Source organism: Ramlibacter henchirensis, assembly GCF_004682015.1.
In the GTDB taxonomy this organism is placed as follows: domain Bacteria; phylum Pseudomonadota; class Gammaproteobacteria; order Burkholderiales; family Burkholderiaceae_C; genus Ramlibacter; species Ramlibacter henchirensis.
Genome location: NZ_SMLM01000001.1, coordinates 1,769,004 through 1,877,541, shown reverse-complemented (window position 1 = coordinate 1,877,541; position 108,538 = coordinate 1,769,004). Strand labels below are relative to the sequence as shown.

The 108,538-nt window shown below is 69.0% G+C and carries 108 protein-coding genes and 1 riboswitch (2 of these 109 only partly in view); of the genes, 50 read left to right on the top strand and 58 right to left on the bottom strand.

Features of this window, described 5'->3' with window-relative positions; genetic code table 11:
- Nucleotides 1-1,601 carry the 5' portion of an LPS-assembly protein LptD gene (locus tag EZ313_RS09305; protein WP_205960350.1) on the bottom strand. The gene continues 754 nt to the left of window position 1, outside the view, so 1,601 of the gene's 2,355 nt are visible here — the first part of the coding sequence; the start codon lies at nt 1,599-1,601; the stop codon falls past the left edge of the window.
- Between the two features lie 72 nt (nt 1,602-1,673).
- Between EZ313_RS09305 and EZ313_RS09300 the strand changes: the two genes are divergently transcribed.
- Genes EZ313_RS09300 through EZ313_RS09290 form a run of 3 tightly spaced genes read left to right on the top strand, consistent with a single transcriptional unit; the run spans nt 1,674 to nt 4,680 of the window.
- Nucleotides 1,674-2,771 carry an aminoglycoside phosphotransferase family protein gene (locus tag EZ313_RS09300; RefSeq protein ID WP_135262886.1) on the top strand — a complete coding sequence of 366 codons (1,098 nt, stop codon included), beginning with the start codon at nt 1,674-1,676 and terminating at the stop codon, nt 2,769-2,771.
- A 5-nt stretch (nt 2,772-2,776) separates the two neighbouring features.
- Nucleotides 2,777-3,508 carry a 16S rRNA (uracil(1498)-N(3))-methyltransferase gene (locus EZ313_RS09295; protein ID WP_135262885.1) on the top strand — a complete coding sequence of 244 codons (732 nt, stop codon included), beginning with the start codon at nt 2,777-2,779 and terminating at the stop codon, nt 3,506-3,508.
- Entirely contained in the window at nt 3,505-4,680 is a 1,176-nt protein-coding gene (locus tag EZ313_RS09290; RefSeq protein WP_135262884.1) for an MFS transporter, read from the top strand. Before EZ313_RS09295 ends, EZ313_RS09290 begins: the two co-directional genes overlap by 4 nt.
- Here the strand turns inward: EZ313_RS09290 and EZ313_RS09285 are convergent.
- Nucleotides 4,677-5,522 (bottom strand): alpha/beta hydrolase, encoded by an 846-nt coding sequence (locus EZ313_RS09285; protein WP_135262883.1) that lies wholly within the window; start codon nt 5,520-5,522, stop codon nt 4,677-4,679. The two genes, EZ313_RS09290 and EZ313_RS09285, sit on opposite strands and share 4 nt — an antisense overlap.
- A gap of 72 nt (nt 5,523-5,594) precedes the next feature.
- Nucleotides 5,595-7,067, bottom strand: a complete 1,473-nt coding sequence (locus EZ313_RS09280) for a M20 family metallopeptidase (RefSeq protein ID WP_135262882.1) — start codon at nt 7,065-7,067, stop codon at nt 5,595-5,597.
- A gap of 86 nt (nt 7,068-7,153) precedes the next feature.
- Here EZ313_RS09280 and EZ313_RS09275 point away from each other — a divergent pair, with 86 nt between their 5' ends.
- Nucleotides 7,154-7,903, top strand: coding sequence for a DUF72 domain-containing protein (locus EZ313_RS09275; protein ID WP_135262881.1), 750 nt, complete (start codon nt 7,154-7,156; stop codon nt 7,901-7,903).
- A 171-nt stretch (nt 7,904-8,074) separates the two neighbouring features.
- Nucleotides 8,075-8,269, top strand: coding sequence for a DUF3606 domain-containing protein (locus EZ313_RS09270; protein WP_135262880.1), 195 nt, complete (start codon nt 8,075-8,077; stop codon nt 8,267-8,269).
- A 40-nt stretch (nt 8,270-8,309) separates the two neighbouring features.
- Here the strand turns inward: EZ313_RS09270 and otnI are convergent, their stop codons facing one another.
- From otnI to EZ313_RS09240, 6 genes are all read right to left on the bottom strand, one after another.
- Nucleotides 8,310-9,128 carry a 2-oxo-tetronate isomerase gene (otnI, locus tag EZ313_RS09265; protein ID WP_135262879.1) on the bottom strand — a complete coding sequence of 273 codons (819 nt, stop codon included), beginning with the start codon at nt 9,126-9,128 and terminating at the stop codon, nt 8,310-8,312.
- A 1-nt stretch (nt 9,129) separates the two neighbouring features.
- On the bottom strand, nt 9,130-10,140 hold the full coding sequence (gene denD, locus EZ313_RS09260; protein ID WP_135262878.1) for a D-erythronate dehydrogenase: 1,011 nt from the start codon (nt 10,138-10,140) through the stop codon (nt 9,130-9,132).
- A gap of 15 nt (nt 10,141-10,155) precedes the next feature.
- Nucleotides 10,156-11,493: a chromate efflux transporter gene (gene chrA / locus EZ313_RS09255; protein ID WP_135262877.1), complete on the bottom strand. Its 1,338-nt coding sequence runs from the start codon at nt 11,491-11,493 to the stop codon at nt 10,156-10,158.
- Nucleotides 11,493-12,077: a methionine biosynthesis protein MetW gene (gene metW / locus EZ313_RS09250; protein ID WP_135262876.1), complete on the bottom strand. Its 585-nt coding sequence runs from the start codon at nt 12,075-12,077 to the stop codon at nt 11,493-11,495. The genes chrA and metW overlap by 1 nt, the downstream gene beginning before the upstream one ends.
- Complete coding sequence (gene metX, locus EZ313_RS09245) at nt 12,074-13,204, bottom strand: homoserine O-succinyltransferase MetX (protein ID WP_135262875.1); 1,131 nt, start codon at nt 13,202-13,204, stop codon at nt 12,074-12,076. Before metX ends, metW begins: the two co-directional genes overlap by 4 nt.
- A gap of 131 nt (nt 13,205-13,335) precedes the next feature.
- On the bottom strand, nt 13,336-13,902 hold the full coding sequence (locus EZ313_RS09240; protein WP_135262874.1) for a TMEM165/GDT1 family protein: 567 nt from the start codon (nt 13,900-13,902) through the stop codon (nt 13,336-13,338).
- 340 nt (nt 13,903-14,242) lie between these two features.
- Between EZ313_RS09240 and EZ313_RS09235 the strand changes: the two genes are divergently transcribed.
- The gene (locus tag EZ313_RS09235; RefSeq protein ID WP_135262873.1) at nt 14,243-14,752 is read left to right on the top strand and encodes an RNA recognition motif domain-containing protein; all 510 of its coding nucleotides are present in this window, start codon (nt 14,243-14,245) and stop codon (nt 14,750-14,752) included.
- 99 nt (nt 14,753-14,851) lie between these two features.
- Here EZ313_RS09235 and EZ313_RS09230 read toward each other — a convergent pair whose 3' ends face one another.
- From EZ313_RS09230 to EZ313_RS09205, 6 genes are all read right to left on the bottom strand, one after another.
- Complete coding sequence (locus tag EZ313_RS09230; protein WP_135262872.1) at nt 14,852-15,571, bottom strand: oxygen-binding di-iron domain-containing protein; 720 nt, start codon at nt 15,569-15,571, stop codon at nt 14,852-14,854.
- A 5-nt stretch (nt 15,572-15,576) separates the two neighbouring features.
- A complete protein-coding gene (locus EZ313_RS09225) occupies nt 15,577-16,203 on the bottom strand; it encodes a TetR/AcrR family transcriptional regulator (protein WP_135262871.1) in 627 nt (208 codons plus the stop codon).
- 84 nt (nt 16,204-16,287) lie between these two features.
- Nucleotides 16,288-17,064 (bottom strand): SDR family oxidoreductase, encoded by a 777-nt coding sequence (locus EZ313_RS09220; protein ID WP_135262870.1) that lies wholly within the window; start codon nt 17,062-17,064, stop codon nt 16,288-16,290.
- Nucleotides 17,065-17,068: 4 nt separating this feature from the next.
- Nucleotides 17,069-17,713, bottom strand: a complete 645-nt coding sequence (lptC, locus tag EZ313_RS09215) for an LPS export ABC transporter periplasmic protein LptC (protein WP_240788574.1) — start codon at nt 17,711-17,713, stop codon at nt 17,069-17,071.
- Nucleotides 17,710-18,258: a KdsC family phosphatase gene (locus EZ313_RS23445; protein WP_135262868.1), complete on the bottom strand. Its 549-nt coding sequence runs from the start codon at nt 18,256-18,258 to the stop codon at nt 17,710-17,712. Before EZ313_RS23445 ends, lptC begins: the two co-directional genes overlap by 4 nt.
- Nucleotides 18,259-19,254: a KpsF/GutQ family sugar-phosphate isomerase gene (locus tag EZ313_RS09205; RefSeq protein WP_135262867.1), complete on the bottom strand. Its 996-nt coding sequence runs from the start codon at nt 19,252-19,254 to the stop codon at nt 18,259-18,261. It lies immediately after the preceding gene.
- A gap of 36 nt (nt 19,255-19,290) precedes the next feature.
- Here EZ313_RS09205 and EZ313_RS09200 point away from each other — a divergent pair, with 36 nt between their 5' ends.
- On the top strand, nt 19,291-21,276 hold the full coding sequence (locus tag EZ313_RS09200) for a monovalent cation:proton antiporter family protein (RefSeq protein ID WP_135262866.1): 1,986 nt from the start codon (nt 19,291-19,293) through the stop codon (nt 21,274-21,276).
- Here EZ313_RS09200 and EZ313_RS09195 read toward each other — a convergent pair.
- The 6 genes from EZ313_RS09195 to rpmH all read right to left on the bottom strand — a co-directional run bounded on the left by EZ313_RS09195 (nt 21,273) and on the right by rpmH (nt 26,183).
- Complete coding sequence (locus EZ313_RS09195; RefSeq protein WP_135262865.1) at nt 21,273-21,986, bottom strand: hypothetical protein; 714 nt, start codon at nt 21,984-21,986, stop codon at nt 21,273-21,275. The genes EZ313_RS09200 and EZ313_RS09195 overlap by 4 nt on opposite strands.
- 129 nt (nt 21,987-22,115) lie before the next feature.
- On the bottom strand, nt 22,116-23,495 hold the full coding sequence (mnmE, locus tag EZ313_RS09190; protein ID WP_135262864.1) for a tRNA uridine-5-carboxymethylaminomethyl(34) synthesis GTPase MnmE: 1,380 nt from the start codon (nt 23,493-23,495) through the stop codon (nt 22,116-22,118).
- A gap of 118 nt (nt 23,496-23,613) precedes the next feature.
- A complete protein-coding gene (gene yidC, locus EZ313_RS09185) occupies nt 23,614-25,326 on the bottom strand; it encodes a membrane protein insertase YidC (protein ID WP_135262863.1) in 1,713 nt (570 codons plus the stop codon).
- The gene (gene yidD, locus EZ313_RS09180) at nt 25,323-25,595 is read right to left on the bottom strand and encodes a membrane protein insertion efficiency factor YidD (protein WP_135262862.1); all 273 of its coding nucleotides are present in this window, start codon (nt 25,593-25,595) and stop codon (nt 25,323-25,325) included. The genes yidC and yidD overlap by 4 nt, the downstream gene beginning before the upstream one ends.
- Nucleotides 25,592-26,008 carry a ribonuclease P protein component gene (locus tag EZ313_RS09175; protein ID WP_135262861.1) on the bottom strand — a complete coding sequence of 139 codons (417 nt, stop codon included), beginning with the start codon at nt 26,006-26,008 and terminating at the stop codon, nt 25,592-25,594. The genes yidD and EZ313_RS09175 overlap by 4 nt, the downstream gene beginning before the upstream one ends.
- 40 nt (nt 26,009-26,048) lie before the next feature.
- Nucleotides 26,049-26,183, bottom strand: coding sequence for a 50S ribosomal protein L34 (gene rpmH, locus EZ313_RS09170; RefSeq protein ID WP_135262860.1), 135 nt, complete (start codon nt 26,181-26,183; stop codon nt 26,049-26,051).
- A 190-nt stretch (nt 26,184-26,373) separates the two neighbouring features.
- Here rpmH and dnaA point away from each other — a divergent pair, with 190 nt between their 5' ends.
- The 5 genes from dnaA to EZ313_RS09145 all read left to right on the top strand — a co-directional run bounded on the left by dnaA (nt 26,374) and on the right by EZ313_RS09145 (nt 33,881).
- Complete coding sequence (dnaA, locus tag EZ313_RS09165) at nt 26,374-27,786, top strand: chromosomal replication initiator protein DnaA (protein ID WP_135262859.1); 1,413 nt, start codon at nt 26,374-26,376, stop codon at nt 27,784-27,786.
- Between the two features lie 252 nt (nt 27,787-28,038).
- Complete coding sequence (gene dnaN, locus EZ313_RS09160; RefSeq protein ID WP_135262858.1) at nt 28,039-29,145, top strand: DNA polymerase III subunit beta; 1,107 nt, start codon at nt 28,039-28,041, stop codon at nt 29,143-29,145.
- A gap of 79 nt (nt 29,146-29,224) precedes the next feature.
- A complete protein-coding gene (gene gyrB, locus EZ313_RS09155; RefSeq protein ID WP_135262857.1) occupies nt 29,225-31,849 on the top strand; it encodes a DNA topoisomerase (ATP-hydrolyzing) subunit B in 2,625 nt (874 codons plus the stop codon).
- A gap of 168 nt (nt 31,850-32,017) precedes the next feature.
- Nucleotides 32,018-33,211 (top strand): arabinose transporter, encoded by a 1,194-nt coding sequence (locus tag EZ313_RS09150; RefSeq protein ID WP_135262856.1) that lies wholly within the window; start codon nt 32,018-32,020, stop codon nt 33,209-33,211.
- A gap of 88 nt (nt 33,212-33,299) precedes the next feature.
- Complete coding sequence (locus tag EZ313_RS09145; RefSeq protein ID WP_135262855.1) at nt 33,300-33,881, top strand: NnrU family protein; 582 nt, start codon at nt 33,300-33,302, stop codon at nt 33,879-33,881.
- A gap of 85 nt (nt 33,882-33,966) precedes the next feature.
- Here EZ313_RS09145 and EZ313_RS09140 read toward each other — a convergent pair whose 3' ends face one another.
- A complete protein-coding gene (locus EZ313_RS09140; protein WP_135262854.1) occupies nt 33,967-34,272 on the bottom strand; it encodes a DUF3072 domain-containing protein in 306 nt (101 codons plus the stop codon).
- Between the two features lie 210 nt (nt 34,273-34,482).
- Here EZ313_RS09140 and EZ313_RS09135 point away from each other — a divergent pair, with 210 nt between their 5' ends.
- Together EZ313_RS09135 and EZ313_RS09130 are read left to right on the top strand one after the other, a co-directional pair.
- Nucleotides 34,483-35,352 (top strand): SDR family NAD(P)-dependent oxidoreductase, encoded by an 870-nt coding sequence (locus EZ313_RS09135; protein ID WP_135262853.1) that lies wholly within the window; start codon nt 34,483-34,485, stop codon nt 35,350-35,352.
- Nucleotides 35,352-35,678: a hypothetical protein gene (locus EZ313_RS09130; RefSeq protein ID WP_338106301.1), complete on the top strand. Its 327-nt coding sequence runs from the start codon at nt 35,352-35,354 to the stop codon at nt 35,676-35,678. The genes EZ313_RS09135 and EZ313_RS09130 overlap by 1 nt, the downstream gene beginning before the upstream one ends.
- A gap of 18 nt (nt 35,679-35,696) precedes the next feature.
- On the opposite strand, the gene EZ313_RS09125 is transcribed toward EZ313_RS09130, so the two are convergent.
- A complete protein-coding gene (locus EZ313_RS09125) occupies nt 35,697-36,164 on the bottom strand; it encodes an SRPBCC family protein (protein ID WP_135262852.1) in 468 nt (155 codons plus the stop codon).
- Between the two features lie 216 nt (nt 36,165-36,380).
- On the opposite strand from EZ313_RS09125, the gene EZ313_RS09120 reads away from it, so the two are divergent.
- Nucleotides 36,381-36,878 (top strand): hypothetical protein, encoded by a 498-nt coding sequence (locus EZ313_RS09120; RefSeq protein ID WP_135262851.1) that lies wholly within the window; start codon nt 36,381-36,383, stop codon nt 36,876-36,878.
- Here the strand turns inward: EZ313_RS09120 and EZ313_RS09115 are convergent, their stop codons facing one another.
- The 6 genes from EZ313_RS09115 to EZ313_RS09090 are packed head-to-tail and all read right to left on the bottom strand — an operon-like array spanning nt 36,879 to nt 43,078.
- The gene (locus tag EZ313_RS09115; RefSeq protein ID WP_135262850.1) at nt 36,879-38,327 is read right to left on the bottom strand and encodes a UdgX family uracil-DNA binding protein; all 1,449 of its coding nucleotides are present in this window, start codon (nt 38,325-38,327) and stop codon (nt 36,879-36,881) included. It abuts the gene before it with no gap.
- Nucleotides 38,328-38,347: 20 nt separating this feature from the next.
- Nucleotides 38,348-39,598: a putative DNA modification/repair radical SAM protein gene (locus EZ313_RS09110; protein WP_135262849.1), complete on the bottom strand. Its 1,251-nt coding sequence runs from the start codon at nt 39,596-39,598 to the stop codon at nt 38,348-38,350.
- Nucleotides 39,599-39,616: 18 nt separating this feature from the next.
- Nucleotides 39,617-40,024: a polyhydroxyalkanoate granule-associated phasin gene (locus EZ313_RS09105; RefSeq protein WP_135262848.1), complete on the bottom strand. Its 408-nt coding sequence runs from the start codon at nt 40,022-40,024 to the stop codon at nt 39,617-39,619.
- 13 nt (nt 40,025-40,037) lie between these two features.
- Entirely contained in the window at nt 40,038-41,051 is a 1,014-nt protein-coding gene (locus EZ313_RS09100) for a lysylphosphatidylglycerol synthase domain-containing protein (protein ID WP_135262847.1), read from the bottom strand.
- Nucleotides 41,048-42,298: a cardiolipin synthase ClsB gene (clsB, locus tag EZ313_RS09095; protein ID WP_135262846.1), complete on the bottom strand. Its 1,251-nt coding sequence runs from the start codon at nt 42,296-42,298 to the stop codon at nt 41,048-41,050. Before clsB ends, EZ313_RS09100 begins: the two co-directional genes overlap by 4 nt.
- Before the next feature lie 12 nt (nt 42,299-42,310).
- A complete protein-coding gene (locus EZ313_RS09090; RefSeq protein ID WP_135262845.1) occupies nt 42,311-43,078 on the bottom strand; it encodes an endonuclease/exonuclease/phosphatase family protein in 768 nt (255 codons plus the stop codon).
- 182 nt (nt 43,079-43,260) lie between these two features.
- On the opposite strand from EZ313_RS09090, the gene EZ313_RS09085 reads away from it, so the two are divergent.
- Both EZ313_RS09085 and EZ313_RS09080 read left to right on the top strand, forming a co-directional pair.
- A complete protein-coding gene (locus EZ313_RS09085) occupies nt 43,261-43,824 on the top strand; it encodes an acyloxyacyl hydrolase (protein WP_135262844.1) in 564 nt (187 codons plus the stop codon).
- Between the two features lie 177 nt (nt 43,825-44,001).
- Nucleotides 44,002-44,502, top strand: coding sequence for a hypothetical protein (locus EZ313_RS09080; RefSeq protein WP_135262843.1), 501 nt, complete (start codon nt 44,002-44,004; stop codon nt 44,500-44,502).
- Nucleotides 44,503-44,570: 68 nt separating this feature from the next.
- On the opposite strand, the gene EZ313_RS09075 is transcribed toward EZ313_RS09080, so the two are convergent.
- Entirely contained in the window at nt 44,571-45,068 is a 498-nt protein-coding gene (locus tag EZ313_RS09075) for a Spy/CpxP family protein refolding chaperone (protein ID WP_135262842.1), read from the bottom strand.
- Nucleotides 45,069-45,320: 252 nt separating this feature from the next.
- Here EZ313_RS09075 and EZ313_RS09070 point away from each other — a divergent pair, with 252 nt between their 5' ends.
- Entirely contained in the window at nt 45,321-45,665 is a 345-nt protein-coding gene (locus EZ313_RS09070; RefSeq protein WP_135262841.1) for a hypothetical protein, read from the top strand.
- 15 nt (nt 45,666-45,680) lie between these two features.
- On the opposite strand, the gene EZ313_RS09065 is transcribed toward EZ313_RS09070, so the two are convergent.
- The 3 genes from EZ313_RS09065 to gstA form a co-directional block, all read right to left on the bottom strand.
- Complete coding sequence (locus EZ313_RS09065; RefSeq protein ID WP_135262840.1) at nt 45,681-46,553, bottom strand: pirin family protein; 873 nt, start codon at nt 46,551-46,553, stop codon at nt 45,681-45,683.
- Nucleotides 46,554-46,623: 70 nt separating this feature from the next.
- Nucleotides 46,624-47,733 carry an alkene reductase gene (locus tag EZ313_RS09060; protein WP_135262839.1) on the bottom strand — a complete coding sequence of 370 codons (1,110 nt, stop codon included), beginning with the start codon at nt 47,731-47,733 and terminating at the stop codon, nt 46,624-46,626.
- A gap of 88 nt (nt 47,734-47,821) precedes the next feature.
- Complete coding sequence (gene gstA / locus EZ313_RS09055; protein WP_135262838.1) at nt 47,822-48,430, bottom strand: glutathione transferase GstA; 609 nt, start codon at nt 48,428-48,430, stop codon at nt 47,822-47,824.
- 89 nt (nt 48,431-48,519) lie between these two features.
- On the opposite strand from gstA, the gene EZ313_RS09050 reads away from it, so the two are divergent.
- Nucleotides 48,520-49,740 carry an AsmA family protein gene (locus EZ313_RS09050; RefSeq protein ID WP_135262837.1) on the top strand — a complete coding sequence of 407 codons (1,221 nt, stop codon included), beginning with the start codon at nt 48,520-48,522 and terminating at the stop codon, nt 49,738-49,740.
- Nucleotides 49,741-49,851: 111 nt separating this feature from the next.
- Nucleotides 49,852-50,706, top strand: a complete 855-nt coding sequence (locus EZ313_RS09045) for a transglutaminase-like domain-containing protein (protein ID WP_135262836.1) — start codon at nt 49,852-49,854, stop codon at nt 50,704-50,706.
- Nucleotide 50,707: 1 nt separating this feature from the next.
- Here EZ313_RS09045 and EZ313_RS09040 read toward each other — a convergent pair whose 3' ends face one another.
- A complete protein-coding gene (locus tag EZ313_RS09040) occupies nt 50,708-51,463 on the bottom strand; it encodes a class II aldolase/adducin family protein (protein ID WP_135262835.1) in 756 nt (251 codons plus the stop codon).
- 195 nt (nt 51,464-51,658) lie between these two features.
- Here EZ313_RS09040 and mnmG point away from each other — a divergent pair, with 195 nt between their 5' ends.
- From mnmG to EZ313_RS09010, 6 genes are read left to right on the top strand one after another with little or no spacing between them, the layout of a single operon-like run.
- Nucleotides 51,659-53,608 (top strand): tRNA uridine-5-carboxymethylaminomethyl(34) synthesis enzyme MnmG, encoded by a 1,950-nt coding sequence (mnmG, locus tag EZ313_RS09035; RefSeq protein WP_135262834.1) that lies wholly within the window; start codon nt 51,659-51,661, stop codon nt 53,606-53,608.
- Entirely contained in the window at nt 53,605-54,252 is a 648-nt protein-coding gene (gene rsmG / locus EZ313_RS09030) for a 16S rRNA (guanine(527)-N(7))-methyltransferase RsmG (RefSeq protein ID WP_135262833.1), read from the top strand. Before mnmG ends, rsmG begins: the two co-directional genes overlap by 4 nt.
- Nucleotides 54,253-54,295: 43 nt before the next feature.
- Nucleotides 54,296-54,910 carry a LysE family transporter gene (locus EZ313_RS09025; RefSeq protein WP_135262832.1) on the top strand — a complete coding sequence of 205 codons (615 nt, stop codon included), beginning with the start codon at nt 54,296-54,298 and terminating at the stop codon, nt 54,908-54,910.
- 6 nt (nt 54,911-54,916) lie between these two features.
- Nucleotides 54,917-55,687, top strand: a complete 771-nt coding sequence (locus EZ313_RS09020) for a ParA family protein (RefSeq protein WP_135262831.1) — start codon at nt 54,917-54,919, stop codon at nt 55,685-55,687.
- Between the two features lie 36 nt (nt 55,688-55,723).
- Nucleotides 55,724-56,263, top strand: coding sequence for an RBBP9/YdeN family alpha/beta hydrolase (locus tag EZ313_RS09015; RefSeq protein WP_135262830.1), 540 nt, complete (start codon nt 55,724-55,726; stop codon nt 56,261-56,263).
- A 17-nt stretch (nt 56,264-56,280) separates the two neighbouring features.
- Entirely contained in the window at nt 56,281-57,210 is a 930-nt protein-coding gene (locus EZ313_RS09010; protein WP_135262829.1) for a ParB/RepB/Spo0J family partition protein, read from the top strand.
- A gap of 51 nt (nt 57,211-57,261) precedes the next feature.
- On the opposite strand, the gene EZ313_RS09005 is transcribed toward EZ313_RS09010, so the two are convergent.
- Both EZ313_RS09005 and EZ313_RS09000 read right to left on the bottom strand, forming a co-directional pair.
- Nucleotides 57,262-58,686, bottom strand: coding sequence for an FAD-binding oxidoreductase (locus tag EZ313_RS09005; RefSeq protein ID WP_135262828.1), 1,425 nt, complete (start codon nt 58,684-58,686; stop codon nt 57,262-57,264).
- A gap of 69 nt (nt 58,687-58,755) precedes the next feature.
- Nucleotides 58,756-59,634 carry a hypothetical protein gene (locus EZ313_RS09000; RefSeq protein WP_135262827.1) on the bottom strand — a complete coding sequence of 293 codons (879 nt, stop codon included), beginning with the start codon at nt 59,632-59,634 and terminating at the stop codon, nt 58,756-58,758.
- 156 nt (nt 59,635-59,790) lie between these two features.
- On the opposite strand from EZ313_RS09000, the gene EZ313_RS08995 reads away from it, so the two are divergent.
- Entirely contained in the window at nt 59,791-60,357 is a 567-nt protein-coding gene (locus EZ313_RS08995) for a cob(I)yrinic acid a,c-diamide adenosyltransferase (protein WP_135262826.1), read from the top strand.
- A 3-nt stretch (nt 60,358-60,360) separates the two neighbouring features.
- Here the strand turns inward: EZ313_RS08995 and EZ313_RS08990 are convergent, their stop codons facing one another.
- The 3 genes from EZ313_RS08990 to EZ313_RS08980 form a co-directional block, all read right to left on the bottom strand.
- Nucleotides 60,361-61,686: a solute carrier family 23 protein gene (locus EZ313_RS08990; protein ID WP_135262825.1), complete on the bottom strand. Its 1,326-nt coding sequence runs from the start codon at nt 61,684-61,686 to the stop codon at nt 60,361-60,363.
- Between the two features lie 66 nt (nt 61,687-61,752).
- Nucleotides 61,753-62,637, bottom strand: a complete 885-nt coding sequence (locus EZ313_RS08985) for an alpha/beta hydrolase (RefSeq protein ID WP_135262824.1) — start codon at nt 62,635-62,637, stop codon at nt 61,753-61,755.
- A gap of 198 nt (nt 62,638-62,835) precedes the next feature.
- Nucleotides 62,836-63,438 (bottom strand): TetR/AcrR family transcriptional regulator, encoded by a 603-nt coding sequence (locus tag EZ313_RS08980; protein ID WP_135262823.1) that lies wholly within the window; start codon nt 63,436-63,438, stop codon nt 62,836-62,838.
- 102 nt (nt 63,439-63,540) lie between these two features.
- Here EZ313_RS08980 and EZ313_RS08975 point away from each other — a divergent pair, with 102 nt between their 5' ends.
- A complete protein-coding gene (locus EZ313_RS08975) occupies nt 63,541-65,556 on the top strand; it encodes an acetoacetate--CoA ligase (protein WP_135262822.1) in 2,016 nt (671 codons plus the stop codon).
- Complete coding sequence (locus EZ313_RS23280; RefSeq protein ID WP_167772551.1) at nt 65,553-66,098, top strand: GNAT family N-acetyltransferase; 546 nt, start codon at nt 65,553-65,555, stop codon at nt 66,096-66,098. Before EZ313_RS08975 ends, EZ313_RS23280 begins: the two co-directional genes overlap by 4 nt.
- A 3-nt stretch (nt 66,099-66,101) precedes the next feature.
- Here the strand turns inward: EZ313_RS23280 and EZ313_RS08965 are convergent, their stop codons facing one another.
- Complete coding sequence (locus EZ313_RS08965) at nt 66,102-67,007, bottom strand: LysR family transcriptional regulator (RefSeq protein WP_135262820.1); 906 nt, start codon at nt 67,005-67,007, stop codon at nt 66,102-66,104.
- Nucleotides 67,008-67,115: 108 nt separating this feature from the next.
- Here EZ313_RS08965 and EZ313_RS08960 point away from each other — a divergent pair, with 108 nt between their 5' ends.
- Genes EZ313_RS08960 through EZ313_RS08950 form a run of 3 tightly spaced genes read left to right on the top strand, consistent with a single transcriptional unit; the run spans nt 67,116 to nt 70,210 of the window.
- Nucleotides 67,116-68,228, top strand: a complete 1,113-nt coding sequence (locus EZ313_RS08960; RefSeq protein ID WP_135262819.1) for an aromatic ring-hydroxylating oxygenase subunit alpha — start codon at nt 67,116-67,118, stop codon at nt 68,226-68,228.
- A gap of 7 nt (nt 68,229-68,235) precedes the next feature.
- Nucleotides 68,236-69,189 (top strand): PDR/VanB family oxidoreductase, encoded by a 954-nt coding sequence (locus EZ313_RS08955; RefSeq protein ID WP_135262818.1) that lies wholly within the window; start codon nt 68,236-68,238, stop codon nt 69,187-69,189.
- Between the two features lie 34 nt (nt 69,190-69,223).
- Entirely contained in the window at nt 69,224-70,210 is a 987-nt protein-coding gene (locus tag EZ313_RS08950) for a Bug family tripartite tricarboxylate transporter substrate binding protein (RefSeq protein ID WP_135262817.1), read from the top strand.
- Between the two features lies 1 nt (nt 70,211).
- Here EZ313_RS08950 and EZ313_RS08945 read toward each other — a convergent pair whose 3' ends face one another.
- From EZ313_RS08945 to EZ313_RS08930, 4 genes are all read right to left on the bottom strand, one after another.
- Entirely contained in the window at nt 70,212-71,141 is a 930-nt protein-coding gene (locus EZ313_RS08945; RefSeq protein WP_135262816.1) for a DMT family transporter, read from the bottom strand.
- A gap of 63 nt (nt 71,142-71,204) precedes the next feature.
- On the bottom strand, nt 71,205-72,602 hold the full coding sequence (locus tag EZ313_RS08940) for an amidohydrolase family protein (protein WP_135262815.1): 1,398 nt from the start codon (nt 72,600-72,602) through the stop codon (nt 71,205-71,207).
- An 8-nt stretch (nt 72,603-72,610) separates the two neighbouring features.
- Nucleotides 72,611-73,363 (bottom strand): sulfite exporter TauE/SafE family protein, encoded by a 753-nt coding sequence (locus tag EZ313_RS08935; RefSeq protein ID WP_240788572.1) that lies wholly within the window; start codon nt 73,361-73,363, stop codon nt 72,611-72,613.
- A gap of 10 nt (nt 73,364-73,373) precedes the next feature.
- Entirely contained in the window at nt 73,374-74,360 is a 987-nt protein-coding gene (locus EZ313_RS08930) for a Bug family tripartite tricarboxylate transporter substrate binding protein (protein WP_135262813.1), read from the bottom strand.
- Nucleotides 74,361-74,473: 113 nt separating this feature from the next.
- On the opposite strand from EZ313_RS08930, the gene EZ313_RS08925 reads away from it, so the two are divergent.
- The gene (locus EZ313_RS08925) at nt 74,474-75,193 is read left to right on the top strand and encodes a GntR family transcriptional regulator (RefSeq protein WP_135262812.1); all 720 of its coding nucleotides are present in this window, start codon (nt 74,474-74,476) and stop codon (nt 75,191-75,193) included.
- On the opposite strand, the gene EZ313_RS08920 is transcribed toward EZ313_RS08925, so the two are convergent.
- A complete protein-coding gene (locus tag EZ313_RS08920) occupies nt 75,190-75,627 on the bottom strand; it encodes a MarR family winged helix-turn-helix transcriptional regulator (RefSeq protein ID WP_135262811.1) in 438 nt (145 codons plus the stop codon). The two genes, EZ313_RS08925 and EZ313_RS08920, sit on opposite strands and share 4 nt — an antisense overlap.
- Entirely contained in the window at nt 75,624-76,157 is a 534-nt protein-coding gene (locus EZ313_RS08915; protein WP_420849284.1) for a flavin reductase family protein, read from the bottom strand. Before EZ313_RS08915 ends, EZ313_RS08920 begins: the two co-directional genes overlap by 4 nt.
- 135 nt (nt 76,158-76,292) lie before the next feature.
- On the opposite strand from EZ313_RS08915, the gene EZ313_RS08910 reads away from it, so the two are divergent.
- Nucleotides 76,293-77,081, top strand: coding sequence for an alpha/beta fold hydrolase (locus EZ313_RS08910; RefSeq protein ID WP_135262810.1), 789 nt, complete (start codon nt 76,293-76,295; stop codon nt 77,079-77,081).
- Nucleotides 77,082-77,136: 55 nt separating this feature from the next.
- A complete protein-coding gene (locus EZ313_RS08905) occupies nt 77,137-79,479 on the top strand; it encodes a xanthine dehydrogenase family protein molybdopterin-binding subunit (protein ID WP_135262809.1) in 2,343 nt (780 codons plus the stop codon).
- A gap of 9 nt (nt 79,480-79,488) precedes the next feature.
- Here the strand turns inward: EZ313_RS08905 and EZ313_RS08900 are convergent, their stop codons facing one another.
- The gene (locus tag EZ313_RS08900) at nt 79,489-80,496 is read right to left on the bottom strand and encodes a metal-dependent hydrolase (RefSeq protein WP_135262808.1); all 1,008 of its coding nucleotides are present in this window, start codon (nt 80,494-80,496) and stop codon (nt 79,489-79,491) included.
- 115 nt (nt 80,497-80,611) lie between these two features.
- On the opposite strand from EZ313_RS08900, the gene EZ313_RS08895 reads away from it, so the two are divergent.
- Nucleotides 80,612-81,226, top strand: coding sequence for a TetR/AcrR family transcriptional regulator (locus EZ313_RS08895; RefSeq protein ID WP_240788571.1), 615 nt, complete (start codon nt 80,612-80,614; stop codon nt 81,224-81,226).
- Here EZ313_RS08895 and EZ313_RS08890 read toward each other — a convergent pair.
- On the bottom strand, nt 81,213-82,046 hold the full coding sequence (locus EZ313_RS08890) for a metallophosphoesterase (RefSeq protein WP_135263621.1): 834 nt from the start codon (nt 82,044-82,046) through the stop codon (nt 81,213-81,215). The genes EZ313_RS08895 and EZ313_RS08890 overlap by 14 nt on opposite strands.
- Nucleotides 82,047-82,125: 79 nt before the next feature.
- Nucleotides 82,126-83,052: a LysR family transcriptional regulator gene (locus EZ313_RS08885; protein ID WP_420849303.1), complete on the bottom strand. Its 927-nt coding sequence runs from the start codon at nt 83,050-83,052 to the stop codon at nt 82,126-82,128.
- Between the two features lie 146 nt (nt 83,053-83,198).
- On the opposite strand from EZ313_RS08885, the gene EZ313_RS08880 reads away from it, so the two are divergent.
- Both EZ313_RS08880 and EZ313_RS23275 read left to right on the top strand, forming a co-directional pair.
- Complete coding sequence (locus EZ313_RS08880; protein WP_135262806.1) at nt 83,199-83,639, top strand: hypothetical protein; 441 nt, start codon at nt 83,199-83,201, stop codon at nt 83,637-83,639.
- A gap of 3 nt (nt 83,640-83,642) precedes the next feature.
- The gene (locus tag EZ313_RS23275) at nt 83,643-83,795 is read left to right on the top strand and encodes a hypothetical protein (protein ID WP_167772550.1); all 153 of its coding nucleotides are present in this window, start codon (nt 83,643-83,645) and stop codon (nt 83,793-83,795) included.
- A gap of 63 nt (nt 83,796-83,858) precedes the next feature.
- On the opposite strand, the gene EZ313_RS08875 is transcribed toward EZ313_RS23275, so the two are convergent.
- The 4 genes from EZ313_RS08875 to EZ313_RS08865 all read right to left on the bottom strand — a co-directional run bounded on the left by EZ313_RS08875 (nt 83,859) and on the right by EZ313_RS08865 (nt 87,895).
- Nucleotides 83,859-85,709: a phosphoenolpyruvate carboxykinase (GTP) gene (locus EZ313_RS08875; RefSeq protein WP_135262805.1), complete on the bottom strand. Its 1,851-nt coding sequence runs from the start codon at nt 85,707-85,709 to the stop codon at nt 83,859-83,861.
- A 336-nt stretch (nt 85,710-86,045) separates the two neighbouring features.
- On the bottom strand, nt 86,046-86,201 hold the full coding sequence (locus tag EZ313_RS23270; protein ID WP_167772549.1) for a hypothetical protein: 156 nt from the start codon (nt 86,199-86,201) through the stop codon (nt 86,046-86,048).
- A gap of 57 nt (nt 86,202-86,258) precedes the next feature.
- Nucleotides 86,259-86,663, bottom strand: a complete 405-nt coding sequence (locus tag EZ313_RS08870) for a PaaI family thioesterase (RefSeq protein WP_135262804.1) — start codon at nt 86,661-86,663, stop codon at nt 86,259-86,261.
- A gap of 32 nt (nt 86,664-86,695) precedes the next feature.
- Nucleotides 86,696-87,895, bottom strand: coding sequence for a threonine ammonia-lyase (locus tag EZ313_RS08865; RefSeq protein ID WP_205960349.1), 1,200 nt, complete (start codon nt 87,893-87,895; stop codon nt 86,696-86,698).
- Between the two features lie 120 nt (nt 87,896-88,015).
- On the opposite strand from EZ313_RS08865, the gene EZ313_RS08860 reads away from it, so the two are divergent.
- On the top strand, nt 88,016-90,316 hold the full coding sequence (locus tag EZ313_RS08860; protein WP_135262802.1) for an ATP-binding protein: 2,301 nt from the start codon (nt 88,016-88,018) through the stop codon (nt 90,314-90,316).
- A 1-nt stretch (nt 90,317) separates the two neighbouring features.
- Here EZ313_RS08860 and recQ read toward each other — a convergent pair whose 3' ends face one another.
- Nucleotides 90,318-92,234 (bottom strand): DNA helicase RecQ, encoded by a 1,917-nt coding sequence (recQ, locus tag EZ313_RS08855; protein ID WP_135262801.1) that lies wholly within the window; start codon nt 92,232-92,234, stop codon nt 90,318-90,320.
- On the opposite strand from recQ, the gene EZ313_RS08850 reads away from it, so the two are divergent.
- Nucleotides 92,224-93,270 (top strand): homocysteine S-methyltransferase family protein, encoded by a 1,047-nt coding sequence (locus EZ313_RS08850; RefSeq protein WP_135262800.1) that lies wholly within the window; start codon nt 92,224-92,226, stop codon nt 93,268-93,270. The genes recQ and EZ313_RS08850 overlap by 11 nt on opposite strands.
- A 27-nt stretch (nt 93,271-93,297) precedes the next feature.
- On the opposite strand, the gene EZ313_RS08845 is transcribed toward EZ313_RS08850, so the two are convergent.
- Nucleotides 93,298-93,489 (bottom strand): hypothetical protein, encoded by a 192-nt coding sequence (locus tag EZ313_RS08845; RefSeq protein WP_135262799.1) that lies wholly within the window; start codon nt 93,487-93,489, stop codon nt 93,298-93,300.
- Between the two features lie 128 nt (nt 93,490-93,617).
- A riboswitch (S-adenosyl-L-homocysteine riboswitch) is annotated at nt 93,618-93,687 on the top strand.
- Between the two features lie 36 nt (nt 93,688-93,723).
- Between EZ313_RS08845 and metH the strand changes: the two genes are divergently transcribed.
- From metH to EZ313_RS08830, 3 genes are all read left to right on the top strand, one after another.
- Entirely contained in the window at nt 93,724-96,447 is a 2,724-nt protein-coding gene (gene metH, locus EZ313_RS08840) for a methionine synthase (RefSeq protein ID WP_135262798.1), read from the top strand.
- Nucleotides 96,448-96,534: 87 nt separating this feature from the next.
- Complete coding sequence (locus tag EZ313_RS08835) at nt 96,535-97,536, top strand: YihY/virulence factor BrkB family protein (protein WP_135262797.1); 1,002 nt, start codon at nt 96,535-96,537, stop codon at nt 97,534-97,536.
- A gap of 135 nt (nt 97,537-97,671) precedes the next feature.
- Nucleotides 97,672-98,940: an NHL repeat-containing protein gene (locus tag EZ313_RS08830; RefSeq protein ID WP_135262796.1), complete on the top strand. Its 1,269-nt coding sequence runs from the start codon at nt 97,672-97,674 to the stop codon at nt 98,938-98,940.
- Nucleotides 98,941-99,039: 99 nt separating this feature from the next.
- On the opposite strand, the gene EZ313_RS08825 is transcribed toward EZ313_RS08830, so the two are convergent.
- A complete protein-coding gene (locus tag EZ313_RS08825; RefSeq protein ID WP_135262795.1) occupies nt 99,040-100,569 on the bottom strand; it encodes a YifB family Mg chelatase-like AAA ATPase in 1,530 nt (509 codons plus the stop codon).
- 217 nt (nt 100,570-100,786) lie between these two features.
- Here EZ313_RS08825 and EZ313_RS08820 point away from each other — a divergent pair, with 217 nt between their 5' ends.
- The 3 genes from EZ313_RS08820 to EZ313_RS08810 are packed head-to-tail and all read left to right on the top strand — an operon-like array spanning nt 100,787 to nt 103,472.
- The gene (locus EZ313_RS08820; protein ID WP_135262794.1) at nt 100,787-101,545 is read left to right on the top strand and encodes a TorF family putative porin; all 759 of its coding nucleotides are present in this window, start codon (nt 100,787-100,789) and stop codon (nt 101,543-101,545) included.
- A 31-nt stretch (nt 101,546-101,576) separates the two neighbouring features.
- Nucleotides 101,577-101,915: a P-II family nitrogen regulator gene (gene glnK, locus EZ313_RS08815; protein WP_135262793.1), complete on the top strand. Its 339-nt coding sequence runs from the start codon at nt 101,577-101,579 to the stop codon at nt 101,913-101,915.
- A 30-nt stretch (nt 101,916-101,945) separates the two neighbouring features.
- A complete protein-coding gene (locus tag EZ313_RS08810) occupies nt 101,946-103,472 on the top strand; it encodes an ammonium transporter (RefSeq protein WP_135262792.1) in 1,527 nt (508 codons plus the stop codon).
- 90 nt (nt 103,473-103,562) lie between these two features.
- Here EZ313_RS08810 and EZ313_RS08805 read toward each other — a convergent pair whose 3' ends face one another.
- On the bottom strand, nt 103,563-104,228 hold the full coding sequence (locus EZ313_RS08805) for a hypothetical protein (RefSeq protein ID WP_135262791.1): 666 nt from the start codon (nt 104,226-104,228) through the stop codon (nt 103,563-103,565).
- An 87-nt stretch (nt 104,229-104,315) separates the two neighbouring features.
- Between EZ313_RS08805 and EZ313_RS08800 the strand changes: the two genes are divergently transcribed.
- The 4 genes from EZ313_RS08800 (at nt 104,316) to EZ313_RS08785 (ending at nt 108,226) form a co-directional block, all read left to right on the top strand.
- Complete coding sequence (locus EZ313_RS08800) at nt 104,316-105,227, top strand: SMP-30/gluconolactonase/LRE family protein (RefSeq protein ID WP_135262790.1); 912 nt, start codon at nt 104,316-104,318, stop codon at nt 105,225-105,227.
- Between the two features lie 50 nt (nt 105,228-105,277).
- Nucleotides 105,278-106,366 (top strand): glycolate oxidase subunit GlcE, encoded by a 1,089-nt coding sequence (glcE, locus tag EZ313_RS08795; RefSeq protein ID WP_135262789.1) that lies wholly within the window; start codon nt 105,278-105,280, stop codon nt 106,364-106,366.
- Nucleotides 106,367-106,369: 3 nt separating this feature from the next.
- The gene (gene glcF / locus EZ313_RS08790) at nt 106,370-107,599 is read left to right on the top strand and encodes a glycolate oxidase subunit GlcF (protein ID WP_135262788.1); all 1,230 of its coding nucleotides are present in this window, start codon (nt 106,370-106,372) and stop codon (nt 107,597-107,599) included.
- A gap of 102 nt (nt 107,600-107,701) precedes the next feature.
- The gene (locus EZ313_RS08785; protein WP_135262787.1) at nt 107,702-108,226 is read left to right on the top strand and encodes a phasin family protein; all 525 of its coding nucleotides are present in this window, start codon (nt 107,702-107,704) and stop codon (nt 108,224-108,226) included.
- Between the two features lie 43 nt (nt 108,227-108,269).
- Here EZ313_RS08785 and EZ313_RS08780 read toward each other — a convergent pair whose 3' ends face one another.
- Nucleotides 108,270-108,538: the 3' portion of a glutathione peroxidase gene (locus EZ313_RS08780; RefSeq protein ID WP_135262786.1), read on the bottom strand. 217 nt of this gene lie beyond the right edge of the window; 269 of the gene's 486 nt are visible here — the last part of the coding sequence; its start codon lies beyond the right edge, outside the window; its stop codon occupies nt 108,270-108,272.

The window sequence follows — 108,538 nt, the reverse complement described above, 5'->3', positions numbered from 1 at the left end:
GCGAAGTTGAAGTCGTTGAAGCCCGAGTCGTAGTTGGGCAGCAGCGACTGCTCGCGGAACGGCGTGTAGACGTAGAACGCGCGCGGCTCCAGCGTCTGCAGGAAGTTGCGGCCGAGGAAGCTCGTGGGCCGCTCGAACACCAGCCCGCTGTCAACGCTGTAGATCGGCAGCGTGCGATCGGCCTGCAGTCTTCCGTTGGTCAGCGGGGCGTCGAAGCTGTAGTAGGTGCTGTGCAGCTGCACGCGCGGGATCAGGAACCAGCCCGGCGCCTGCCACGGGCGCTGCAATGCGCCCAGCATGAAGCTGCGCTGTGCATTGGGCTGCCCCGTCAGCTCGCGCACCGAATCGAAGCGGGTCGAGTTCAGTTCGACCGAGCTCTCCAGCCCCAGCGGCAGGTCCTGCCGCGTGTGGCGGGCCAGCAGCTGCGGCAGCATGTCGTAGGGCGGCGTGATCGGAGACGTGACGTCCTGCAGCGTCTGCCAGCTCAGGGTGCGCGCCAGGAAGTACCAGTTGCCGACGTTCGACTGCAGCAGCCCATCGCTGGCCAGCAGGCGCTGGGTGAGCGAGGCGCTCGTGCGCGAGAAGTCGCGCCAGTAGTTGTCGTCGCTGACGCGGTTGAGGTTGAGCGAAAGCCCGAGCGTCCCCAGCGGCCCGCCGGGCAGGGCGCCGTCATGCCGCAGGTGGTAGCCCCAGCGGTCCATGTCCCGCAGGCGGTCGCCCGGCATGTAGTTGGCCTGCACCTCGCCGCGGTACGTGGATTCGAGATACCGGAACTCCGCACCGAGATCGACCCCGCGCTTGGACATCAGCGAGGGATAGAGCGTTGCGTCCCGGTTGGGCGCGATGTTCCAGTAGTACGGCTGGCGGTACTCGATGCCGTTCAGGCTGTCGATGCCGATCACGGGCGGCAGCAAGCCCGACTTGCGCTTGTCGGAGAGCGGAAAACTCAGCCGCGGGATCGGCAGGATCGGCACGTTGTAGAAGCTGAGCACCGCGTCGGTCGCGACGCCGACTTCCTCTTCCTGGTCCAGCCGGATGCCGCCCGCGCGCAGGATCCACGCCGGCATCCAGCCCGGATAGTCCTCCCGCTGGCAGGTGGTGTACGTGGCGTCGCGCACCACCATCCGGTTCTCGTCGATGAAGTCGACGCGGGACGCCTGGCCGTAGGCTTCGTTGCGAAGGAACCGGTAGTTGGGCTGCGTGAAGAAGCCTTCGAAGGCATCGACCTGCAGCTCGAGGTAGGGCCCTTCGATGACGTTGCCCGCGCGGTTGATGCGAACGTTGCCGCGGGCCTTGGCCAGGTCGTCGGGTTGCCAGTACTCCAGCCGCTGCGCGCGGATCACGGTGTCGCCGCGCCGCATTTCGGCGTCGCCCTCGATGGTGGTGTCCAGGTCGGGGCGGCCGGTGATGCGGTCGCCGAACACGAAGCTCGGCTGCTGTCCGCGCACCTGCGCCGGGATGTCCTCGCGCAAGGCCGGCGTGGGCTTGAGGCCGACGGCTTCGTCCTGCTGCGCCCATGAGCCCTCATGCACCGCTCCCAGGACGGCCAACGCGAGGGGCGTGAGCGGGAAACGTCGGCGCGGGGTCCGGTTGGGGTTCAAGGCTTGTCGGAGGTCTTCTGACCGCGCTTGTCCCGCGGACGGGCACAGGGGCGTTTGTAGAATGGATTATCCATGAGCGATTCCATTTCCCCCCCGGCGCGCGGCGCCGGTTCGGCAACTGCCGTGCACTGGGAAGACCCCCGACGCGAACAAGCCTTCGGCCAATGGCTGCAGGGCATCGCGCCGCGCCACGGTCTCGATCCCGCAACTGTCCACCCCGCGTCCGCGGATGCGAGCTTCCGCCGCTACCTGCGCGTCGACGGCGCCCAAGGCAGCCGCATCGTGATGGATGCGCCGCCCGACAAGGAAGACTGCCGCCCGTTCGTGCACGTGGCCGGGCTGATGGCCGACGCCGGCCTGCTCGTGCCGCGCGTGCTCGAGTGGGACGAGGCGCGCGGATTCATGCTGCTGGACGACCTCGGCCGCCAGACCATGATGGAGGCGATCGATCCGCAGCAATCCGAGCAGGCCCAGCCGATGTACCTGCGCGCGATCGACGCGCTGATCGCTTGGCAGCTGTCCTCCGGCCGGGGCACGCTGCCGCCGTACGACGAAGCGCTGCTGAACCGTGAGCTGGCGCTTTTCCCGGACTGGTACCTGGCGCGCCATCGCAAGGTGGCCGTCGAGGGCAAGCTGCGCGAGACGCTGGACGAGGCCTTCCGCCTCATCGTCCGCCACAACCTGTCCTCGCCCGCGGTCCACGTGCACCGCGACTTCATGCCGCGCAACCTGATGCTGCCGGCCGACCCGGCCGAGCGGCGCCTGGGCGTGCTCGACTTCCAGGACGCGGTGCACGGGCCGATCACCTATGACATCGCGAGCCTGATGCGCGACGCGTTCCTGACGTGGGACGAGGAGTTCGTGCTCGACATCACGGTGCGCTACTGGGAGAAGGCGCTCAAGGCCGGGCTGCCCGTCAGCGCGGACTTCGGCGAGTTCTACCGCGCCGTCGAGTGGATGGGCCTGCAGCGGCACCTGAAGGTGGCCGGCATCTTCGCGCGGCTCACGCTGCGCGACGGCAAGCCCAAGTACCTGGCCGACACGCCGCGCTTCATCGCGTACATCCGCGCCACCGCCGGCCGCTACCGCGAACTGGCGCCGCTCTTGCGCCTGGTCGACGAGATCGAGGGCACGCAGGCGGTCAGCGGCTACGCCTTCGGCCGGCTCTGATCGGCATGCCGCCTCGCCTGCACTGCCCCGTGCCGCTGCAGGAGGGCGCCCTCCTCGAACTGCCTTCGACGGCCGCGCGCCACGTGCAGGTGCTTCGCCTGCAGCCGGGTGATCCCGTTACGCTGTTCGACGGCCGGGCAGGCGAGTGGGATGCCTCGGTCGAGCGGATGGGCCGCAGCGAGGTGCTGGTGCGGGTCGGATCCCACCGGGCCATCGATCGCGAGCCGGCCGTGCAGGTCCACCTCGCGATCGGGATTCCGGCGAACGAGCGCATGGACTGGCTGGTGGAAAAAGCCGCCGAACTGGGAGCGGCCAGCATCCAGCCGCTGGCCACCGAGCGCACCGTGTTGCGGCTTCAGGGCGAGCGCGCGCTGAAGAAGCAGGCGCATTGGCAGGCGATCGCCGCGGCGGCCTGCGAGCAGTGCGGCGGCAATCGCGTGCCGGTGGTGCATGCGATCGCGGACCTCGCGTCGTGGACACCGCCGGCCGGCCTGCTTCGCCGCGTGCTGTCGTTCGACGTGGCCGCGCGGCCCTTGCAGGGCACACGTGCAGACGCACCCGTGCTCCTGCTCTCCGGCCCCGAAGGCGGCCTGAGCCCGCGCGAGGAAGATCGCGCCCGCGCCGAAGGCTTCGAGCCGGTCACGCTCGGGCCGCGCGTGCTGCGCGCCGAAACCGCCCCCTTGGCCGCGCTCGCGGCGCTCACCCTTGCATCCGCGCCGGAGGTTCCCGCACCATGAACCGATCGCTGTGGCTGCTGGCCGCCTGCCAGGGCCTCTACCTCACCAACAACGTCACCTTCATCGCCATCAACGGCCTGGTGGGACTCGCGCTGGCGCCGCTTGGCTGGATGGCGACGCTGCCGGTGATGGGCTACGTGGTGGGCGGCGCGATGTCGACCGGCCTGGTCGCGCGCACGCAGCAGCGCTGGGGCCGGCAGCGGTCGTTCCAGGCCGGCCTGGTGGTGGCCGCGTTGTCGGCGCTGCTGTGCGCCTATGCCGCGGTGACGCGCAACTTCTGGCTGCTGTGCCTTGCCACGGTCATCGCCGGTTACTACAACGCCAACGCGGGCCTGTACCGATTCGCCGCGGCCGAACTGGTGGCGGCGCCGGCGCGCGAGAAGGCCGTGTCGCTCGTGATGGCCGGCGGATTGCTCGGCGCGGTGATCGGCCCCAACCTCGCGGCGCGCACGCGCGACCTGTTCGCCGTGCCGTTTGCCGGCGCCTATCTCGCGCTCGCCGTGGTGGCGGTGCTGTCGATGATGCTGATGGCCTTCCTTCGCTTTCCGGTCCCCGCCTCGCGCACCGAATCGCCGGTCGGCCGCTCGCTGGCCGAAGTGATGCGGCAGCCCACCTTCATCGTGGCCGCCGCCGCGGGCGCGCTGAGTTTCGGCGTGATGAACCTGCTGATGGCGGCGACACCCATCGCGATGCAGCAGTGCGGCCTGCCGTTCTCCGACGCGGCGCTCGTGCTCGAGTGGCACGTGATCGGCATGTTCGCGCCGGGCTTCTTCACCGGCAGCCTGATCAAGCGTTTCGGCGCGCTGCGCGTGATGGGCGCGGGCGTGGTGCTGAACGTCGCATGCATCGCCGTGGCGCTGTCGGGCGTCGACCTGCACCAGTTCGTGATCGCGCTCTTCCTGCTGGGCGTGGGGTGGAACTTCCTCTTCACCGGCAGCACGACGCTGTCGCTCTCGACTTACCGGCCCGAGGAGAAGGACAAGGCCCAGGGTGCGCTCAACTTCTTCGTGATGGCGACGCTGGCTCTCACCTCGCTTGCTTCCGGCGTGCTGGTGACGACGCAGGGCTGGACACTCCTGAACTGGGGCTCGATCGTGCCGGTGGCGATCACGGCGCTGGCGCTTGTCTGGCTGGCGCTGCACAAGCGGCGCACCGCGGCGGCCGCGGCCTAGAAGCGCTCGTCGACCCAGCGCTTCAGGCAGTCGAACACCGGCTGCGAGTCGCGCTCGTTGAAGATCTCGTGGTAGAGGCCGTCGAAGCAGCGGCTGGTGACCACGTCGGCCGGCGCAGCGGCGGCGAAGGCGCGGCTGCCTGCGGGATCGACGAGACGGTCATCGCCGGCGTAGATCAGCAGCGTCGGGACTTTCCAGCGCGGCGCCTGCGCCACCACCTCGGGGCCGCCTTCGGCGATGAAGCGCGCCAGGCGCGCGCTGATGCGATCGTGCACCAGCGGATCGGCGCGATAGGCTCGCTCGACTTCCGGATCGTGCGACAGCCAGCGCGTGTCCAGCCCGTTGCCGACGCGCAGGTCGGGCGCGATCTTCGGCAACGTGCGCAGCAGGGCGCGCCGCCACCCGCGGATGCGCGTGCCCAACGCGGGCGAGGAGAGCACCAGCGCATCGATCGTGCCCGGATGCGCGGCGGCGTACTTGGCCGCGACCAGCCCGCCCATGCTGTGCCCCAGCACGATCAGCGGCAGGCCGTCGGGCGTGCGCGCGCGAGCCGCTTCCACCATCTCGCCCAGATCGTCCAGCAGCCGGTTGTCGCTGGAGAGGGCGCCGCGTTCGCCGCCCGACTCGCCGTGGCCGAAGTGGTCGTAGCCGCGCACGTCGAAGCCCCACTCGTTCAACTTTCGCGCGACGTGGTCGTAGCGCCCGGCGTGCTCGCCCAGGCCGTGCACGAGCAGCACCACGCCGCGAAGCCGCGCTTCTTCGGGCAGCGGCCAGTGCTGCACGGCGAGGTTGTCGCCGTCGCTGGCCGTGAAGGTGGTGAGGATCGACGGGGGCAGGCTCATGTTGGCCGCCGATCATCGGCCGCGGCCGGGCCGCGGTGCATCCGCAGTCACCCTAGCGCGCAGCGGTTGGGCTCAAGGCATGCGTGCGATCACTTCGGACACGGCGGCGGTCAGCCGCTTGGCGTAGGGCACGTGCAGGAACTCGTTCGGCCCGTGCGCATTGCTGCGCGGGCCCAGCACGCCGCACACCATCATCTGCGCGGCGGGGAAGCCCTGGCTGAGCATGCTCATCAGCGGGATGGTGCCGCCCTGGCCGATGTAGCCGCAGGGCGCGCCGAAGTGCGCCTGCGAGGCGGAGTTCAGCGCCTGCTCGAACCAGGGAGCTGTGTCGGGCGCGTTCCAGCCCGTGGCGGCGCTGCCTGGATCGAAGGTGACGACCGCCTGGTAGGGCGCGTTGTCCTCCAGCAGGGTCTTGAGTTCCTGCACCGCCGACGGCGCGTCGACCAGCGGCGGCAGACGCAGCGACAGCTTGAAGGCGGTGTAGGGGCGCAGCACGTTGCCCGCATCCTGCAGCGCCGGGAACCCTTCAGCACCCGTGACCGACAGCGTCGGCGTCCAGGTGCGATTGATGAGCGCCTGCACCGGATCGGTCGTCGTCGGAAGAGCGGTCTGCACCGAGCCGCCGCAGTCGGCGTGCGCCCAGGGGAAGCGCTTGTAGACCTCCTCGCCCAGGATGGCCGCCGTGGCACGCGCCTGATCGACACGCACCGCCGGCACTTCGCAATGGAAGCTCGCGGGCAGCAGGCGCCCGGTCTTGCTGTCCTCCAGCCGGTCGAGCACCTGCCGCATGATGCGGAAGCTCGAAGGCACCAGGCCCGAGGCGTCGCCCGAGTGCACGCCCTCGGTGAGGATCTGGACCTTCAGCGTCCCCGACGCCATGCCGCGCAGGGAGGTGGTGAGCCACAGCTGGTCGTAGTTGCCGGCGCCCGAATCCAGGCAGATCACCAGGCCGACATCACCCAGCCGCATGCGCAGCGCGTCGATGTACGGCAGCAAGTCGTAGGAGCCGCTTTCCTCGCAGGTCTCGATCAGGCCCACGATGCGCGGGTGCTGCACCTTCTGCGCCTTGAGCGCCTGCACGGCCGCCACGCTGGCGTAGACCGCGTAGCCGTCGTCGGCGCCACCGCGACCATAGAGCTTGCCGTCCTCGTACTTGGGCGTCCACGGGCCCAGGTCGCTGCGCCAGCCGTTGAATTCCGGCTGCTTGTCCAGGTGGCCGTACATCAGCACGGTCTGCGTGGCGCCGGCACGGGTGCCCTCGACCTCGAAGAACAGCACCGGCGTGCGCCCCGGCAGCCGCACGATCTCCAGCTTCAGGCCCGGTACCTTCTGCGCCTCGACCCAGGCCGCGGCGTTGCGCAGCACGGTTTCGATGTGGCCGTGCGCGGCCCAGTCGGCGTCGAAGCTGGGGGACTTGGCGGGGATGGCGATGTAGTCGGTGAGCTGGCGCACGATGTCGCGGTCCCACTGGTCGCTGGCATGGGCCAGCGCCTGGGCGGCGTCGAGCACGGCGCCGGGCATCTCGCGGTGCAAGGGGGCGTTCATTGCGGGGTTCTCCAGGAAGCAGCCCGCCACTGTACGACGGCCGCTAAAGTGCGGCAATCGAACCAAGGCAAGCAGGAGCACAGCGGATGAGCACCAAGGGCCGCATCCATGCCGGTGTCGGCGGCTGGAACTACGAACCCTGGCGGGAGACCTTCTTTCCGCCCGGCCTGCCCCACAACCAGGAGCTGCACTGGGCCAGCCGGCGCCTGTCCGCCATCGAGGTGAACGGCACTTTCTACAGCACGTTCAAGCCGCCCACCTTCGCCAAGTGGCGCGATGAAACGCCCGAGGGATTCGTCTTCTCGATCAAGGCGCACCGCTCCACGACCAACCGGCGCGAGCTGGGAACGGCACGCGAAGCGATCGACCGCTTCCTCGGCTCGGGCCTCGACGAACTGGGCGACAAGCTCGGGCCGATCCTGTGGCAGTTCATGCCGACCAAGGCGTTCGATCCGCAGGACTTCGAAGCCTTCCTCTCACTGCTGCCGCCCACGCTGGGCAGCCTGCAGCTGCGGCACGTGCTGGAGGTGCGGCATGCGAGCTTCGAGAGCGAGGCCTACCTCGCGCTGGCGCGCCGGCATGGCTGCGTGACGGTCTATACCGATTCGGCCAAGTACCCGCGCATCGCCGACGACCAGGCGCCCTTCGCGTACCTGCGCCTGATGCAAAGCCAGTCCGAGCTGGCCACCGGCTATCCGACCGAGGCGCTGGACGAATGGGCGGCCGGGGCACGCGCCTGGGCCGAACGCGGTCGCGACGCCTTCGTCTTCTTCATCAACGGCGCCAAGGAGAGGGCGCCGGGTGCGGCGCAGGCCTTCCTCGAACGGATCCGCTGAGCACGGCGGGCGCCAGACAACGGCCGGGCATGGGAGTCTGTCCTAGCGCAAGAGTAGGACCCGGATGACATCTGCTTGCTCCCCCAGCGGTCAGGACCCCTCTTGCGGCCGAGGCCCAATCACTCCGTTCAAGAATCCAACGCAAAACACCGTCTCTGGGAGCATCAGGCCATGGCCTTCGTATTCGACACCGTGCCCGCCAACAGGGGGCTCATCGACATGAATAATCCGCGCGAGGTGGCATGGTGGACCAAACGGTTCGCCTGCAACGAGGTGCAGTTGCGCGAGGCCGTGGAGCAGGTGGGGCCGAACGCCGCCCAGGTCGAGCAGCTGCTCGACGGACAGGAATACATCCTGACGGTCTGAGGCCCGCGGGCCCGACTGTTCGCTGCGGGAGAACAGCAGCTCAGGCGCCGGCGCGCCAGCGCCGCAGCCATCCCAGTCCTTCGCTCGTGCCGCCCGGCGCCGCGCCACGCGCTGGACGGTATTCGCAGCCGACCCAGCCGTTCCACCGTGAGGCGGCCGCCACCTCATCGATCACCCGGAACAGGAAGCCATAGTCGAGCTCGCCCGTGTCGGGCTCATGCCGCTGCGGAACGCCCGCGATCTGGAAGTGGTCCACGCGCCCGGTCGGCAAGTACCGGCGGATCTTAGTGGCGAGGTCGCCCTCGACGATCTGGCAGTGGTAGAGGTCCATCTGCACCTTGACGTTGGGCTCGCCGATCTCGTCCAGCAATCCATGCGCCTCGTCTTGCCGGTTCAGGAAGAAGCCGGGAATGTCGCGCGTGTTGATCGGCTCGATCAGAAGCTGCACGGCATGCGGTTGCGCCTGCTTCGCGGCCCAGCGCAGGTTCTCGACGTAGGTGGCGCGAAGGTCGCTCTTGGAGCGGCCGGTGGGAATGAGGCCCGCCATCACGTGCACGCGCGGGCACTGCAGGACTTGCGCGTACTCAAGCGCTTGCGCGAGGCCCGTCCGGAACTGCTCCTCGCGCCCCGGCAGGCAGGCCAGTCCTCGTTCGCCGGCACTGAAGTCGCCGGGCGGCGCGTTGAACAGCACCTGCTGGAGTCCGTTTCCTTTCAAGCGCGTGGCCAATTCCTGTGGCGGGTGCTCGTACGGGAACAGGTATTCGACACCCTCAAAGCCGTCCTTTGCCGCCGCCTCGAACCGCTCGAGGAACGGCAGCTCCGGATACAGCATCGACAGGTTGGCTGCGAAGCGCGGCATGTCAGCGCACCGGCAGCTTGATCGCCGCGGCGTTCTCGCGCACGTAGTCGCGCACGACCTGCTCGAAGCTGGCGTCGGCCCCGAGGCCCAGACCGCGGGCGCGTTCCCAGCGGACATCGCCCGGCCAGGTGCTCACGAGCCGCTCGATGGCGGGATCGGGAGTCCAGTCGAGCAGCGCCGTGGCATCGCGGCCGGCGACCTTCTCGAGCGCCGCAGCCATCTCGCCCACCGAAGTGCGCAGCGAGGGCAGATTGATGCCCGTGAGCGGGCCCCAGCGATCGTCCGACGTTTCGGCCGCCCGCACGATGCCTTCGATCGTTCGAGCCGGCGAGGCCAGGGCGACCGACGTGGCGGCGGCCACCGGCACCTGCGCGCGCACGCCCGCCAGCGGGTCGCGGATCATTCCCGAGAGGAAGCCCGAGGCCGCGCCGTTGGGCCGGCCGGGGCGCACGCTCACCGTCATCAGCCGCACGCTGCGGCCGGTGACGAAACCCTTGCGCGCATAGTCGGCCACGAGCTGCTCGCCGATGAATTTCTGGATGCCGTAGCTGCTTTGCGGCGTGGGCAGCGTGTCGTCGGTGATCGGCTCGGGCATCGGGCGCCCGGGCTGCTTGCCGAACACGGCCAGCGAGCTGGCGAACACGAAGACCGGCCGCGAGCCGAGCGCGCGGCAGGCTTCCAGCAGCTGGTGCGTGGCCGCGAAGTTGCTGCGCATGCCCAGGTCGAAATCGGCCTCGCATTCGCCGCTCACCGCCGCGGCGAGATGGAAGATCACGTCGGTTCCCGCGGCCGGCAGCGCGCGGGAGGTGACGAGCTCCAGCAGGTCGCCGCCTACTTGCCTGACGCGCGGATCGGATGCCAGATCGGGAGGCGGTGGAGCCCGGTCGGTGAGCGTGAGCGACGTGATCGGCTCGGCCGCCGCGCCGGCGCGCGACAGCCGGCCCTGTTGAAGAAGCGTGCGCGCCAGCCGTGCGCCGAGGAAACCGCTGCCGCCGGTGATCAGGATGTTCATGCGGCAAGCATAGCCTCAGGCCAGCCCGGCCAGCCGCAGCAGCAGCCCGGCCGCGGCGCAGGCCAGGATCACCGGGATCACGCCCACCTTGAAGCGCAGCAGTGCGATGGCCGCGGCGGCCGCTATGGCCAGCGCCACCCAGTCGACCGGCCCGCCCGGCACCGGCCACGCAATGTGCCGCAGGAAGAACAGGGCCAGACTCGCGATCACGCCGACGACGGCGGCAGTGACACCGGTCAGCGGCGCCGTGAAGCGCATCTGTCCGTGCGTCGACTCGACCAGCGGCCCGCCGGCCAGGATGAACAGGAACGAAGGCAGGAAGGTGAACCAGGTGACGACGCAGGCCGCGAGCGCGCCGCCGAGGAACAGCGCGTCGGGTCCCAGCACCTGCCGCGCCCATCCCCCCACGAAGCCGACGAAGGCCACGACCATGATCAGCGGCCCCGGCGTGGTCTCGCCGAGGGCGAGTCCATCGATCATCTGCGGGCCCGTCAGCCACTGGAAGTGTTCGACCGCGCCCTGGTAGACGTAGGGCAGCACGGCATACGCGCCGCCGAACGTGAGCAGGGCGGCCTTGGTGAAGAACCAGGCCATCTGCGCCAGGGTGCTGTCCCAGCCATGCCACGCGACGAGCAGCGCCATCGGGGTGAGCCACAGGATCGCACCCACGAGGACCACTCGCGCAAGGCGGCTGCGGTGGAACCGCGCGTGTTCGGGCGTCGGCGTGTGGTCGTCGATGAGCGACGGCCCATGCACTTGCCCCTTGCTCGTGTGCGCGCCGCCCGCCTGGAACTGGTCCGGCCACCCGCGCCCGCCCACGGCGCCGATCAGCCCCGCCGCCAGCACGATCCAGGGGAACGGCACATCGAGAAATGCGATCGCGACGAAGCTCGCGATCGCCACGGCCCAAAGCACCGGCGCCTGCGATGGCCGCCGCAGCGTGCGGCCGCCGATGCGCCATACCGCCTGCAGGACGATGGCGGCGACCGCGGGCTTGATGCCGTAGAAGATGCCCGCTACCCAATCGATCTGCCCGAACGCCACGTAGACCCAGCTCAGCGCGATCAGCAGCAGCAGCGACGGCAGCACGAACAGCGCGCCCGCCGCGATGCCGCCCCAGGTGCGGTGCATCAGCCAGCCGATGTAGGTGGCCAGCTGCTGGGCCTCGGGGCCGGGCAGCAGCATGCAGTAGTTGAGCGCGTGCAGGAAGCGGCGCTCCGAGATCCAGCGGCGCTGCTCCACCAGCTCGCGGTGCATGATCGCGATCTGCCCGGCCGGCCCGCCGAAGCTGATGAAGCCCAGCTTCAGCCAGAAGCGCAGCGCCTCGCGGAAGGGCACGGCGCCTTGGGACATCAGCCGCGCTCGAACTTGAACACGGCCGTGCCCGCCATCAGGTTGGGCAGCCGCCGCACCTCGCGCCCTTCCTGCAGGCCGAAGGCGTCGAGGATGGCCAGGCGGTTGCGCGTGGCCAGCACCTCGAAGTCCTTGAACGTTCCCACGCGGATGTTGGGCGTGTCGTACCACTGGTAGGGCAGCCGCTTGGTCACCGGCATGCGGCCGCGCACGATCGACAGCCGGTTGGGCCAGTGCGCGAAATTGGGGAACGCCACGATGCCGAGCTTGCCCACGCGGGCCGTCTCCCGCAGCATGGTTTCGGCATTTCGCAGGTGCTGCAGCGTGTCGATCTGCAACACCACGTCGAAGCTGTTGTCCCCGAACATGGACAGGCCTTCGTCCAGGTTGAGCTGGATCACGTCGACGCCGCGCTTAACGCAGGCGAGCAGGTTTTCGTCGGCGATCTCGATGCCGTAACCGGAGCAGTTGCGGTCGCGGCGCAGCAGGTCCAGCAGCGCGCCGTCGCCGCAGCCGAGGTCGAGCACGCGCGACCCGGGCGGCACCAGGTTGGCGATGCTTTGCAGCGTGGCGCGATCACTCATGCCTGGAACTCCGCCGCGATGCGATCGAACCACGCCCGCACCACCGACATGTAGCGCGGGTCGTCCAGCAGGAAGGCGTCGTGGCCATGGGGCGCGTCGATCTCGGCGTAGCTGCAGTTGCGCCGGTTCTCCAGCAACGCCTTGACAATCTCGCGGCTGCGTTTCGGCGAGAAGCGCCAGTCCGTCGTGAAGCTCACCAGCAGGAAGCGCGCGGTGGCCGCGGCGAGTGCCTTGGACAGGTTGCCGTCGTGCCGCGACGCCGGATCGAAGTAGTCCAGCGCGCGCGTGATCAGCAGATAGGTGTTGGCGTCGAAGTACTCGCTGAACTTGTCGCCCTGGTAGCGCAGGTAGCTCTCGATCTGGAACTCGATGTCCTGCGTGGTGTAGCGGATGTCCAGGCCGCTTCGAAGCTGGCGGCCGAACTTCTCGTTCATGACGTCGTCCGACAGGTACGTGATGTGGCCGATCATGCGGGCGATGCGAAGGCCCCGTTGCGGCACCACGCCATGTTCGTAGAAGTGGCCGCCGTGGAAGTCCGGGTCGGTGACGATGGCGCGGCGCGCCACTTCGTTGAACGCGATGTTCTCGGCCGTCAGGTTGGGAGCGCTGGCGATCACCGCGGCGTGCCGCACGCGATCCGGGTACTGCAGCGTCCATGACAGCGCCTGCATCCCGCCCAGGCTGCCGCCCATCACGGCCGCCAGTTGCGCGATGCCGAGGCGGTCGAGCAGGCGCGCCTGCGCGTCGACCCAGTCCTCCACCGTCACCACCGGGAAATCGGCGCCGTACACCTTGCCGGTGTCGGGGTTGCGGTGCATCGGTCCGGTGGAGCCGAAGCACGAGCCCAGGTTGTTGACGCCGATGACGAAGAAGCGGTCGGTGTCCACCGGCTTGCCGGGGCCGATCATCGTGTCCCACCAGCCTTCGGAGTTGTCCTGGCCCGGATAGACGCCGGCGACGTGGTGCGACGCATTGAGCGCGTGGCAGACCAGCACGGCGTTGCTCTTGTCCGCGTTCAGCGTCCCGTAGGTCTCGTAGGCGAGGTCGTAGCCGCGCACCGACGCGCCGCTGCGCAGCGGCAGCGGCTGCTCGAACTGCATGGACTTCGGTTCGGCGATCAGCGTCATCGAGAGAGTGCGAAAAAAAGAAAACCCGGCGTCGCTAAACACGAGGCCGGGTGGTTCGGGGCTTCGTCTTTAGCTGTATTTGTTGAGCGCCCGCAAGCGGAAGCAAATCGGCGCTGTCGGCGGGAAGTATATCAACCGAAGCCCAGCAGGGCGGCAGCGCCCAGCGCGAGGAAGACCAGGGCCGAGACCACGTGCACGGTGCGGATCGGCACCCGCCGCGTGATCCGGTCGCCGAACCACACGACGGGCACGTTGGCCAGCATCATGCCCAGCGTGGTGCCCACCACCACCGACGCCCACGCGTTGAAGCGCGCGGCCAGGACCACGGTGGCCACCTGCGTCTTGTCGCCCATCTCGGCGAGGAAAAACGCCACGAGGGTGGTGGCGAAAACGCCCAGGCCGGGTCGCGCGGCCGCGACATCGCCTTCGTCCAGCTTGTCCGGGATCAGCATCCAGGCGGCCATGGCGATGAAGGAGGCGCCGACGATCCAGCGCAGGACGTCCGGACCGAGCAGGCTCGTGACCCAGGCACCCACGGCGCCGGCCAGCGCGTGGTTGGCCAGCGTGGCGGCGAGGATGCCCAGGACGATCGGCCAGGGCTTGCGGAACTTGGCGGCCAGGACCAGCGAGAGCAGTTGGGTCTTGTCGCCCATTTCGGCCAGGGCGACCAGGCCGGTGGAGATCAGGAAGGCTTCCATGCGAAGCGCGCGAGGGTACCCCATCCGCCGCGGCGCCTGCGGGCGACGCGGCCGGCCCCTGCCCGGGGGCCGGGCCGCATCGCTCATCACGGAGCGGCCCGCGCACGGATCAGCATCGCTGCACGCGGGCGGCGGCCGCAACACGCTGTCAAGAAATCCGCTGGCCGACCGGGACGAATCCCCTTGCGTTCCCCTCGGCTATCTGCTCCATAATGCCCTGACGTGGTTCTTGCGAGGGCCACGCGGTCTGCGGTGAAAAGGTCTTCTGCTTCGCGCTCGGTTGATAGCGTCTTCGGGACTCCATCGCTCTGGTCAATGTTCTTCTAGGAGTCCCTCTCAAATGGGCAACAAACTTTATGTGGGCAACCTGCCCTATTCGGTGCGCGACAGCGACCTCGAGCAGGCGTTCAGCCAGTTCGGTGGCGTCACCAGCGCCAAGGTGATGATGGAGCGCGACACCGGCCGCTCGAAAGGCTTCGGTTTCGTCGAGATGGCCAGTGACGCCGAGGCGCAGGCCGCCATCAGCGGCATGAACGGCCAGCCGCTGGGCGGCCGCAGCGTCGTCGTCAACGAAGCCCGTCCGATGGAGCAGCGCCCCCGCGGCTACGGCGGCGGTGGTGGCGGCAGCGGCGGCGGCGGTTACGGCGGCGGCGGTGGTGGCTATGGCGGCGGTGGCGGCGGCTACGGCGGCGGCGGTGGTGGCCGCAGTGGCGGTGGCGGCGGCTACGGCGGTGGTGGCGGTGGCCGCAGCGGTGGTGGTGGTGGCGGCGGCGACGGCGGTTTCCGCAGCCCGTACGGCTCCGGCCCGCGCGGCGGCAACCGCGGCGGCGGTGGCGGCGGCAGTTACTGATCCACAAAGCCGGCCGGCGGGCGCCACACCAGAGCCGCCCACCGCCGAGCTTCAAGGCAAGGGCTCCTTCGGGAGCCCTTTCTCATGGCCGCTGCGCTTTCACGCGGCCAGCGCCGCCCCGAGGTTGCGCAGCATCGCGCCGCCGTCGCCCTTCCAGGCGCTGCCGTGCATGCAGGCCAGCACCTTGGGCTCCAGACGCGCGAGCTTCTCGATCAGCGCCGGCGCGTGGCGGCTGTGCGAGAAGTAGTCGTCCTGCCGCCGGAACGCCTCGCTCGGGCCCAGGATGTCGTGCGTGACCAGCGGCTCGTCACCCGTGCCCGGTTGCGTGAACAGGTCGCCGCAGAACAGCGTGCCGGTGGTGCGGTCGTAGAAGTAGCCGCACTCCCAGCCGTGTGGAAGGTGCGGCGTGGCCTGCCACACCAGTTGGTGCCGGCCGAGGTCGAGCACCTGGCCGTCTTCCACCACCAGGGGCGGAACGTCCACCAGATCGTTGATGTCCACCATGGCGCCGACACGGCCGCAGACCGGCTGCGCATCCGGCGCGAGCGCCAGCAATTCGGCCAGCGCGCCGCACTCGTCGGCCTCCACATGCGAGAAGGCGATGTAGCGCAGGCGCTCGACCGGAAGCACTTTCTCGATCTGCTCGCGCACCAGCCCGAACAGCTTCTTCGGCCCGGTGTGGAACAGCAGGGGGCGCTCGTCGACCACCAGGTACTGGTTGAACGAGAACCCGCCGGGGAACAGCTCGGGAGGCATGGCGATGCTGATGCGCCAGGTGTCGGGCGCGATCGGGTGGACGGAGGCGCGGGGCGTGGTCATGTGTGCTACTTCCGGTTCGGACGCGGGGCGGGCGCGGCCGGCTGCGGTCCGGTGACAGCCAGCAGCAGGTGGGTGATGTGGCGCCGTGCCGCGGCGCGCGGGAGGCCGTGCTGGCGAACGAGCGCGTGCCAGATCTCGAAATCGAGCAGGGCCTGCCATTGGGCGGCCATCTCGTCGAGCCCCGCCGCGCCGGGCAGGTGCCGCTGCAGAACCTGGCGGCAAAAGCCGGTGAACTCCACGCGCTGCTGGGCCAGGATGCGCGACAGCGACTCGATCTGCCGCGCTTCGCCCCAGGCCATCCAGGGCTCGAAGAAGGCATTGCGCTGATCGCACGCTTGCGCCAGCGCCTGCGAGGCGGCAGGCAGGTCTTCGCAGGCCAGGATGCGTTCGACCGGCAACGGCGGCGCGAATTGGGCGGCGTGACCGGTGCAGGCCGGGATCAGCGCGTCGAAATCCGGGAAATGCTTGTAGACCGTGGGCAGCGAGACGCCTGCGGCCTCGGCGATCTCGGCCCAGCTGGTCCGCAGCGCGCCCTTCTCGGCATGCAGCTGCGCGGCGGCGGCGGCGATGCGCGCCTTCAGTTCGGCCTGCTGTTGCAGCCGGGTTTCGTTGTTGTAGGCGCGTGGGGGCACGGGGCGGGTTTGTCTGGATTTGAATTTACTTTAATTCAAATGAAAACGAATGCAAGCGCGACAGGCCAGCAGCCCGCCGCGGCCTCAGTGACCCTGCCGACGCTTGCGCGGCCGCCCTGCGAGCAGCCGGTCGAACAACCCGTTGGGCAGCAGCCGCAGCAGGTTGGTGACGACTGCCATCTGCCAGGGAATGACGCGGTAGCTCGTGCCGCGCTCGATGGTGCGGAACGCGCGATCCGCGAAATCCTCCGCGCGCATCAGGAAAGGCATCGAGTAGCGGTTCTGCCGCGTGAGCGGCGTGTCGATGTAGCCCGGGCTGATCGTCACGACCTTCACGCCGACCCCCCGGAGTTCGCCGCGCAGGCTTTCGCAATAGCTGATCACCGCCGCCTTGCTCGCGCAATACGCGCCGTGCCCCGGCAGGCCGCGGATGCCGGCCACGCTGGCGATGCCCACCAGCGTGCCCGACCGGCGCGCGGTCATCGGCGCGATGAAGGGATGGAACGTCGCCGCGAGCCCGATGTTATTGGTGGCATAGGTCCGCGCGATCACGTCCAGGTCCTCGCGGATCGCGGTGTCCACGCCGATGCTGATGCCCGCATTGGCGATCACGACGTCGGGGACGCCCTGGCTCTCGAGACATCGACGCCCGGCGGCCACGATGCTGTCGGTGTGGGCGACGTCCGCGCCGTACACGGCGTAGCGCGCCGGATCCAGCCGCTGCTCCGCGGCCCAGGCCTGGATCTCGCTGGTGCGGCGCGCCGTCAGCGCAACGTCCCATCCCGCGTCGTAGTAGCGCCGGGCCAGTGCCTGCCCGATCCCGCTGGAAGCTCCCGTGATGAAGACGAGCCGGCGCCGCATGCGGCTAGGGTTGCGCCTTGGGCGGCATCAGGGTGCCGCGGACCCGGCCGCGCAGATCCATCACCCGGTCGAGGTTGTCGTAGTCGAGCTGCTCCGCGGTGAACCGGTCGTTGCCCCGGATCAGCGTCACGGGCTTGTGCGAGCGCACCTTCTCGGTGTTGAGGAAGGCGTGCAGGAACTCGCCCTGGAACTCCATGCGCGGCGTGTCGGTGCCCGGCGGCGGCGTGCGCGTGACGACGGCGTCGCCGATCAGCTGGACCTCGGAGCCGTCGCCGTTGCTGATCGCCCGCCGCGCGGTGGCCACCGTGAGCGCGCCGCCCTCGTCGTACGACAGGATCCGGGGCCGGTCGATCTCCAGCGTGTCGGTGTCGGGATAGTGGCGCGCCTCGGTGCCGAACACCTCGCTCTTGAGGCGGCCGTTCGGCTCGAAGGTCTTCACCGAGAAGTTGCGCATGAAGTAGTCCGGCTCGTGGCTCAGGGGCCCACGCTTCTCGCCCCCGCCCAGCAGCGCCGGCGTATTGCTCGCCAGCCAGTAGGTGCCCAGCGCCATCAGGCCCATCAGCATGACGGGCAGGTAGATCGCGATGCGGTCCCAGGTGTGGCGCAGCCAGCGCCAGGCCCGGCCCAGGGGCAGGGCGGCCGTGCTCACCCGTAGCGCTCCAGCAATTGCGAGTAGCGGCCCGAAGCCACCAGCAGCAGGTCGCAGAACTCGCGCGCGGCGCCGTGTCCCCCCGAGGCTTTGGTGACGTACGCAGCCGCCGCCTTGACCTCCACGTGCGCGTTGGCGGGCGCGGCCGCGAAGCCGCATCGGCGCAGCACGGGCAGATCGGGCCAGTCGTCGCCGATGGCGGCGGCCTGCGCCCAGTCGATGCCCAGCGCCGCCAGCGTGTTCTGCGCGGCCGGCCCCTTGTCCTCCGTGCCGTAGTGAACGTTCGTCACGCCCAGCGCGGCCAGGCGGGCGCGCAGCGGCTGCGAGTCGCGCCCCGTGATCACCACCGGCGTGATGCCCGCCTGCTGCAGCAGCTTGAGCCCGAGCCCGTCGAGGATGTGGAAGCGCTTGAGCATCTCGCCTTCGGCCGACAGGTACAGCCCGCCGTCGGTGAGCACGCCGTCGACATCGAAGAAGGCGACGCGGATGCCCTGCGCGGCGAGCAGCAGTTCGGGCGGGAAATTCAGGACGGGATGCGCGGGCACCTAGATTACCTTCGCGCGCATCAGGTCGTTGCTGTTGACCACCCCGCACAGCAGGCCTTGATCGTCGACCACGAGCACGCTGGTGATGCGGTGTTCTTCCATCAGCTCGGCCGCCTCGACGGCCAAGGCGTCGCGACGGATCGTGCGAGGGCTGCGGTGCATCACTTCATGGGCCTTGACGGCGCGCAGGTCCGCGCCCTTCTCGATCAGGCGGCGCAGGTCGCCGTCGGTGAAGATGCCTTGCGGTCGGCCGTCGTCACCGACGATCGCCGAGGCGCCGAGGCCCTTGGTGCTCATCTCCCGCATCAGATCCGGGAAGGCGGTGTTCGGCCCCACACGCGGCACGCCGGCCCCGGTGCGCATGATGTCGCTGACGTGCGTCAGCAGCTTGCGCCCGAGCGAGCCGCCCGGGTGCGAGCGCGCGAAGTCCTCGGTGCGGAAGCCCCGCGCGTCCAGCAGCGCCACGGCGAGCGCATCGCCCAGCGCCAATTGCGCGGTGGTGCTGGCAGTGGGCGCCAGTTGCAGCGGGCAGGCCTCCTTCTCGACGCCACTGTCCAGCAGGATGTCGGCGTGCTGGGCCAGCGTGGATTTCGCGTTGCCCGTGATCGCCACCAGCGTGACGCCCAGGCGCTTGATCACCGGCAGCAGGCTGACGACCTCATCGACCTCGCCGCTGTTGGAGATCGCCAGCACCAGATCGATCGACTTGATCATGCCCAGGTCACCGTGACTGGCCTCGGCCGGGTGCACGAACATCGCCGGCGTGCCGGTGGAGGCCAGCGTGGCCGCGACCTTGCGGCCGATGTGGCCGCTCTTGCCCATGCCCATCACGACCACGCGGCCGCGAACCTGCAGCATCGCCTGCACGGCGCGCACGAACGCGTCTCCGGTGCGGGCCTTCAGCCCAAGCACGGCGGCGGCTTCGATGTCGAAGGTTTCCCGGGCGAGGCGCAGCGCCTGGGCGGGGTCGAACGCGGGTGCGGGACCTGTGGCCATAACGGTCGATTCTAGGTGTCCAGTTAGCATCGGCTCATGTCCACGCTCGATCTGACGCTGGTGTATCTGCTGGCCGCCGTGCTCGGTGTGGTGGCCTGCCGCTCGCTCAAGCTTCCGCCGATGCTGGGCTACCTGGTGGCCGGCGTGCTGATCGGGCCCAACGCGCTCGCGCTGGGCGAGAACTCGGGGGCGGTGCGCTACCTCGGCGAGTTCGGCGTGGTGTTCCTGATGTTCGTCATCGGGCTCGAATTCAACCTGCACAAGCTGCGCGCCATGCGCGGCCACGTGTTCGGGCTCGGGCTGTTCCAGGTGGTGCTGACGGTCGCGATCGGCACCGTGGGCAGCCTGGTGCTGTCCACGGTCGCTCCCCAGTCCTGGCGCATGAGCTGGCAGACCGCGCTCGTCCTCTCCAGCGCGCTGGCCATGAGCAGCACCGCCATCGTGGTCAAGCTGATGGCCGACCGCCTGGAGCTCGAGTCCGAGCACGGCAAGCGGGTGATGGGCGTGCTGCTGTTCCAGGATTTGGCGGTCGTGCCGATGCTGGTGCTGATCCCGGCGCTGGGCAGCAAGCCCGAGACGCTGTTGCCGGCGCTGGGCGTCGCCACGTTGAAGGCCATCGCGCTGATCGCGCTGCTGCTGGTCGGCGGCCAATGGCTGATGCGCTGGTGGCTCACGCTCGTCGCGCGCCGCAAGAGCGAGGAGCTGTTCGTCCTCAACCTGCTGCTGATCACGCTGGGCCTGGCCTGGCTCACCGAGCACGCGGGCCTGTCGCTTGCGCTGGGCGCGTTCATCGCCGGCATGCTGATCTCGGAGACGGAATACAAGCACCAGGTGGAGACCGACATCCGGCCGTTCCACGACGTGCTGCTGGGCCTGTTCTTCATCAGCATCGGGATGATGCTGGACTGGCGCCTGGTGGGCGAGCGCTGGACCGTGGTGCTGGTGCTGCTGGTCGTGCCGGTGCTGTTCAAGCTCGCGCTGGTGGCCGCGCTGGCGTGGCAGTTCGGCGCCACGGCGGGGGTTTCGCTGCGCACCGGCCTGTACCTCGCGCAGGCCGGCGAGTTCGGCTTCGTGCTGCTGACGCTGGCCAACCTCAACCAGCTGGTGCCGCCGGCGATGCTCAACCCGATCCTGGCCAGCATGGTGCTGTCGATGCTGGCCACGCCTTTCATCGTGATGTACAGCAACCGGCTGGTGATGAAGCTGGTGGCCAGCGAATGGCTGCAGCAGTCGCTGCAGATGACGACCATCGCGCGCCGGTCCATCAACGCCAACCGCCACGTGATCATCTGCGGCTACGGCCGCAGCGGCCAGAACCTCGCGCGCGTGCTGGAGCAGGAGCACATCCCCTACATGGCCCTGGACCTGGATCCCGACCGCGTGCGCCAGGCGGCCGCTGCGGGCGATTCGGTGGTGTTTGGCGACGCCGTGCGGCTGCAATCACTCATCGCCGCGGGCCTGGCGCGGGCCAGCGCGGTCGTCGTGACCTACCTCGACGTCGCCGCCGCCCTGAAGGTGCTGTCCAACGTGCGGGCCCACGCGCCGCAGGTGCCGGTGATCGTGCGCACGCAGGACGACCACGACCTGGAAAAACTGCAGACCGCCGGCGCCACCGAAGTCGTGCCGGAGGCCCTGGAAGGCTCGCTGATGCTGGCCAGCCATGCGCTGGCCCTGGTGGGCGTGCCGATGCGTCGCGTCATCCGCATCGTGCAGGACCAGCGCGACGCCCGCTACAACCTGCTGCGCGGCTACTTCCACGGCGCCGACGACGACACGGTGGACGAGCTGGAGCAGGAGCGACTGTCCACGCTCACGCTCCCCGTGGGCGCACGCGCGATCGGCCGGCACCTGGGCCATTTCGCGCTGCATGCGTTGGGCGTGCGGGTGGTGAGCCTGCGCCGCGCGGACGGCAAAGTGGCATCGATCGATCAGGATCCGCCGCTGGCCGGCGGCGACACGCTCGTGCTGTCGGGGCGGCCGGAGAACCTGGCCGTCGCCGAACAGAAGTTGCTGGCGGGCTAGCGCAGGTCGCCGTGCTGCGAGTTGCTCAGGGAGCGCAGCAGGTGTTCGGGCGACGCGGTCTCGGTGTCCTCGAATCCCGTGAGCAGCGTGTAGCTCTGCGGGCCCTGCACGGCATCGCCTTCGAAGGAGCGGACGCGCGGGCGCTTCGTACCCTGGGCCAGCGCCTGCTTGAAGGCCGCGACTTCATCGGCGAGGAGCGGGTCGGGCGCGGAAACGGGCGCTGTCGCAGGCGCGGCGGCGGCGACAGCAGCAGCAGGCGCAGCAAGCGGCTGTGCAGCCGGTGTCGAGCGCGATGCCTGCGGCGCAGTCGGAGCGGCGACGCGCGGGGTGGCCGCCGAGGGCGCCTCGCGCCAGTACACCGACTTCACCACGATGTCGTGCCGCGCCTTCGCGTTCTGGGCCATCGCCACCTCGATGCGGGCCAGGTCAGCGGTGCTGCCGCCCGGCGAGCCGGCCAGGTCCACCATCACCAGGAACTGACGGCCGCGGCCGTCGAGCGACAGCACCTTGAACCGATAGCTCGAAGACAGCACGCCGGCATTCACCATCGTGTCGCGCACCACCCCGTAGAGCTTTTCGCGCCGCGCGTTGCGCTCGTCCCTGCGGCTGGTGGCCGTCGCCGCAGGACGTGCGGCATCGCGCGCTGACGAGCCTGGCGCAGCCGGTTCGGCTGGGGCAGGCTCGCGCGAGAACCAACGCAGCAGGGACATCAGGCAACCTTTCCGTGCACCGCCGGCACGGGGCAGTGCCTCGGCAGTTTAGCCAGAGGCCATCGCGGCCGTCGTTGTGCGGACGACACGCGGTTACCGAAGGGGAGGGAACGGTCGGCACCGCGTTGGCTATTTGCCGATGCAGAAGCTGGAAAAAATCACTCCGAGCAAGTCGTCCGCGCTGAATTCGCCGGTGATCTCGTTCAGCGCGTTCTGCGCGAGGCGAAGTTCTTCGGCGAGCAGGTCGAGCGCCGGCGCTTCTCCCGCCAGGTGCGCGCCGGCTTCGATCAAATGCCCATCGACGCGCCGCAGCGCCTGCAGGTGCCGCTCGCGCGCGATGTAGACGCCTTCGGCAGCGGCCTGCCAGCCGGCCAGTTCGAGCAGGCGGCGGCGCAGTGGCTGCAGGCCGTCGCCGGTCTTGGCGGAAAGACGCAGCCCCTCCGGCGGGACCGTCGCATCGACGGCTGCATCGGCCTTGTTCCACAGCTGCAGCACCGGCACCGATTCGGGCACCTGCTGGTGGAGTTGCCGCAGCAGGTCCTGGTCGGCCTGGCGGTAAGCCGCATCGGCAGCGCGCGTCAGATCGTGCAGGAACAGCACGGCATCCGCCTGCACGATCTGGCCCCAGGCCCGCTCGATCCCGATGCGTTCCACCACGTCCTGGCTCTCGCGCAGCCCCGCCGTGTCGATCACGTGCACCGGCACGCCCTCGATCTGGATGGTCTGGCTGACGACGTCGCGGGTCGTTCCCGGGATGGGCGTGACGATGGCGAGTTCGGCGCCCGCAAGCGCGTTGAGCAGCGAACTCTTGCCGGCGTTCGGTTGCCCGGCGATCACCACCTTGATGCCTTCGCGCAGCAGCGCGCCCTGGCGCGCCCGCCGCAGCACGGCCGCGAGCGATTCCTGCAGGCGCGTGAGCTGGCCTTGCGCATCGGCTTGGCGGAGGAAGTCGATCTCCTCCTCGGGGAAGTCGAGCGTCGCCTCCACCAACATGCGCAGGTGCACGAGCGCATCGCGCAGCTGGTGCACTTCGCGCGAGAACTCGCCGGCCAGCGAGCGGCTGGCGCTGCGCGCGGCCGCCTCGGTGCTGGCGTCGATCAGGTCGGCGACGGCTTCTGCCTGCGCCAGGTCGATCTTGTCGTTGAGGAAGGCGCGGCGGGTGAACTCGCCGGGTTGCGCCACCCGCAGCCCCATCGCCGCGCCTGCTTCGAGGCAGCGCGCCAGCAGCAGCTGCAGCACGACCGGGCCGCCGTGCGCCTGCAGTTCGAGCACGTCCTCGCCGGTGTAGGAGTGCGGCGAAGGGAAGTGGAGGGCGAGTCCCTGGTCGATCGGGGAGCCGTCAGCAGCGAGGAACGGCAGGTAGGTCGCCTCGCGGGGCTTGAGCGGTCGGCCGCATACCGCGTCGATGACCGGCTGCACGGTCTTGCCCGAAACGCGCACGATGCCCACGGCGCCACGGCCGGGGGCAGTGGCGATGGCGGCGATGGGCTGGTCGTGGCCGGCGAACATGCAGCGATTCTCGCGTTTCGACTGTCATTCCCGCGAAGGCGGGAATCCAGGGCTTCCAAAAAGAAAGGCCGCTCGCGCGGCCCCTCCACTGGGTTCCCGCCGGAGCGGGGGTCGGCGATCAGGTCGCCTTCTTCCCGAACTTCGGCAGGTTGAACTCCGGCGGCACGCCCATACGCGTGTTGATCAGCCACTGCTGCGCGATCGACAGCACGTTGTTGGTGATCCAGTACAGCACCAGGCCGGCCGGGAAGAAGAAGAACATCACCGAGAACGCCAGCGGCATGTACCACATCATCTTGGCCTGCATCGGGTCCGGCGGCACCGGGTTCAGCGCCGTCTGCAGCAGCGTGGTGAGCGTCATCACCACCGGCAGGATGAAGAACGGGTCGGGCGACGACAGGTCGCGGATCCAGCCGATCCAGGGCGCGTTGCGCATCTCCACGCTGGCCAGCAGCACCCAGTAGAGCGCGATGAACACCGGGATCTGGACCATGATGGGGAAGCACCCGCCCAGCGGATTGACCTTCTCCTCGCGGTAGATGCGCATCATCTCCTGCTGCATCTGCTGCGGGTTGTCCTTGTAGCGCTCGCGCATCTGCATCACGCGGGGGTTGATGGCCTTCATCTTGGCCATGCTCTCGTAGCCCTTGGCCTGCAGCCAGTAGAACGCGATCTTGATCACCAGCACCAGGGCCATGATCGACCAGCCCCAGTTGCCGATGAACGAGTGCAGCTTGTCCAGCAGCCAGTACAGCGGCTTGGCCAGGATGGTGAGCCAGCCGTAGTCCTTCACCAGGTCCAGCCCCGGCGCGACGGCCTCGAGCATCTTCTCGGCCTGCGGGCCGGCGAAGAACTTCGCGTCGACGGCCTTGGTGGCGCCCGGGGCCACCGAGTCCAGCGGAGCGATCATGCCGGCGGCATACAGGTTGTTGTCAACCTTGCGCATGAACAGCTCTCGGCGCAGGCCGTCAGGCAGGATCCACGCGCTGGCGAAGTAGTGCTGCACCATGGCCACGTAGCCGGTGGTCGACTCCTTCTGGATGTCGACCTTGTTCTTCTCGATGTCGCTGAAGTCCACCTTCTGGAACTTCTGCTCCTCGGTATAGGCGGCCGGGCCGGTGAAGGTGGAATAGAAGGACGACTCATTGGGCAGCGGGTTGCCGTCGCGCACCAGCTGCATGTAGAGCTGAGGCGCGACCGGCGCGCCGCCCGTGTTGATCGTCTCATGCCGCACCGCGATGTCGTACTGGCCGCGCTTGAGGGTGTAGGCCTTCACCAGCTTCACGCCGTTCTTCTCGGGCGACTCGAAGCGGACCGTGAGCCCGTCGGCGCCGGGCTTGAGCTCGCGCTCGCCGCTGACGGACATCACCGTCTTGTGGTTGGGGAAGTCGCCGCCGATCAGGCCGGACTGGGCCACGTACACGCGCTGCGGCGATTCCTCCAGCAGCACGAAGGTGCTGGTGCCCTTCTCGGTGGTGGAGTCGGCGCTGACCTTGAGGAACTCGGTGCGCACGATCGAGCCGCCTTCGCTGTCGAAGGTGACGCGCAGCAGGTCGGTGGTGACCGTGAAGCGTTCGCGAGGCGTGGCCGCAGGCGAGGTCGCCGCTGCGCCGCTGGGCGGCACACCCGGAGCGGCGGCCGCCGGCGCGGGGGTGGGCACAGCCGAAGGCACGCTGGCGGGACCTTTGGGCGCCGGGGCCGTCGCCGTGGACTTGGCCGACTGCGGGAAGAAGGTGGCCTGGCGGCCGTTGTGCACCTGCCACTGGTCCCACAGCAGGACCAGGGAGAAACCGAAGACCACCCAGAGGATGGTGCGGCGAATGTCGTTCATGAAGTCTTCTTCTGCGAAGGCGAGGGGAACAGTCGGCGGAACAGGACGGGCGGCTCGTGTGGCACTTCATCGATGCCGCCGTCGCACCAGGGATGGCAGCGGGCGATGCGCGCCGCGGCCAGGTAGCTGCCGGCGGCGGCGCCGTGCCGCTCGAGCGCCTGCAGCGCGTAGGCCGAGCAGGTGGGCGTGAAGCGGCAGGACGAGCCGAGCCACGGCGACAGCAGCAGCCGGTAGCCGCGCACCAGCGCGATGAGGCCGCCGCGGATCATGGCCGGGCCTCGGCGAACAGCCGCTGCAGCTCGGCCCGGACGGCCTGCTTCAGTTGCGGCGAAGTGGCGCTGCGAAACTGTGCCTTGTCGAAGCCGGCGCGCAGCCGCACCACGTGAACGGCGGCGGGCAGGCGGGCTTCGAAATCCTGGCTCACGGTGTAGATCTGGCGCTTGATGGCGTTGCGGGTGACGGCGCGGCGGGCCCAGCGCTTGGGAACGATGGCGCCCACCCACGGTTCCCCTTGAACAGCAAACAGGGCCTGGGATCGCTGGGATCCAGGCCCTGGGGAGGAACCTTGTTCGCCGGGAGACTGCAATCCGGCGCGGTGCAGCGCGAAGTGCTCGGTGCGGGAGACGGTGGCGCCGCCGGCCATCACGGCCTCGAATTGCGCCCGGGTCTTGAGCCGCTGCACTTGGCTGGGCGCTAGGGCCGGCTCAGCCCCGCTGGGGGCTTCAGACCGACAGGCGCTTGCGGCCCTTGGCACGGCGCGCGTTGATCACGGCGCGGCCGCCGCGGGTCTTCATGCGGACCAGGAAGCCGTGGGTGCGGGCGCGGCGCACTTTGGAGGGTTGGTAGGTGCGTTTCATGGTGTTCTGCTCGTGCGGAGAAAAGCCGACGATTATCTGCCAAACCGCCTGCCCCGGCAAGAAAAGGGGCTGCCGTGAAGCCCCGGCGTGCAGCTCGGCAATAGCGAAAACCCCATGTGGATAACGTCTTCATAAACTAGAATGGGCCGTTTCCGCGCACGACAACTATCCACAGAGGCGGCAAACCGAGATGAGCGAGGGGTATGGCAACAGCCTGGCGGCAGGCGCGTCCGTGAGCGGGGGAGACGGCCTGTGGCAGGCATGCGTCGACCAGCTGGCGCAGGAACTGCCCGAGCAGCAGTTCAACACCTGGATCAAGCCCCTCGTGGCCCGGGTCACCGATGATTTTTCGAAGGTCACGTTGTTCGTGGCCAACCGCTTCAAGCTCGACTGGGTACGGGCCCAGTACGCCGGCCGCATCGCGTCCACGCTGGAGAAGCTTTACGGCCAGCCGGTGCAGCTTGAGTTAGCGCTCGCTCAGCGCGAAAGCCCGGCCAAGCCTTACATCGCACCCGCAGCGCCGGAGATTCCACCGGCGCCGGAAACGCCGGACCTGGTGGAGGACAACTCCCCGGGCCAGTTCAAGAACCGCCTCAACACCGCGCTGACGTTCGACACCCTGGTGGAGGGAACGGCCAACCGCATGGCCCGGGCCGCCGCGATGCATGTGGCGGGCACGCCGGGCCAGCTCTACAACCCGCTGTTCATCTATGGCGGCGTCGGCCTGGGCAAGACCCACCTGGTCCACGCGGTGGGCAACAAGCTGCTGGCGGACCGGCCGTCGTCGAAAGTTCTCTACATCCACGCGGAACAATTCGTCTCCGATGTGGTTAAGGCGTACCAGCGGAAGACCTTCGAGGAGTTCAAGGACAAGTACCACTCGCTGGACCTCCTGCTCATCGACGACGTCCAGTTCTTCGCCAACAAGGACCGCACCCAGGAGGAGTTCTTCAACGCCTTCGAGGCGCTGCTGGCCAAGAAAAGCCACATCGTGATGACGTCGGACACCTATCCCAAGGGCCTGGCCGACATCCACGAACGCCTGATCTCCCGCTTCGACTCCGGCCTGACGGTGGCCATCGAGCCGCCCGAGCTGGAGATGCGCGTGGCCATCCTGATCAACAAGGCCCGCGCGGAGAACGCCGAGATGCCGGAGGAGGTGGCCTTCTTCGTCGCCAAGAACGTGCGCTCCAACGTGCGCGAGCTCGAAGGTGCGCTGCGCAAGATCCTGGCCTACAGCCGCTTCAACCAGAAGGAGATCTCCATCCAGCTGGCCCGCGAGGCGCTGCGCGACCTGCTGTCCATCCAGAACCGGCAGATCAGCGTGGAGAACATCCAGAAGACGGTGGCCGACTACTACAAGATCAAGGTCGCCGACATGTACTCCAAGAAGCGGCCCGCCTCGATCGCCCGCCCGCGCCAGATCGCCATGTACCTGGCCAAGGAACTCACCCAGAAAAGCCTGCCCGAGATCGGCGAGCTCTTTGGCGGCCGCGACCACACGACGGTGCTGCACGCGGTGCGCAAGATCGCCCAGGAGCGCCAGAACGTGACCGAGTTGAACCAGCAGCTGCACGTGCTGGAACAGACGCTGAAGGGATGACCGTGAGCCGAAAGAACAACCCTGTGGAGCGTTCCGGCACAACCCGCCGGTTGTCCACAGAAGCGGCCGGCGGGCCCAAGTTGTCCCTGTTGCGGAAGCAGTCCGGAAGCACCCCCGCCCACACCCTTCCAAGCTCAGCAAGTGCCTGATGAAAAAGGGGAAAATGCGCCTTGTCCACAGAGCGGGCCGTCCCTTATCTAACTACTACTACCTTTAAACAAAGAAATTAAGAGAGAGGAGAGAGGCTGAATCATGATCGTCCTGAAGGCCACCCAAGACAAAGTGCTCTCGGTGCTGCAGTCCGTTGCCGGCATCGTGGAGCGCCGCCACACGCTGCCGATCCTGGCCAACGTGTTGATCCGCAAGACGGGCGGCCAGGTGCAGCTGACGACGAGTGACCTCGAGATCCAGATCCGCACCACGGCGGAGATGGACGGCGACGCCGGCAACTTCACCACCACGGTGGGTGCCCGCAAGCTGATCGACATCCTGCGCACCATGCCGGCCGACCAGACCGTCAGCCTGGAATCCAGCCAGAACAAGCTGCTGCTCAAGGGCGGCAAGAGCCGCTTCACGCTGCAGACGCTGCCCGCGGAGGACTTCCCGCTGGTGCAGGAGGCGGCGAGCTTCGGCCCGAAGTTCAGCGTGCCGCAGAAGACGCTGAAGGACCTGCTGGCGCAGGTGTCGTTCGCGATGGCGGTGCACGACATCCGCTACTACCTCAACGGCATCCTGTTCGTCGCCGAGGGCAAGCAGCTGTCACTGGTGGCCACCGACGGCCACCGCCTGGCCTTCGCCAGTGCCACGCTGGACGTCGAAGTTCCGCGGCAGGAGGTAATCCTGCCCCGCAAGACCGTGCTGGAGATGCAGCGCCTGCTGTCGGACGCCGAAGGCGCAATCGAGATGCAGTTCGCCGCCAACCAGGCCAAGTTCTCCTTCGGTGGCATGGAATTCGTCACCAAGCTGGTCGAGGGCAAGTTCCCCGACTACAACCGCGTCATCCCCAAGAACCACAAGAACCAGGTGACGCTGGGCCGCGCGCCGCTGCTGGCCAGCCTGCAGCGCACGGCCATCCTGACCAGCGAGAAGTTCAAGGGCGTGCGCCTGAACCTGGAGCCCGGCACCCTGCGCGTGGCCAGCAACAACGCCGAGCAGGAAGAGGCGATCGACGAACTGGACATCGACTACGGCGGCGACGCCATCGAGATCGGCTTCAACGTCACCTACCTGATCGACGCGCTGGCCAACATGGACCAGGAGATGGTGAAGATGGAGCTGGCCGATTCCAACAGCTCGGCCCTGATCACCAACCCCGAAGACGCGAACTTCAAGTACGTCGTGATGCCGATGCGCATCTGACCCGGGCCCCCCCGACATCCGACCAACCCGCCCGAGAGGGCGGGTTTGGTCCTTCAAGAGATCGTAGAAAAAGCGCTGTATGTCCGATACGAACCCCCCGACCCCCGGCGGCGAACCCACGCCGAACCGCATCGACACCAACCAGCCGGGTGCCTCCGACGGCTACGGCGCCAGCTCCATCCAGATCCTGGAAGGCCTGGAGGCGGTGCGCAAGCGACCGGGCATGTACATCGGCGACACGTCCGACGGCACCGGCCTGCACCACCTGGTGTTCGAGGTGGTGGACAACTCCATCGACGAGGCCCTGGCCGGCCACTGCGACGACATCGTCGTGACCATCCACACCGACAACTCCATCAGCGTGGTGGACAACGGCCGCGGCATCCCCACCGGCATCAAGTGGGACGACAAGCACGAGCCCAAGCGCTCGGCCGCCGAGATCGCGCTGACCGAGCTGCACGCCGGCGGCAAGTTCAACCAGAACAGCTACAAGGTCTCGGGCGGCCTCCACGGCGTGGGCGTGAGCTGCGTGAACGCGCTGTCCGTCATGCTGCGCCTGACGGTTCGGCGTGACGGCAAGGTCCACACGCTGGAGTTCAGCAAGGGCTTCGTGGTGCAAAGCGGCGAAGTGGCGGAGCAGACCGGCCCCGGCGGCCAGCGCGCGGTGGTGCGGCCGATGCAGATCCTGGGCGACACCGACAAGCGCGGCACCGAGGTGCACTTCCTGCCCGATGCGGAGATCTTCAAGGAGAACAGCGACTTCCACTACGAGATCCTGTCCAAGCGGCTGCGCGAGCTCTCCTTCCTGAACAACGGCGTCAACATCAAGCTGGTCGACGAGCGTTCGGGCAAGAGCGACGACTTCTCCGGCACCGGCGGCGTGAAGGGCTTCGTCGACTTCATCAACAAGGGCAAGCAGGTCCTGCACCCCAACGCCTTCCACTCGGTGGGCGAGAAGAACAGCGACCAGGGCACCACCATCGGCGTGGAAGTGGCCATGCAGTGGAACAGCGGCTACAACGAGCAGGTCCTGTGCTTCACCAACAACATCCCGCAGCGTGACGGCGGCACCCACCTCACCGGCCTGCGCGCGGCGATGACGCGTGTCATCAACAAGTACATCGAAGAGAACGAGCTGGCCAAGAAGGCCAAGGTGGAGATCACCGGCGACGACATGCGCGAAGGCCTCACCTGCGTACTGAGCGTGAAGGTGCCCGAGCCCAAGTTCTCCAGCCAGACCAAGGACAAGCTGGTCTCCAGCGAAGTGCGCGGCCCCGTCGAGGACGTGGTGGCCAGCAAGCTCTCCGACTACCTGCAGGAGAGGCCCAACGACGCCAGGACGATCGTCGGCAAGATCATCGAAGCCGCGCGCGCCCGGGAAGCCGCACGCAAGGCCCGCGAGATGACGCGCCGCAAGGGCGTGCTCGACGGCATGGGCCTGCCCGGCAAGCTGGCCGACTGCCAGGAGAAAGACCCGGCCCTGTGCGAGATCTACATCGTGGAGGGCGACTCGGCCGGCGGCAGCGCCAAGCAGGGCCGCGACCGGAAGTTCCAGGCCATCCTGCCGCTGCGCGGCAAGATCCTGAACGTGGAAAAAGCGCGCTACGAGAAGCTGCTGACCAGCAACGAAATCCTGACGCTGATCACCGCGCTGGGCACCGGCATCGGCAAGGCCGGCAGCGCCAACGGCGGCGCAGCCAACGGCAAGAGCGACTCCGACGACTTCAACGTGGCCAAGCTGCGCTACCACCGCATCATCATCATGACGGACGCGGACGTGGACGGCGCCCACATCCGCACGCTGCTGCTCACGTTCTTCTACCGCCAGATGCCCGAGTTGGTGGAGCGCGGCCACATCTACATCGCGCAGCCGCCGCTGTACAAGGTCAAGGCCGGCAAGGAGGAGCTGTACCTCAAGGACGGGACCGAGCTCGATGGCTTCCTGCTGCGCATCGCGCTCAACGGCGCGAGCGTCAACACCGGCGGCGACAACCCGACCACGATCACCGGCGACACGCTGGCCGAACTGGCGCGCAAGCACCAGGTGGCCGAGCAGGTGATCAACCGCCTGGCCAACTTCATGGACGCCGAAGCGCTACGCGCCATCGCCGACGGCGTGCGCCTGAACCTGGACACCGTGCCCGAAGCCGAGGCCAGCGCCATCGCCCTGCAGGCCAAGCTGCAGGAGATCGACCGCGCCACCAACGCAGCCCCTGCCGAAGTGGCCGGCGAATTCGACGCCCGCACCGACAAGCCCATCCTGCGCATCAGCCGCCGCCACCACGGCAACGTGAAGTCCAGCGTGATCACGCAGGACTTCGTCCACGGCGCCGACTACAAGGCCCTGGCCGAAGCCGCCGACACCTTCCGCGGCCTGCTGCACGACGGCGCCAGGGTGATCCGCGGCGAAGGCGAGCGAGCCAGGGAAGAAAAAGCCGGCGACTTCCGCCAGGCCATGCGCTGGCTCATTTCGGAAGCCGAGCGTTCCACCTCGCGCCAGCGCTACAAGGGGCTGGGCGAGATGAATCCCGAGCAGTTGTGGGAGACCACCATGGACCCGAATGTCCGGCGCCTGTTGAGGGTGCAGATCGAGGATGCGATCGAGGCGGACAAGGTGTTCACGATGCTGATGGGGGATGAGGTGGAGCCGCGGAGGGACTTCATTGAGAGCAATGCGTTGAGGGCGGCGAATATTGACGTTTGACTGAAAGGAGGCGAGCTTGTTCGTGTTGTGGACAAGCGTTGCCTGACCGCACACAAGAACCTAACGGGCAGCACGGGGCGAGCTTCACATCGGCGCTTGTCACCCGCGCGTGATGCTCACGTCTAGCGTTGGTTCGGCAGTTCTTCAGCTTTGCCGTGCTGTTCACTGATGCCACGTTATCGTCCTTCAGAGCCCACAGGCTCCTCCCTCTTCTCCGCCTTCCTCCCCCTACTCCCCCTCATGGCAGCCGTCTTCACCGGCTTCTTCGCCATGGGCATGGCGCTTCCCGTCGTCCCGCGCCATGTGCACGACACGCTGGGGCAGGGCACGGTCATGGTCGGCATCGTCATGGGGGCGCAATTCGTTGCGTCCATCGTGGCGGGCCGGCAGTGGTCGGGGAACGTAACGGACGTACGCGGGCCAAAGGCCGCGGCGCCGCTCGGCTTGCTGGGGGTGTGCTGCGTGGGCGCGACGTACTTACTCTCGCTGGGCTTCGTCGATGACCGGCCCTCTGTCTCCCTCGGCATTCTGATCGCCGCCCGCCTGCTCACCGGAATCGCGGAGCCGTTCATCATCACGGCCGCCCTGGCCTGGGGTGTCGCGCGGCTGGGGCCGGAGCATGCGGGCAAGGTGATCGGCTGGATTGGCATGGCGCTGTTCGGCGCGTATGCGGCCGGCGCGCCGGCAGGCGGGTGGGCGTATGCGCGCTTCGGCTTTGCAGGCATCGCGTGGGCGACGGTGCTGGTGCCGCTGCTCGCGCTGGCGGTCGCGCTTCCCATTCGCGGCGTGGCGCCGATGCGGGCCGAGCGCAAGCCGTTCCACCAGGTGGTCGGCTTGGTCAAGCTGCCGGGCCTGGCGCTGACGCTCTCGTCCTTCGGCTATGCGGTGATCCACGCGTTCGTCGCGCTGCTGTGGGTGGAGCGGGGGTGGGGCAGTGCCTCGCTGGCGTTCACCAGCCTTGGCGGGGGCTTCATCGTGGCGCGGCTGCTGGTGGGGCACTTGCCGGACCAGCTCGGTGGCGCGCGTGTCGGCGCATGGTGCGTGGCGGTGGAGGCGGTGGGGCTGCTGCTGATCTGGGGCGCGCCGACCGAGGTGCTGGCCTGCGTCGGCGCGGCGCTGACGGGCGGGGGCTACGCGCTGGCCTTTCAGGGCTTCGGCGTCGAAGCGGTGCGACGCACGCCACCCCAAAGCCGAGGGGCGGCGATGAGCGGGTACGTGGTGTTCCAGGACCTCTCGATGGCGGCTTCCGGTCCGCTGGGCGGATGGCTCGCGCTGCATGCGGGCCTTGCGTCGGTGTACCTGGCCGGCGCGCTGGGAGCGCTGGTCTCGATGGCGCTGGCGATCTGGATGGTGCGGCGGTAAGCCATTGACGGTGCCGTCGATTGAAGACGGCTACCAGGCTCCACCGCGCCGGAGCACAATCCGCTGCGCAACTTCATGAGGTAGATCGATGCTGATCCTGCTGCTTGGCCTGGTCCTGTTCCTCGGCGCGCATTCCACGCGCATCGTCGCCGAGGGCTGGCGGCAAAGAACGATCGGCACCAAAGGCGACAAGGCCTACAAGGGCCTGTACTCGGTCGTCTCCATCATCGGCTTCATCCTCATCATCTGGGGCTACGGCCTCGCCCGGCAGAACCCGGTGCAGCTGTGGACGCCGCCGCGCGGCATGAACCACCTGGCCGCGCTGCTGATGCTGTTCTCCTTCGTACTGCTCGTCGCGACCTACGTGCCGCGCAACGCGATCAAGGCGAAGCTGCACCACCCGATGGTGCTGAGCGTGAAGGTCTGGGCCTTCGCGCACCTGCTGTCCAACGGCACGCTGGCCGACGTGGTGCTGTTCGGCGCGTTCCTGGTGTGGGCGGTGTTCAGCTTCCGCGCGGCGCGGCGGCGCGATCGGGCGGGGAATGTGCAGTACGCGGCGGAGACGGGGAAGGGGACAGCGATTGCTGTCGTGGTCGGGGTGGTGGCGTACGCGGTGTTCGCCGCGTATCTGCACGGGATGTTGATTGGGGTGAGGCCGTTTGGGGTCTGAGGGAGAGAGGCGCCCTCACCGAAAAGCCCTCACCCCGGCCCTCTCCCGCGAGCGGGAGAGGGAGGAAAGCGGGGAAAGCAACGATTTAGCGCGAGACCACCGTCTCCACCGCCGCCGTCGCGCGGCCATCCTGCTGGTCGCCGTCTCCGCGCTCGTCGCCGCGCTGCTGTCCATGCTGCCCGCGCCCGGTGATCGCCTGCAGTTCATCGATGCGCCGTGACGCATCGGCCTTGCTCAGGTTCTCGTCGAACGGCTGCTTCGCTTCCTCGCACAGGGTCTTGAGGTAGGACCGCTGCGCGCCGGTCATCGGCTCGTCGCCGGTGACCCAGTCCTTCGGGTCCTTTTCCATGTTGCTTTGCTCGGCCATGGATTGGGTTCGCTTGTCCGTCATGGCATGCACTCCTGTACTGTCGATAACCACAGTGTCCGCCGCTCCGCGCCCGGATGCTGTAGGCCTGTTTCGACAATTCGCCCGCGGCTGGGGCTGTTGCGAGCGCTTGCAGCGCGTCACACGCCAGTACGCGGCCCCGCCCTCGTCCGACACGTGGCGCGAAACCCGGCTCCCAGAATCGTTCGCGAAAGACAAGAACGGAGAACTTCCATGGACGAAACCAGGGCGCCGCGGCCCCTGGCCGTGGTGACCGGCGCTTCCTCGGGCATCGGCTACCACCTGGCCATGCTCGCGGCACAGCACGGCTACGACCTCGTGGTGGCGGCGGACCGGCCGCTCGAGCAGGCCGTCGCGGACTTCAAGAGCGCCGGCGCGCAGGAGGTGCACGCGGTGCAGGCCGAGCTGGCCAGCCGCCAGGGCGTGGACGACTTGATCAACGAGCTGCAGGGCCGCGAGGTCGATGCGCTGATGGCCAACGCGGGCCACGGTCTGGGCGGCCGCTTCCTGGACCAGGACTTCCACGCGATCCAGCACGTGATCGACACCAACGTCACGGGCACGATCTACCTGATCCAGCAGGTGGCGCGCGGCATGGTGGCGCGCGGACGCGGACGCATCCTGGTCACCGGCTCGATCGCGGGGTTCCAGCCGGGGAGCTTCCACGCCGTCTACAACGGCAGCAAGGCCTTCATCGACTCGTTCACGCAAGCGCTTCGCAACGAGCTGAAGGACACCAACGTCTCGGTGAGCCTGCTGATGCCCGGGCCGACCGACACGGAGTTCTTCGAGCGCGCCGACCTGCTGGAGACGAAGGTGGGCGCCGACATGAAGAAGGACGATCCGGCGATGGTCGCGCGCGTGGGCTTCGACGCGATGCTCAAGGGCGAGGCCGACGTCGTGGCCGGCTGGAAGTCCAGGCTTCAGGTGCTGGCGGCCAAGGTGCTGCCGGCGCAGGCCGTGGCCGAGACGCACCGCAAGCTGGCCGAACCCGGCAAGGCCAGGCACAACCATCCCGAGCGCGAAGAGGTCCATCCGATCGGCGCGGGCAAGGGCAAGGACAGCAAGGAAGGAAAGCGATGATGAGCAAGAAGCAAGAGTTCCTGCAGAAGGAACAGAGCCGCGACAAGCACCCAGAGAAGATGATGAAGGGCAGCGCCGCCGAGCAGGGCGCCAGGGCGATGAAGGGCCAGGCCAAGGGGAACCCCGCGGACCACCAGCAGCCGGGCAGCGGCAAGGTGGTGAACGACCACAACAAGCTCGGCGACAAGGAAGCGACGCAGGTCAACGAAGGCCAGCGCACGCCCGAGAGCCGCCACGACCGCGAGAACCTGGCCGGCTCGCACAACCAGGTGACGGCCCGCAAGGGCGGTGGCGGCGCGGGGCGCACGCCGCGCGGCGGGGGCTAGCTTCCCGCCTGCAGGCGCTCAGCCCTTGAGCGCCTGCTCCAGGTTGGCGAGGATCGTCGTCCAGCCCTGTTCCATGCGCTCGAGCATCCCGAGCGTCTCGTCGTCGGCGATGCCGAGGTCGTGGCGCAGCGTGAGCTCGCAGCCGTCGCCCTGCGGTTCGATGTCGATGATCACGGCCGTCTCGTGCGACTGGAACTGCGGCAGCCCGAAGCGGAAGGCGATGCGGCGCGGCCGGTCCAGCTGCAGGAAGCGGCCCGTGTGTTCCACCTCGATGTGGCTCTCCGGGTCCGCCTCCGTCGGACGCCGGTCGACGATGGTGAAGCGGCCGTTCACCCCCGGCTCGATGTCGCAGCGGACGATCTCGCCGCTAGGCGGCGTGGCGAACCAGAACCGCCGCGCGAGGTGCGGATCCAGCCAGGCGTCGTAGACCGCCTCGGCCGTGCAGGCGAAGGCGCGTTGCACGCGAACGATGGTGGAAGTGACCATCGGGCCGTTATCGCGCCGGGTGCGCGTGGGGTCAAGACGGCGAGGTTCGCCGCAGAATGTAGGGCCGGGGACGATCGGCCATGCAGGCCGAACGAGGGCTATTGACCGCTGGGGCGGAGGCGTCCTACAGCGGCTCGCGCGCTTGACGGCTGACGCGGTCGCGTTCGAGGCACGACACTGCGGGGGCAGCAGGTCTGCCTGCCGCAGGAGCCGATCATGAGAAGGATGCAACCCACCGCATGGTTCTGGATCATCGCGGCCGCCATCGTGGCCGTGGCGCTGTTCACGGTCGGCAATGTGTATGGGCAAAGCGCCGGCTCGTCGGCTGCGTTCCAGGGACGGCCCGCGATGGCGGGTGCGCAATCGGGCCTGGGCGTCATGTCGGGCCCGCCGCAGGGCGGACTGGGCCCGCAGAGCCCCGAAGATCCCGGCTCCGGCTTCGGCGCGCGCCGCCAGGCGGACGTGAACTCAGGTGCTCCCGTCACCGGCCCGGTGATCCCTCGTGAGCCCGGCCCGATCCCGCGCGATCCCGGCCTGGACCGCGCGGTCGGCGACGGCGAGCTTCGGCCTCAACGCGACCGCGGTGACGTGATCAAGCGCGACCGCGACGACCACGGCGTCCAGCAACAGGGCGAGAGCGCCGGCAAGGCCAAGCGCGCCGGCAAGCGGTCGATCGAGCGCGCGCGCCGTGGCGTGAGCGGCGTCGACAGCTGATCAGAGCACCTTCTTCGCCTTCTTCAGGTCCGCGACGAAGGCGTCGAACGCGGCTTCCCTTTCGTCCGGCAGTACGCGCAGCAGCGCCGAAGGGTGCAGGGTGATCAGCACCTTGCGGCCATCGGCGCGCTCGAGCCATTTGCCTCGCTCGGCGGTCACCGACACTGCATGGCCCATCAGCGAGCGCGCCGCCGTGGCGCCGAGCGCGACCAGCGCCTTCGGCTGAACCAGCGCGATCTCGTCTTCCAGCCAGTGCAGGCAGGCGGCGGCTTCGCGCTGAGTCGGACTCTTGTGGATGCGCCGCTTGCCGCGCAACTCGAACTTGAAATGCTTGACCGCATTCGAGACGAACACGATGTCGCGCGGGATGCCCAGCGCTTCGAGTGCGCGGTCCAGCAGCTTGCCGGCGGGGCCGACGAACGGATGGCCCTGCAGGTCTTCCTGGTCGCCCGGCTGCTCGCCCACGAACATCAGCGGCGCCTTCAGCCGGCCTTCGCCGACCACCGATTGCGTGGCGAACTCGCCGATCGGGCACTCGCGGCAGCGCATGGTGGCGGCCTTGAGGTGGTCGAGCGAGCCGATGCCGTCACGCGCCAGGGTGTCTTCGGGTTCCACCGCCACCGGGCGCGGGATGCGGCGCTGGGCCGGTTCAGCCGGACGATCGATCATGGCCGCGCTCCTTTCCTGCGCCTGCGACGAGAGCTCGCCGATGCGTTGCGCCTCGGGCAGGTTGTCCCAGTACTTGCGGGGCATCTCCTTTTGCATCTGGCGCAACTTCAGCCGCGCGGGATTGAAGATGCTCTCGTAATAGGTGAGCCAGAGCTCTTCGCCGGCGTCCGCGGCGGGCGCGTCCTGCCGTCGGCCACCCGGCCCGAACTGCAGCTGCCGGCCGTCCCAGCGCACCGAGCGCTCGGGCGTGAGGATGGCCCAGCGCATGTTGGTGAAGCGGCGGGAGAACCAGGGCGCCACGGCTTCCACGATGTGGTGCGAAGGCTCGAACCAGGCCACGTGCAGCATCTCGCCGGGGTGGTCCTCGTCGGGCACCGGGCGGAAGCGCAGGAAGGCCTTCATCTTGTGCATGTCGCGCCGCACCGCCTGCGCCATCTGCTGCGCGTGGATCATGTCCGCGTCGAGCGGGTCGTTGCGCAGCGTGGGCTCGTGCACCAGCCGCCACAGCAGGCGGTAGAGCAACGCGAAGCGCTGCGGATCGCTGTGCAGCACGACGACTTCGCACAGCCGCAGGAAGGAAGCCGGCACGATCGCGGTGGCGGCCTTGGGAATGCTGCGAGAGCGCTGGTCGGAGCCCTGCACGGGATCTGCGAACAGGTCGTCGCCGAGCGTGTGCACCGTCTCCCAATGCACTTCGTGCGGCGGCACCTGGTGCGCGAGCAGCTCGCGCGCTTCATCGCGAAAGCCCGCCAGGTCGATCTCGCTTGCGAGGCGCGGCATGGTGGGCAACTCCGGTCCGGTCAGAACAGCACGCCCTGCTCGCGCAAAGGTTCATGCACCGTGGGCAAGGACCCGCGCGGTTTGTGGTCGGCCAGCTCGACGAAGGGCAGCACCTTGTGCGTGGGCACGTGCAGCCGCTTCAGGTCGTCCGCGCGCAGCCGGCGGATGCGGCGCGCCGCGATCAGGCGATCGACCGCCTTCACGCCGAGGCCCGGCACGCGCAGCAGCAACTCGCGCGGCGCGCGGTTGAGGTCGACGGGAAAGCTCTGTGGATTCGCGTGCGCCCAGGCCAGCTTGGGGTCGGCCTCCAGAGACAGCATGCCGCCGGGGGGCGCGATCTCGCGCGCCTCGAAGCCGTAGTGGCGCATCAGCCAGTCGGCCTGGTAGAGGCGGTGCTCGCGCACCAGCGGCGGCGCCTTCAGCGGCAGCGCCGATGCGGCATGCGGGATCGGGCTGAAGGCCGAGTAGTAGACGCGCTTGAGGTCGTAGGCCGCGTACAGCTGCGCGCTGGTGGCCAGGATCGTCGCGTCGTCCGTCGCATCGGCCCCGACGATCATCTGCGTGCTCTGGCCGGCCGCCGCAAAGTTCGGGGCTTCGGCGCGCTTGGGCCTGGCGCCGCGGAAGACGGTGATCGGCCTGGCCTCATGGTCTTGCCTGGCTTGCCGCGCATCGTCGATGTGCACACGCAGCCGCGCCATCGAGCGCTTGATGGCCGCCGCGTCCTTCTCCGGTGCCAGCGACTGCAGGCTGCTGACCGTGGGCAGCTCGATGTTGATCGACAGCCGGTCGGCGTACAGCCCCGCGCGGGCCAGCAGCTCGGGCGCGGCCTCGGGGATGGTCTTGAGGTGGATGTAGCCGCGGAAGTCGTGTTCCTCGCGCAGCCGGCGAGCGACCTCCACCACCTGCTCCATCGTGTAGTCGGGGCTGCGGATGATGCCGCTGGAGAGGAACAGGCCTTCGATGCAGTTGCGGCGGTAGAAGTCCAGCGTGAGGTGCACCACCTCATCGACCGTGAAGCGTGCGCGCTGCACGTTGCTGCTGGCACGGTTGACGCAGTAGAGGCAGTCGAACTGGCAGTAGTTGGTCAGCAGGACCTTGAGCAGCGAGACGCAGCGCCCATCCGGCGTGAAGCTGTGGCAGATGCCGGTGCCGTCGTTGGAGCCCAGGCCCGTGCCGTCCACGGAATCGCGCGCGCGCCCGCCGCTGGACGCGCAGGACGCGTCGTATTTCGCGGCATCCGCGAGCAGGGCGAGCTTGGTTTTGAGTTCCACTGGATGAATGTACAGTCTTCAGCGGCGCGCCTTGCGGGTGCGGGCCTTTATCCGAGTGAGCCGCCGGGCATTGGCGGTCGCCGCGCGGTGGATCGGTGTCAGCGCGGTGCCTGCGAGTTGCGCCCACGGTGCGCCATGCGCGTGCTGGCCGAAGTGGGTCCAGGGCTGCCACATCTGGGCCAGCAATTTCCATTGCATCTGCTGCAGCGCCACGCCGACGGCGAAAAACGACTCCATGCCGGCCTGCAGTTTTTCCGGTCCCATGCGCGCGAACTCGCGCTGGTCGCGCGGGCTGGGCTTCGGCCCGGCGACGGCCATGCGGCCGAGCCGCACCGGGATCACCACGCTGCTGGCCATCAGCATTTCGCCGGCCTGCAGCGCGAGCTGCGTCCAGGGCAGCCAAGGGGGAAACGCAGGTCGGGCCATGGGAATCTCGTTTTCAGGCAGGCGCGGTCTTGCGCACGCGCGCCTCGACCAGCAGGTAGACAGCCGCCGCGATGAGCAGCGGGGCGATGTAGTAGAGCGCGCGGTAGGTCAGCAGCGCAGCAAGGAGCTGGCCTTCGGGCACGCGATGGGAGAGCAGGGCGATGAACACCGCCTCGAGCACGCCCAGGCCTGCCGGCACATGGGTGATCACACCGGCGACCGCGCCCACCAGCAGCACGCTGAGCACCGTGGGGTAGTCGGCCTTACCCTGCAGCAGGATGAACAGGATGCCGCCCATGATCATCCAGTTGGGCACTGCCATCGCCACCTGCACCAGCGCCATCTTCGGCGGCGGCAGCAGCAGTTCGTGGCCGCGGATCTTCGTGCTGCGCTGCTTGGCGAAGAAGCAGGCCAGCAGGTACGCGAAGCCCACCGCCAGCATCGCGAAGCCCAGCCAGCGCAGGCCCCCGCTGTCGAGTTTCCAGTCGGGGGGCAGCTCCAGCGGCGCGATTGCGAACACCGCACCGCCCAGCAGGAAGTAGCCCAGCCAGTTCGTCAGGATGCTCAGGGTCATGATCCGCGTGATCGTCGCGACGTCCAGGCCCAAGCGGCCGTAAAGGCGATACCGGAAGGCCACGCTCCCAACCAGCGAACCCATGTTGAGGTTGAAGGCGTAGCTGATGAAGTTGACCTGCCACACCTTGAACGGTCGCAGCTTGTGGCCGGTGTAGTGGCGGCCGAGCAGGTCGAAGCTGCAGTAGATCGCGTAGCTCGCCACGGCGCCGCCGGCGGCCATCAGCAGCACGTTGCGCGGCGTCTCGAGGATGGTGCGCCACACCTCGCCCCAGTCGACGTTGCGCGCGTAGCGGATGCTGTACCAGGCCACCAGCGCGAAGAACGCGAAGGTCAGCACGCGCTTGACCCACGGCCACCAGGGCTTCTCCGCCAGGCGCGACTTCTTCCTCGCCCTGGGCGGCGCCCGGTGCGCGTGCGCGAACTCGCGCGGGTGGGCCGAGTGCGTGTTCATCCGGCTTGCTCCTTGTTGCCGACCGCGCAGGCGGGCTGCAGCTCTTCGGGCATGGCCGGGGCGAGCCTGGGCCGGTGGCGCGGCAGCCAGGAGATGAGCGCCGGATAGAGCCGCACCAGGTGGAAGGCGATGAAGCTGCGCAGCACGTGCACGAAGCCGCCGGCGTTCTCCAGCTCTTCGTACACGATCTCCTTGCAGCTTTCGCGCATCAGGCGCTCGAGCCGGCTGTGCAGCGTCTGGTTGAACGCGCGGTCGCGGATGACGACATTGGCCTCGAGGTTGAGCTGCAGACTCAGCGGGTCCAGGTTGCTCGAGCCCACGGTGGCCCACTCGTCGTCGATGACGGCCACCTTGCCGTGCAGCGGCCGGTCGCAATACTCGAAGATGCGCACGCCGGCCCTGGCGAGGTAGCTGTAGAGCGCGCTGGCGCCCACCTTCACGATGGCCATGTCGGGCGTGCCCTGCAGGATCAGCGTGACGTCCACGCCGCGGCGCGCCGCGCGGCGCAGGTCGCGGATGAGGCGGTAGCCGGGGAAGAAGTAGGCGTTGGCGATCACGATGCGCTTGCGCGCCGCGCGGAAGGCGATCCGGTAGTGCTTCTCGATGTCCGTGGTGTGGAACCTGTTGTCGCGCGTGATCAGCATCGCGCGCGCAGTGCCGGCGCGCGGCAGCTGCTCGGGCGAGGAACGCGCCTCGCGGCGCGCGCGCCACCAGCGCCGCATGGGGCTGTGGCGCGAACCGGAAGCCAGCGCCGCGTGGGCGAAGCGGTGGATCTCGGCCACGATCGGTCCGCGCATCTCCACCGACCAATCCTGCTTGGCCTCGGGCCCGTAGTCCGCAAGGTGGTCCGCCGAATAGTTGATGCCGCCCATGAACGCGGTCTCGCCGTCGACCACCACGATCTTGCGGTGCATGCGGCGCAGCACCTTGGGCCGCAGGCCGAAGGGGCGCGGCCCGGGATCGAACACGTGCAGCCGCACGCCGGCTTCGCACAGCGTGGAGATGAACGCGGGCGACAGGTCGGGGGAGCCCCAGCCGTCGATCGTCATGTCCACCTGCACGCCGCGTCGCGCGGCGGCCACCAGCACCTCGTGCAGCTGCAAGCCCACCTTGTCCTCGAACAGGATGAACGTCTCGATCACCACTTCCTTGCGAGCGTTGGCGATGCAGGCGAATACGCGCGGGAAGAACTCCTCGCCGTTCTCGAGCAAGGTGAAGTGGTTACCGTCGTACCAGCGGGAAGGCATGCAGCATCCTGTTCACAGGTGGATTTCGGCGACCAGCGGCGCATGGTCGGAGAGGTGCGACCAGGGCCTGCGCGGCAGCACCACGGGAAGATGCACCGAGGCGTTGCGCACATAGATGCGGTCCAGCGGCAGCAGAGGGAATCGCGATGGGAAGGTCTTGGCCGGCTCGCCGTAAGCGTTCACGAACACCTCGCGCAGGCCGATCTCGCGCTCCAGCACGCCGTTGGCCTTGCCACGCCAGTCATTGAAGTCGCCGGCGACGACCAGGGGCGAGTTGTCCGGCACTTCGCTGCGAACCATCTCGCACAGCAGGTCCAGCTGCTGAAGGCGGTGCGACTCGGCCAGTCCCAGGTGCACGCAGATGGCGTGGACGTCCAGCGGCCGCCCGGGCACGCGAAGCACGCAGTGCAGCAGGCCGCGCTTTTCCGGGCCGGGCAGCGACACGTCGTGGTTCTGGTAATGCACGATCGGGAACTTGGACATGATGGCGTTGCCGTGGTGGCTCTTGGGCGCCACCACGTTCTTGCCGTAGCCGTAGTGCGGCCAGATGCTGTCGGCCAGGAACTCGTAGTGCGGCGCCTCGGGCCAGCCGTTGACCTTCTTGGCGTGGTCCTCGTGCGTGCCCAGCACCTCCTGCAGGAAGACCACGTCCGCGCCGACCTTGCGCACCGCATCCCGCAGCTCCGGCAGGATGAAGCGGCGGTTGAACGACGTGAAGCCCTTGTGGATGTTGACCGTCATCACCGTCAGGGGTGCGGCGCCGGCCGTGGTGTCTGTCATACGGAGGTGTTCTCTTCCCGAATGGGTTTTGTACCGACGCGCTCAACCATGGGCTGTAGGACGGCAGGCAGGGAAGGCAGTCGCCACGTTTGCGAGCAAGCGTGCGACTGCGCGCGCACCCCACGGCAGCGGCTGGATGTCACAGAATCAACTCGGCATCCATCCGTACGAAAAAGAACACGATGAAGCGTAGAAACGAACTGCTCCGTTGCGTGTGCCTCGCGGCCGTGGTGACCGGCGGCCTCGCATCACCGGCCCGCGCGCAGGGCTGGCAACCCTCATCCTTTTTCGTGCAGGGCGGTGTCGGCGAGGACCGCGTGCAAGCCGCGGCGGTCGGCGTGCAATGGCCGTGGGCGTGGCGTGCGAATGCCCTGGGCGGTGAGCTCAGCGTGCAGACGGAACTGTTCGTCGCGCTCTGGCGCGCACGCGCCGCGGCAGGCGGCCGCGAGAACTTCCAGCAGCTGGGGCTGGTGCCTGTGCTGCGCTACCGCTTCGGCGATGGGCGCTCGCCCTGGTTCCTGGAAGGCGGCATCGGCGTGTCCGTGACGAACAAGCGCTTCGACACGCGCGACAAGACGTTCAGCACCAACTGGAACTTCAGCGACAACCTGGCCTTCGGGCGCAGCTTCGGCGAACAGGCTCGGCACGAAGTCAGCCTGCGCCTGCAGCACACCTCGAACGGCGGGCTGAAGAAGCCCAATCCCGGACTCAACCTTGTGATGTTGCGTTACGCCGCCGCGTTCTAGGCGGGTCCGCCTGAGGACGACTTAGCGCTCAGGTTCCGTCGCGCGGCGCCAACGCGACCGGTCCTACAGGAGCCGTCTCGCACGTCCGGCACGTCGTCCACGGTCCGGCTCCTAAGGTTGGATCACCACGTCCCGAAAGGGCGATCCGGTTGTTCCAACTTCCCAAGGACATTCACCATGAACAAAGCCAAGACCACCGTTTCCCTGCTGCTGGCCGGCCTGATGGCGGGCGGCGCCTGGGCCCAGACCGCCAGTGCCACCAGCGACGTGCCCGTGAAGGCGGGCGAGGCCAGCACGCAGACGAGGGGCCAGCCGAACATGGCCACCTCCAATGCCCCGGGCGCGGCTGCCCCGGTGACCAGCGCGTCGGGCGCCCCCGTCCAGAGCGCCACGAGCTCGCAGGGCGCCACCTCGACGCACGTGATGGGCGCGGGCCGCGAGATTCCGCATCACAGCTCCACGGTGACGAGCAATGTGCCCACCAAGGCGGGCGAGGCCAGCACCATGACCAATGGGGTGCCGAACATGGCGACCCACAACGCCAACCCGGACGGCTCCCGCGTGATCACGCCGCCGGTGCTGGAGGTGCAGCGGGTGCCGCAGCAGGCGGGCGAGGCCAGCACGATGATCGGCGGCCGCCCGAATGCCAACCCTGAGGATCCTGCGTATCGCCGTTAAGGCATCCACGTCGACATGAAAAAAGCCTGCACGGCGTGAGCCGGCAGGCTTTTTCATTGCAGCGGCGCTCAGCCGTGGTGGTGATGACGCCCCATGCCGCGACCGAAGCGCATCAGCCGCGAGGTTTCGTCATCGAAGGTCTTCTTCTGCTCGGCGTTGAGTTGCCCATAGAAAGATTTGGTCGCTTCCGCACGGCGGTCCATCTCGGCGTTGCGCTGGTCGCGCAGCGCACGCATGTGGTCGATGCGGTCCGGCGTGTTCATGCGGGCCAGCGCTTCACGATCCATCCGCTGGCGCTGGGCCGGCGGTTGCATCGCGTTGGCGAAGCTGGTCCAGGCCGCTTCCTGGTTGGGCGTGACCTGCAGCTTCTGCCTGAGCTCGCCCAGCCGCTTGTCGATCCGCTCGGCGCGCTTGGCGGGGTCGTGCTTCGCGTGGTGCCGGTGGTGGCGCTCCGCCGACGGGCCGGAGGCCGCGTCCGCGGGGGGCGGCGTCTGGGCTTGCGCCACGACGCCCAAGCCGGCCAGCAGGGCACAGGTCAGGAGGTGCTTGCGGACATGCAGTTTCATCGGGTTCCATCCTTTCGGTTCAGCCCGGCCGCCATTGCAGCGCAGGTTGGAGCGAAGTCTGCGCGGCCGATGTAAGCCCGCCGTTCGCGGTAGGTAGAGGCTGTGTAAAGGCGGGCGCGAAGCTTGTCACGATTGCGCGCTCAGGCGCGTCGGGGCCGTGAGGCCTGTCCTACGCCATGAGCGGTCTTGCAACCACAGACGCATGCGGCGCCGGCTCCATGATGGACTCATCGACCCACCCCAGGAGACGCCATGAGAGTCCATCCTGCGCGGTCTTGGGCGGTGCTCCTGCTGGCCGGCGCGATGGCCGCCAGCGCTAACGCCCAGGCCGTGCCCGACAACGCCCCACCGGAGCCGGAGCCCGGCCGGGTCCTGAGCGACGCGCAACCGCTGCCGGCGGAGGAGCGCGACAGTTCCGGCGCCGTGCTGCTGGAAAACTCGCGCGTGCGCGCGCAGCGCGGGAATGCGTTCGACGCATCCGCCGAACGCACCGGCATCACCTCCACGATCGGCCGGAACGTGTCGCGCGTCATCGAGCGCGCGCGCAGCTGGAACGACGTGCGCGAGGCCGACGCCTCGCAGCTGCCGCAGGACTAGTGTCCTGTCCCGACACTAGGCCAGCCGGCCGTTGTTGAAGTCCTCGACCGCTTCGAGGAGCTGCTGGCGCGTGTTCATCACGAACGGGCCGTACTGCGCGATCGGCTCGCGCAGCGGGTTGCCCGCGATCAGGAGCGCCCGCGCGGGTTCGTTGCCCGCTGAACGCAGCACCACGCCGTCGCCATCATTCGCCAGGATGGCCATGCGCCCACGCGCGACGGCCGTGGCGGCGCCGTCACCGCCCACCACTTCCACGCTCCCGCGGTACACGCACACGAACGCGTTGTGCTGCGCGGGCAGCGGCTGCTCGAAGCGCTGGCCGGTGGCGCCGAAATGCAGGTCCAGGTACAGGGGCTGCGTCGTTTCGCGCTGCACGCTGCCTTTGACCCCGTGGCTCTCGCCGGCGATCACGCGCGCCGTCACGCCCTCGGGTGTCTGCACTTCCGGGATCTCCGCGCTCTGGATGTCGCGGTACCAGGGCTCGCGCATCTTGTCGCGGCCGGGGAGGTTCAGCCACAGCTGGAAGCCTTCCATCACGCCTTCTTCCTGCTCCGGCATCTCGCTGTGGATCAGGCCGCGGCCCGCAGTCATCCACTGCACGCCGCCGTTCTGCAGCAGGCCTTCGTGGCCGGCGCTGTCCCGATGCCGCATGCGGCCGCTGATCATGTAAGTCACGGTCTCGAAGCCGCGGTGCGGGTGGTTCGGAAAGCCCGCTCCGTAGTCGTCCGGGTCGTCGCTGGCGAAGTTGTCCAGCATCAGGAAGGGATCGAGCCGCTGCTGCAGGTCTTGCGTGAGCAGGCGCGTGAGCTTGACGCCGGCGCCGTCGGAGGTGGCGACGCCGGTGAGCACGCGCTCGACGCGGCGGGGAGATTGCACGGGAGTATCCATGCCGCGATTACAGCCCGTGCCGCTTGCCCTTGGCGCCGACGCTGTTTCGCCGCTTCGGGCTGGACTCGGCTCAGGCCAGTGCCGGGTAATCCGTGTAGCCGCGTTCGCCGCCGCCGTAGAACGTCGTCTTGTCCGCTTTCGCCAGCGGCGCACCCGCGCGTAGGCGCTCCACCAGGTCGGGATTGGCGATGTACGGACGGCCGAACGCCACCAGGTCGGCGCCGCCGGCAAGCGCCTGCTGGGCCAACACGGCGTCGTAGCCGTTGTTCACCATCCAGGCGGCGCGGCCGCCGGCTTCGCGGTAGATGCGGCGCAGCGCCTCGTAATCGAAGGGCCGCTCCGGCAACTCGCGGGCGCCGCCGGTGGCGCCTTCGATGACGTGGACGTAGGCGAGGCCGAGCGGCGCGAGTTCGCGCAGGACGTGTTCGAACAGTGGCTGCGGCTCCGGATCATGGATGTCGTTCGCGGTCGTGACGGGCGAGAGGCGGATGCCCGTCAGGCCGCCGCCGATCTCGCCGGCGATCGCACGCGTCACTTCCATCAGGAGCCGCGCGCGGTTCTCGATCGAGCCGCCGTACGCGTCGGTGCGCTGGTTGGCGCCGCGCTTGAGGAACTGGTCCAGCAGGTAGCCGTTGGCCGCGTGCACTTCCACGCCGTCGAAGCCGGCGACGCGGACCGCATCGCGCGCGGCGCGCCGGTAGTCCAGGGCGATGCCGGGGAGCTCCTCGGTCCTGAGAGCGCGCGGCGGCGAGGTCTCGACGAAGCCGCCGACGCCATCGCGGATCAGGTACGTCTTCGCGTTGGCCGTGATCGCCGAGGGCGCCACCGGCGGTTGCCCGCCAGGCTGCAGCGCGTTGTGCGAGATGCGCCCGACATGCCACAGCTGCACGACGATGCGGCCACCCGCGGCATGCACGCCATCGGTGATGCGGCGCCAGCCTTGCAGCTGCTGCGGCGAGTACAGCCCGGGCACGTCGGCATAGCCCTGGCCCTGGTGGCTGATGGCGGTGGCCTCGGTGACCAGCAGGCCGGCGCTGGCGCGCTGTGCGTAGTACTGCGCCATCAGCGGCGTGGGGACGGCGCCCGGCGCGCGGTTGCGCGTGAGCGGCGCCATGACGACGCGGTTGCGCAGGGACAGGTCGCCCGCGCGGACCGGCTCGAAGAGGTTGGGAGTGGACATGCGCCCGAGGGTAGTGGGGCCGCGATGGCCCCGGGCGTGCGGGAAAAATCGGCTCGCGCTATGCGTCGCGCGAGCCGATGCTGCAGCCTTACTTGGACAGGCCTTCGGCCTTCATCGCCTCCTGCACCGCGGGGCGGGCCGCGATGCGCTCCCGGTAGGCCAGCAGGTTCTTGCGCTGCGACAGGTCGATGTTCATCGGCTTGGCCCAGTTGCTCACCGTGAACAGGTAGGCGTCGGCCACGCTGAAGTTGTCGCCCATCAGGTACTGGCGGCCTTCGAGCTGCTGGTCGAGCCACTCGAAGCGCTGCGCCAGCTTGTCCTTGAACACCTTCTTGCCTTCTTCGGGCATGGCGGGGTTGAACAGCGGCGAGAACTGCTTGTGGATCTCGGTGCCGATGAAGGTGAGCCACTCCTGCAGGCGGTAGCGCGGAAGCGTGCCGTTGGCGGGCGCGAGGTTCTTCGTGGGGACCTGGTCGGCGATGTACTGCACGATGGCCGGGCCTTCGCGCAGGCGCGTGCCGTCGTCCAGTTCCAGCATCGGGACGTAGCCGAGCGGGTTGATGGAGTAGTAGTCGGTGCCGTCCTGCAGCTTGTGCGACTTGGTGCTGGCCAGCACCGGCTCGAAGGCCAGGCCCGCCTCGCGCAGGACGATGTGTGGGGACAGGGAGCAGGCGCCGGGGGAGTAGTAGAGCTTCATGTGGACTGGGTCGCGGTCTCTGTTGGGGGAATGCGATGCTAGCGGCGCCAGGGATTCCCTGCAGGGCGCGGGCTTGCGAGAATCCATGCATGAGCAGAGGCATCAAGTGGCTGGTGGGAATCGTCGTCGGGCTGTCGGTGCTCCTGGCGCTCGCCGCGTTCGGCCTGTCGCGATGGGCGAACAGCGACGATTTCCGTCTGCGCGCGCAGCAGCAGGCCACGCAGGCGCTGGGCGTGCCGGTGCTGCTCGGGAAGATCGAGGTCTCGCTGCGGCCGCTGCCCGCTGTGGCGGTCCATGACGTGCGCATCCAGACTCGCCCCGCGCTGACGCTGCAGCTCGTCGAGGCGCGCCCGGTGTGGATGTCGCTCCTGCTTGGCCGGCCCGAGCTCGACGCCCTGGTCGTTCGCAATGCGGTGCTGCCGCAGCAGGCCATCGTGACCCTTGCGGCGGGGCTGGAGAAACAGCAGGGCGCGGCCGGCAAGTCGGCCCAGCGCACAGCGTCGCGGCCGCAGCTTCCCAACCGCATCGTGCTCGAGCGCGTCACCTGGGTCGATGCCAAGGCGCAGAAGCTCACGGTGGATGCCGAGGTGGCGTTCGAAGGCGAGCCGCTCCCACGCAACGCGTGGGTGAACGTCACCGAAGGGCGTTATGCGGGAGCGAAGGCGCGTCTGGAGCGCCAAGTCGACGCATGGCAACTGCGCACCGAGATCGGCGGCGGCACGCTCACCGGCCCCCTGCGGTTGCAGCCCGCCAGCGGCGGCGGCTGGCGGCTCACGGGAGACCTGGCCACCAACGGCGTGGAGGTCTCCGCACTGACGGCGCCCAGCCGAACGCTGACGGGCAAGCTGGAGGCGCGCACCTCGCTGCAGGCCGAGTTCAAGGATCCGGCGACGCTGGCCGATGTTCTGAGAAGCCAGACCCGCTTCACCGTGCGCAACGCGCTGCTGCAGGGCGTCGACCTGGCGGCGGCGGTGCGCACGCTGGGCGCGAGCCGCGATGGCCAGACCGCGCTGGACACGCTCACCGGCCAGGTCACCACGCAAGGGCGCGTCGTGCACCTGACCCACCTCGTGGCCAGCTCCGGCATGCTCAAGGCCAACGGCAACGTCACGCTGGCGGCCGATCGCAGCCTGAGCGGCAAGATCGATGCGGCCCTCACGGCGGGCCCGATCGGCCAGATCGCCGGCGTGCCGCTGCAGGTGGGTGGAACGCTCGACGAGCCCTCCGTCCAAGCCACCGGCGTGGCGCTGCCTGGCTCGGGCGTGGCCTCCGAGATCGGCAAGGGCATCCGGGGTCTGTTCGGGCGCTGATCGCCCGCGGGCCCCGCCTACAAGCTCTCGGGCTGCGGGCTGATGCACACGAAATCGCTCATTTCCTAGCATGGATGAGCCGCGGCGCCCGCCCGCGGAAGCCTGGGTCCAATGCACCTTTCCACCGTCGAAACCTTCCTGGCTTACCAGGTCCGGGAGCCGTCGCACCTGTGCTTCAACATCGAAGCGGCGCGCTGGCCCACGCAGGAGCTGGTGAGCGAGCAGTTGGCCGTGTGGCCGCCGGTCAGCTTCCACAGCTTCGAGGACCCGGGCAGCGGCAACCGCTTCTTCCGCTTCGACGCGCCGCCCGGGCCGCTGGAGATCCGCTACAAGGCCGACGTGGAAGTGCACTCCCTGCCGGTGGAGGCGCACCTGCGCGAGGTGCCGGTCAGCCAGGTGCCCGACGCGATCCTGCATTACCTGATGCCCACCCGGTACTGCGAGTCCGACGTGCTGTGCGCGTTCGCGCGCGAGCATTTCGGCCATCTTCCCCCGGGGCTTTCGCGCGTGCGGCACATCGTGGACTGGATCAAGCGCTCGATCGAATACCGCGTCGGCAGCACACGCTCGACGACCACCGCGCAGGAGGCGCTGGCGCAGCGCGCGGGCGTGTGCCGTGACTTCGCCCACATCGGCATCACGCTGTGCCGCGCGCTGAACATCCCCGCGCGGCTGGTGGCCGGCTACGTGTGGTTCGACGAGCCGCCGCAGGACTTCCATGCGGTGTTCGAGGCCTGGCTGGATGGACGCTGGGTGATGTTCGATCCGACCGGCATGGCGCCGGTGGACCGGTTGGTGCGCACCGGCACCGGGAGCGACGCGAAGGACGTGGCCTTCAGCACGATCTTCGGCAGCGTGCAGATGACGCAGATGATCGTGTCCGTGCTCGAACACGATGCGCGCGTGCCTGTCGCGACCGCGGCGCCCGCGCCGGGGCCGCCGGCGGCATCGAAGGTGCCCGCCTGAATCAATCGCGGTAGGAGGGATCGGTGCGATCGAGCTTGCGCAGCAGCGCGGGCCAGGCAATCCCCGCGCCCTGGCCGGCGGTGACGGTCTTCATCACTTCGGACAGCCCTTGCAGGACGGCCGGGTCGATCTTCACCAGCTCGCCGCCGCACTGCGCATCGATCTGGATGCGGCACGCGTTCTCGAAGGTGTACATGGAGAGGAAGGCCTCGGGGATGCTCTTGCCCACCGTGAGCAGGCCGTGGTTGCGCAGCATGAAGAAGGTCTTGTTCCCGAGATCGGCCGCCAGGCGCGGCTTCTCGTCATCGCGAAGCGCCACGCCTTCGTAGTCGTGGTAGGCGAGGGAGGCCAGCACGAAGGTGCTCTGCTGGCTGATGGGCAGCACGCCGCATTTCTGCGCGCTCACCGCCACGCCGGCGCGGCTGTGCGTGTGCAGCACGCAGCCCACGTCGGGCCGCGCATCGTGGATGCAGCTGTGGATCGTGAAGCCTGCCGGGTTCACGGGGAAGGGCGAGTCGATCACCTTGTTGCAGCGCTGGTCCACCTTCACCAGCGAGGATGCGGTGATCTCGTCGAACATCAGCCCGTAGGGGTTGATCAGGAAGTGGTGCTCCGGGCCCGGGATGCGGGCACTGATGTGGGTGAAGACCAGGTCGCTCCATCCGTACAGCGCCACCAGCCGGTAGCACGCGGCGAGCTGCAGGCGCAGCTCCCATTCCTCGGCGCTGACCACTTGCTTCATCGAGGCGATGTTCATCCGATGTCTCCTTGGCGTGGTGGGGAGGGCGCCGGGCCGCGCAGCCCCGGCGGCATGGCTTCACGCGGGGAATTGCACCACACTGGCCGAGGCCCGAGCCAGTGAGCGCTTGCTGGCAGGGATTTGCGCCTCAAAAGTAAAATCTCATCTTTCCCTGGTCTTGCGACCGCCTGCGCCGGCCAAAGGCGCCACTCCATGCTCTATCCCGAAGAATTTGACGTGATCGTCGTCGGTGGCGGTCACGCCGGCACCGAAGCTGCCCTGGCCTCCGCACGCATGGGCTGCAAGACGCTGCTCCTGACCCACAACATCGAGACGCTGGGCCAGATGAGCTGCAACCCGTCGATCGGCGGCATCGGCAAGGGCCACCTCGTCAAGGAGGTGGATGCGCTCGGCGGCGCAATGGCCATCGCAACGGACGAGGCGGGCATCCAGTTCCGCATCCTCAACAGCTCCAAGGGTCCGGCGGTGCGCGCCACCCGGGCGCAGGCCGACCGCATCCTCTACAAGGCCGCGATCCGTCGCCGGCTCGAGAACCAGCCGAACCTGACGCTGTTCCAGCAGGCGGTCGACGACCTGATGGTGGAGGGTGACCGGGTGGTGGGCGCGGTGACGCAGGTCGGCATTCGCTTCCGCTCGCGGGCGGTGGTGCTCACGGCCGGGACTTTCCTGGACGGCAAGATCCACGTGGGCCTGAACAACTACGCCGCTGGCCGGGCGGGCGATCCGCCGGCCGTGTCGCTGTCGGCGCGTCTCAAGGAACTGAAGCTGCCGCAAGGGCGGCTGAAGACGGGAACGCCGCCGCGGATCGATGGCCGAACGATCGATTTCTCCAGGTGCGAGGAACAGCCCGGCGACCTCGATCCCGTGCCGGTGTTCAGCTTCATGGGCCGGGCCGACATGCACCCGCGCCAGGTGCCTTGCTGGATCACCCACACCAACGAGCGCACGCACGAGATCATCCGCTCGGGGTTCGACCGCAGCCCGATGTTCACCGGGAAGATCGAAGGGGTGGGGCCGCGCTATTGCCCGAGCGTCGAGGACAAGATCAACCGGTTCGCCGGCAAGGACAGCCACCAGGTGTTCCTGGAGCCGGAGGGGCTGACCACCAACGAGTTCTATCCCAACGGCATCTCCACCAGCCTGCCGTTCGACATCCAGCTCGGCCTCGTTCGCACCCTGCCCGGGCTGGAGAACGCGCACATCCTGCGGCCGGGCTACGCCATCGAGTACGACTACTTCGATCCCCGCTCGCTCAAGAGCAGCTTCGAGACGCGGCAGATCGGCGGCTTGTTCTTCGCCGGCCAGATCAACGGCACCACCGGCTACGAGGAGGCGGCGGCCCAAGGGCTGTTCGCCGGGATCAATGCGGCGCTTCAGTGTCAAGGCCGCGAGGCATGGCTGCCGCGCCGGGATGAGGCTTATCTGGGTGTGCTGGTCGACGACCTGATCACCAAGGGCGTGACCGAGCCGTACCGCATGTTCACCAGCCGAGCCGAGTTCCGGCTGCAGCTTCGTGAAGACAACGCGGACATGCGGCTGACGGAGGCGGGCCGCAGGATGGGGCTGGTGCCGGACGAGCAGTGGGATGCGTTCAACCGCAAGCGCGACGCTGTTTCACGTGAAACACAGCGGTTGAAGTCCGTCTGGGTGAATCCGCGCAGCCTCCCTGCTGCCGAGGCGGAGCGGGTGCTCGGCAAGAACATCGAGCATGAGCACAGCCTGTTCGATCTTCTGCGGCGGCCGGGCGTGGCTTATGCCGGGCTGATGTCGCTGGAGGAGGGCCGTCACGCCTCGGCTGAGGTTTCACGTGAAACACTGGCCGAGCTGTACGCGCCCGTCGTCGAGCAGCTGGAGATTGGCGCCAAGTACGCCGGCTACATCGAGCGCCAGAAAGATGAGGTCGAGCGGGCCGCCCAGTACGAGAACCTGCGCCTGCCGGCCGAGCTGGACTACATGCAGGTGGCGGCACTCTCGATCGAGGTTCGCCAGAAGCTCAGCAAGCACCGGCCCGAAACGCTGGGCATGGCGTCGCGCATCTCGGGCGTGACGCCGGCGGCCATCTCGTTGCTGCTGGTGCACCTCAAGAAGAACCGTTTCAAGGGCTTTACCGAAGCCGCGAATCAAGCCCAGCAGGTCGCATGAGCCAGGAGGCTCGCTTGGGCGCGGGGCTGCAGGCGCTCGGTTTGGACTTGCCGGATGCACAGCGGCAAACCCTGCTGCGCTACCTGGAGCTGCTGGCCAAGTGGAACCGGGTCTACAACCTGACCGCCGTCCGGGATCCGGATGAGATGCTGGTCCAGCACCTGCTCGACAGTCTGGCCGTGGTCGGGCCGCTGCGCCGGGAGGCTGGCGGCGCGACGGGCCGGCTTCTCGATGTGGGCTCCGGGGCCGGACTTCCCGGCGTAGTGATCGCCATCTGCTGCCGCGAGCTGAAGGTCGATTGCCTGGACGCGGTCGGCAAGAAAGCGGCCTTCGTCCAGCAGGTCGCCGCAGGCCTGCAGTTGCCGAACCTTCGCGGCCTCCACGACCGCGTCGAGCGGGTGACGGAGCGCTATGACGTCGTGAGTTCGCGCGCCTTCGCGTCACTGTCCGACTTCGTCGCCGGGTCCCGGCAGGCGCTGGCGGAGCAGGGCATCTGGCTGGCGATGAAGGGCAAGCGTCCGGAAGACGAGATTGCGGCGCTGCCAGCCGACGTCGCGGTGTTTCACGTGGAACAACTCAACGTGCCGGAATTGGCTGCGGAGCGCTGCATCGTGTGGATGCGCCCGGCCGCTGCGAACCGCTGACATACACTCGGCGCTCCACAGAGCAGAGACACCGGGGGGATTCATGTTCGGCGTAGCGGACTACGGCGCCTTCGTCGCCGCGATCATCATCTTTCTCGCCATCCCCGGCCCCGGCAACCTGGCGCTGATCACCTCCACCGGCAAGGGCGGCATCCCCGGCGGACTGGGCGCGACGCTGGGCATCATCGCGGGCGACCAGGTGCTCATGTGGGCGGCAGTCGCCGGGGTCGCGGCGCTGCTGCTGGCCTACCCGGCCGCTTTCCAGGTCGTCCAATGGCTCGGCGCCGCCTACCTGGTGTGGCTCGGCGCGCGGATGCTGCTGGCCAGGCCGGGCGCCGCGCCGGTGCTGAACATCCAGCCGCGGCACTATTTCCGGCAGGCGGCGGTGATCACGCTGCTCAACCCCAAGGCCATCGTCTTCTACATGGCTTTCTTCCCGCAGTTCATCGATCCGGAGCGCCCCGCCAGCCTGCTGACTTTCGGCGCGATGGCCGCCACGATCGCCGTGCTCACCTTCCTCTACGGCCTCGCCGCCGTGCTGCTCACCCACTTCCTCGCCGCCCGGCTGCGCTCCAACCCGCTGATCGGCCGGGTGCTGGAAAAAGTGGCCGGCCTGTTCCTGATCGGTTTCGGCGTGAAGCTGGCCGTCTCCCGGTAAGCACGAATGGCCAAGATCTTTTGCATCGCCAACCAGAAGGGCGGCGTCGGCAAGACGACGACCACGGTCAATTTGGCCGCGGGACTGGCCCGCATCGGGCAGCGCGTGCTGATGGTCGACCTCGACCCGCAGGGCAATGCCACCATGGGTTCCGGCGTGGACAAGCGAAAGCTGGAGCTGACGGTCTACGACGTGCTGCTCGAATCCGCCTCGGTCACCGAGGCGCGCGTGCGCAGCGAGAAGTGCGGCTACGACGTGCTCGGCGCCAACCGCGAACTGGCCGGCGCCGAAGTGGAACTGGTGGACGTCGAGCGGCGAGAGCGGCGCCTGCGCCAGGCGCTGGCGCAGGTCGATACGTCCTACGACTTCATCCTGGTCGACTGCCCGCCATCGCTGTCGATGCTGACGCTCAATGGCCTGTGCTGCGCGCACGGCGTCATCGTGCCGATGCAGTGCGAGTACTTCGCGCTCGAAGGACTGACCGACCTGGTCAACACCATCAAGCAGGTGCACGCCAACCTGAACAAGGACCTGCAGATCATCGGCCTGCTGCGCGTGATGTACGACCCGCGCATCACGCTGCAGCAGCAGGTCAGCGAGCAGCTCAAGTCGCACTTCAAGGAGAAGGTCTTCGACACCGTGATCCCGCGAAACGTGCGGCTGGCCGAGGCGCCCAGCTACGGCCTGCCCGGCGTGGTGTTCGATCCGGCCGCGCGCGGCAGCCAGGCCTTCATGGAATTCGCGCAAGAGATGGTGGAGCGCATCCGCAAGATGTAGCGGCGCGTTCGCCGCCCCGCGCGTCCACGATTGACGATGAAGCCTTCGAACGTCCTGCTCTTGCCCGGCTGGCAGAACAGCGGCCCGCAGCACTGGCAGTCGCTGTGGGAGCAGAAACACGGCTACCTGCGCGTGGAGCAGCACGACTGGATGCAACCCTTGCGCGGCGACTGGATCGCACGGCTGGAGGAAGTCCTGCTCACGCGAGACGAGCCCGCCGTGCTGGTCGCCCACAGCCTGGGGTGCGTACTCACTGCCGCGTGGGCCTCGATAACGCGCCATCCGCAGCGCGTGAAGGCGGCGCTGCTGGTGGCGCCGGGCGACGTCGAGCGGCCCGAAGTGCGGGCGCAACTTCGCACCTGGTCGCCGATCCCGCTGCAGGCGCTGCCGTTCCCGAGCGTGCTGGTGGGCAGCCAGAACGATCCGTACTGCGAGCTGGAACGCACGCGCATGTTCGCGTCCGCGTGGGGCAGCCAGTTCATCGACCTCGGCCCCTGCGGCCACATCAACGCCGATTCCGGCCTGGGCAGCTGGCCGGAAGGCCACGTGCTGCTGCAGGACCTCATGAACCTCTGAACAAGAGAGAAGCATCCATGGTGACCAAGAAACCGAAGGGACTGGGCCGCGGCCTCGAGGCGCTGCTCGGCCCCACCGCCGCTGAAGGCGCCGGCGCCGACGCGCCCGCCGCCAACCCGGGGCTGCCCGCCACGCTGCTGCTGCAGGACATGGTGCCCGGCATGTACCAGCCGCGCACGCGCATGGACGAAGGCGCGCTCTACGAGCTGGCCGAGTCGATCAAGGCGCAAGGGATCATGCAGCCGATCCTGGTGCGCAAGCTGGGCGAGGGCGCCCACAGCGGCAAGTACGAAATCATCGCGGGCGAACGGCGCTTCCGCGCGGCGCGCCTGGCGGGGCTGGACAGCGTGCCGGTGCTGGTGCGCGACGTGCCCAACGAGGCCGCCGCCGCGATGGCGCTGATCGAGAACATCCAGCGCGAGGACCTCAACCCGCTGGAAGAAGCCCAGGGCCTGCACCGCCTGATCCGCGACTTCGGCCTGACGCACGAGCAGGCCGCGCAGGCCGTCGGCCGCTCCCGCAGTGCAGCCTCCAACCTCCTGCGCCTGTTGAACCTGGCCGAGCCGGTGCAGACCATGCTGATGGCGGGCGACCTGGACATGGGCCATGCGCGCGCGCTGCTTGCGCTGGAGCGCGCTGCGCAGATCACCGCCGCGAACCAGATCACCGCGAAGAAGCTGTCGGTGCGAGAGGCCGAGTCGCTGGTCAAGAGGCTCGGCGCCGAGTTCACCCTCACGTCGCCCAAGCCGAAGAAGGAAAAGTCGCGCGACCTGAAGCGCGTCGAGGAGGAACTCTCCGACCTGCTGACGGCCGAGGTCGAAGTGCGCGTCAAGAAGCGCGTCAAGCGCAACGGCCAGCCCGAGGAGATGGGCGAGGTCGCGATCCAGTTCGGCTCGCTGGACGAACTCAATGGGCTGCTCGAGCGATTGCGCGCTGCGGTCGCATAAAGCAAGAAGGGGCGCCGAGGCGCCCCTTTCATTTGGCCGCGGCGAGGTCGTTCAGAGCGAGAAGATCTTCCCGGGGTTCATGATGTTCTTCGGATCGAGCGCGCGCTTGATCGTACGCATCATCTCCACCGCGCCCGTGCCCGCTTCGGTGACGAGGAAGTCCATCTTGTGCAGGCCGACGCCGTGCTCGCCGGTGCACGTGCCGCCGAGATTGAGCGCGCGCGAGACCAGCTTGTGATTGAGGTCCTCGGCCACTTCGCGCTCGCGCGGATCGTTCGGGTCGAGCAGGTAGCCGAAGTGGAAGTTGCCGTCGCCCACGTGGCCGACCAGGAAGTAGGGGATGCCGCTCCCATCGGCTTCCTTCACCGAGTCGAGCAGGCAATCTGCCAGGCGTGAGATCGGCACGCAGGTGTCGGTGGAGATCGCGCGGCAGCCGGGGCGCGACTGGATCGCAGCGAAGTAGGCGTTGTGCCGCGCGGTCCACAGGCGCGTGCGCTCCTCCGGCGTGGTGGCCCACTCGAAGGCATTTCCGCCGAACTCGTTGGCGATCTCCTGCACCGTCTCGGCCTGCTCCTTCACGCCGGCCGGCGAGCCGTGGAATTCCATCAGCAGCATCGGCTCTTCGCGCAGCCCCAGCTTGCTGTGCGCGTTGACCATGCGCACCGTGTGGTGGTCGATCAGTTCCACCCGCGCGATCGGCACGCCCAGCTGGATGACCTGGATGACCGTGCGCACCGCGGCCTCGATGCTCGGGAACGAGCAGATCGCCGCCGAGATCGCCTCCGGGATCGGGTACAGGCGCAGCGTGATCTCGGTGATCACGCCCAGCGTGCCTTCGCTGCCCACCATCAGCCGGGTGAGGTCGTAGCCGGCCGACGACTTCTTGGCGCGCGTGCCGGTGCGGATCACCTCGCCCGAAGCGGTGACCACTTCCAGGCCCAGCACGTTCTCGCGCATGGTGCCGTAGCGAACCGCGTTGGTCCCGGATGCACGCGTCGCGCTCATGCCGCCGAGGGTGGCGTCCGCGCCCGGATCGATCGGGAAGAACAGGCCGGTGCTCCGGATCTCGTCATTGAGCTGTTTGCGGGTGACGCCCGCCTGCACGGTGACGGTCAGGTCCTCGGGATTGATCGACAGCACCTTGTTCATGCGGCCCAGGTCGATGCTGATGCCGCCCTGCACCGCGAGCAGGTGGCCTTCGAGCGAGGAACCCACGCCGAACGGGATCACCGGCACTTCGTACTGCGCGGCCAGCGCCACGGCATCCGCGACGTCCTGCGTCTTCTCGGCGAACACCACGGCCGCGGGCGGCGGCACCTCGAAGGAGGACTCGTCGCGCCCATGCTGCTCACGCACCGCGGCCGCGGTGGAGCACTGCGCGCCGAAGCGCGACTGCAGCGCATCGATCAGGGCTTGCGGCACCGGCCGCGGATGGAATTCGGGAACGAGGTGGGAAACGGCGGTGGGCGCGTTCATGGAAAGGTCTCCTGGACGCGGCCAGTTTACGCCCTGGCCCGTGCCCAGCCTCTGCTTGGCCGGGACTTCCTAGCGCAGGCTGTCGTCGTATTCGGAGCGCGAGACGGAACCGTCGCGGTTGGTGTCCATGTCCTCGAACGTCATCGTCGCCATCGGCAGACGCAGCGCCTCGGCGCGCGACAGCAGCCCGTCTGCGTTGGTGTCGGCCTGCATGAAGAACTGCGAGACCTGCAGGGCCGTGAGCGGTCCGCCGCGTCCCGCGCCCGCGTTCGCGGTGACGGAAGGAACGCCGCCGGTGAGCCCGCCGATGCCGCCGACCACGGTGCCGGGGGTGATGACAGCGGTACCCGGCGTCGTGTTGATCACGCCCGCGCTCGGCGCGCCGGGCGTGCCCACGCTGATCGCCGCACCGGCATTGCCGGCCGCCGCGGCGCCGCTCGGGTCGAACAGCGCGGCGGTATTGCCTGCGGGCCCGACCGCGCCGCCGTCGAGGGGCTGCACCGCTCCGATGGTCGTGCCCGTCGCGCCCGTGACGCCGGGGATGCCCACCACGCCGCGCGTACTGCTGGTGACACCGATCGCGCCGCCGCCGGCCACGCTGGGCGACACGGTGGTCGGCGCGGTGATCGCGGCGCTCGTGCCCGGTGCGGCGATCGAGGTCGAGGAAATGCCGGCCGGGAAAGGCGAGGGCGACGCCAGGCCCGAAGGCGAGGGCGCGCCCAGCGGCAGGGTCGCCGTGCCGCCACCGGGCGACGCGGCCACGGGGTTTCGTTGATTCGGAGCCGTGCTCGAGGGCGTGCCCGCGCCGACGGTCGCAGCGCGCGCGGGCGACGTGACGCTGCGCAGCGGCGTCTGCTGCGCGGACGCGAGGCTCGCGGACAGCATCAGCGTCACGGCGGCGAGCATCGTCAGCGGCTGGAGATGGGAATAGGCGGAACGCGGCTTCATGGCGGTCTCCTGGTTCCTTCGCATGGTGGCGCGGCTGTGCCATTCGCGTGTCGCGCGAACGCGAGAGTGTGCGTAGGACGGCTCGCACTGCCCGACAGCAGAGATCGCACTGCGGCGAATGGGACAATCGATGCAGCAAACCACGAGGAGCCACCGATGGGCAAGCGCCTGACGCAGATCGCCACCCGTACCGGCGACGACGGCACGACCGGGCTGGGGGACAACACGCGCGTGCCCAAGCACAGCGCACGCGTGCAGGCCATGGGCGACGTGGACGAGCTCAACTCGCACATCGGCCTGCTGCTGTGCGAGAAGCTGCCCGACGAAGTGCGCACGCTGCTGGTGGAGGTGCAGCACCAGTTGTTCAACCTGGGCGGCGAGCTGTCCATCCCGGGCTTCGAGCTGCTCAAGACGGAGGCATTGGCGGTGCTGGACGACGCGCTGGCGCTGCACAACGGCCGCCTGCCCAAGCTGGAAGAGTTCATCCTGCCGGCCGGTACGCGGGCGGCTTCGCAGGCGCATGTCTGCCGCACGGTGGCACGGCGCGCCGAGCGCTCGGTGGTGGCGCTCGGGCAGGCCGAGGCGGTCAACGACACGCCCCGGCGCTACCTCAACCGCCTTTCCGACCTGATGTTCGTCCTCGCCCGCGTGCTCAACCGGATGGACGGCGGCGACGACGTCTACTGGAAGAGCGAACGGATGGCACGCGAGGGCGGCGCCTGAGCGTCAGCGCGCGGCTCGCGGCGCGGCTTGCGCGGCCGGGCGGCTGCCGCCGCGGCTGAGCAGCGCGTACAGCAGGATCGCGCCGAACGTGGCGGTGCCGATGCCGCCGAGCGAGAAGCCGCCGAACTTCAGCGTGAAGTCGCCGGTGCCCAGCACCAGCGTCACGGCGGCCACGATCAGGTTGCGGTTGTCCGAGAAGTCCACCCGGTTGTCGACCCAGATCTTGGCGCCCGCGGCGGCGATGAGGCCGAACACCACGATGGACACGCCGCCCATCACCGGCAGCGGGATGGCCTGGATCACCGCGCCGAACTTCGGCGAGAAGCCCAGCACGATCGCGATCACCGCGGCCACGACGAAGATCGCGGTCGAATAGATCTTGGTGGCCGCCATCACGCCGATGTTCTCGGCGTAGGTCGTGACACCGGTGCCGCCGACGGAGCCGCTGACCATCGTGGCCACGCCGTCGCCGATGAACGCACGGCCCATGTAGGCGTCGAGGTTGCGGCCGGTCATCGCCGTCACCGCCTTGATGTGGCCCAGGTTCTCGGCCACCAGGATGACGGCCACCGGCGCGATCAGCAGCATCGCGGGCGCGCTGAACACGGGCGCCGCGAACGCGGGCGCGCCGAACCAGGCCGCACTGGCGATGCCGCTGAAGTCCATTGGCTTGCCCATGCCCAGTCCGTTGGTGAGCAGCGCGTAGATGATGGTCGCGACGATCAGGCCGACCAGGATCAGCAGCCGCTGCACCATGCCGCGGGTGAACACCGCCACCAGCGCTACGCACACGAAGGTGACGGCCTGCATCCACGAATCGAAGCTGCTCGCGGCCATGTTCTTGATCGGGATCCCCGCCAGGTTGAGGCCGATCACCGCCACCACGGCGCCCGTGACCACCGGCGGCATGAAGCGCTCGATCCAGCCCGTGCCGATGGCCTGCACGATGAAGCCGATGATCGTGTAGACGATGCCGCAGGCGATGATGCCGCCCAGCGCCACGCCGATGTTGGTGTTGGGGCCCTTGCCCGCATACGCCGTCGCCGCGATCACCACGCCGATGAAGGCGAAGCTGGAGCCCAGGTAGCTGGGCACCTTGCCGCCGGTGACCAGGAAGAAGATGAGCGTGCCGACGCCGCTCATGAGGATGGCGACGTTGGGATCGAAGCCCATGAGGATGGGCGCGAGCACCGTGGCGCCGAACATCGCGATCACGTGCTGCACGCCCATCGCGGCGGTCTGCGGCCAGGGCAGGCGCTCCTCCGGCCCGATCACTCCGCCCTGCTGCAGGACCTGCGCGGGCTTTTCGGCCCAGGTGAACATTCCCATCTCCGCTCCTTGCTGTTGTTGAAGCGGTGATGCTAAGCGGCGCCCCCGCGGGCGACAAGCCGCGTCTCAGCGCAGGAAGTCGGCCACCGCGCGCAGCACGTTCGCGTCCTTGAGCAGCTTGCGGTGGCCCAGGCCTTCGGTGGCGACCAGCCACGCGCCGGGGATCGCATCGGCGAATGCCTGGCCGTCGGCGAAACGGTTGATGCTGTCGCCGCGGTCGTGCACGACGAGCGTCGGCACGCCGATGCGCGAGCCCACCGCGGGCGGCTCGAACTGCGCCATCAGGATGCCTTCGCGTGCCTCGATGCGCGCCTGCATGCGGGAGCGGATGTTTTCCGAGAGGCCGAAGACCGCGGCGAACAGCTGCGTGTATTCACGCGGCGAGGCGGGCGGCGCCACCAGCACCAGCCGCTCGGTGCGCAGGCCGCGGCTGGCCGCGTACGCGGCGCCGTTCGCGCCGAGCGAATGGGCGACCACGGCACGCAGCTGGTGACCTTGCTGCAGCAGCCGCGCGCCCACGTACTCGATGGCGCGCGCGAACTGCGGCAGGTTGCTCACCGAACCGGCGCTGCGGCCGTGCGCCGGCATCTCCACGATCACCGGGCGAAAGCCGGCCTGCGCGGCGGCTTCGGCCAGCGGCAGCATCTGCCGTGCGTGGCCGCCCCAGCCATGCACGAACAGCACCACCGGCGCATGCGGCGCGACGGGCTGCGAGTAGATCGTGAGGCTCGCGTCCTCGAAGGGCCAGGCGTCGATGCGCCAGGCGGCGTCCCAGGATCCCTTGCGTTGCATCCACTTCGGAGGCAGCGGCGTGGCGAAGAGTCGTAGCGAGGCGCGCACGGCCAGCGCGGGCCAGAGGCGCTGCGACGCGCCGAGCGCCGCGCGGAACAGGCGCAGTCCGGGACTGGCCTGGTAGAAGTCGGACGTGGCCTGCAGGGCGGTGCGGGTCATGGTGGCTCCTTCAATAAAAGACCATGTCGTCGTTGCGGCGCGGCAGGCTGCGCAGCGAACGCCAGGCGGCGCGGCCGCCTGCGATGCCGCCCCAGGCGAGGGCGATGGCGAGGAGGATCAGCATGGGAGCTCCTTTCTTCGCACGGGTGTGCGAAATGTGGTCGAGCGGAAGGCCGGCGGCATCTTCGGTGGGAGCCGTCAGGCCAGGTAGGTGGAGAGCAGCCGGCGCCAGGTCGACTGCACGCGCTCGGCGGTGCGCGGGTCGCGCATGAAGCGAACGTCGTGCACCATGCCCAGCATCAGCGAATAGATCTCGCTGACCAGCTGCTCGGGGTCGGTGCCGGCCTTGAGGTGGCCGGCTTCGATGGCCTGCATCACCGTGCGGCGCAGGGCGGAACGCCAGCGCATGATCTCGTTGTGCAGGTGGTCGCGCAGCGGGCCTTCCTTGTCGTCCAGCTCGAAGGCGCCCGCGGAGAACACACAGCCGGATTTGGCTTCGACATCACGGGTGCGCACGATCCAGCGCTGCACGATGGTGTCCAGCCGCGGCAGGCCCTTGGGCTGCTGCATCGCGGGCACGAATACGTCGTCGATGAAGCGCCGGCCGAACTCCTCGACCACGGCCTTCTGCAGCGTCTCGCGCGAGCCGACGCGGGAGAACACGCCGCTCTTGGAAAGCCCGATGCGGTCCGCCACGGCTTGCAGCGTGATCGACTCCAGCCCCTCGGCCGCGGCGAGGTCCAGCGCCGCGCCGATGATGGCGGCGCGGGTCAGTTCGCTGCGCTGGGTCTTGGCTTCCATGATGCGGCGCAATTTAGCACGCATGTGCGAAATCCGCAAACTGAGCGGCAGAAGGGTAGTGCCCGATGCCTTGTCCTCGCCCGGTTGGCTACGCTTGCGCCCATGAGTTCCGTGCCTCCCCGCATCCCCCAGATCCGCCTCTACCAGGAGTGGCTGCGCCAGCGCCACGGCCGGTCCTTCGACAGCTACGACGAGCTCTGGCGCTGGTCCGTGGACAACCTGGACGGCTTCTGGCAGAGCATCTGGGATGCGTTCGGCCTCGAATCGCCGACGCCGCACCGGGCCGTGCTCGGGAAGGCGGGCATGCCGGGCGCGGAGTGGTTTCCGGGCGCGCAGGTGAACTACGCGCGGCAGGTGCTGCGCCATGCCGATGCCGCGCATGCGGCGGGCTTTCCCGCGCTCGTCAGCCGGAACGAACAGGGACTGCACCGCGAGCTGTCCTGGCCCGATTTGCGGCGTCAGGTCGCGGCTGTCGCCTTGCATCTGAAGGAGCAGGGACTGCAGCCCGGCGATCGTGTCGCCGCCTATCTACCGAACGTGCCGGAGGCCATCGTCGCGTTCCTCGCGGTGGTGAGCCTGGGCGGCATCTGGAGCATCTGCGCGCCCGACATGGGGACCAACGCGGTGCTCGATCGCTTCCGCCAGATCGAGCCCAAGGTGCTGATCGCGTGCGACGGCGTCAGCTATGGCCACAAGGCGTACGACCGCATCGAAGTGGTCGCGCAGTTGCGCAAGCAGCTGCCGACCGTGAAGCACCTCGTGGGCCTGCGCAACCTGGGCGGCGAACCGGCGTCAGCACTGCAGGCCGATGCCTGGTTCCACGAGATCGCGACGCGCGACGATGCGCAGACGGCCTCGTTCGAGCCGCTGTGGGTCCCCTTCGACCACCCGATCTGGATCGTCTATTCCAGCGGCACCACCGGCCTGCCCAAGCCCATCGTGCATGGGCACGGCGGCATCCTGCTGGTGATGCTGGCGCACCTGGTGCTGCACAGCGACATCGGCTGCAGCTACCACCCCAACACCTGGGGCGAGCGCTTCCACTGGTACAGCTCCACGGGCTGGGTGATGTGGAACGCGCAGATGGCGGGTCTGCTGAACGGCACGACCTGCTGCCTGTACGACGGCAATCCGGCGGGAGCGAAAGAGGCGCCCGACTGGTCGACGCTGTGGCGCTTCGCGGCCGACCTGGGCGTCACCTTCTTCGGCGCCGGCGCGGCGTTCTTCGCCAATTGCATGAAGGCGGGCGTGGACCTGGCCGCGATGCCGGGGCTCAGGGCGGTGCGCGCGCTCGGCACGACGGGGTCGCCCTTGTCGGAAGACGTGCAGCGCTGGACCAACGCGCAGTTCCAAAAACTCGGCAAGCCCGGCATGTGGTGGTCCAACATCTCCGGCGGCACCGACTTCGCGGGCGCCTTCATCGGCGGCAACCGCGAACTGCAGCTGGTGCCCGGAGAGATGCAGTGCCGCCTGCTCGGCTGCTCGGTCGAGGCCTGGGACGAGCAGGGCCGCAGCGTGATCGACGAAGTGGGCGAGCTGGTGTGCACGAAGCCGATCCCGTCGATGCCGCTGTACTTCTGGAACGACGAAGGCAACAAGCGATACCTGTCCTCGTACTTCGACACCTACCCGGGTGTCTGGCGGCACGGCGACTGGCTGAAGATCAACTCCCGCGGCGGCTGCATCATCTACGGCCGCAGCGACGCCACCATCAACCGCCACGGCCTGCGCATGGGCACCAGCGAGCTGTACAGCGCGGTGGAGGCTCTGCCCGAGGTGCTCGATTCGATGGTGGTGGACCTCGAGTACCTGGGGCGCGAGAGCTGGATGCCGCTGTTCGTCGTGCTGCGGCCCGGCGTGCAACTCGACGAAGGGCTGCGCCGGCGCCTGAACGACGCGATCCGCACGGCGCTCAGCCCGCGCTTCATTCCCGACCAGATCTACCAGGTGGCCGAGATCCCGCGCACGCTCACCGGCAAGAAGCAGGAGCTGCCGGTCAAGAAGCTGCTGCTCGGCCAGCCGCTGGAGAAGGTGGTGAACATCGACGCCATGGCCAACCCCGGCTGCCTGGAGTGGTACGTGCAGCTGGCGAAGGACCGGGCACGGGCGAACGCTTGAGTGCCTTCACGTTCCGGCCGGTCGCCCGCAGCGACTACCCGCTGCTCGCGCACTGGCTGCGCCAGCCGCACGTGCAGCGCTGGTGGTGCGACGATCCAGCGGACGCTTCGCTGGAGGCGGAATACGGAGGCGTGATCGACGGCCGCGAGGAGGCCGAGGTGTTCATCGCGCACCGAGAAGGCCGGCCGCGAGGGCTGGTGCAGCGCTTCGCGCTCTCGGCCTATCCCGATTACCGCGAGGAGATCGCCAGGTGGACGCCCGTGCCGCCGCAGGCCTGGAGCCTGGACTACTTCATCGGCGAGGCGGATGCGCTGAGGCGAGGGTGGGGCACGGAGCTGGTCGGGCAGCTGACGGCGGGCATCTGGTCGCGCGCATCCGATGCCAGTGCGGTGCTGGTGCCGGTGCATGCGGACAACCGCGCTTCCTGGCGCGTGCTCGAGCGCAACGGCTACTGCAAGGTGGCCGAGGCCGAGATGCCGCCCGACAACCCGGTCGACAGCCCGCGGCACTTCATCTATCGCCTCGACCGGCCGCTGCGGTAGTTCTCACGCCGGCGCCGACGTGTTGCCCTGCTGCGCCGCCTCTTCCTCCAGCCCGTCGAGAAACGCACGGACCTTCGCCGGCACGAGCCTGCGACCGGGCAGCAGCGCATAGATGCGCAGCGGCGCGCATTCCCACTGCGGCAGCAGCCGCACGAGCCGGCCTTCCGCCACGGCGCGCGCACAGAACGTCGCCGTGATGCGCGCGACGCCCAGCCCCGCCATCGCGGCCTGCAGCCGCACTTCGGCATTGCCGCTGCGCAGCGGCGGGTTGCGAACTTCGACGTTCACCGAGCCGTCGGGGCCGTTGAACGCCCAGGCCGTGTCCTCGCCGCCCGCCAGCAGCGGCAACGCGTTCAGGTCCTCCGGGCCGGCGAACTCGGGGAAGCGCGCCATCAGTTCCGGCGAAGCGAACAGGCCACGTTCCAGCGAGTACACGCGCTTGGCCACCACCGTCGACGGCGCGAAGCTGTGCTCGATGGCGGAGAACACGATGTCGTAGTGGCGCTCGAACAGCGCCACGCGCGCGTGCTCCACGTCGACCTGCACCTTCAGCTGCGGATGCCGCGCCAGCATGCGGCAGGTCACCGACGCGAGGTGGTGCGCACCGAATTCGTACGGCGCGGCCACGCGCAGCGTGCCCTGCACCTGCGCGCCTTTCGCCACCGCGTCCACGGCCAGTTCGCGCAGCTGGGAGAAGGGTTTGGAGATGTCCCGGTAGAGCGTCTCGCCCGCGTCCGTCAGGCGCAGGCGGCGCGTTGTGCGCTCCAGCAGCCGGGCCCCCAGCTGCTCTTCCAGCCGGGCCACCGAAGCGCTGAGGCTCGACTTGGGCCGGTCCAGCGCGCGTGACGCGGCAGTGAAGCCGCCGTGCTCGACGACCTGGCAGAAAGCGTCGAAGTCGTCCCAGTTCATTGTTCAGGATTCGGAACACTGCGGCCACGCAGCCCTGTTTATCTTCGCGGCCGCCGCTCCTACGATTGTCCCATCGCAAAGACGCCCCTGTCGGGCATGGAGAGAACGATGTTCCTCAAGAACTGCTGGTACGTGGCCGCCTGGGACCACGAGCTGATCGACGGCCGCATGCTGGCCCGCACCCTCCTGGAAGAAGCCGTGCTGCTCTACAAGAGCGAGAGCGGCAAGGTCGTCGCGCTGCAGGACCGCTGCTGCCACCGCGGTGTGCCGCTGCACCTGGGCCGGCGCGAGGGCGACTGCGTGCGCTGCATGTACCACGGCCTGAAGTTCGACCCCACGGGCAAGTGCATCCAGATCCCCGGCCAGGAGGTCGTGCCGCCCAAGCTGGGCGTCAGGAGCTACCCGGTCGTCGAGAAGGACCACCTGATCTGGATCTGGATGGGCGACCCGGCCAAGGCCGACCCGGCCGAAATCATCGACTTCCCCTACCTGCGCGATCCGCAGTGGAAGGGCATTCCCGACTACATGCACTACGACGCCAACTGGCTGCTGATCGTCGACAACCTGTCGGACTTCGCGCACCTGGCCTTCGTGCACACCAGGACGCTGGGCGGCTCGGAGGAGTACGCGTACGTCACCAAGCCGGTCGCCATCGAGAGGCAGCCGCGCGGCTTCCGCGTCGAGCGCTGGCACATGAACGCCGCGCCGCCGCCGTTCCACCGCAAGGTGCTGCCCGCCGAGGAGAAGGACAAGCCCGTCGACCGCCGCAACATCGGCCACATGCACATCCCGGGCATCTTCTTCCTGGAGTCGATGTTCTCGCCGGCCGGCAGCGGAAGCGAGAACGGCAACCGCGAAGGCAGCCGCGAGTACCGCAACTGCCAGTTCATGACGCCGGAAACGCGCCGCACCACGCACTTCTTCTGGACGTACCTGAACAACTACGAAGGCGACGACCACAACATCTCGCGCTCGCTGCACCAGAGCCTGATCGAGGGCTTCATGGAAGACAAGCACCTGATCGAGGCGCAGCAGAAGGTGCTGGACGCCGACCCGGAGTTCCGGATGCTCGCGGTCGCGGCCGATGCGGCGCTGTCGCACTTCCGCTGGACCTTCGACAAGCTGGTCGCGGCTGAGCGCGCCGAGGAAGCGGCGAAGAAGGCCGCCACGCCCGCAGCCCCCGCCATCAAGCCGCCCCACCAGGCCGGCATCGGGGCCTGAGCCCGCGATGGCCGACTTGAACCTGCGGGTTTCGGCGGTCCGTGCCGAAGCCCGGGACGTCCTGCGCCTGGAACTGGTGGACCCCACCGGCGCCGAGCTGCCGCCCTTCGAGCCCGGCGCGCACCTGGCGGTGGAACTGCCCGGCGTGATGCTGCGCCACTACTCGCTGTGCGGCGACTGGCGCGATCGCAGCCGCTACGTGCTGGGCGTGGGCCGCGCCGCGGACAGCCGCGGCGGCTCGGACTACGTGCACGGCCAGCTGCGCGAGGGCATGGAGCTGCGCTGCAGCCGGCCGATCAACAACTTCCGCCTGGTCGATGCGCAGCGCTACCTGTTCATCGCCGGCGGCATCGGCATCACGCCGATCCTGGCGATGGCGCGCTGGTGCGAAGCGCATGGCAAGGACTGGCGGCTGGTGTACGGCGTGCGCAGCCGCCAGCGGATCGCGTTCTACGAGGAACTGCGCGAGTGGGGCGACCGCGTGCAGTTCCACTGCGACGACGAGATGGGCGCGCCCATCGCCGTGCCGCCGCTGCTGGCCAACCTGGTGCCGGGAACCGAGGTCTATTGCTGCGGCCCGGGGCCGCTGATGACCTCCGTGCAGCAGCACGGCGCGCACATGCCGTCCGATGCGCTGCACTTCGAGTGGTTCTCCGCGCCGGCCGCCCCGCCCTTGGGCGAGGCGCCGCCGCAGGAAGGATTCATCGTCGAACTGCGCCGCAGCGGCGGCCGCTTCGCCGTGCCGCCCAACCGCAGCATCCTGGAGGTGCTGGAGGAGAACGGGCATGAGGTGCCGTTCTCCTGCCGGGAGGGCCTGTGCGGCACCTGCGAGACCGCGGTGTGCGAAGGCGAGCCCGAACACCTCGACTACGTCTACCCGCCGTCGCAGCGCGACAGCCTCAAGACCATGCTGGTCTGCGTGAGCCGCGCCAGGTCCGAGCGGCTGGTGCTGGACCTGTGACTCGTTCCACAACCAAGCCCCAAGGAGACAAACCATGACGATCGACCGCCGCCGGTTCATCCAGGCTTCCGCAGCCGCCCTCGCTGCCGCCGCTGGCGCCGCGCCCGCGTTCGGGCAGGCGCCGCCCGAGACCGCGCGGATCATCCTCGGCTTCGCGCCGGGCGGGACGATCGACCTCACGGGGCGGCGCGTCGCCGACAAGCTGCAGCCGTCCTATGCCAAGGCCGTGGTGGTCGAGAACCGCACTGGCGCCGGAGGACAGATCGCCGCCCAGGCCGTCAGGACCGCCGCACCCGATGGGGCCACCGTGCTGCTCACGCCGACGTCGCCGATGAGCCTGCACCTCTTCACCTACAAGAAGCTGCCCTACGACCCGGCGGCGGACTTCACTCCGGTGTCGGGGGCCGCGATGTTCGACTACTCGCTGGCGGTCGGCCCGATGGTGCCGTCGTCGGTGCGCTCGGTGCAGGAGTTCCTGGCCTGGTGCAAGGCCAATCCGAACAACGCCAACTTCGGCTCCGCCGGCCAGGGCTCGGCCGCCCACTTCATTGGCGCCGCGCTGGGCCGCATGAGCGGCACGGACCTGCGCCACGTGGCCTTCCGCGGCTCGCAACCGGCGCTGGCCGACATGATCGGCGGCCAGCTCGCGGCCGTGGTCGGCCCCACCGGCGAGTTCATGTCCAACGTCAAGGCCGGCAAGGTCCGCCTGCTCGCGACCAGCGGCCCCAGGCGCGGCAGGTTCACGCCCGACACGCCGACGATGGCGGAGCAGGGGTTCAAGGAACTGGCGTACATCGGCTGGTTCGGCTTCTTCCTGCCCGCCCAGGCGCCGGCGGACGTGGTGCAGCGCCTGAACGGCGGCATCCGCCAGGCGCTCGCCTCGCAGGACGTGGTCGACAGCCTGGCCACGGCCTACATGGAGCCGCTGCCCACCGCGCCCGCGCAGTTGGCGCAGATGCTCAAGACGGAGACCGAGTTCTGGTCGCGCCTGGTGAAGACGCTCGGCTTCTCGCCCGAGTGATTCAGCTCCCTCTCCCGCCTGCGGGAGAGGGTAGGGGTGAGGGCTTCCGATTCACCAGCACGATGCCGGCCGCGACGCCGGCCAGCGCGAGCACCAGCTGCGCCGTCAGCGGCTCGCGCAGCAGCACCACGCCGAGCACCAGCGCGAACACCGGCGTGAGGAAGGTGAACGAGGACATCAGGGTCGCCGGGTAGTGCCGCAGCAGCCACATCCAGGCCAGGTAGCTCGCGAAGGCGCCGATGAACGTCTGCACCGCGAGCGAGCCCCACGCATACGCCGAGTAGTCGAGCGACCAGCGCTCGCCCAGGAGCAGCGACAACAGCGGCGCGACCAGTGCCGTGACCGCCACCTGGTAGAAGAGCGTCTTCTCCGCCGAGGCTGTCGCCAGCTTCGAGCTGCGGATCACCAGCGTGGTGAGCCCCCACAGCGTCCCGGCCGCCAGCCCCAGCGCATCGCCGCGCAGCTGGCGCGCGGTCGTCGAGCCGGTGAAGCCTTCGCTGAAAGCGACCGCCACCGCAACGAACGCGATCAGCAGGCCGGCCCACTGCGCCACCCGCAGACGCTCCGTCGGCACGAAGCGGGGCAGCAGCAGCGCCACCACGAACGGTGAGGTGTAGAGAAACACGGTGAGCCGCGATGAGGTCGTGTCGCGCAACCCCAGGTAGATGCAGCTGAACTCGCCGGCGAACAAGGCGCCCGCCAGCAGCCCCGCGCGCAGCGTGCCGTCGCGCTCGAACAGCGGCATCTTGCGCAGCACGCACCACAGCCACAGCAGGGCCGTGGCGCCGATGAAGCGCAGCGCGGCCTGCCACAGCGGCGGCACCTCGCCCACGGTGGTCTTGATCAGGATCTGCTGGAAGCCCCAGAAGAGGCAGCTCGCCAGGAGCAGCGAGACGGCCAGGCCGTCGAGGTGTTCTTTTCGTTGTCTCATCGCCCGGCGATGCTAGCCGCCCGGCGCGCGCTGCGCAGCGGCCGGCTGCCGAGAACGAAGCTGCTATCGCCGTGCGGCGCGACGACGGTGCTCGTCCGAAGTCGGGTGCACCCGCTGGATCGGCGCGCGGGCGATGTCCTCGCACGCGAGCTCGCGTACCTGCCGCATCAGCGCGCGCGCGTCCCAGTCCACCGGCCAGCCCTGCCACAGGCGCAGGCGGCCGGCGACGAACACGGCCTGCAGCTGCGAGCGATCGGCCAGCCGCACCAGTTCCCAGCCCAGGTCCCAGCTCGGCTGCAGCTCGGGCACGTCCAGGTCCAGCAGCAGGAAGTCCGCGGCGCGTCCTTCCTCGATCGCGCCGGTCACGCTTCCCAGCCCGACGGCCTGCGCGCCGCCGCGCGTGCCGTGCTCGAGCCAGGTCCAGCCACCGCCGCAAGAGGAGTCCCCGCGCGCCAGACCGAAGGCGATGCGCTGCATGGCCTCGGCCGCGTCGAGCAGCCGGAAGGCGTCGTAGCGGGTGCCGTCGGTGCCCAGCCCGAACGGCACGCCCTGCTCGTGCAGCGCCAGGGCATCCAGCACCGCGTTGCCCTTCCACACCGACGCCACCGGGTTGTAGGCGACCGCAGCGCCGCGTTCGCGCAGCAGGCGCGCCTCGCGCGGCGTGAGCAAGGTCGCGTGCGCCAGCAGCGTGGAGGCGTTCAGCGCGCCGCAGTGCTCCAGCAACTCGATCGGCCGCAGGCCCCGTGCGACGAGCGAGCGCTCGACGGCCACGAGGTGCTCGTTGGCGTGGGTCTGGAACACGCGGCCGGATTCGGCGCACAGCGCGGCGACGCGCGCCAGCATGCGGTCGCTGCCGACCTCGGGGATCGACACGGCCAGCGAGGGATGCACCAGCGCGTCGTGCTCGAAGCGGGCCAGGTGGCGCTCTGCGCGCTCGATCAGCCGGCCGTAGGCCTGCTCCGGCTGCGGGTCGGCGAGGTCGTTGCAGGTCAGTCCCAGTACGCAGCGGATGCCGGCCTCGCGCACGGCGAGCGTCACCGCTTCGATGCCCTCGTCGGAACGCGTGCCGGCGTCCACGACGGTGGTGAACCCGCCGCGAAGCGCCTCCAGCGATGCGAGCTTGGCGCTGACGTACGCGGCCTCCTCGCGCAGGGAGGCTTCCATCGGCACCCAGATGCGCCGGAAGATCTCGGACGGTTCGCCGAAGGCCAGCGACTTGCCCAGCGCCTGGGTGAGGTGGGTGTGGGCGTCGATCAGGCCCGGCATCAGCAGGCGCTGCGGCAGCTCGATCGCTTCCAGGTCCGGCCGTTCGGCGCGCAGCTGCGCCAGCGGTGCGACGCGGGCGAAGCGGCCGCCGGCCACCAGCACGGCGATGTCTTGCCCGATGCCATCGGGCAGCAGCACGCGCTCGGGCGCGAGCAGCAGCTCGGCGCCGGAAGAAAGTTTCGACAGAAGGTCCATTGAACGACTCAGGCGAAGTGAGGCGCGGCGGCGCGCCAGGAGAACCACAGGCCGACGGCCAGCAGCAGCACGCTCACCAGCGCCTGCAGCGCGGGCACCGGCAGCTTGCGCGCGGCCGCCTGGCCGGCGATCGAACCGGCCAGCAGCAGCACGCCGAGGTACAGCGCGAGCGCCACGTCGAGTGCGCCGGCTGAAGCATGCGCGGCGCCGGCCGCCAGCGCGACCGGCAGCTGGATGACCTGCGCCGCGGCCACCGTGAGGGCGAGCGGTTGCCCCAGGACCATCCACAAGGGCACCAGCAGCACCGGTCCGCCGGTGCCCGTCAGCGCAGAGGCCAGGCCGATGCCGGCGCCGAGCGAGGCGAGTTCCCAAGGGCGCAGTTCGCGGCCCGGCACCTGCGCCGGCCGCCGGCCGGCCAGCTGCCACAGGCCGCGGGCGCCGCTGAAGAGGGCCACCACGCCCACCGCGGACAGCAGCCAGCCCGCTTGCACCGAATGGACCGCCCACGCGCCGGCCGCGGCCGCGGGCAGCGCGCCCAGCAGCAGGGCCGACCAGCGGGCCAGCCCGGCGCCGCTGCGGGCCAGCCACCACAGGGCCGCGATCCCGGGCAAAGCGAACGCCAGGGCCGATGCCGCGATCGCCTGCGTCACCTGCAGGCCCGCCAGCCCGGTGAGCGCGGGCACCACCAGCACGCCGCCGATGCCGGTGGCGCCGATCAGGCCTCCGGCGAGCAGGACCGCGGCGGCGGTGAACGCGTCCAAGGCCGTCAACTCACTCCGCGCGGATGCCGCCCCGGGTGACCACGTCCTGCAGCAGCTTGCGCTCGCGCGCCAGGTACTCGCCGAACTGCGTGCCCGAGATGGCCAGCGGCTTGTTGGCGATGTCGCCCAGCTTGCGCGTCACCTCGGGGTCGCGGACCGCGGCCTCGACGCCCTTGACGATCGCCGCGGCCATCGGCGCGGGCATGCCCGCGGGGGCGAGCAGTCCCAGCCAGGACTCCACGTCCACGCCCTTGAACTCGGGTGTCTCCGCCAGCGCCGGCACGTCGGGCATGCCGGGCCAGCGCGCGGCGCCGGTGACACCGTAGGCGCGCACCTTCCCGTCGCGGATGAAGGGCTGGGCCAGCGTCAGCGGCAGCACGGCCAGGTCCACCTGGCCGCCGGCGACATCCGTCAGCACCTGCGGGCCGGACTTGTAGGGGATGTGCAGCATGTCGATGCCGGCGCGCTGCTTGATCAGCTCGGCGGTCACGTGCAGCGACGTGCCGACGCCGTCGGTGCCGAAGGTGAGCTTGCCGGGCTGCGAACGCGCCAGCTTCACGAGGTCGGCGGCGGTGGCGGCCTGCAGCGTGGGCCGGCCGACGAGGACGAAGGGACCGACCGCCACGGTGGACAGCGGCGTGAAGTCCTTGAACGTGTCGTAGCGCACCGCGGCGGGCGAGACCAGCGGCGCGACGTTCAGGGGGCTGGCCACCGCGAACAGGAGCGTGCAGCCATCGGGCTGCGCGCGCGCCACGCGTTGCGTGCCAATGGTGCCGGCCGCGCCGGGCACGTTCTCGATCACCATCGGCTGGCGCAGCTGCTCGGCCAGCTTGGGCACGACGAGCCGCGCTGTGGAATCCACGCCGCCGCCCGGAGCGAACGGCACCACCACGGTGACGGGACGGTTGCCGCAGAGCGGTCCCTGCGCGGATGCGGCGCAGGCGCCGAGCGTGCAGGCGAGGACGGCCTTCCTGAGCACAGCGGAGAATGGGGGCATGTTCGGCTCCTGTATCGATTGGGTACGGCCGCACCGGGTCGGTGCTGCCACCATACTTGTTATGACAAGTCATGACAAGCAAGCAACCCGCGTGCCATTGAGGACGGGCCCACATGGCTGAGGTCGCGCAGCCGCTGTACGCCCGCCTTCGCGACGAGCTTCGGGCGCGCATCCTGGACGGCCGCCTGGCGGCGGGCGAGCGCCTGCCTTCCGAGAACGAGCTGGTGGCGCAGCAAGGCGTGAGCCGCATCACCGTGCGCCAGGCATTGGGCGACCTGCAGAAGGCCGGGCTGATCGTGCGGCTGCAGGGAAAGGGTGCGTTCGTCGCGCCGCCGCATGCCAGCCAGAAGCTCGAGCGGCTGCAGGGCCTATCGGAGGCACTGACGGCCGGCGGCCAGTCGATCCACAGCAAGCGCCTGTCGCTCAGGAGCGTGCGCGCCGGCGGCGAGCTCGCGGCCCAGCTGGAGGTCGCGCCGGGAACGGCCGTGGTCCAGCTCGTTTCGCTGCGCTACCTCGATCGCGACCCGCTGTCCGTCAACACCTCGCACTTCGTGCCCGGGCTGGGCGAGCGCATCGCGCGCGTCGATGTCTCCGGGCGCGACCTGCTGGAGGTGCTCGAGCGCGACCTGGCGCTTCCGGTGCGAGAGGCCCGCCTGGACATCCGGGCCGAAGCCATGCCCGCGCGCGAGGCGCGCTGGCTGAAGTCGGGGCCGGGCGAGCCTGCGCTGCGCGTGCACCGGCTGGTGCTGGGCGAGGGCGGGCAGCCGCTGCAGACCGAGACCGCGCTCTATCGGGCCGACCGATTCAGCTACCAGCTCACGCTCGCGCGCTAACGCCCGGGCGAAACCAGTTTTCCCAGCAGCTGGCGCAACGCCTTCTTCTCGGCTGCGCCGAGCGTGCGCAGCAGGCGTGCCTCATGCTCCTTCGCCTGCTCGACCAGCGGCTTGACCAGCCGCCTGCCGGCGGCGGTGGCCGCCACCAGCGTGCGGCGCTGGTCGGACGCGTCCGCCTGCAGCGCGACCCAGCCCTGCTCGGCCATCCGCTGCACGAGCTTGGTCACGGTGGGTTGCTTGGACAGCACCTCCTGCGCGAGCTGGCTGACCGTGAGCGGCTCGCCGTCGTGCAGCGTGGCCAGCACTCGCCACTCGATCGAGCTGAGCCCGCGCGCGCGGACGTGCGCGTCGAAGTCCTTGTAAAGCGCGTGGTTCGCCTGCCCCAGCAGGTAGCCGAGGTGCTTGTCGACGAAGCGCTCGCCCGCGGCTGTCACAGCGGCAGCTCCGTGTAGAAGCGGCCGCCGTGGAACAGCAGCGGCGTGGCGCCCGCGCGCCAGGCCACGCGCTCGACCTCGCCGACGAAGATGACGTGGTCGCCTTCCTCGTAGCGGCTGCGGTTGAAGCATTCGAAGGTGGCGGCCGCGCCGGTGATCAGCGGCGCGTCGCCGCAGCCGAGCGTGAACTCCACGCCGCCCCAGCGGTCGCCGCCCTTGACCGCGAACTTCTCGGCCAGCAGCTTCTGGTCGGCCGCGAGGATGTTGATGGCGTAGTGCGAACCGGTGCTGAAGGCCGGCAGCGAGGCCGCGGCGCGCGCCAGGCTCCACAGCACCAGCGGCGGATCCAGCGAGACCGAGTTGAAGGAATTGGCGGTCAGCCCGATCGGCGTGCCCTCGCCGGTGCTCGCCGTAACGATGGTCACGCCCGTCGCGAACATGCCCAGCGCCGAGCGGAACTCCTTCGGCGAGAACGCGGGCGGCTGGGCCTTGACGGGCGGGCTCATCAGCAGGTTTGCATGAAATTTCATGTAGTATGGATCAAACCGCGCTGACCATGTTGCAGGAAAAGAGGTCCACGTGAGCAACGAACGTCCCCCGGCACCGGCGCGACTGGCTCCTTCGGACGATGGCTCGTTGGAGCTACGCGCGGCGCGCCGGGTCGAATGAGCACGCTGCCCACCTTCACAACGCTGGGCGCCGGCCCCACGGTGCTGATGCTGCACGGCGTCGGCGGCGGGCACCTCGCTTTCGCGCCGCAGGTCGAGAGCCTGGCTTCCAGCGGTTATCGCGCGGTCGCCTGGGACATGCCCGGCTACGGCCGCAGCGCGCCGATCGAGCCCTACACCTTCAAGGGGCTGGCCGAGAGCTGCATCACGCTGATCGAGAGCCTGCGCTGCGAGAACGTGGTGCTTCTCGGGCACAGCATGGGCGGCATGGTGGCGCAGGAGGTCGTGGCGCGCCGCCCCCATCTGGTCAGCCGGCTCGTGCTGTGCGGCACCTCGGCCGCGTTCGGCGAACCGGATGGCGAGTGGCAGCGGCAGTTCATCGCGCAGCGCACGGCTGCGTTGAACGAGGGCCAGACGATGGCGCAGCTGGCGGAGAAACTGGTGCCGCAGATGGTCGGCCCCGGCTCCTTGCCCGAAGGCGTGCGCCTGGCGACACACTGCATGTCGCAGGTGAACCCGTCGACGTACCGGCGCGCGCTCGAGGCCATGCTGACGTTCGACCGGCGGGCCAACCTGCCGCAGATCCACGTGCCGACGCTGCTGGTGGCTGGCGAGCACGACCGCAATGCGCCACCGGCGCTGATGAAGAAGATGGCCAAGGCCATCATCGGCAGCACCTACCTCGAGCTGCCGGGCATCGGCCACCTGCAGAACCTGGAAGCGCCCGACGAGTTCGATGCCGCCGTGCTGAACTTCCTGGCGCTGCCGCGGCAGCTGCTGCACTGACGACGTTCGCGCGCGGCGGGCACAATCGCCGCGAACTTCTCCAAGGATCCTGTTGATGAGCGCAGACCTCCTGACGCCCGACGCCGTGGGCCGCTTCGGCAGCGGCCGCGCCGTGCCCCGCATCGAGGACGAGGGCCTTCTGAAAGGCCAGGGCCGGTTCACCGACGACGTGCAGCCGGCCGCGCAGTTGCGCGTGGCCTTCGTCCGCTCGCCGCATCCGCATGCGCGCATCGTGTCGGTGGACGCGGCGTCCGCGCGCGCGATGCCCGGTGTCGCGCTCGTGGCCACCGGCGCCGACCTGCTGCAGGCGGGCGTCAGGCAGATGCCGGTGAACGCGGGCTTCAAGCGCGCCGGCGACGCGCCCGGCGTGTCGCACCCGAGGCCGGTGCTCGCGCACGACCGCGTCCGTTTCGTCGGCGAGCCGGTCGCCATCGTCGTGGCCGAATCGCTGCAGCAGGCCCGCGACGCGGCGGAGTCGATCTGGGTCGAGTACGAGGAGCTGCCCGGCGTGGTCGACGTGCACCAGGCGGTGCAGGGCACGGCCGCGCTGTGCGACGACGCGCCCGACAACGTCGCGGCCGAGACGCGCTATGGCGATGCGAAGGCCGTCGACGCTGCATTCGCTCGCGCCGCCCACGTCGTCCGCCTCGACCTCGACAACCAGCGCCTCGCTGCGCTGTCGCTGGAACCGCGCGCGGTGCTGGCCTGGACGGCCGACGACGGCCGGCTCACGCTGCAGATGAGTACGCAGATGCCTTCCGGCGTCCGCACCACCTTGTCGGACCTGCTCGGGCTCAAGCCGGAGCAGCTGCGCGTGACGGTGGGCGACGTCGGCGGCGGCTTCGGCATGAAGACCGGCGCGTACCCGGAAGACGTGGCGCTGGCCTGGTGCGCGTGGAAACTGAAGCGCCCGGTCAAATGGGTCGCCGAACGCGGCGAGGAATTCGTCTCGTCGCACCACGGCCGCGACGTGCGCACGCACGCGCAGCTGGCGCTCGCGGCCGACGGCCGCATCCTGGCGCTGCGCCTGCATTCGCTGGCGAACGTCGGCGCTTATGCCACGCCCACCGGCTGCGTGATCCAGCTGATGATCGGGCCGTGGGTGCAGACCAGCGTCTACGACATCCCGCTGATCGACTTCCACTACCAGGCGGTGATGACGAACACGGCGCCGACGGGCGCGTACCGCGGCGCCGGACGGCCCGAGGCGATCTACATCATCGAGCGGCTGATGGACGAAGCCGCGCGCGCCAGCGGCATCGACCGCGTTCAGCTGCGCCGGCGCAACTTCATCCGCCCCGAGCAGATGCCCTACAAGAACCCGATGGGGCAGGTCTACGACGTCGGCCGCTTCGAGCACGTCATGGACCAGGGTCTGGCGCTTGCCGACTGGAGCGGGTTCGATGCGCGCTTCGCGCAGAGCCGCGCGCGCGGCAAGCTGCGCGGACTGGGCATCGCCACGTTCCTTGAATGGACCGGCGGCAACGCGCTGCAAGAGCGCGTGACCGTGTCGGTGTTGGCGGACGGCGTGATCGAGGTGTTCTCGGCCGTCAACGCCATGGGCCAGGGCATCGCTACCACGCTGGCGCAACTGGTGGTCGACGTGTTCGGCGTGCCGATGGACCGCGTGCGCGTGGTGCTCGGCGACACGGACCGCGGCGAAGGGTTCGGCAGCGCCGGCTCGCGTTCCATCTTCACCGGCGGCTCGGCGCTGCGCGAAGGCGCGGAGAAGACGCTGGAGGAGGCGCGGCGGCTCGCGGCGCAATCGCTGGAGGCGAGCGTGCAGGATCTGGAGTACGAGGCCGGGCGCTTCAAGGTGCGCGGCACCGACATCGCAGTGGACCTGTTCTCGCTGGCGGCCAGGCAGCCGCAGGGACGCATCTTCCTGGAGAGCAGCACCACCGTCGCGGGGCCGAGCTGGCCGAACGGTTGCCACATCTGCGAAGTGGAAGTCGATCCCACGACCGGCGAGGTGCGCGTGGTCGCCTACAGCAGCGTCAACGACGTGGGGCGAGTGGTCAATCCCACCATCGTGCGCGGCCAGCTCGATGGCGGCGCGGTGCAGGGCCTCGGACAGGCGCTGCTCGAGCAGGTGGTGTACGACGCCGACAGCGGCCAGCCGATCACCGGCAGCCTGATGGACTACGCCGCGCCGCGCGCCGACCTGCTCGCCTGCGAGTTCGTCACCCGCATGGACGAATCCACGCCGTGCAGCAACAACCCGCTCGGCGTGAAGGGCGTGGGCGAACTCGGCACCATCGGCGCCACGCCCTGCGTGGTCAACGCGGTGGCCGATGCGCTCGCGCGCGGCGGCCACGCGGCGCTCGCGCCGCGGCTGCAGATGCCGCTCACGCCGGTGCGGCTGTGGCAGCTGATGATCGGGTCGGCCGACGGCTGACCACGGGCTTCACCGCGGCGGCGGCACGTCCTCGCCCAGCATCCGCCGCCCCAGCCACGAAAGGCCTTCATCGAGGTTGCCGCGCGCGCCGAAGTTGCGCGGCGGCTCCGGCGACCAGTTCGCGCCTTCACGCCGCGCAACCGCGAAGTTGAAGACGTACCAGGGCTCCTGCCCCATGCGCAGGTCGGTGATGAACGCGCGGCCGTCCTGCGCCTGCATCTTGTAGAAGCCGTGCGAGAACCAGGCCATGCGCTGCACGGCCCAGACGTCGTGCAGCGATCGCTCCAGCGCCCGGTCGGTCGCAAAACGCTCGAAGCGGATCGGCCGGCCGCCGTCCAGCAGCGAGTAGAAGCCTTCCTCGTAGCCGTCCTCGCGCATCGCCACCACCCGCCACAGGACGGTGTTGAACGCGGTGGGCGTCACGAGAAGCTCCTGCGCGGGCGCGCCGCGTGCGGCCAGCGTCTGTTCGGCGACGCCGCGCACATGCGCTTGTGCGAGAGCGCTCCACGCGAGATAGCCGGTGGAGAGGATCAGTCCCCAGCGGTTCCACGCCAGTCCCGCGGGTGCGCGGCGCGCCAATGCGACGCCCACCCCGATCAGCAGCGGCAGCGTGTAGAGCGGATCGATGATGAAGATGCTGCCGACGCCGAACGGATGGTTGGTGAAGGGCAGCAGCAGCTGCGTGCCGTACACCGTCATCGTGTCCAGCAGCGGATGCGTGATGAGGGCAAGCCAGATCGCAAGCCACCAGCGCCGGAAGCTTTTCGCCTCGCCGTGCACGCGGCTCGCGATCCATGCCAGCACGGGCGAGGCGAGTGTCTGCCAGAAAATCGCGTGGCTCGAGCCGCGGTGGTACGTCATGTTGCGCACCGCGTCGCCGTAATCGATGAAGGCGTCCAAGTCGGGCAGCGTGCCGGCGACGCCGCCCCACAGCGCTGCTTTCCAGAGGGCCGTGCGGCGGCCCATGACAGCTACGCCGACGGCGGCGCCGAGCGCCAGTTGCGAGACGGAATCCATGGGGCCGCAAGCCTAACGGCCTCTTGCGTCACGACGGTGGCGTGTGGACTTTGCTCAGGCTGCACGCGCCCGTCCACCACGGAAGAGCCAATGACCCAGCATTAGAATTTCCGCCATGAGCACCGTCGTCGCCCGGCCTTCCTTCAAGGAGCAGATGCTGGCCGCGCGCGAAGAGGCGATCATCCAGAACGTGAACCGGCTGCTCGCCGAAAAAGGCTTCGATGCCATGACGGTGGACGAAGTCGCCGCGGCCGTCGGCATCGCCAAGGCCAGCCTCTACAAGCATTTCCCGAGCAAGGAAGATCTCGCCGCCGCCGCCATGGTGCGCGTGATGCGCCGCGCGCAGCAGTTCCTGGCGAGCGTCGATCCCGCGCTGCCGATGCTGGACAAGCTGAAGTCGGCCGTGCGCTGGACGCTGCAGGTCCGGCTCGCCGGCCAGATGCCTTCGCTGCCGAGCCAGAACTCCTCGCTGCGCGCCGCGCTCATGTCCAGCCGCGACTACCGCGACGCCTTGACCGGCATCGGCGAGCAGCTGGGCGAATGGATCGAGGCCGGCCAGCGCGAGGGCGCCGTCGACCCGAAGCTGCCGTCGGCCGCCGTGCTCTACACGCTCTACGCCCGCGCCTGCGATCCGGTGGTCGAATTCCTCAAGGCCGCCGGGCAGCACACCGACGAGCAGATCGTCGACCTGGTCCTGAGCACCTGCTTCGACGGCCTCAGCGCGCGGTGACCGCGGCGGGCGCCGCCGGCACCTCCAGCACCCAATGCGGCAGGAAGCCTTCCTGCTCGCCCTTGCGCGAATAGCCCACCGGATTCGCGACCACGCGGCAGCCATTCACCCGGTAGTCCTGGTGGCAATGCAGGTGGCCGTGCGCCCACAGCTGCGCGCGGGGCAGCAGGTCGTCCAGCGCGTTGCAGAAGCCCGCGGTGCCGGGCGTAAGGCCGTAGCGCGGATCGGCGCTTTGCAGCGAAGGCGCGAAATGGGTGACGACGACGGTCGGCCCGTCGAATGGCGGGGCCAGCACCTCACGCAGCCACTGCTGGCACTCAAGACCCAAGGCGCGCCATTGTTCGGCGTGCATCGGTTCGCCGCGGAACGTGCCGGCGAACCTGGGCAGGTAGAAGTTGGCCGCGCGAAAGGCCTTCTCGCGCTGCTTCAGGGCCCGCGTGGTGTCCGGCGCCTGCGCCGCCAGCGCGTCAAAGTCCGTCCATAGCGTGGTGCCCACGAAGCGCACGCCGCCCAGCACGAGAACTTCGCGCTCCAGCCAGGTGATCCCAAGCCGTTCGCAGGTTTCGCGCAGGCGGGCGTGTGTGGCGTCGAATTCGAGGTTGTCGTACTCGTGGTTGCCCGGAACGAACAGGACGGGCACCGGCCAGCCGTTGCGCGGCGCGAACCGCTCCAGGCCGAAGTCCTCGCCCGGCAGGGCGCTGCCGGGCTGGTAGGAGCCGACGTCGCCGGCAAGCACCAGGAGTTCGGCCTGCGGCGCCGGCGAGAACTGGAGGCCCGGCTGGGTTTCGAGATGCAGGTCTGACATCAGCTGGAACTTCACCGCGCCATTGTCGGCGGCGGCGAAGCTGGGCTGCACTTCGATCTGCTCGACCGGAGGAATGCACAGCCCGGGAAGATGCTTACTCGCGTTCGCCCTGGAAAGCCTTGCGCGCCGCCGCCAGCACGGCCAGGCGCAGCCAGGCGTGCTCGCTGCGCTGGCCCTGCCGGTGGTGCCAGAGCGAGTCGACGTGGACCAGCGGCACCTCGAACGGCAACTCGCGAAAGGCCAGTTCGGATGCCATGCCGGTGGTTCCGACGAAGTGCCGGGGCAGCACGGTGAGCAGGTCCGACTGCGCCACCACCCGGCCCGCGGTGAAGAACTGGTTGACGGTCAGCACGATGCGCCGCTTCTGGCCGAGCGCGGCCAGTGCCTCGTCGATGAACCCGTAAGGGCGCCCGGAGAAGCTCACCAGCATGTGGTGCGCGGCGCAGAAGCGCTCCAGTGTCAAGGGCCCGAGCGCGAGTGGGTGCTCGCGTCGCATCACGCAGACGTAGCGCCCGTCGTACAGCCGCTGGTGATCGAAGGCCGCCATCTTGCCGGCCTGCGACTGCGCGGTCAGATCCGCCAGGACAGCCGGGAAGAAGCCGACGGCAAGGTCGACCGCGCCCTCGTCCAGCAGCTTGCGGGGGTCGCGAGTGGTCAGCGGCAGCACGCGCATCGAGACGCCCGGGGCGTCGCGTTCGATGATCTCGACCAGCCCTGGCATCAGCTCGGCCGCAGTGGCATCGGCCATCGCCAAGACGAAAGTGTTGTTCGCCTGCGACGCCACGAACTGGCCGGGCGAAAGCGCCCCCTCCAGTTGCCGCAGCGCGTCGCCGACAGCCGGCCAGAGCGCCAGCGCGCGGGGCGTGGGCTCGACGCCGTAGCCGCTGCGCACCACCAGCTTGTCGCCCAGCGCATCCCGCAAACGGTTGAGCGCATTGCTGACCGCCGGCTGGGTCATCGACAGGTTGTGGGCCGCGCGGGTGAGGTTGCGCTCGGCCATGACTTGGTCGAAAACCCGCAACAAGTTCAGGTCGAAAGTGCGGAAGTTCGGCACGACTATCGATCTCCTGAATGATTGGAATCACAAACCGTGATTTGAATAATATCAGGGTCAACCCTAATCTATGCCTCGTGCCGAAGCTCTCGGCCATTACGGAGGAAATTCAAATGACCCAGTTCGTTCATGTCGACTATCCCACCCAGCATTCCGGTGTCGAGCGGATCGAGCGCGCCGCCGGTGCCCTGAAGGACATCGCATCCCGTTTCGACGGCGCGCGCGGCGCCGCCACCCTGCTGCTGGCCGCGGTCGTCTCCGCGCTGCTGGTCGTGGCCAACCAGGTGGTGGACACCTGGACCGAGGGCCACTTACTGGCCGCGTGGATCGTCCTGTGGACCGTGGCCTTCGCGGCACTGGCGCTGCTGGCCGCTCCCGCCCGCCGTGTCGTCCTCGGCTTCAGCGCGAAAGTGAAGGCTTTCGCCGCCGCCCGCCGCCAGGCCGCCGAAGACCGCCGGTTCTGGGACGTGGCCGTGACCGACGCCCGCGTGATGGCGGACCTCAGCCGCGCCATGTCGTCCGACGCCGCCCGCGACGTCCGCAGCTACTACTGAGCCATGCTGCTGCTGCGCGCCACCCGCTGGGGCTGGCGAGGCCTGCTGGCCGCTCTGCCGGCCCCGGTGCTCGCCTGGCTGGACGGCTGGGCGCAACGGCAGGCGCAGCGAAAGGCGCAAAGACGCCGCAAGCGCCTGGCCGCCGCCCACCGATAGCTGTCACACGATAAAAAACAGCCGCCCTCGGGCGGCTGTTTTCTTTGACGCGCGGCGTCGGCGTCAGGCGGCCAGCCGCTTCTCGATGCGCGCCTTCGTGTCGCCCAGCTCCTGCGGCAGGTGGTAGGCAAGCTGCTGGAACAGCTCGGCGTGCAGCTGCAGTTCCTTCTGCCAGGCGGCCTTGTCGATGCTGGTGACGGTCTTGAACTGGTCGCGAGAGAAGTCAAGGCCGGTCCAGTTGAGCTCCTCGTAGCGCGGGCTGACGCCGAACACGTGCTCTTGCCCGTCCGCCTTGCCCTCGATGCGGTCGATCATCCACTTGAGCACGCGCATGTTCTCGCCGTAGCCTGGCCAGACGAACTTGCCGTCCTCACCCTTGCGGAACCAATTGGTGGTGTAGATGCGCGGCAGCCGGGCGCCCGAGGCCTTGAGCTTCTTGCCCAGCTGCAGCCAGTGCTGGAAGTAGTCGCTCATGTTGTAGCCGGCGAAGGGCAGCATGGCGAACGGGTCGCGCCGCACCACGCCCTGCTGGCCGAAGGCCGCGGCGGTGGTTTCCGAGCCCATGGTGGCGGCCATGTACACGCCTTCCACCCAGTCGCGGGCCTCGGTCACCAGCGGCACCGTGGTGGAACGGCGGCCGCCGAAGATGAAGGCGTCGATCGGCACGCCCTTGGGGTCATCCCACGCGGGGTCGAGGGCCGGATTGTTGATGGCGGCCACGGTGAAGCGCGCGTTCGGGTGCGCCGCCTTGGCCCCGGTTTCCTTGCCCAGCTGCGGCGTCCAGTCCTTGCCTTGCCAGTCGATCGCATGCGCCGGCGCCGGGCCCATGCCTTCCCACCACACGTCGTTGTCGTCGGTGAGCGCGACATTCGTGAAGATCACGTTCTTGTCCAGGCTGGCCATGCAATTCGGATTGGTGTCCGTGTTGGTGCCCGGCGCCACGCCGAAGTAGCCCGCTTCGGGATTGATCGCGTACAGCCGGCCGTCGGCGCCCGGCTTGATCCACGCGATGTCGTCGCCGATGGTGGTGACCTTCCAGCCCTCGAAGCCCCTGGGGGGGATCAGCATCGCGAAGTTGGTCTTGCCGCAGGCGGACGGGAAGGCGGCAGCCACGTGGTACTTGCGCCCCTCGGGGTTGGTCACGCCCAGGATCAGCATGTGCTCGGCCAGCCAGCCTTCGTCGCGGCCCATGGTGGAAGCGATGCGCAGGGCGAAGCATTTCTTGCCGAGCAGCGCGTTGCCGCCGTAGCCGGAGCCGTACGACCAGATCTCGCGCGTCTCGGGGTAGTGGACGATGTACTTGGTCTTGTTGCAGGGCCAGGCCACGTCCTTCTCGCCCGGCTTGAGCGGCGCGCCGACCGTGTGCACGCAAGGCACGAACTCGCCGTTCACGCCCAGCACCTCGTACACGGCCTTGCCCATGCGGGTCATGATCTTCATGTTCACCGCCACGTACGGGCTGTCGGACAGCTCGATGCCGATGTGGGCGATGGGCGAACCGAGCGGGCCCATGGAGAACGGCACCACGTACATGGTGCGCCCGCGCATGCAGCCGTCGAAGAGCGGCTGCAGCGTCGCGCGCATCTCGGCCGGGTCCATCCAGTTGTTCGTCGGGCCGGCGTCTTCCTTCTTCTTCGAGCAGATGAAGGTGCGGTCCTCGACGCGCGCGACGTCGCTCGGGTCGGACCAGGCCAGGTACGAGCCGGGGCGCTTGACCGGATCGAGGCGGCGGAAGGTGCCCGCGTCCACCAGCTGCTGGCACAGGCGGTCGTATTCCTCCTGGCTGCCGTCGCACCAGTGGACGGCGTCGGGCTTGCACAACGCGACCATGTCGGCCACCCAGGCGACCAGCCGGGCATTGCGCACATAGGGCGGCGTTTTGAGGGTCAAACCCTGCATCACGGGTGAGTTCATCGTCACAAAGCTCCTGAATAGAAAACCGGGTTTCCAAAAGGTGGAGCTCTGCAACGGGGGCCGAGCGCGCCTTTTTGAAACCGGGCTTGGCTCAGTCGGCGTGCGGGGCGTTCAGGGGCGGCAGGGGCACTGCAGCGCCCGTTGCGGCGCGGTCCGCGGGTCGGCTGGAATGGGGATTCTAGGGAGGGGCAACTGAACGTGGGTTCCGCAACTACCCGATTCCATGCAAAACAAACATGACTTTATGCGTGGGGTTGAAGCCCTGCAGCAGAAAGCAAACAGCCCGGCCGTTTCAACGGTCCGGGCTGTCGGGGGAAAGCTTTGTTCGCGCTTCGATCAGGCCATGTAGATGGCGATGAACGCCAGCAGGAACATCAGCACGCCGCCCACGACGGGCAGCACGATGGGCATCAGCGGGACGATGCTCTCGACGGTGTCGTGCGGTTCGTGGTGGTGCTCGCCGTGGCTGTGGCGGTGTTCGGTGCTGGCCATGGGGGTCTCGGTGATTCGATAGGTGGAACCCGCAATTCTAGCGGCCGGCGCCCAGCGCTACAGCAGCGCGTACGTGGTGCTGGCCCGGCAGACGCTCTTGCCGTCCTGTGCGCCACGGATGTCGATCTCGCCGAAGGCCAGGGCCTTGCCCGCGCGCACGATGCGGGCCTGCACCAGCCCGTCCTGACCCGAGAGCGGCCGCAGGAAGCTTGTGTTCATCTGCACCGTCGTGCAGGGGCGGAACTCGCCGAAATGGTTGACGAGCGCCAGCACCATCGCCGTGTCGGCCGCCGCCATCATGGCCTGGCCGCACAGCATGTTGCCGGCGCGCGCGAGCTGGTCGCTCTGGGGCAGCCGCAGCGTCACGCTGTCGGCATCGAAGCCCTCGGCCCGAAGGCCCAGCGCCTGCACCCAAGGCGCGAAGTAGTCGGGAAGGGTGGATTGAAGCTGGTCGAGCGTCATGGCGGGCAATGATAGGTGCGGCGCAACCCCGCCTACTGCCGCTCGGCTTCGAAGCCCGCCTTGCGCAACGAGCCGAGCACGGCTTCGATGTGCTGCGGCCCGCGCGTCTGGATCACCAGCTCGATCTCCACGTTCTGCGCCGCCAGCATCGTGAACGCGCGCTGGTGGTGCACCTCGTCGACGTTCGCGCCGGCCTCCGCGACCGTGGCCGTGATGCGCGCCAGCGAGCCCGGGACGTCACGCGCGCACACGCGGATGCGCGCCAGCCGCCCCGCGCGCGCCATGCCGCGCTCGATGATCGACGCGAGCAGCAGCGGATCGATGTTGCCGCCGCCCAGCACCAGGCCCACCGTGCGGCCGCGGAAGCGCTCGGGATGCTTGAGCATCGCCGCCAGCCCCGCCGCGCCGGCGCCCTCCACCAAAGTCTTCTCGATCTCCAGCAGCAGCACGATCGACTGCTCGATGTCGCCTTCGTCCACCAGCAGGATGTCGTCGACGCAGCGCTCGATGATCTCGCGCGGGATCTTCCCCGGCGTGCCGACCGCGATGCCCTCCGCGATCGTCGACACGCCCTGCGGCAGCTGCGCCTTCTTCAGCGCGTTGTACATGTTGGGGAAGCGCAGGGTCTGCACGCCCACGACCTCGATGCCCGCCTTGACCGACTTGGCCGCCAGCGACATGCCCGCGATCAGGCCTCCGCCGCCGACCGACACGACGATCGTGTCGAGCTGCGGCACGTCGTCCAGCATTTCCAGCGCCGCCGTGCCCTGGCCGGCGACGATGGCCTCGTCGTCGTAGGGATGAACGAAGGTCAGGCCCTGCTCCTGGGCGAGTTCCAGCGCGTGGCCGCGCGCCTCGTCCAGCGTGTCGCCGTGCAGGACGATCTCGGCGCCGAAGCCGCGCGTGCGCTCCACCTTCACGCCGGGCGTGAAGCGCGGCATGACGATGACGGCTCGCAGGCCCAGGCGCTGCGCGTGGTAGGCCACGCCCTGGGCATGGTTGCCCGCGCTCATCGCGATCACGCCACGGGCGCGCTCGTTGTCGCTCAGCTGGGTCAGCTTGTTGCAGGCCCCGCGCTCCTTGAACGAAGCGGTGAACTGCAGGTTCTCGAACTTGAGGAAGACGCGCGCGCCGGTCAGCTGCGAGAGGGTCTGCGAGGCAACGCAGGGCGTGCGCAGCACCTGGCCCTGCAGTCGGCGGGCGGCGGCCCGGATGTCGGCGAGTTCCAGCATGGCCCGCATTGTGGCGGGCGGGCTGGCGCGGCCGCAGGCGCCCAGATTCCTTCCCACGCGGGATGAAGCCGAGTTATCGTAGGCGCCGCGTGTCCTTTGCGAACTGGAGGCGCCATTCCCATGGTCAAGCGAACGGTCGATGTGCAGATGCTCCCATCGCCGGGGCTGAAGGACGCCCCCGTGCTCGACCTCATGTGCTCGCACTTCGTGCTGACGCTGGCGGCCAAGCAGGGCGGCAAGTTCAACGTGCGCCGCGACCTCAACGGGCTGCTGTCGCTCTCGGGCCGGCACCTGGTGTGGCCCGCGCCCGCACTGGCCCGCCTGCGCGAATTCCTCGGCCGCCGCTGCAAGGACAACGAGTTCTGGCGTGGCCACGAGCAGCTCTCCACCGCCGAGTTCCTGGATCGCCACGGTGTGTGGCGCGGCCCCTACGAGGAAGGCACGCTCTTCTTCTACCTGGACGAGTACGCCAAGGACCAGCCCAAGGACCTGCTGTCGGTGCTCACCGTCACCGGCGAATGGCTGACCCATGCGCTGAAGAAGCAGTCCACGCTGGTGGAAAAGAACATCGACGCGCTGTCGGGTCTCCTGCAGCTCAACAAGGCCGAGCGTGCGCTGCTCCTCTACGGAACGCTTGCGCGCTACCAGCGTGATCTGCGCAGCATCCTGGTCGAGTTCAAGGTCAACAACGCGCCCGAGGCCTATGCCGCGATCGCCGACATCGCGGGGGTGAACGCGGCCGACGTGGGCGAGGCGCTGCGCGTCGGTTCGCGGCTGGAGCGGATCGGCCTGGTCGAGAACCTCATCTCCGAGCACAACATCACTGACCTGGCCGACCTGATGAAGGTCAGCGAGAAGCTGCCGCCGGTGCTGATGCGCGAATACCGCGACCAGAACGAGCTGATGGCGGTGTTCACCCGGCCCAGCGCGAAGAGCACGCTCGGGCTGTCGGACTTCGCCTTCGTGGAGGAAGACGCGCAGGTCCTGTGCGCGCTGCTGCGCAATGCTGTCGATCGCAAGGAGCCGGGTGTCAACGTGCTGCTGTACGGGCCGCCCGGCACCGGCAAGACCGAACTCGCGAAAGTGGTGGCGCAGGCGGCGGGGCTCGAGCTGTTCGAAGTCGAGTACGCCGACCGCGACGGCAATTCGCTTTCCGGCCGCGACCGCTACCGCTCGCTTCAGATCGCGCAGGTGTTCCTCAAGGGCAGCGCGCAGGCGGCGCTGCTCTTCGACGAAGTGGAAGACGTGTTCCCGCCCATCAGCTCCGAGGCCGCGCAGCTGATCGCGCGCGCCGAGCAGGTGGCGGCTCCCGCCAACGGCAGCGTGAGCGGCAAGGCCTGGGTGAACCAGATCCTGGAATCCAACCCGGTGCCCACGCTGTGGGTCACCAACCGCATCGAGCAGATCGACCCGGCGTTCCGCCGCCGCTTCGCCTATCACCTGGAACTGAAGTCGCCGCCGCCGGGCGCGCGCGAAGGCCTGGTGCGAAAGACGCTGGACGGCGTTTCGGTGTCGGACGGCTTCGTCGCCAAGCTCACCGAACGCAAGGGACTGACGCCGGCGCAGATCCGCACCGCGGTGCGGTTCGCCGGCCTGGCGGGCGGAACGTCGACGTCGGTCGAACAGCTGATCGAACGCCAGCTGCGCAACGCGGACCAGGCCTTGGGCAACCGCACGCCCGGCGCGGCGCGCCCCAGCGTCACCACTTACGACCTGGCGATGCTGAACGTGGAGAGCCGTTTCGAGATCCCGCGCATCGTCGAAGCGCTCAAGGCGCGCGGACACGGCACGCTGTGTTTCTACGGCGCGCCGGGCACGGGCAAGACGGCGCTGGCCGAACACATCGCGCGCCGGCTGGACCGGCCCCTGCTGATCAAGCAGGCCAGCGACCTGATGAGCAAGTTCGTCGGCGAGACCGAGCAGAACATGGCGGCCATGTTCCGCGAAGCCGAGAGCGAGAAGGCGGTGCTGCTGCTGGACGAGGCCGACAGCTTCCTGCAGGACCGGCGCGGCGCGCAGCGCACCTACGAGGTGACGGAAGTGAACGAGATGCTGCAGGGCATGGAGCGCTTCGCCGGCATCTTCGTGTGCACCACCAATCTCATGGACCGTATCGACCAGGCGGCCCTGCGGCGCTTCACCTTCAAGATCCGCTTCAAGCCGCTGACGCCGGCGCAGCGCGAGACGATGTTCGTCAACGAGGCGCTGGGCGGGGAGTCAGGTGCGTTGACGGACGAGATCCGCGCGCGGCTCACGCGGCTGGACCAGCTGTGCCCCGGCGACTTCGCGGCGGTCAAGCGCCAGGTCGACATCCTGGCGGCCGGGGATTTCGGGCCGCTGGAGTTCCTCGAGCAGCTGGAAGCGGAGCACCGCATCAAGCCGGAGGTGCGCGAATCGCGCAACATCGGCTTCGTGCAGTGACTCAGGCCGACGCGAGCACCCGCAGCACTTCCTCGCCGTAGGCCTCGAGCTTGCGCGCGCCGATCCCGCTCACGCCTTCCAGCTGATCCACAGACGTCGGCCCCATCGCAGCGATCGCCGCCAGCGTCGCGTCGTGAAAGATCACGTACGCCGGCAGGTTGTGGGAGCGCGCCACCTCCGCGCGCCAGGCCTTGAGCGCGGCAAAGCGCGATTGCGCGGCATCGGTCAGCCCCGCCGCGACGGCGCTCGCGGTCCCGCTGCGCTCGCGCCGCTTGCGGCCGGCAGGCTGGGACAGCGACTCCCGCAGCAGCACCTGCCGCTCGCCCTTGAGCACCGCACGCGAGCCTTCGGTCAGCCGCAGCGTGTTGAACGACTCCGCGTCCACCGCCACCGAGCCGGTGGCGACCAGCTGGCGCAGCACGCTGCGCAACTGCGGCTCGCTGAACTGCGCGCCGAGCCCGAAGGTGGACAGCTTGTCGTGGCCGAACTGCTCGACCTTCTCCGTGCGCTTGCCGCGCAGGATGTCCATCACGTGCCCGGCGCCGAAGCTGATGCCGCTGGCCTGCTGCACGCGGTACACCGTCGACAGGAGCTTGCGCGCCGCGTCCGTGCCGTCCCACACCTGCGGCGGCGAGAGGCAGTTGTCGCAATTGCCGCAGGGTTGCGACGCTTCGCCGAAGTAGGCGAGCAGCCGCACGCGCCGGCAGTCGGTCGCCTCGGCGAGCGCCAGTAGCGCATCGAGCTTGCCGCGCATGACCTGCTTGAACTCTTCGCCGGCCGGGCTCTCGTCGATCATGCGGCGCTGGTTCACCACGTCCTGCAGGCCGTACAGCATCCAGGCCTGCGCGGGCAGGCCGTCGCGGCCGGCGCGGCCGGTTTCCTGGTAGTAGCCCTCGATGTTCTTGGGCATGTCCAGGTGCGCCACGAAGCGCACGTCGGGCTTATCGATGCCCATGCCGAAGGCGATGGTGGCCACCATCACGACGCCGTCGTCGCGCAGGAAGCGGTCCTGGTTGCGCTGGCGCACGTCGGCGTCCAGGCCGGCGTGGTAGGGCAGGGCGTCGACCCCGCGCTCGCAGAGCGTCTGCGCCGTCTCCTCCACCCGCTTGCGCGACTGGCAGTAGACGATGCCGGCGTCGCCCTCGTGCTCCTGCTCGATGAAGCGCAGCAGCTGCGCCGACGGGTCCTTCTTCTCCACCAGCCGGTAGCGGATGTTGGGCCGGTCGAAGCTGCTGACGAACTGGCGGGCCTCCTGCAGCTGCAGCCGCTCGACGATGTCGGCGCGGGTCGTCGCGTCGGCGGTGGCGGTGAGCGCGATGCGCGGCACGCCCGGATAGCGCTCGTGCAACACCGTGAGGGCCCGGTACTCGGGCCGGAAATCGTGGCCCCACTGGCTGACGCAATGCGCCTCGTCGATGGCGAACAGCGCCAGGCGCCCCTGCTGCCGCAACGTGTCCAGCTGCGAGAGGAAACGCGGCGTCGTCACGCGTTCCGGCGCGGCGTACAGCAGCGTGATCTCGCCGCGCATCAGGCGGCGCTCGACGTCTTGCGCCTCTTCGAACGACAGCGAGGAATTGAGGAACGCGGCCGGCACGCCCGCCTCGTGCAGGGCGCCGACCTGGTCGTGCATCAGCGCGATCAGCGGCGACACCACGATGGTGGCGCCCAGGCCGGCGCGCTCGCGAGCGATGGCGGGCACCTGGTAGCACAGCGACTTGCCGCCGCCGGTGGGCATCAGCACCAGCGCGTCGCCGCCCGCGATGACGTGTTCGACGATGTCGGCCTGCTGGCCGCGGAACCGCTCGTAGCCAAAGACCTGCTGGAGGATGGAGGGGGCGCTGGACACGATCCCCTGATTCTCCCTGCTGGCGGGGGGGCGGAGCACCCGTTTCCTACAATCTGCGGACATGAAGCCCATCGCCTACACCCGCGGCCAGGCCCTGCCGGCCCTGCTCGAGAAACGCATCCTGATCCTGGATGGCGCGATGGGCACCATGATCCAGCGCCTGAAGCTCACCGAAGCCGACTTCCGCGGCGAGCGCTTCCGCGAGCATCCCAAGGACCTGAAGAACAACGGCGAGCTGCTGGTGCTCACGCGGCCCGAAGTGATCCGCGACATCCACGAAGGCTTCCTCGCGGCCGGCGCCGACATCATCGAGACCAACACCTTCGGCGCCAACGCGCTGGCGCAGGACGACTACGAGCTGGCGCACATCTCCCATGAGCTGAACGTGGTGGCGGCCCGGATCGCGCGCGAAGCCGCCGACAAGTTCTCCACACCCGACCAGCCGCGCTTCGTGGCCGGCGCGCTCGGCCCCACGCCGCGCACCGCCAGCATCAGCCCCGACGTGAACGACCCCGGCGCCCGCAACGTCGACTTCGAGCAGCTTCGTGCGGCCTACTACGAACAGGTCGATGGCCTGGTGGAAGGCGGTGTCGACCTGCTGCTGGTGGAAACCATCTTCGACACGCTCAATGCCAAGGCGGCGCTGTTCGCGATCGACGAATTCTTCGAGAAGAGCGGCCAGCGCCTGCCGGTGATCATCAGCGGCACGGTGACCGATGCATCCGGCCGCATCCTCAGCGGCCAGACCGTCACCGCCTTCTGGTACAGCGTGCGCCATGCGCAGCCGCTGGCCGTCGGCCTGAACTGCGCGCTGGGCGCCGCGCTGATGCGGCCCTACATCCAGGAGCTGGCCAAGGCCGCGCCCGACACCTTCATCAGCTGCTATCCCAACGCGGGGCTGCCCAACCCGATGAGCGAGACCGGTTTCGATGAAACGCCCGACGTCACCTCGCGTCTGCTGCGCGACTTCGCGGCCGAGGGGCTGGTGAACATCGTGGGCGGCTGCTGCGGCACCACGCCCGAGCACATCGCCGCGATCGGGCAAGCCGTCGCGCCGCTGCCCACGCGCAGCCGCCGGCGCGAGTTCTTCTACAAGGAAGCGGCGTAGGGCAGCAGCCTTGCGCGTCCGGCGCGGCTACACCTGATGGCTCAGCCACCAGGTCGCCAGGCCGATGATCACGCAGCCGATCGCCACGGCATAGAGGATCCAGCCTGGGAACGAGCCCGGGTCGTCGCGCACGCGGCCGGACACCACCTTGCCGGTCACCGCGGCCACGACGGCCAGGATGAAGGGCCAGACGTAGGTTGGCAGGTCGAAGATTCCCATGCGCCGCAGTGTCCGCGCCGCGCGCGAGCGGTGCTGTCAGGCGTTTTCGCGCGGCGCTGTAGGTTCGCCAAGCTCAGGTGCCGGTGACTCGCGATGCTGCGTCGCACCCTGCCGCTAAAATGACGCCTCTCTCAAGGAGCGTTGCAGCGCCGGCCCGTCCGGCGTCAGGCTTGAGATTCCCAACGACGCTCACCTCGACGCGGCCCGGCCGCAGATCAGACGAAGGTGAGCACGATGCCCGAAACCCCCCACGTCCCCCCGCTCAAGCTATCCGGACTCGAACCGGTCGCCATCGGCCCCGGCAGCCTGTTCGTCAACGTCGGCGAGCGAACCAACGTCACGGGCTCCAAGGCCTTCGCCCGGATGATCCTGGCCGGCCGGTTCGAGGAGGCGCTGGCCGTGGCGCGCCAGCAGGTCGAGAACGGCGCGCAGGTCATCGACGTGAACATGGACGAGGCCATGCTGGACAGCAAGGCCGCGATGGTGCGGTTCCTGAACCTGATCGCCAGTGAGCCGGACATCGCGCGCGTGCCGGTGATGGTGGACAGCTCCAAGTGGGAGGTGATCGAAGCCGGCCTGCGCTGCCTGCAGGGCAAGGGCATCGTCAACTCCATCTCGCTCAAGGAAGGCGAGGCCGAGTTCAAGCGGCAGGCCACGTTGGTGCGGCGCTACGGCGCGGCCGCGGTGGTGATGGCCTTCGACGAGAAGGGCCAGGCCGACAGCTTCGAGCGCAAGACCGAGATCTGCCGGCGCGCCTACCGCATTCTGGTGGACGAAGTCGGGTTCCCGCCCGAGGACATCATCTTCGACCCCAACATCTTCGCCATCGCGACGGGCATCGAGGAGCACAACAACTACGCGGTCGACTTCATCGAGGCCATCCGCTGGATCAAGCAGAACCTGCCCGGCGCCAAGGTCTCGGGCGGTGTGTCGAATGTGAGTTTCTCGTTCCGCGGCAACGACCCGGTGCGCGAGGCCATCCACACCGTGTTCCTCTACCACGCGATCCGCGCCGGTATGGACATGGGCATCGTCAACGCCGGCATGGTGGGCGTGTACGACGAAGTGGAACCCACGCTGCGCGAGCGGGTGGAGGACGTGGTGCTGAACCGCCGGCCCGATGCCGGCGAGCGCCTGGTGGAGATCGCCGAGCAGGCCAAGGGCGCGGCGCGCGACGAGGGCAAGCGCAACGAGTGGCGCCAGCAGCCGGTGGAGCAGCGCCTGGCGCACGCGCTGGTGCACGGCATCACCGACCACATCGTCCCTGACACCGAGGAGATGTACCAGCAGGTCCTGGCCAAGGGCGGCCGCCCGCTGCACGTGATCGAGGGGCCGCTGATGGACGGCATGAACATCGTGGGCGACCTGTTCGGCGCCGGCAAGATGTTCCTGCCGCAGGTGGTGAAGTCGGCGCGCGTGATGAAGCAGGCCGTGGCCCACCTCATTCCCTACATCGAGGAAGAAAAGAAGCAGCAGGAGGCGGCCGGCCAGGACGTGCGGGCCAAGGGCAAGATCGTCATCGCCACCGTCAAGGGCGACGTGCACGACATCGGCAAGAACATCGTGACGGTCGTGCTCCAGTGCAACAACTTCGAGGTCGTGAACATGGGCGTGATGGTCCCGTGCCACGAGATCCTGGCCAAGGCCAAGGTCGAGGGCGCGGACATCGTCGGCCTGTCGGGCCTGATCACGCCGTCGCTGGAGGAGATGCAGTACGTCGCCAGCGAGATGCAGAAGGACGAGCACTTCCGCATGCGCAAGATCCCGCTGCTGATCGGCGGCGCCACCACCAGCCGCGTGCACACGGCGGTGAAGATCGCCCCGCACTACGAGGGGCCGGTGGTCTACGTGCCGGACGCCTCGCGCAGCGTGGGCGTGGCGCAGAGCCTCCTGTCCGAGCAGGCGGCCCGGTTCATCGCGGACGTCGAGGCCGACTACGAGAAGGTGCGGCAGCTGCACGCCAGCAAGAAGCAGGCGCCGCTGTGGCCCTTGGCGAAAGCGCGCGCGAACAGGACGCCGATCGACTGGTCGGCCTACACGCCGCCGGCGCCCAAGTTCATCGGCCGCCGTGTGTTCCGCAACTTCGACCTGGCGGAGCTGGTGAAGTACATCGACTGGGGACCGTTCTTCCAGACCTGGAACCTCGCCGGGCCTTTCCCCGCGATCCTCAAGGATGAAGTCGTGGGCAGCGAAGCGGTGCGCGTCTTCTCCGACGGCCAGCGGATGCTCAAGCGCCTGGTCGAAGGCCGATGGCTCACCGCGAACGCGGTGATGGGCTTCTGGCCCGCCAACAGCGTGAACGACGACGACATCCAGCTCTACACCGACGAGTCGCGCGAACAGGTGGCGCTCACCTGGTACGGGCTGCGTCAGCAAGCCGAGAAGCAGGCGATCGATGGCGTGATGCGCCCGAGCCGGGCCCTGGCCGACTTCGTCGCGCCCAAGGGCGTTGCGAAAGACTACGTCGGCGTCTTCGCAGTGACCGCCGGCATCGGCTGCGAGGCCAAGGAGCAGTACTTCCTCAAGGACCACGACGACTACTCGGCCATCATGCTCAAGGCCTTGGCCGATCGCCTGGCAGAGGCTTTCGCGGAGTGCCTGCACGAACGCGTGCGCAAGGACCTGTGGGGCTACGCGGCCGGCGAACATCTGTCCAACGAGGAGCTCGTTGCCGAGAAGTACCGTGGCATCCGGCCCGCGCCGGGCTATCCCGCCTGCCCCGACCACAGCGTGAAGGGCGACATGTTCCGCCTGCTGCAGGCGCAGGACGCGGGCATGAGCCTCACCGAGAGCATGGCGATGATGCCGGCCGCCAGCGTCAGCGGTTTCTATCTCAGCCATCCGGACAGCACGTACTTCAACGTGGGCCGCATCGGCCGTGACCAGCTCGAGGACCAGGCGCGTAGACGCGGCGCGCAAGCGGCCCAGCTGGAGCGTTTGCTCGCGCCCAACCTCTGACGTGGCAGGGATCGCGTCGGCGCGTTCCGACTCGATTGCCTAGCCGCCGCCGATAGCGCGTCATTTTTCGCACCGCCATGCTGGTGCATGGCCTGGCAGGATTTCGTGCCCTCGTGGCTGCGCCGTGCCGCGCGGCCCGCGCAGCCGCTCTATCACGCGGTGCAGCTGTGGAGCGACGCCGGCGGCATGCGCATGAGCGCCGCGATGTCCTTCTACGGAATCCTGAGCCTCGCGCCCCTGCTGCTGGTGATGGTGGCCCTGCTGGGCTGGTGGATGGACCGGCAGATGCTCGCGGACACGCTGGTCGCCCAGATCGGTGCACTGGTCGGCCCGCAGGGCGCGGCCGTGGTCGAGCAGGCGCTGTCCAGCGCGCAGCAACCGTCCGAAGGCATCGTCGCGACGGCGATCGGTTTCGGCGTGCTGCTGTTCGGCGCCACCGGCGTGTTCGGTGAATTGCAGGAAGCGTTCGCGCGCGTGTGGGCCGACGGCGGCTCGCCCGCGCGGCCGGGCTGGCGGCACACGGCGTCGCTGCGGCTGCGGGGCGTGGCGTACATCCTCGCGTTCGGATTCCTGCTGGTCGTGTCGCTGGTGGTCTCGACGCTGATCACCGTGTTCTCCGCCCGGCTCGGCCAAGTCTTCATGCTCGAGACCGTGCTGCGCGTGGTGAACGAGGCGGTGTCGTTCGGGTTGTGCACGGCATTGTTCGTGTCCTTGATGCGCCTGAGCGCCGGACCCAAGCCGCAGCTGCGGTTCCTGGTGCTCGGCGGGGTGATGGGCGCGATCCTGTTCAGCGTGGGGCGGCAGTTGCTCTCGCTGTATCTCGCCACCGCCGCCGTGGTCTCGGCATACGGCGCGGCCGGGTCGCTCGTCGTGCTGCTGATGTGGATCTACTTCTCCTCGGCCGTGCTGCTGTTCGCGGCGAGTTGCGCCAAGGCATCGCAGGAGACGTGGAAGCGCAACTCGGGCATTTACGACGCCGCGGCCGCGCCGCTGCGGCCGAATGGGTATCCGCACCTGCGCGCGGTGAGCGGCACGAGGGTCTCCGCGGCGAGGCCGGGTGCCGGAAGGCGCGACGCGCGATATCGCTGACGACGCCGCGCGGCAATCACGCGAGTTTTTGCGCGGGTCGCGTGCTTTTTGCGTGTGGTCGCTCGTGACCTTCTGGCTTTGGTCATGGGCAGGGCGCCAGAACACTCCGGGGCTTCTTTTGTCAGAGGAGTCCCCATGGAACAAGCAGTACGTCCGCCGCGGGTGCCGCGGAGCATCACATCTCTCTTTGTAGCCGTCGGCCTGGGCATGGCGCTGGGTGCGTGCGGGGGCGGCGGTGGTGGAGGAGCCGGGCCCGTCGAGCCTCCGGCGCCGCCGCCTGTTGCACCGCCGGTATTCACCGGCCTCCCGGACTTCGCGGCCGCCGCGATGGTGTTCGGTCAGGCTGACTTCACCTCCGCCGATGCGAACAGGGGCGGCATCGATCCCGAGGGGAGGACCCTCTTCGACCCTGCCGGAGTGGCGGTCGCGCAGAACGGCATGCTGTTCATCGCGGACTCCGCCAATCGCCGCGTACTCGGCTTCCACCGCATTCCGGACGGCTTGGACCAGTCGGCTGATTTCGCTCTTGGGCAGCCCGACCTGGTCCACGGGGGGGACACCGACGAAATCGACGGATACGACGCGCCCAAGGCCGTGTCGGTCGGCGCCGGCGTGGTCGCCGTGGCGGATCCCGCTGCACATCGGGTCCTGCTCTATCACGGCATCCCGACGGATGGCACGGCAAGGCCGACGACGGTCGTGGGCCAGTCGCGTTTCGACGTGCCGTCCAGTCCGGCGTGCACCGACGTGAACCTCTCGCGGCCGGAAGGCGTCCACATCACCCCCGACGGAGCACTGATCGTGGCGGACGGCGGCCATTCGAGGGTTCTGATCTGGAAGCCCATTCCCGGCCCGGGAGAGCATGGCAAGCCCGCGAATGTAATCCTCGGCCAGCCGAGCGCCACCAGTTGCTCCGCCAACGCGGGCGGGACCTCTCCGGGCCGCAGTACGATGGACAATCCGATCGGCGTCTGGAGTGACGGCAAACGGCTGGCCGTCGCCGACACTGTCAATCACCGCGTTCTGCTCTGGGACCAGCTGACCATGCAAAGCGGCCAGGAGCCCGACCGCGTGCTCGGCCAGCCGAACTTTGAGTCGCGCGCTTCGGACGCCACGTCCGCGGAGACGCTGGGGTTTCCGAGAGGTGTCGCGTCGAACGGCAGGCACCTGGCGGTTTCCGACAGTGGCCATCACCGCGTCCTGCTCTGGAGCGAATGGCCGTCGCGCGATGGCCAAGCCGCCGAAGCCGTGATCGGCCAAAGAGACATGACGCAAGACGAGAGCGACGGTTTGACCGCATCGGCGCAGACGCTGGACGCGCCCTACGGTGTCACCTTCCACGAGGACAAGCTGCTGGTGATCGACGAAAGCAACCACCGCCTGCTGATCTTCAAGTCCGACTGACCGCGGGCAGCGGCGCGACGGCCACACACATTCGCCCGGGCGCACCCCATGCGCACCGGGCTTTTTTCATCCGGGGCTCGGCGCGTCAAGGACTCGCAGTCAGTTCGCGCCCACCAGCCCGCGCCGGTACTGCACCGCCTCCGCTACATGCGCGACATCGATGCTGTCGCAAGCGGCGACATCCGCGATCGTCCGAGCCACCTTCAGCACGCGATGCGTCGCGCGGGCACTCCACGCCAGCCGTGCCGCCGCGTGGTTCAGGAAAGCAGCGGCCGCGCCGTCGAGGCTGGCGTGCTCGTCGACCTCGGCGCCCTGCAGCGCCTGATTCGACTTGCCCTGCCTCGCAACCGCACGTTCACGCGCCGCGATGCATCTCTCGCGCACCTGCGCGGTGGATTCACCGGCAGCCGCGCCCAGCAACTCGTGAGGCGCAATCGCCGGCACCTCCACATGCAAATCAATGCGATCCAGCAGCGGCCCCGACAACTTGCCTTGGTAGCGGCCGATCTGGTCCGGCGCGCAGCGGCAATTCCGGTGCGGCGCACCCAGCCAGCCGCAGGGGCAAGGATTCATCGCTGCGATCAGGTGAAAGCGCGCCGGGAACTCCGCCCGCCGCGCAGCCCGCGCGATCGTGATCTGCCCCGTCTCCAGCGGCTCGCGCAGCGCCTCCAGCGCGGCGCGCGGAAACTCCGGCAGTTCGTCGAGGAACAGCACGCCGTGGTGCGCCAGTGAGATCTCGCCGGGCCGCGGCGGCGAACCGCCGCCGACCAGCGCCACCGCGCTCGCCGAATGGTGCGGGCTGCAGGTCGGCCGCACCGACCAGCGCTCCAGGCTGAAACGGCCGCCCAGGCTCGCCAGCGCCGCACTCTCGAGCGCCTCGGGCACTTCCATCGGAGGCAGCAGCCCCGCGAATCGCTGCGCCAGCATCGACTTGCCCGATCCCGGTGGGCCGACCAGCAGCACGCTGTGTCCGCCGGCCGCCGCGATCTCCAGCGCGCGTTTCGCCGCGGCCTGGCCTTTCACTTCCGACAAGTCCGGATAGGCGACCGCCGCCGCGCGCGGTGCCGTGGTCTCGACGCGCACCCATCCCTCGCCGGGATCGGCTGGTTCGCCCGCCTGGAACCGGCCGACCACGTCCATCAGGTGCCGCGCCCGCCAGACGCGGGCGCCGGGCACGAGCGCCGCTTCCTCCGCGCTGCCGGGCGGCAGCACCAGCTGCGATCCCTCGCCGGCCGCATGCAGCGCGAGGCTCATCGCCAGCGCTCCCCGCACCGGCCGCAACTCGCCCGACAGCGAAAGCTCTCCAGCGAATTCATGGCCCGCAAGCCGCTCCCGGTCGAGCTGCCCATGCGCCGCGAGGATGCCCACCGCGATCGGCAGGTCGAAGCGGCCCGAATCCTTGGGCAGGTCGGCCGGCGCGAGGTTCACCGTGATGCGCTTGTTGTGCGGGAAGTCCAGCCCGCAGGTCTGCAGCGCCGAGCGCACGCGCTCGCGCGCTTCCTTCACTTCCACGTCCGCCAGACCCACCAGGGTGAAGCTGGGCAGACCATTGGCGAGGTGCACCTCGACTTCGACCTGCGCCGCTTCAAGGCCCAGCAGCGCGCGGCTGCGCACGAGCGACAAGCTCATCGTTTTCAACCCTCCTTGGTGCATGGGCGAGGCTGGTGCGCACCTGCACGCGAGGCCGCACTTGCTTGGTGCAAACGGCCGATGCGCCCATCCGGAGCCGCCCCATAACGAGTCACGTTGCCGTCGGGCTGACCCGCGCAGCTCGGCTTGTGATGAATGGCACGGGTCGTGCTTAGAGCGCTCCCACAAGTTTTTTCAAGACGGAGAAGAGAACTTCATGAAAGCCAAGGCCTCCCTGCTGCTGTCCTCCCTCGTGCTGTCCGGCGCCGCCATCGCGCAGGCCAAGCCCGAGCCGGACTTCACCCTCTCGTACAACGTCGGCGTCGTGTCCGACTACCGCTACCGCGGCATCTCGCAGACGGCCCGCCGTCCCGCTCTGCAAGGCGGCGTCGACTGGGCGCACAAGAGCGGCTTCTACCTGGGCACCTGGGCGTCCACCATCCGCTGGATCAAGGACACGCCGCCCGCCACGCGCGGCTCGGTCGAACTCGACCTGTACGGCGGCTACAAGGGCACCGCCGGCGCCATCGGTTACGACGTCGGCTTCCTGCAGTACTGGTACCCGCGCAACAACTACGACCTGGTCACCGGCGAGAAGGCCGACACCACCGAGGCGTACGGCGCGCTGACGTTCGGCCCGGCCACCGTCAAGTATTCGCACGCGCTCACCGACCTGTTCGGCGCCGCCAACAGCGACGGCAGCGGCTACCTCGACCTGTCGGCCACCTTCGACGTGGGCAACGGTTTTTCCGTCGTGCCGCACGTTGGCTGGCAGAAGATCAAGAACTTCGGCACCTACCGCGACTACTCGGTCAGCCTGGCCAAGGACTTCGGCGGCGGCCTGGTCGTGAGCGGTGCCGTCGTGGGCACCAACTGGGAAGACCGCTTCGGCTTCCCCAACACGCTGCCGGGCAGCGGCACCAAGGATCTCGCCAAGAAGGCCGGCCTGGTCGTCGGCGCGAAGTACTCGTTCTGATACAGCGGCCGAGCCCGCCAAAGGAGAACGCATGAAACTGATCACCGCCATCATCAAGCCCTTCAAGCTCGACGAAGTGCGCGAAGCACTGTCGGCCATCGGCGTGCAGGGCATCACCGTCACCGAGGTCAAGGGCTTCGGCCGGCAGAAGGGCCACACGGAGCTGTACCGCGGCGCCGAGTACGTGGTCGACTTCCTTCCGAAAGTGAAGATCGAGGCCGCGGTCTCGGAGGACCTCGTCGACCGCGTCATCGAAGCCGTGGAGGGCGCGGCCCGCACCGGCAAGATCGGTGACGGAAAGATCTTCGTCTACGACCTCGAGCAGGTCGTGCGCATCCGCACCGGCGAGACCGGCAAGGACGCGCTGTAAGCAGTTCCCCCAGAAAGAGAGACGACCACCATGAGAAAGCTTCTCGCATCCCTGGCCCTGGGCCTGGGCCTGCTGACCGGGTCCGCCGTGATGGCGCAGGCGCCGGCCGCCACCACGCCGGCCGCCGCGCCGGCGGCGACCGCCAGTGAGCCGGCCGCCGCGGCGCCTGCCGCTGCCAGCGCGGCCGCGCCTGCGGCTGCCGCCACCGCGGCGCCGGCTGCTGCCGCCAACGCTGCTCCGGCGCCCACGCCCAACAAGGGCGACACCGCCTGGATGACGGTGAGCACGCTGCTGGTGCTGCTGATGATCCTGCCTGGCCTGGCGCTCTTCTACGGCGGCCTGGTGCGCAGCAAGAACATGCTGTCCGTGCTGATGCAGGTCTTCGTGGTCAGCTGCCTGATGTTCATCCTGTGGGCGGTCTACGGCTACAGCGTCGCGTTCACCGCAGGCAACCCGTTCATGGGCGGCTTCAGCAAGGTGTTCCTGGCGGGCATCACGCCGGACTCGGTGGCCGCGACCTTCAGCAAGGGCGTGGTGATTCCCGAGCTGTCGTTCGTCGCCTTCCAGGCCACCTTCGCCGCCATCACCTGCGCCCTGATCGTGGGCTCGTTCGCCGAGCGCATCCGGTTCCCGGCCGTGCTGATGTTCGTGGTGCTCTGGTTCACCTTCTGCTACCTGCCCATCGCCCACATGGTGTGGTACTGGGACGGCCCGGATGCGATCACCGATGCCAAGACGCTCGAGACCGTCACCGCCAACGCGGGCTGGCTGTGGGCCAAGGGCGCTCTCGACTTCGCGGGCGGCACCGTGGTGCACATCAACGCCGGCGTCGCGGGCCTGGTGGGCGCGTACGTGATCGGCAAGCGCATCGGCTACGGCAAGGAAACGCTCGCGCCGCACAACCTCACGCTGACCATGGTGGGCGCGGCCCTGCTGTGGGTGGGCTGGTTCGGCTTCAACGCCGGCTCCAACCTGGAAGCCAACGGCGTCACCGCCCTGGCCTTCGCCAACACGCTGTTCGCCACCGCCGCCGCCACGCTCTCCTGGATCGCCGGCGAGGCGCTGTCCAAGGGCAAGGCCTCGATGCTGGGCGCCGCCTCCGGCGCCGTCGCCGGCCTTGTGGCGATCACCCCGGCCGCCGGCTTCGTCGGCCCGATGGGCTCCATCGTCATCGGCCTCTTGGCCGGTCTGATCTGCCTGTGGGGTGTGAACGGCCTCAAGCGCCTGCTGGGCGCCGACGACTCGCTGGACGTCTTCGGCGTGCACGGCGTGGGCGGCATCCTGGGCGCGCTGCTGACCGGCGTGTTCGCCTCGCCCTCGCTGGGCGGCACGGGCGTGTACGACTACGTGGCCAACAAGGTGAACCCGGACTACTCCATCGCCAGCCAGGTGTGGATCCAGTTCCAGGGCGTGATCACCACCGTGGTCTGGTCCGCCGTGGTCGCCTTCATCGCCTACAAGATCGTCGACCTGGTGATCGGCCTGCGCGTGACCGAAGAGGAAGAGCGCGAAGGGCTGGACATCACGTCGCACGGCGAGACGGCGTACAACCGCTGACCATGGAAGGCGCCCCGCGCGGGCGCCGCAAAGAGCAAGTTCTCCTTTGGATGTTGGGCCCGCTTCGGCGGGCCCCTTTTTTTTGAACCGCTACTCGAGGATGGGGAAGGCGAGGCTCGCGCGGTCTTCGGTGTGCGACAGCTCCACGTCCTCGGCGGCCGCGAGCGCGCGCACTTCGGGCCAGGTGATGGCGCGGTAGGAGAGCTGGTTCTCGAAGCTTTCGCCCTGGGTGCGGCGCAATTGCAGATCGACGAGGACCACGTCCTCGCGCGTCTGCGCGGTGACGAGCACTTCGGCCGGCCCTTCCACCGTGTCCGTCAGCGCCAGCAGGGCCGCGGGCAGCAGCATGCGCGCGGCGGCGCGGCCGACCGGCTTCGGCAGGGACTCGACGTCGCTCTTGAGGGCAAAGCCGCGGAAGCTGAAGTTGCCGCGCAGCAGGGTCACCGTGTCCTTCAGCACCGCGTCCAGCGGCGCGGTGGCGCCGGGTTCGGGGGCCATCCAGGTGATCACGTCCAGCGTGTCCTGCGCGGCCGCCTTCGACAGGCCGTTGATCTTCGCCACGCTGTCGTGCACCTGCGCGAGGTCCGGCGAGGGCGAGCGAAGGCGGCGTTCGAGCAGCTCGGTCACCATGCCGATGGGCTGCAGGTGCGCAACCATCTGGTGGCGGATCGAAAACGCGAGGCGGCGAAGCAGCGCATAGCGCGCCGACTCCACCAGCATGAGGCTGTTCTGGGCGGACGAAACGGATGAGTTCATTGGGAAGGGAGCTTGCGGGCATGGTAACGGCTCACGCCGGGCGCGTGGGCGCCGCGCACAATCGGTCCCGTGTCCGCAAGCAATCAGATGAACACTTGGCGCCGTGTGGTCGAGCAGCCCGACAGGTTGGGCGAATCGCCGTTCTGGCATCCCGATGAGAAGCGGCTCTACTGGGTGGACATCCCCGGCCGCCGCTTGCGCCGCGCCGATCCCGGCACCGGCGCGTGCGAGACCTGGCCCATGCCGCAGGAGCCGGGCTGCTTCGCTCCCGCACGCCGCGGCGGCTGGGTCATCGCGCTGCGCGACGGCTTCTACCGCGCGTACGAGTGGGGCGGCGAGCTCAAGCTGATCCATCGCAGCGGACACGACGCCGCGACCACGCGCTTCAACGACGGCAAGGCCGACCCGCGGGGCCGTTTCTGGGCCGGCACGATGTTCGAACCCAAGACGCGTGCGGCCGGCGAACTGTTCAGCCTGGACTGCCGCGATGGCGCGCCGCGCGTGGAGCGCATGGCCGGCGGCGTGACCACTGCGAATGGCCTGGCCTGGTCTCCCGCGGGCGACACGGTGTACTGGTCCGACACGCCGCGCCACCTGGTCCGCGCGTGGGACTGGGATCCTGGAACCAATCGCATGACGCGCGAGCGCGTCTTCCACCAGTTCGCCGACAAGCCGTCGGGCTGGATGCCGGGCGATCCCGGTTACGGCGGACGGCCCGATGGGGCCGCGGTCGATGCGGAAGGCCACTACTGGTGCGCGATGTACGAGGGCGGCCGCATCGTGCGGCTGTCGCCCGCAGGCGAAGTGGTGGACGAGATCGCCACGCCGATGCTGTGTCCCACCATGCCGTGCTTCGGCGGCGACGACCTGCGCACGCTGTTCGTCACGAGCGCGGGCGAGCGCAGCGAGGAGGAACGCGCCGCACGTCCTCTCACGGGCCATGTGGTCGCGCTTCGGGTCGACGTGCCCGGCCTGCCGGTCAATTTCTTCATCGACTAGCGACGGAACGCCCAAAGGCGCCTTGCAGGGCCTGCGCTTACCATCGGGAGATGGATGGGGCGCTCTCCGACTGCATCGAACGCATCCGCGGCGCCTTCGCCGCGGGCACGCCGCTGCGCCTGCGCGGCGGCGGCAGCAAGGATTTCTACGGCGAGCCCGCCGGCGGCGAGGTGCTCGACACGCGGGGCCTGCGCGGCATCCGCAGCTACGAACCGAGCGAGCTGGTCGTCACCGTCGCGGCCGGCACGCCGCTGGCCGAGCTGGAAGAGGTGCTGGCGCGCGAAGGACAGTGCCTTCCGTTCGAACCGCCGCACTTCGGCGGCGGCGCCACCGTCGGCGGCATGGTGGCCGCGGGGCTCTCGGGCCCGGCGCGCGCCAGCGTCGGTTCGGTGCGCGATTACGTGCTCGGCCTGTCGATGGTCAACGGTCGCGCAGAACTGCTCACGTTCGGCGGGCAGGTGATGAAGAACGTCGCGGGCTATGACGTCTCGCGGCTGATGGCGGGATCGCTCGGCACGCTGGGCCTGATCGTGGAGGTCAGCCTCAAGGTGCTGCCGCGATCGCCCGCCGAAGCCACACTGAAATTCGAGCTCTCGCAGCGTCAAGCGCTCGAGCGCCTGAATGCCTGGGGCGGCCAGCCCTTGCCGCTCAATGCGAGCCTGTGGGTGCAGGAGCCCGGTGGTCCGGCGCTGTACCTGCGGCTGCGCGGCGCACGCGCTGCTGTCGAAGCCGCTTGCAAATCGCTGGGCGGCGAGCCTCACGACGAGGCGGTGCAAGCCGCCTGGCGTGCCTGCCGCGACCAGCAACTACCCTGGTTCGCCGAACGCGGCGGCCGCGACCTGTGGCGCCTTTCGTTGCCGCAAACCGCCCCGGCGCTGGACCTACCCGAAGCGCCGCTGGTCGAGTGGCACGGCGCCCAGCGATGGGTGTCCGCCGAGGCGCAAGACGCCGACCGGCTGCGGCGCGTCGCCGCGCAGTCCGGGGGGCACGCGACGCTGTTCCGCGCGGGCCCGGCCGGCTCGCGCACGCAACGGTTCCATCCGCTGCAGCCGCCGCTGGACCGGATCCACGTCGAGCTCAAGCGTCAGTTCGATCCGGCCGGCATCTTCAACCGCGGCCGCCTGTATCCCGAGCTCTGATCCGTGCAGACCCACCTGTCCCCCGAATTCGCCGGCACGCCCGAGGGCGCCGAGGCCGAAGCCATCCTGCGCAAGTGCGTGCATTGCGGCTTCTGCACCGCCACCTGCCCCACCTACCAGCTGCTCGGCGACGAGCTCGATGGGCCGCGCGGACGCATCTACCTGATCAAGCAGGTGCTCGAAGGCGAGCAGCCGACCGAGAAGACGCAGCTGCACCTCGATCGCTGCCTGACCTGCCGCAACTGCGAAAGCACCTGCCCGAGCGGCGTGCAGTACGGCCACCTCGTCGACATCGGCCGCCGCATCGTCGAAGAGAAGGTGCCGCGCGGCCGCGGGTCGAAGGCGCTGCGCTGGGCGCTCAAGGAGGGCCTGACGTCACCGGTGTTCGGTCCCGCGATGAAGCTGGGGCAGACGGTGCGGGGCGTGCTGCCCGGTGCACTCAAGGCCAAGGTGCCGGCGCGCCGGCCCGGTGGCGAGTGGCCCGCGCGCGTGCATGCGCGCAAGGTGCTGCTGCTCGAGGGCTGCGTGCAACCGTCGATGGCGCCGAACATCAACGCAGCGACCGCGCGCGTGCTGGATGCCGCGGGCATCCAGACGCTGGTCGCACCGGAGGCGGGCTGCTGCGGCGCCGTGAAATTCCACCTGAACGACCAGGACGGCGGCCTGGCGCAGATGCGCCGCAACATCGATGCGTGGTGGCCCTACGTCGAGCGCGGCGAGGTCGAGGGCGTCGTCATGAACGCCTCCGGCTGCGGCGTGACAGTGCGTGAGTACGGGCATCACCTGAAACAAGATCCGCACTACGCGGCCAAGGCTGCGCGCATCGGCGAACTCACGCGCGACCTGAGCGAACTGCTGCCCGATGTCGTGCCCGCACTGCAGGACAGGGTGCGGCCGCCCGCCGGCGTGCTGGCCTACCACCCTCCGTGCACGCTCCAGCATGGCCAGCAGTTGCGAGGTGGCGTCGAGACGCAGCTGCGCCGACTGGGCTTCGACGTGCAGGTGGCGCTGAACGAATCGCACCTGTGTTGCGGGTCCGCAGGCACCTACTCCGTGCTGCACCCGGACATCGCCACGCGATTGCGTGACCGCAAGCTCGGTCACCTGGGCGCCCTGGAACCTTCCGTCGTGCTCTCGGCCAACATCGGCTGCATCACACACCTGCAAGGCGGCACGGCAACGCCGGTGCGACATTGGGTCGAAGTGCTCGACGAGTCGCTGCGGGCTGCGTGAGGACCGCACGGTCGCGGAAGAAACAGTTGATTGCCCAGCTTGGTGGGGGCGTGAACCGGCCTAGATTGCGGGCCACCCCCAACACAAGCGAAGGAGACGGCAATGGCAACCCAGACAAAGCGGACTCAACAAGGTTCGACGGACGACGCGAACGAGACGGTCGCGGGTCTCGCCGGGGCGGCGGGCACCTTGGCCGAAATCCACCGGCAGCAACTCGCGGCGAGCGCAGACGTCCTCTGCAGCATGTTCCGCGCGGCCGAGGCGCTGCAGCAGGTGCAGCTGCAAATGGGGCAGCGCGCCGCGCTGCTTCACAGCCAGGCCGCGGACAACATCCGCAAGGCGACCAGCCCGACGGAGCTCGTGTCCGTGCAATCCACGCTGGTGATGTACGAGTTCCAGGAGGCGATGCGCTACACCCAGGAGCTGGTCACGGCGCTGGCCAGGTCCGGCGGCGAGATGCTGCGGCCCGTGCAGGCCGCGCAGGGCGGCAATGCGGCGAGTACCTCGCCTGCCACCACGATGATGGGCGCGGCGATGAGCGCAGCCGGCCCGATGGCCGACGCGTTCCAGCAGATGTTCACGGCGCCGATGAAGGCGGCGGCGCAATCGTCGCAATCGACGCACTGAGCGCACGCTGCCAGGCAGCCGCGCCGAAGTGCGCGGTGTGCGATCAGGCCGCCAGCGCGGCTTCGATGTCCTTGGCCAGCGCGGAAGGCGATTCCTGCGGCGGGTAGCGCTTGAGGACCTTTCCGTCCTTGCCGACCAGGAATTTGGTGAAGTTCCACTTGATCGCGGTGCTGCCCAGCAGCCCGCGCTTTTCCGTCGTGAGCCAGCGGTACAGCGGGTCCGCCTTGGGTCCGTTGACGTCGATCTTCGACATCATCGGGAAGTCCACGCCGTAATTGCGCTGGCAGAACTGCGCGATCTCGTCGTTGCTGC

What these genes read in the sequence shown, in the direction of transcription:
- EZ313_RS09125 (WP_135262852.1), bottom strand. Translation starts at nt 36,164, where the DNA reads ATGGTCACTTCCACCATCGTTCGCGTGCAACGCGCCTTCGCCTGCACG.
- EZ313_RS23275 (WP_167772550.1), top strand. Translation starts at nt 83,643, where the DNA reads ATGCTGCTGCTGCGCGCCACCCGCTGGGGCTGGCGAGGCCTGCTGGCC.
- glcE (WP_135262789.1), top strand. Translation starts at nt 105,278, where the DNA reads ATGGATGGGGCGCTCTCCGACTGCATCGAACGCATCCGCGGCGCCTTC.
- rsmG (WP_135262833.1), top strand. Translation starts at nt 53,605, where the DNA reads ATGAGCCAGGAGGCTCGCTTGGGCGCGGGGCTGCAGGCGCTCGGTTTG.
- EZ313_RS09235 (WP_135262873.1), top strand. Translation starts at nt 14,243, where the DNA reads ATGGGCAACAAACTTTATGTGGGCAACCTGCCCTATTCGGTGCGCGAC.
- EZ313_RS09280 (WP_135262882.1), bottom strand. Translation starts at nt 7,067, where the DNA reads ATGAACGCCCCCTTGCACCGCGAGATGCCCGGCGCCGTGCTCGACGCC.
- EZ313_RS08940 (WP_135262815.1), bottom strand. Translation starts at nt 72,602, where the DNA reads ATGGACCTTCTGTCGAAACTTTCTTCCGGCGCCGAGCTGCTGCTCGCG.
- EZ313_RS09205 (WP_135262867.1), bottom strand. Translation starts at nt 19,254, where the DNA reads ATGGCCACAGGTCCCGCACCCGCGTTCGACCCCGCCCAGGCGCTGCGC.
- EZ313_RS08975 (WP_135262822.1), top strand. Translation starts at nt 63,541, where the DNA reads ATGAGTTCCGTGCCTCCCCGCATCCCCCAGATCCGCCTCTACCAGGAG.
- EZ313_RS08820 (WP_135262794.1), top strand. Translation starts at nt 100,787, where the DNA reads ATGAAAGCCAAGGCCTCCCTGCTGCTGTCCTCCCTCGTGCTGTCCGGC.
- EZ313_RS09200 (WP_135262866.1), top strand. Translation starts at nt 19,291, where the DNA reads ATGTCCACGCTCGATCTGACGCTGGTGTATCTGCTGGCCGCCGTGCTC.
- EZ313_RS09270 (WP_135262880.1), top strand. Translation starts at nt 8,075, where the DNA reads ATGGCCTTCGTATTCGACACCGTGCCCGCCAACAGGGGGCTCATCGAC.
- EZ313_RS08830 (WP_135262796.1), top strand. Translation starts at nt 97,672, where the DNA reads ATGGAACAAGCAGTACGTCCGCCGCGGGTGCCGCGGAGCATCACATCT.
- EZ313_RS09115 (WP_135262850.1), bottom strand. Translation starts at nt 38,327, where the DNA reads ATGCCGCGCCTCGCAAGCGAGATCGACCTGGCGGGCTTTCGCGATGAA.
- EZ313_RS08880 (WP_135262806.1), top strand. Translation starts at nt 83,199, where the DNA reads ATGACCCAGTTCGTTCATGTCGACTATCCCACCCAGCATTCCGGTGTC.
- EZ313_RS08960 (WP_135262819.1), top strand. Translation starts at nt 67,116, where the DNA reads ATGTTCCTCAAGAACTGCTGGTACGTGGCCGCCTGGGACCACGAGCTG.
- EZ313_RS09100 (WP_135262847.1), bottom strand. Translation starts at nt 41,051, where the DNA reads ATGAACACGCACTCGGCCCACCCGCGCGAGTTCGCGCACGCGCACCGG.
- EZ313_RS08895 (WP_240788571.1), top strand. Translation starts at nt 80,612, where the DNA reads ATGAGCACCGTCGTCGCCCGGCCTTCCTTCAAGGAGCAGATGCTGGCC.
- EZ313_RS08985 (WP_135262824.1), bottom strand. Translation starts at nt 62,637, where the DNA reads ATGACCCGCACCGCCCTGCAGGCCACGTCCGACTTCTACCAGGCCAGT.
- EZ313_RS08995 (WP_135262826.1), top strand. Translation starts at nt 59,791, where the DNA reads ATGGGCAAGCGCCTGACGCAGATCGCCACCCGTACCGGCGACGACGGC.
- EZ313_RS09000 (WP_135262827.1), bottom strand. Translation starts at nt 59,634, where the DNA reads ATGAAGCCGCGTTCCGCCTATTCCCATCTCCAGCCGCTGACGATGCTC.
- EZ313_RS08865 (WP_205960349.1), bottom strand. Translation starts at nt 87,895, where the DNA reads ATGCTGGAACTCGCCGACATCCGGGCCGCCGCCCGCCGACTGCAGGGC.
- EZ313_RS08800 (WP_135262790.1), top strand. Translation starts at nt 104,316, where the DNA reads ATGAACACTTGGCGCCGTGTGGTCGAGCAGCCCGACAGGTTGGGCGAA.
- EZ313_RS09075 (WP_135262842.1), bottom strand. Translation starts at nt 45,068, where the DNA reads ATGAAACTGCATGTCCGCAAGCACCTCCTGACCTGTGCCCTGCTGGCC.
- EZ313_RS08915 (WP_420849284.1), bottom strand. Translation starts at nt 76,157, where the DNA reads ATGAAATTTCATGCAAACCTGCTGATGAGCCCGCCCGTCAAGGCCCAG.
- mnmG (WP_135262834.1), top strand. Translation starts at nt 51,659, where the DNA reads ATGCTCTATCCCGAAGAATTTGACGTGATCGTCGTCGGTGGCGGTCAC.
- EZ313_RS09025 (WP_135262832.1), top strand. Translation starts at nt 54,296, where the DNA reads ATGTTCGGCGTAGCGGACTACGGCGCCTTCGTCGCCGCGATCATCATC.
- EZ313_RS09015 (WP_135262830.1), top strand. Translation starts at nt 55,724, where the DNA reads ATGAAGCCTTCGAACGTCCTGCTCTTGCCCGGCTGGCAGAACAGCGGC.
- EZ313_RS09140 (WP_135262854.1), bottom strand. Translation starts at nt 34,272, where the DNA reads ATGACGGACAAGCGAACCCAATCCATGGCCGAGCAAAGCAACATGGAA.
- EZ313_RS08900 (WP_135262808.1), bottom strand. Translation starts at nt 80,496, where the DNA reads ATGGATTCCGTCTCGCAACTGGCGCTCGGCGCCGCCGTCGGCGTAGCT.
- EZ313_RS09275 (WP_135262881.1), top strand. Translation starts at nt 7,154, where the DNA reads ATGAGCACCAAGGGCCGCATCCATGCCGGTGTCGGCGGCTGGAACTAC.
- EZ313_RS09300 (WP_135262886.1), top strand. Translation starts at nt 1,674, where the DNA reads ATGAGCGATTCCATTTCCCCCCCGGCGCGCGGCGCCGGTTCGGCAACT.
- EZ313_RS08835 (WP_135262797.1), top strand. Translation starts at nt 96,535, where the DNA reads ATGGCCTGGCAGGATTTCGTGCCCTCGTGGCTGCGCCGTGCCGCGCGG.
- EZ313_RS09195 (WP_135262865.1), bottom strand. Translation starts at nt 21,986, where the DNA reads ATGTCCCTGCTGCGTTGGTTCTCGCGCGAGCCTGCCCCAGCCGAACCG.
- EZ313_RS08785 (WP_135262787.1), top strand. Translation starts at nt 107,702, where the DNA reads ATGGCAACCCAGACAAAGCGGACTCAACAAGGTTCGACGGACGACGCG.
- EZ313_RS09150 (WP_135262856.1), top strand. Translation starts at nt 32,018, where the DNA reads ATGCCACGTTATCGTCCTTCAGAGCCCACAGGCTCCTCCCTCTTCTCC.
- EZ313_RS08955 (WP_135262818.1), top strand. Translation starts at nt 68,236, where the DNA reads ATGGCCGACTTGAACCTGCGGGTTTCGGCGGTCCGTGCCGAAGCCCGG.
- chrA (WP_135262877.1), bottom strand. Translation starts at nt 11,493, where the DNA reads ATGTCCCAAGGCGCCGTGCCCTTCCGCGAGGCGCTGCGCTTCTGGCTG.
- EZ313_RS08905 (WP_135262809.1), top strand. Translation starts at nt 77,137, where the DNA reads ATGAGCGCAGACCTCCTGACGCCCGACGCCGTGGGCCGCTTCGGCAGC.
- EZ313_RS08875 (WP_135262805.1), bottom strand. Translation starts at nt 85,709, where the DNA reads ATGAACTCACCCGTGATGCAGGGTTTGACCCTCAAAACGCCGCCCTAT.
- EZ313_RS08850 (WP_135262800.1), top strand. Translation starts at nt 92,224, where the DNA reads ATGAAGCCCATCGCCTACACCCGCGGCCAGGCCCTGCCGGCCCTGCTC.
- EZ313_RS09130 (WP_338106301.1), top strand. Translation starts at nt 35,352, where the DNA reads ATGAGCAAGAAGCAAGAGTTCCTGCAGAAGGAACAGAGCCGCGACAAG.
- EZ313_RS09010 (WP_135262829.1), top strand. Translation starts at nt 56,281, where the DNA reads ATGGTGACCAAGAAACCGAAGGGACTGGGCCGCGGCCTCGAGGCGCTG.
- EZ313_RS08845 (WP_135262799.1), bottom strand. Translation starts at nt 93,489, where the DNA reads ATGGGAATCTTCGACCTGCCAACCTACGTCTGGCCCTTCATCCTGGCC.
- EZ313_RS09070 (WP_135262841.1), top strand. Translation starts at nt 45,321, where the DNA reads ATGAGAGTCCATCCTGCGCGGTCTTGGGCGGTGCTCCTGCTGGCCGGC.
- EZ313_RS09045 (WP_135262836.1), top strand. Translation starts at nt 49,852, where the DNA reads ATGCACCTTTCCACCGTCGAAACCTTCCTGGCTTACCAGGTCCGGGAG.
- dnaA (WP_135262859.1), top strand. Translation starts at nt 26,374, where the DNA reads ATGAGCGAGGGGTATGGCAACAGCCTGGCGGCAGGCGCGTCCGTGAGC.
- EZ313_RS09220 (WP_135262870.1), bottom strand. Translation starts at nt 17,064, where the DNA reads ATGCGGCGCCGGCTCGTCTTCATCACGGGAGCTTCCAGCGGGATCGGG.
- EZ313_RS08870 (WP_135262804.1), bottom strand. Translation starts at nt 86,663, where the DNA reads ATGACGCTCGACCAGCTTCAATCCACCCTTCCCGACTACTTCGCGCCT.
- EZ313_RS09085 (WP_135262844.1), top strand. Translation starts at nt 43,261, where the DNA reads ATGAAGCGTAGAAACGAACTGCTCCGTTGCGTGTGCCTCGCGGCCGTG.
- EZ313_RS08910 (WP_135262810.1), top strand. Translation starts at nt 76,293, where the DNA reads ATGAGCACGCTGCCCACCTTCACAACGCTGGGCGCCGGCCCCACGGTG.
- metW (WP_135262876.1), bottom strand. Translation starts at nt 12,077, where the DNA reads ATGAGTGATCGCGCCACGCTGCAAAGCATCGCCAACCTGGTGCCGCCC.
- EZ313_RS09105 (WP_135262848.1), bottom strand. Translation starts at nt 40,024, where the DNA reads ATGGCCCGACCTGCGTTTCCCCCTTGGCTGCCCTGGACGCAGCTCGCG.
- EZ313_RS09090 (WP_135262845.1), bottom strand. Translation starts at nt 43,078, where the DNA reads ATGACAGACACCACGGCCGGCGCCGCACCCCTGACGGTGATGACGGTC.
- mnmE (WP_135262864.1), bottom strand. Translation starts at nt 23,495, where the DNA reads ATGTTCGCCGGCCACGACCAGCCCATCGCCGCCATCGCCACTGCCCCC.
- EZ313_RS08965 (WP_135262820.1), bottom strand. Translation starts at nt 67,007, where the DNA reads ATGAACTGGGACGACTTCGACGCTTTCTGCCAGGTCGTCGAGCACGGC.
- EZ313_RS09230 (WP_135262872.1), bottom strand. Translation starts at nt 15,571, where the DNA reads ATGACCACGCCCCGCGCCTCCGTCCACCCGATCGCGCCCGACACCTGG.
- yidC (WP_135262863.1), bottom strand. Translation starts at nt 25,326, where the DNA reads ATGAACGACATTCGCCGCACCATCCTCTGGGTGGTCTTCGGTTTCTCC.
- EZ313_RS09120 (WP_135262851.1), top strand. Translation starts at nt 36,381, where the DNA reads ATGAGAAGGATGCAACCCACCGCATGGTTCTGGATCATCGCGGCCGCC.
- denD (WP_135262878.1), bottom strand. Translation starts at nt 10,140, where the DNA reads ATGAACATCCTGATCACCGGCGGCAGCGGTTTCCTCGGCGCACGGCTG.
- EZ313_RS09285 (WP_135262883.1), bottom strand. Translation starts at nt 5,522, where the DNA reads ATGAGCCTGCCCCCGTCGATCCTCACCACCTTCACGGCCAGCGACGGC.
- dnaN (WP_135262858.1), top strand. Translation starts at nt 28,039, where the DNA reads ATGATCGTCCTGAAGGCCACCCAAGACAAAGTGCTCTCGGTGCTGCAG.
- metH (WP_135262798.1), top strand. Translation starts at nt 93,724, where the DNA reads ATGCCCGAAACCCCCCACGTCCCCCCGCTCAAGCTATCCGGACTCGAA.
- EZ313_RS09050 (WP_135262837.1), top strand. Translation starts at nt 48,520, where the DNA reads ATGAGCAGAGGCATCAAGTGGCTGGTGGGAATCGTCGTCGGGCTGTCG.
- EZ313_RS08825 (WP_135262795.1), bottom strand. Translation starts at nt 100,569, where the DNA reads ATGAGCTTGTCGCTCGTGCGCAGCCGCGCGCTGCTGGGCCTTGAAGCG.
- EZ313_RS09040 (WP_135262835.1), bottom strand. Translation starts at nt 51,463, where the DNA reads ATGAACATCGCCTCGATGAAGCAAGTGGTCAGCGCCGAGGAATGGGAG.
- EZ313_RS09295 (WP_135262885.1), top strand. Translation starts at nt 2,777, where the DNA reads ATGCCGCCTCGCCTGCACTGCCCCGTGCCGCTGCAGGAGGGCGCCCTC.
- EZ313_RS09145 (WP_135262855.1), top strand. Translation starts at nt 33,300, where the DNA reads ATGCTGATCCTGCTGCTTGGCCTGGTCCTGTTCCTCGGCGCGCATTCC.
- EZ313_RS09005 (WP_135262828.1), bottom strand. Translation starts at nt 58,686, where the DNA reads ATGAACGCGCCCACCGCCGTTTCCCACCTCGTTCCCGAATTCCATCCG.
- EZ313_RS09290 (WP_135262884.1), top strand. Translation starts at nt 3,505, where the DNA reads ATGAACCGATCGCTGTGGCTGCTGGCCGCCTGCCAGGGCCTCTACCTC.
- EZ313_RS09080 (WP_135262843.1), top strand. Translation starts at nt 44,002, where the DNA reads ATGAACAAAGCCAAGACCACCGTTTCCCTGCTGCTGGCCGGCCTGATG.
- EZ313_RS23270 (WP_167772549.1), bottom strand. Translation starts at nt 86,201, where the DNA reads ATGGCCAGCACCGAACACCGCCACAGCCACGGCGAGCACCACCACGAA.
- EZ313_RS08950 (WP_135262817.1), top strand. Translation starts at nt 69,224, where the DNA reads ATGACGATCGACCGCCGCCGGTTCATCCAGGCTTCCGCAGCCGCCCTC.
- EZ313_RS08945 (WP_135262816.1), bottom strand. Translation starts at nt 71,141, where the DNA reads ATGAGACAACGAAAAGAACACCTCGACGGCCTGGCCGTCTCGCTGCTC.
- glnK (WP_135262793.1), top strand. Translation starts at nt 101,577, where the DNA reads ATGAAACTGATCACCGCCATCATCAAGCCCTTCAAGCTCGACGAAGTG.
- EZ313_RS09240 (WP_135262874.1), bottom strand. Translation starts at nt 13,902, where the DNA reads ATGGAAGCCTTCCTGATCTCCACCGGCCTGGTCGCCCTGGCCGAAATG.
- rpmH (WP_135262860.1), bottom strand. Translation starts at nt 26,183, where the DNA reads ATGAAACGCACCTACCAACCCTCCAAAGTGCGCCGCGCCCGCACCCAC.
- EZ313_RS08860 (WP_135262802.1), top strand. Translation starts at nt 88,016, where the DNA reads ATGGTCAAGCGAACGGTCGATGTGCAGATGCTCCCATCGCCGGGGCTG.
- EZ313_RS09020 (WP_135262831.1), top strand. Translation starts at nt 54,917, where the DNA reads ATGGCCAAGATCTTTTGCATCGCCAACCAGAAGGGCGGCGTCGGCAAG.
- EZ313_RS08810 (WP_135262792.1), top strand. Translation starts at nt 101,946, where the DNA reads ATGAGAAAGCTTCTCGCATCCCTGGCCCTGGGCCTGGGCCTGCTGACC.
- EZ313_RS09135 (WP_135262853.1), top strand. Translation starts at nt 34,483, where the DNA reads ATGGACGAAACCAGGGCGCCGCGGCCCCTGGCCGTGGTGACCGGCGCT.
- EZ313_RS08930 (WP_135262813.1), bottom strand. Translation starts at nt 74,360, where the DNA reads ATGCCCCCATTCTCCGCTGTGCTCAGGAAGGCCGTCCTCGCCTGCACG.
- clsB (WP_135262846.1), bottom strand. Translation starts at nt 42,298, where the DNA reads ATGCCTTCCCGCTGGTACGACGGTAACCACTTCACCTTGCTCGAGAAC.
- gstA (WP_135262838.1), bottom strand. Translation starts at nt 48,430, where the DNA reads ATGAAGCTCTACTACTCCCCCGGCGCCTGCTCCCTGTCCCCACACATC.
- otnI (WP_135262879.1), bottom strand. Translation starts at nt 9,128, where the DNA reads ATGCCGCGCTTCGCAGCCAACCTGTCGATGCTGTATCCGGAGCTGCCG.
- metX (WP_135262875.1), bottom strand. Translation starts at nt 13,204, where the DNA reads ATGACGCTGATCGCCGAACCGAAGTCCATGCAGTTCGAGCAGCCGCTG.
- recQ (WP_135262801.1), bottom strand. Translation starts at nt 92,234, where the DNA reads ATGGGCTTCATGTCCGCAGATTGTAGGAAACGGGTGCTCCGCCCCCCC.
- EZ313_RS08990 (WP_135262825.1), bottom strand. Translation starts at nt 61,686, where the DNA reads ATGGGAATGTTCACCTGGGCCGAAAAGCCCGCGCAGGTCCTGCAGCAG.
- EZ313_RS08980 (WP_135262823.1), bottom strand. Translation starts at nt 63,438, where the DNA reads ATGGAAGCCAAGACCCAGCGCAGCGAACTGACCCGCGCCGCCATCATC.
- EZ313_RS09065 (WP_135262840.1), bottom strand. Translation starts at nt 46,553, where the DNA reads ATGGATACTCCCGTGCAATCTCCCCGCCGCGTCGAGCGCGTGCTCACC.
- EZ313_RS08925 (WP_135262812.1), top strand. Translation starts at nt 74,474, where the DNA reads ATGGCTGAGGTCGCGCAGCCGCTGTACGCCCGCCTTCGCGACGAGCTT.
- yidD (WP_135262862.1), bottom strand. Translation starts at nt 25,595, where the DNA reads ATGATCCGCGGCGGCCTCATCGCGCTGGTGCGCGGCTACCGGCTGCTG.
- gyrB (WP_135262857.1), top strand. Translation starts at nt 29,225, where the DNA reads ATGTCCGATACGAACCCCCCGACCCCCGGCGGCGAACCCACGCCGAAC.
- EZ313_RS08805 (WP_135262791.1), bottom strand. Translation starts at nt 104,228, where the DNA reads ATGAACTCATCCGTTTCGTCCGCCCAGAACAGCCTCATGCTGGTGGAG.
- EZ313_RS09060 (WP_135262839.1), bottom strand. Translation starts at nt 47,733, where the DNA reads ATGTCCACTCCCAACCTCTTCGAGCCGGTCCGCGCGGGCGACCTGTCC.